Annotated in this window: 91 protein-coding genes and 1 pseudogene (2 of these 92 cut by a window edge); 48 read left to right on the top strand and 44 right to left on the bottom strand. The window is 69.6% G+C overall.

Going from position 1 to position 115,343, the window contains the following annotated elements; genetic code table 11:
• Positions 1–391: the final stretch of a hypothetical protein gene (locus tag WMF39_RS36750; RefSeq protein ID WP_437741134.1), read on the top strand. 1,085 nt of this gene lie to the left of the window's left edge; only the last 391 of its 1,476 coding nucleotides appear in the window; its start codon lies beyond the left edge, outside the window; its stop codon occupies positions 389–391.
• Between the two features lie 229 nt (positions 392–620).
• A complete protein-coding gene (locus WMF39_RS36745; RefSeq protein WP_437741133.1) occupies positions 621–1,091 on the top strand; it encodes a cupin domain-containing protein in 471 nt (156 codons plus the stop codon).
• A 162-nt stretch (positions 1,092–1,253) separates the two neighbouring features.
• Here WMF39_RS36745 and WMF39_RS36740 read toward each other — a convergent pair whose 3' ends face one another.
• Positions 1,254–2,147: a sigma-70 family RNA polymerase sigma factor gene (locus WMF39_RS36740; protein WP_437741132.1), complete on the bottom strand. Its 894-nt coding sequence runs from the start codon at positions 2,145–2,147 to the stop codon at positions 1,254–1,256.
• A gap of 136 nt (positions 2,148–2,283) precedes the next feature.
• Here WMF39_RS36740 and WMF39_RS36735 point away from each other — a divergent pair, with 136 nt between their 5' ends.
• From WMF39_RS36735 to WMF39_RS36715, 5 genes are all read left to right on the top strand, one after another.
• Complete coding sequence (locus tag WMF39_RS36735) at positions 2,284–2,763, top strand: carboxymuconolactone decarboxylase family protein (protein ID WP_437748078.1); 480 nt, start codon at positions 2,284–2,286, stop codon at positions 2,761–2,763.
• Between the two features lie 48 nt (positions 2,764–2,811).
• A complete protein-coding gene (locus tag WMF39_RS36730; protein WP_437741131.1) occupies positions 2,812–3,030 on the top strand; it encodes a transposase in 219 nt (72 codons plus the stop codon).
• A gap of 660 nt (positions 3,031–3,690) precedes the next feature.
• Entirely contained in the window at positions 3,691–4,524 is an 834-nt protein-coding gene (locus WMF39_RS36725) for a patatin-like phospholipase family protein (RefSeq protein ID WP_437741130.1), read from the top strand.
• A 217-nt stretch (positions 4,525–4,741) separates the two neighbouring features.
• Positions 4,742–5,290 (top strand): hypothetical protein, encoded by a 549-nt coding sequence (locus WMF39_RS36720; RefSeq protein ID WP_437741129.1) that lies wholly within the window; start codon positions 4,742–4,744, stop codon positions 5,288–5,290.
• A 113-nt stretch (positions 5,291–5,403) separates the two neighbouring features.
• Positions 5,404–7,329: a PAS domain S-box protein gene (locus WMF39_RS36715; protein ID WP_437741128.1), complete on the top strand. Its 1,926-nt coding sequence runs from the start codon at positions 5,404–5,406 to the stop codon at positions 7,327–7,329.
• Between the two features lie 59 nt (positions 7,330–7,388).
• On the opposite strand, the gene WMF39_RS36710 is transcribed toward WMF39_RS36715, so the two are convergent.
• Positions 7,389–7,619, bottom strand: a complete 231-nt coding sequence (locus tag WMF39_RS36710) for a MarR family transcriptional regulator (protein ID WP_437741127.1) — start codon at positions 7,617–7,619, stop codon at positions 7,389–7,391.
• Positions 7,620–7,640: 21 nt separating this feature from the next.
• Here WMF39_RS36710 and WMF39_RS36705 point away from each other — a divergent pair, with 21 nt between their 5' ends.
• Together WMF39_RS36705 and WMF39_RS36700 are read left to right on the top strand one after the other, a co-directional pair.
• The gene (locus tag WMF39_RS36705) at positions 7,641–8,114 is read left to right on the top strand and encodes an SDR family NAD(P)-dependent oxidoreductase (protein WP_437741126.1); all 474 of its coding nucleotides are present in this window, start codon (positions 7,641–7,643) and stop codon (positions 8,112–8,114) included.
• A gap of 84 nt (positions 8,115–8,198) precedes the next feature.
• The gene (locus tag WMF39_RS36700) at positions 8,199–8,678 is read left to right on the top strand and encodes a carboxymuconolactone decarboxylase family protein (RefSeq protein WP_437748077.1); all 480 of its coding nucleotides are present in this window, start codon (positions 8,199–8,201) and stop codon (positions 8,676–8,678) included.
• A gap of 80 nt (positions 8,679–8,758) precedes the next feature.
• On the opposite strand, the gene WMF39_RS36695 is transcribed toward WMF39_RS36700, so the two are convergent.
• From WMF39_RS36695 to WMF39_RS36685, 3 genes are read right to left on the bottom strand one after another with little or no spacing between them, the layout of a single operon-like run.
• Positions 8,759–9,481 (bottom strand): hypothetical protein, encoded by a 723-nt coding sequence (locus WMF39_RS36695; RefSeq protein ID WP_437741125.1) that lies wholly within the window; start codon positions 9,479–9,481, stop codon positions 8,759–8,761.
• 9 nt (positions 9,482–9,490) lie between these two features.
• Positions 9,491–11,281 (bottom strand): hypothetical protein, encoded by a 1,791-nt coding sequence (locus WMF39_RS36690; RefSeq protein ID WP_437741124.1) that lies wholly within the window; start codon positions 11,279–11,281, stop codon positions 9,491–9,493.
• Complete coding sequence (locus WMF39_RS36685; protein WP_437741123.1) at positions 11,278–11,640, bottom strand: hypothetical protein; 363 nt, start codon at positions 11,638–11,640, stop codon at positions 11,278–11,280. The genes WMF39_RS36690 and WMF39_RS36685 overlap by 4 nt, the downstream gene beginning before the upstream one ends.
• Positions 11,641–12,029: 389 nt before the next feature.
• Here WMF39_RS36685 and WMF39_RS36680 point away from each other — a divergent pair, with 389 nt between their 5' ends.
• Complete coding sequence (locus tag WMF39_RS36680; RefSeq protein ID WP_437741122.1) at positions 12,030–12,263, top strand: hypothetical protein; 234 nt, start codon at positions 12,030–12,032, stop codon at positions 12,261–12,263.
• A 45-nt stretch (positions 12,264–12,308) separates the two neighbouring features.
• Here WMF39_RS36680 and WMF39_RS36675 read toward each other — a convergent pair whose 3' ends face one another.
• Positions 12,309–13,616: an MBL fold metallo-hydrolase gene (locus tag WMF39_RS36675; protein ID WP_437741121.1), complete on the bottom strand. Its 1,308-nt coding sequence runs from the start codon at positions 13,614–13,616 to the stop codon at positions 12,309–12,311.
• A gap of 166 nt (positions 13,617–13,782) precedes the next feature.
• On the opposite strand from WMF39_RS36675, the gene WMF39_RS36670 reads away from it, so the two are divergent.
• From WMF39_RS36670 to WMF39_RS36655, 4 genes are all read left to right on the top strand, one after another.
• Positions 13,783–14,322 (top strand): LysR family transcriptional regulator, encoded by a 540-nt coding sequence (locus WMF39_RS36670; protein WP_437741120.1) that lies wholly within the window; start codon positions 13,783–13,785, stop codon positions 14,320–14,322.
• Between the two features lie 282 nt (positions 14,323–14,604).
• A complete protein-coding gene (locus WMF39_RS36665; RefSeq protein WP_437741119.1) occupies positions 14,605–20,574 on the top strand; it encodes an AAA family ATPase in 5,970 nt (1,989 codons plus the stop codon).
• Positions 20,571–22,715, top strand: coding sequence for a response regulator (locus tag WMF39_RS36660; protein WP_437741118.1), 2,145 nt, complete (start codon positions 20,571–20,573; stop codon positions 22,713–22,715). Before WMF39_RS36665 ends, WMF39_RS36660 begins: the two co-directional genes overlap by 4 nt.
• A 159-nt stretch (positions 22,716–22,874) precedes the next feature.
• On the top strand, positions 22,875–27,971 hold the full coding sequence (locus WMF39_RS36655) for a protein kinase domain-containing protein (protein ID WP_437741117.1): 5,097 nt from the start codon (positions 22,875–22,877) through the stop codon (positions 27,969–27,971).
• A gap of 18 nt (positions 27,972–27,989) precedes the next feature.
• Here the strand turns inward: WMF39_RS36655 and WMF39_RS36650 are convergent, their stop codons facing one another.
• Positions 27,990–39,020, bottom strand: a complete 11,031-nt coding sequence (locus WMF39_RS36650; protein WP_437741116.1) for an amino acid adenylation domain-containing protein — start codon at positions 39,018–39,020, stop codon at positions 27,990–27,992.
• A gap of 967 nt (positions 39,021–39,987) precedes the next feature.
• Here WMF39_RS36650 and WMF39_RS36645 point away from each other — a divergent pair.
• The 6 genes from WMF39_RS36645 (at position 39,988) to WMF39_RS36620 (ending at position 48,603) form a co-directional block, all read left to right on the top strand.
• A complete protein-coding gene (locus WMF39_RS36645) occupies positions 39,988–41,466 on the top strand; it encodes an ATPase domain-containing protein (protein ID WP_437741115.1) in 1,479 nt (492 codons plus the stop codon).
• Complete coding sequence (locus tag WMF39_RS36640) at positions 41,466–41,912, top strand: hypothetical protein (RefSeq protein ID WP_437741114.1); 447 nt, start codon at positions 41,466–41,468, stop codon at positions 41,910–41,912. The genes WMF39_RS36645 and WMF39_RS36640 overlap by 1 nt, the downstream gene beginning before the upstream one ends.
• A complete protein-coding gene (locus WMF39_RS36635; protein ID WP_437741113.1) occupies positions 41,913–43,610 on the top strand; it encodes an RAD55 family ATPase in 1,698 nt (565 codons plus the stop codon).
• Positions 43,611–43,631: 21 nt separating this feature from the next.
• Positions 43,632–44,873 carry an ATP-binding protein gene (locus tag WMF39_RS36630; RefSeq protein ID WP_437741112.1) on the top strand — a complete coding sequence of 414 codons (1,242 nt, stop codon included), beginning with the start codon at positions 43,632–43,634 and terminating at the stop codon, positions 44,871–44,873.
• 647 nt (positions 44,874–45,520) lie between these two features.
• Positions 45,521–47,749: an NADP-dependent isocitrate dehydrogenase gene (locus WMF39_RS36625; protein ID WP_437748076.1), complete on the top strand. Its 2,229-nt coding sequence runs from the start codon at positions 45,521–45,523 to the stop codon at positions 47,747–47,749.
• Between the two features lie 167 nt (positions 47,750–47,916).
• Positions 47,917–48,603 carry a pentapeptide repeat-containing protein gene (locus WMF39_RS36620; RefSeq protein WP_437741111.1) on the top strand — a complete coding sequence of 229 codons (687 nt, stop codon included), beginning with the start codon at positions 47,917–47,919 and terminating at the stop codon, positions 48,601–48,603.
• A 45-nt stretch (positions 48,604–48,648) separates the two neighbouring features.
• Here the strand turns inward: WMF39_RS36620 and WMF39_RS36615 are convergent, their stop codons facing one another.
• Positions 48,649–48,804 carry a hypothetical protein gene (locus WMF39_RS36615; RefSeq protein ID WP_437741110.1) on the bottom strand — a complete coding sequence of 52 codons (156 nt, stop codon included), beginning with the start codon at positions 48,802–48,804 and terminating at the stop codon, positions 48,649–48,651.
• A gap of 361 nt (positions 48,805–49,165) precedes the next feature.
• Here WMF39_RS36615 and WMF39_RS36610 point away from each other — a divergent pair, with 361 nt between their 5' ends.
• Entirely contained in the window at positions 49,166–49,585 is a 420-nt protein-coding gene (locus WMF39_RS36610) for a GFA family protein (RefSeq protein WP_437741109.1), read from the top strand.
• A gap of 39 nt (positions 49,586–49,624) precedes the next feature.
• On the opposite strand, the gene WMF39_RS36605 is transcribed toward WMF39_RS36610, so the two are convergent.
• A complete protein-coding gene (locus WMF39_RS36605; RefSeq protein ID WP_437741108.1) occupies positions 49,625–50,950 on the bottom strand; it encodes a hypothetical protein in 1,326 nt (441 codons plus the stop codon).
• A gap of 270 nt (positions 50,951–51,220) precedes the next feature.
• Here WMF39_RS36605 and corA point away from each other — a divergent pair, with 270 nt between their 5' ends.
• Positions 51,221–52,426 carry a magnesium/cobalt transporter CorA gene (gene corA, locus WMF39_RS36600; protein ID WP_437741107.1) on the top strand — a complete coding sequence of 402 codons (1,206 nt, stop codon included), beginning with the start codon at positions 51,221–51,223 and terminating at the stop codon, positions 52,424–52,426.
• A 20-nt stretch (positions 52,427–52,446) separates the two neighbouring features.
• On the opposite strand, the gene WMF39_RS36595 is transcribed toward corA, so the two are convergent.
• The gene (locus tag WMF39_RS36595; protein ID WP_437741106.1) at positions 52,447–53,556 is read right to left on the bottom strand and encodes a hypothetical protein; all 1,110 of its coding nucleotides are present in this window, start codon (positions 53,554–53,556) and stop codon (positions 52,447–52,449) included.
• Positions 53,557–53,755: 199 nt separating this feature from the next.
• Between WMF39_RS36595 and WMF39_RS36590 the strand changes: the two genes are divergently transcribed.
• The 5 genes from WMF39_RS36590 to WMF39_RS36570 all read left to right on the top strand — a co-directional run bounded on the left by WMF39_RS36590 (position 53,756) and on the right by WMF39_RS36570 (position 59,114).
• Positions 53,756–54,826, top strand: a complete 1,071-nt coding sequence (locus WMF39_RS36590; protein WP_437741105.1) for a PHP domain-containing protein — start codon at positions 53,756–53,758, stop codon at positions 54,824–54,826.
• A gap of 390 nt (positions 54,827–55,216) precedes the next feature.
• Entirely contained in the window at positions 55,217–55,417 is a 201-nt protein-coding gene (locus tag WMF39_RS36585) for a hypothetical protein (protein ID WP_437741104.1), read from the top strand.
• A 51-nt stretch (positions 55,418–55,468) separates the two neighbouring features.
• Positions 55,469–55,774 carry a hypothetical protein gene (locus WMF39_RS36580; protein ID WP_437741103.1) on the top strand — a complete coding sequence of 102 codons (306 nt, stop codon included), beginning with the start codon at positions 55,469–55,471 and terminating at the stop codon, positions 55,772–55,774.
• A gap of 505 nt (positions 55,775–56,279) precedes the next feature.
• Positions 56,280–58,136 (top strand): RHS repeat domain-containing protein, encoded by a 1,857-nt coding sequence (locus WMF39_RS36575; protein ID WP_437741102.1) that lies wholly within the window; start codon positions 56,280–56,282, stop codon positions 58,134–58,136.
• Positions 58,137–58,688: 552 nt separating this feature from the next.
• The gene (locus tag WMF39_RS36570) at positions 58,689–59,114 is read left to right on the top strand and encodes a hypothetical protein (RefSeq protein WP_437741101.1); all 426 of its coding nucleotides are present in this window, start codon (positions 58,689–58,691) and stop codon (positions 59,112–59,114) included.
• A gap of 139 nt (positions 59,115–59,253) precedes the next feature.
• On the opposite strand, the gene WMF39_RS36565 is transcribed toward WMF39_RS36570, so the two are convergent.
• From WMF39_RS36565 to WMF39_RS36545, 5 genes are all read right to left on the bottom strand, one after another.
• Positions 59,254–59,679 (bottom strand): PIN domain-containing protein, encoded by a 426-nt coding sequence (locus WMF39_RS36565; RefSeq protein WP_437741100.1) that lies wholly within the window; start codon positions 59,677–59,679, stop codon positions 59,254–59,256.
• A complete protein-coding gene (locus WMF39_RS36560) occupies positions 59,663–59,920 on the bottom strand; it encodes a hypothetical protein (protein ID WP_437741099.1) in 258 nt (85 codons plus the stop codon). Before WMF39_RS36560 ends, WMF39_RS36565 begins: the two co-directional genes overlap by 17 nt.
• Positions 59,921–59,991: 71 nt before the next feature.
• Positions 59,992–61,212 carry a DUF790 family protein gene (locus WMF39_RS36555; protein ID WP_437741098.1) on the bottom strand — a complete coding sequence of 407 codons (1,221 nt, stop codon included), beginning with the start codon at positions 61,210–61,212 and terminating at the stop codon, positions 59,992–59,994.
• Complete coding sequence (locus tag WMF39_RS36550) at positions 61,199–62,695, bottom strand: DEAD/DEAH box helicase (protein ID WP_437741097.1); 1,497 nt, start codon at positions 62,693–62,695, stop codon at positions 61,199–61,201. Before WMF39_RS36550 ends, WMF39_RS36555 begins: the two co-directional genes overlap by 14 nt.
• 55 nt (positions 62,696–62,750) lie before the next feature.
• Entirely contained in the window at positions 62,751–63,161 is a 411-nt protein-coding gene (locus WMF39_RS36545) for a 6-pyruvoyl trahydropterin synthase family protein (RefSeq protein WP_012239418.1), read from the bottom strand.
• 162 nt (positions 63,162–63,323) lie between these two features.
• Between WMF39_RS36545 and WMF39_RS36540 the strand changes: the two genes are divergently transcribed.
• The 4 genes from WMF39_RS36540 (at position 63,324) to WMF39_RS36525 (ending at position 65,787) form a co-directional block, all read left to right on the top strand.
• Positions 63,324–63,920 carry a YqgE/AlgH family protein gene (locus WMF39_RS36540; RefSeq protein WP_437741096.1) on the top strand — a complete coding sequence of 199 codons (597 nt, stop codon included), beginning with the start codon at positions 63,324–63,326 and terminating at the stop codon, positions 63,918–63,920.
• Between the two features lie 296 nt (positions 63,921–64,216).
• Positions 64,217–64,684 carry a Dps family protein gene (locus WMF39_RS36535; RefSeq protein WP_157907930.1) on the top strand — a complete coding sequence of 156 codons (468 nt, stop codon included), beginning with the start codon at positions 64,217–64,219 and terminating at the stop codon, positions 64,682–64,684.
• 145 nt (positions 64,685–64,829) lie between these two features.
• Positions 64,830–65,246 carry a hypothetical protein gene (locus WMF39_RS36530; RefSeq protein ID WP_437741095.1) on the top strand — a complete coding sequence of 139 codons (417 nt, stop codon included), beginning with the start codon at positions 64,830–64,832 and terminating at the stop codon, positions 65,244–65,246.
• A gap of 25 nt (positions 65,247–65,271) precedes the next feature.
• A complete protein-coding gene (locus tag WMF39_RS36525) occupies positions 65,272–65,787 on the top strand; it encodes a formylglycine-generating enzyme family protein (RefSeq protein ID WP_437741094.1) in 516 nt (171 codons plus the stop codon).
• Between the two features lie 68 nt (positions 65,788–65,855).
• Here the strand turns inward: WMF39_RS36525 and WMF39_RS36520 are convergent, their stop codons facing one another.
• Positions 65,856–66,713, bottom strand: coding sequence for a CvfB family protein (locus tag WMF39_RS36520; protein WP_437741093.1), 858 nt, complete (start codon positions 66,711–66,713; stop codon positions 65,856–65,858).
• Between the two features lie 224 nt (positions 66,714–66,937).
• Between WMF39_RS36520 and WMF39_RS36515 the strand changes: the two genes are divergently transcribed.
• The 3 genes from WMF39_RS36515 to WMF39_RS36505 all read left to right on the top strand — a co-directional run bounded on the left by WMF39_RS36515 (position 66,938) and on the right by WMF39_RS36505 (position 70,530).
• A complete protein-coding gene (locus tag WMF39_RS36515; RefSeq protein WP_437741092.1) occupies positions 66,938–67,726 on the top strand; it encodes a penicillin-insensitive murein endopeptidase in 789 nt (262 codons plus the stop codon).
• A 192-nt stretch (positions 67,727–67,918) separates the two neighbouring features.
• On the top strand, positions 67,919–69,655 hold the full coding sequence (locus tag WMF39_RS36510; protein ID WP_437741091.1) for a hypothetical protein: 1,737 nt from the start codon (positions 67,919–67,921) through the stop codon (positions 69,653–69,655).
• A gap of 452 nt (positions 69,656–70,107) precedes the next feature.
• A complete protein-coding gene (locus WMF39_RS36505; RefSeq protein ID WP_437741090.1) occupies positions 70,108–70,530 on the top strand; it encodes a hypothetical protein in 423 nt (140 codons plus the stop codon).
• A 9-nt stretch (positions 70,531–70,539) separates the two neighbouring features.
• Here WMF39_RS36505 and WMF39_RS36500 read toward each other — a convergent pair whose 3' ends face one another.
• Positions 70,540–72,444 carry a S8 family serine peptidase gene (locus tag WMF39_RS36500; RefSeq protein ID WP_437741089.1) on the bottom strand — a complete coding sequence of 635 codons (1,905 nt, stop codon included), beginning with the start codon at positions 72,442–72,444 and terminating at the stop codon, positions 70,540–70,542.
• Positions 72,445–72,533: 89 nt separating this feature from the next.
• Here WMF39_RS36500 and WMF39_RS36495 point away from each other — a divergent pair, with 89 nt between their 5' ends.
• A complete protein-coding gene (locus WMF39_RS36495) occupies positions 72,534–73,067 on the top strand; it encodes a hypothetical protein (protein WP_437741088.1) in 534 nt (177 codons plus the stop codon).
• Here WMF39_RS36495 and WMF39_RS36490 read toward each other — a convergent pair.
• From WMF39_RS36490 to WMF39_RS36450, 9 genes and pseudogenes are all read right to left on the bottom strand, one after another.
• Entirely contained in the window at positions 73,013–73,651 is a 639-nt protein-coding gene (locus tag WMF39_RS36490) for a hypothetical protein (RefSeq protein ID WP_437741087.1), read from the bottom strand. The genes WMF39_RS36495 and WMF39_RS36490 overlap by 55 nt on opposite strands.
• Before the next feature lie 199 nt (positions 73,652–73,850).
• Positions 73,851–73,988, bottom strand: coding sequence for a hypothetical protein (locus WMF39_RS36485; protein ID WP_437741086.1), 138 nt, complete (start codon positions 73,986–73,988; stop codon positions 73,851–73,853).
• Positions 73,989–74,699: 711 nt separating this feature from the next.
• Positions 74,700–75,101, bottom strand: coding sequence for a hypothetical protein (locus WMF39_RS36480; RefSeq protein WP_437741085.1), 402 nt, complete (start codon positions 75,099–75,101; stop codon positions 74,700–74,702).
• A gap of 40 nt (positions 75,102–75,141) precedes the next feature.
• Positions 75,142–75,372 (bottom strand): annotated as a pseudogene (locus WMF39_RS36475) (AAA family ATPase); the annotation flags it as partial.
• A 61-nt stretch (positions 75,373–75,433) separates the two neighbouring features.
• Positions 75,434–75,868, bottom strand: a complete 435-nt coding sequence (locus WMF39_RS36470) for a VOC family protein (RefSeq protein ID WP_437741084.1) — start codon at positions 75,866–75,868, stop codon at positions 75,434–75,436.
• A 46-nt stretch (positions 75,869–75,914) separates the two neighbouring features.
• A complete protein-coding gene (locus tag WMF39_RS36465; protein ID WP_437741083.1) occupies positions 75,915–76,124 on the bottom strand; it encodes a GNAT family N-acetyltransferase in 210 nt (69 codons plus the stop codon).
• Positions 76,125–76,184: 60 nt separating this feature from the next.
• Positions 76,185–77,711: a M1 family metallopeptidase gene (locus tag WMF39_RS36460; protein WP_437741082.1), complete on the bottom strand. Its 1,527-nt coding sequence runs from the start codon at positions 77,709–77,711 to the stop codon at positions 76,185–76,187.
• Between the two features lie 497 nt (positions 77,712–78,208).
• On the bottom strand, positions 78,209–79,762 hold the full coding sequence (locus WMF39_RS36455) for an RICIN domain-containing protein (RefSeq protein ID WP_437741081.1): 1,554 nt from the start codon (positions 79,760–79,762) through the stop codon (positions 78,209–78,211).
• 651 nt (positions 79,763–80,413) lie between these two features.
• A complete protein-coding gene (locus tag WMF39_RS36450) occupies positions 80,414–80,767 on the bottom strand; it encodes a reverse transcriptase domain-containing protein (RefSeq protein WP_437741080.1) in 354 nt (117 codons plus the stop codon).
• Positions 80,768–81,280: 513 nt separating this feature from the next.
• On the opposite strand from WMF39_RS36450, the gene WMF39_RS36445 reads away from it, so the two are divergent.
• A complete protein-coding gene (locus WMF39_RS36445; protein ID WP_437741079.1) occupies positions 81,281–82,264 on the top strand; it encodes a hypothetical protein in 984 nt (327 codons plus the stop codon).
• A 501-nt stretch (positions 82,265–82,765) separates the two neighbouring features.
• Here WMF39_RS36445 and WMF39_RS36440 read toward each other — a convergent pair.
• Positions 82,766–82,981, bottom strand: coding sequence for a hypothetical protein (locus WMF39_RS36440; RefSeq protein ID WP_437741078.1), 216 nt, complete (start codon positions 82,979–82,981; stop codon positions 82,766–82,768).
• Positions 82,978–84,063, bottom strand: a complete 1,086-nt coding sequence (locus tag WMF39_RS36435) for a hypothetical protein (protein ID WP_437741077.1) — start codon at positions 84,061–84,063, stop codon at positions 82,978–82,980. Before WMF39_RS36435 ends, WMF39_RS36440 begins: the two co-directional genes overlap by 4 nt.
• A gap of 1,406 nt (positions 84,064–85,469) precedes the next feature.
• On the opposite strand from WMF39_RS36435, the gene WMF39_RS36430 reads away from it, so the two are divergent.
• Both WMF39_RS36430 and WMF39_RS36425 read left to right on the top strand, forming a co-directional pair.
• Positions 85,470–86,207, top strand: coding sequence for a formylglycine-generating enzyme family protein (locus tag WMF39_RS36430; protein WP_437748075.1), 738 nt, complete (start codon positions 85,470–85,472; stop codon positions 86,205–86,207).
• A gap of 558 nt (positions 86,208–86,765) precedes the next feature.
• Positions 86,766–88,061 (top strand): trypsin-like serine protease, encoded by a 1,296-nt coding sequence (locus WMF39_RS36425; protein ID WP_437741076.1) that lies wholly within the window; start codon positions 86,766–86,768, stop codon positions 88,059–88,061.
• 125 nt (positions 88,062–88,186) lie between these two features.
• Here WMF39_RS36425 and WMF39_RS36420 read toward each other — a convergent pair whose 3' ends face one another.
• Positions 88,187–89,134, bottom strand: coding sequence for a carotenoid oxygenase family protein (locus WMF39_RS36420; protein WP_437741075.1), 948 nt, complete (start codon positions 89,132–89,134; stop codon positions 88,187–88,189).
• A gap of 18 nt (positions 89,135–89,152) precedes the next feature.
• Positions 89,153–89,821 (bottom strand): MerR family transcriptional regulator, encoded by a 669-nt coding sequence (locus WMF39_RS36415; RefSeq protein ID WP_437741074.1) that lies wholly within the window; start codon positions 89,819–89,821, stop codon positions 89,153–89,155.
• 706 nt (positions 89,822–90,527) lie between these two features.
• Here WMF39_RS36415 and WMF39_RS36410 point away from each other — a divergent pair.
• Complete coding sequence (locus WMF39_RS36410; RefSeq protein WP_437741073.1) at positions 90,528–90,974, top strand: DUF2147 domain-containing protein; 447 nt, start codon at positions 90,528–90,530, stop codon at positions 90,972–90,974.
• A 110-nt stretch (positions 90,975–91,084) separates the two neighbouring features.
• The gene (locus WMF39_RS36405; protein ID WP_044966495.1) at positions 91,085–91,315 is read left to right on the top strand and encodes a VF530 family DNA-binding protein; all 231 of its coding nucleotides are present in this window, start codon (positions 91,085–91,087) and stop codon (positions 91,313–91,315) included.
• A 157-nt stretch (positions 91,316–91,472) separates the two neighbouring features.
• On the opposite strand, the gene WMF39_RS36400 is transcribed toward WMF39_RS36405, so the two are convergent.
• Positions 91,473–91,934: a macro domain-containing protein gene (locus WMF39_RS36400; RefSeq protein WP_437294573.1), complete on the bottom strand. Its 462-nt coding sequence runs from the start codon at positions 91,932–91,934 to the stop codon at positions 91,473–91,475.
• Between the two features lie 132 nt (positions 91,935–92,066).
• On the bottom strand, positions 92,067–93,197 hold the full coding sequence (locus WMF39_RS36395) for an STAS domain-containing protein (protein WP_437741072.1): 1,131 nt from the start codon (positions 93,195–93,197) through the stop codon (positions 92,067–92,069).
• An 839-nt stretch (positions 93,198–94,036) separates the two neighbouring features.
• Here WMF39_RS36395 and WMF39_RS36390 point away from each other — a divergent pair.
• The 7 genes from WMF39_RS36390 to WMF39_RS36360 all read left to right on the top strand — a co-directional run bounded on the left by WMF39_RS36390 (position 94,037) and on the right by WMF39_RS36360 (position 100,761).
• Complete coding sequence (locus WMF39_RS36390) at positions 94,037–95,014, top strand: DUF4202 family protein (RefSeq protein WP_437741071.1); 978 nt, start codon at positions 94,037–94,039, stop codon at positions 95,012–95,014.
• Positions 95,011–96,090: a CgeB family protein gene (locus WMF39_RS36385; RefSeq protein WP_437741070.1), complete on the top strand. Its 1,080-nt coding sequence runs from the start codon at positions 95,011–95,013 to the stop codon at positions 96,088–96,090. The genes WMF39_RS36390 and WMF39_RS36385 overlap by 4 nt, the downstream gene beginning before the upstream one ends.
• A 40-nt stretch (positions 96,091–96,130) precedes the next feature.
• Entirely contained in the window at positions 96,131–96,859 is a 729-nt protein-coding gene (locus tag WMF39_RS36380; RefSeq protein ID WP_437741069.1) for a sugar phosphate nucleotidyltransferase, read from the top strand.
• 11 nt (positions 96,860–96,870) lie between these two features.
• On the top strand, positions 96,871–97,674 hold the full coding sequence (locus WMF39_RS36375) for a TIGR04290 family methyltransferase (RefSeq protein WP_044966491.1): 804 nt from the start codon (positions 96,871–96,873) through the stop codon (positions 97,672–97,674).
• Complete coding sequence (locus WMF39_RS36370) at positions 97,671–98,555, top strand: beta-xylosidase (RefSeq protein ID WP_437741068.1); 885 nt, start codon at positions 97,671–97,673, stop codon at positions 98,553–98,555. Before WMF39_RS36375 ends, WMF39_RS36370 begins: the two co-directional genes overlap by 4 nt.
• A gap of 293 nt (positions 98,556–98,848) precedes the next feature.
• A complete protein-coding gene (locus tag WMF39_RS36365; protein ID WP_437741067.1) occupies positions 98,849–99,715 on the top strand; it encodes a PIG-L deacetylase family protein in 867 nt (288 codons plus the stop codon).
• Positions 99,706–100,761, top strand: a complete 1,056-nt coding sequence (locus WMF39_RS36360) for a glycosyltransferase family 4 protein (RefSeq protein ID WP_437741066.1) — start codon at positions 99,706–99,708, stop codon at positions 100,759–100,761. The genes WMF39_RS36365 and WMF39_RS36360 overlap by 10 nt, the downstream gene beginning before the upstream one ends.
• Positions 100,762–100,839: 78 nt before the next feature.
• Here WMF39_RS36360 and WMF39_RS36355 read toward each other — a convergent pair whose 3' ends face one another.
• The 9 genes from WMF39_RS36355 to WMF39_RS36315 all read right to left on the bottom strand — a co-directional run bounded on the left by WMF39_RS36355 (position 100,840) and on the right by WMF39_RS36315 (position 111,563).
• Positions 100,840–101,310, bottom strand: a complete 471-nt coding sequence (locus WMF39_RS36355) for a hypothetical protein (protein WP_437741065.1) — start codon at positions 101,308–101,310, stop codon at positions 100,840–100,842.
• 94 nt (positions 101,311–101,404) lie between these two features.
• A complete protein-coding gene (locus WMF39_RS36350) occupies positions 101,405–101,788 on the bottom strand; it encodes a DUF4150 domain-containing protein (RefSeq protein WP_437741064.1) in 384 nt (127 codons plus the stop codon).
• A 6-nt stretch (positions 101,789–101,794) separates the two neighbouring features.
• Entirely contained in the window at positions 101,795–102,445 is a 651-nt protein-coding gene (locus WMF39_RS36345) for a DUF3540 domain-containing protein (protein WP_437741063.1), read from the bottom strand.
• Positions 102,446–102,452: 7 nt separating this feature from the next.
• Positions 102,453–103,544: a pentapeptide repeat-containing protein gene (locus tag WMF39_RS36340; RefSeq protein ID WP_437741062.1), complete on the bottom strand. Its 1,092-nt coding sequence runs from the start codon at positions 103,542–103,544 to the stop codon at positions 102,453–102,455.
• 7 nt (positions 103,545–103,551) lie between these two features.
• The gene (locus WMF39_RS36335; RefSeq protein WP_437741061.1) at positions 103,552–106,665 is read right to left on the bottom strand and encodes a DUF2169 domain-containing protein; all 3,114 of its coding nucleotides are present in this window, start codon (positions 106,663–106,665) and stop codon (positions 103,552–103,554) included.
• Positions 106,666–106,746: 81 nt separating this feature from the next.
• Positions 106,747–109,164 carry a type VI secretion system Vgr family protein gene (locus tag WMF39_RS36330; RefSeq protein ID WP_437741060.1) on the bottom strand — a complete coding sequence of 806 codons (2,418 nt, stop codon included), beginning with the start codon at positions 109,162–109,164 and terminating at the stop codon, positions 106,747–106,749.
• 255 nt (positions 109,165–109,419) lie between these two features.
• Positions 109,420–110,253 carry a hypothetical protein gene (locus WMF39_RS36325; RefSeq protein WP_437741059.1) on the bottom strand — a complete coding sequence of 278 codons (834 nt, stop codon included), beginning with the start codon at positions 110,251–110,253 and terminating at the stop codon, positions 109,420–109,422.
• Position 110,254: 1 nt separating this feature from the next.
• Entirely contained in the window at positions 110,255–110,719 is a 465-nt protein-coding gene (locus WMF39_RS36320) for an ABA4-like family protein (protein ID WP_437741058.1), read from the bottom strand.
• Between the two features lie 79 nt (positions 110,720–110,798).
• Positions 110,799–111,563, bottom strand: coding sequence for a TetR/AcrR family transcriptional regulator (locus WMF39_RS36315; protein WP_437741057.1), 765 nt, complete (start codon positions 111,561–111,563; stop codon positions 110,799–110,801).
• A gap of 183 nt (positions 111,564–111,746) precedes the next feature.
• On the opposite strand from WMF39_RS36315, the gene WMF39_RS36310 reads away from it, so the two are divergent.
• The gene (locus WMF39_RS36310) at positions 111,747–112,388 is read left to right on the top strand and encodes a Uma2 family endonuclease (RefSeq protein ID WP_437741056.1); all 642 of its coding nucleotides are present in this window, start codon (positions 111,747–111,749) and stop codon (positions 112,386–112,388) included.
• Positions 112,389–112,443: 55 nt separating this feature from the next.
• Here WMF39_RS36310 and WMF39_RS36305 read toward each other — a convergent pair whose 3' ends face one another.
• The 3 genes from WMF39_RS36305 to WMF39_RS36295 all read right to left on the bottom strand — a co-directional run.
• On the bottom strand, positions 112,444–113,403 hold the full coding sequence (locus WMF39_RS36305; protein ID WP_437741055.1) for a hypothetical protein: 960 nt from the start codon (positions 113,401–113,403) through the stop codon (positions 112,444–112,446).
• Between the two features lie 129 nt (positions 113,404–113,532).
• Entirely contained in the window at positions 113,533–114,543 is a 1,011-nt protein-coding gene (locus tag WMF39_RS36300; RefSeq protein WP_437741054.1) for a UDP-glucuronic acid decarboxylase family protein, read from the bottom strand.
• Positions 114,540–115,343, bottom strand: the 3' portion of a protein-coding gene (locus WMF39_RS36295; protein ID WP_437741053.1) for a CgeB family protein. It continues 360 nt past the right edge of the window; the window shows 804 of its 1,164 coding nt (coding positions 361–1,164); its start codon lies beyond the right edge, outside the window; its stop codon occupies positions 114,540–114,542. The genes WMF39_RS36300 and WMF39_RS36295 overlap by 4 nt, the downstream gene beginning before the upstream one ends.

The raw sequence follows: 115,343 nt of genomic DNA, 5'->3' as shown, positions 1-115,343 counted from the left end.
GCGGATACTCGTCCAGCTGGCCGACTCCGCCGACGTCTTCGTCCGTGGCGCCGTCGCGCAGAATCCGAGCACGACCGAGCGCATGCTGTCGCAGCTCGCGCGCGACCCCGATTCGTATGTGCGCTTGCTCGTTGGCAGAAACGAGACCTGTCCACTGTCCCTGCTGCTCGACCTCGAACACGACCCGGACTTCGTCGTGCGCCGTCACATCGTATGGCGCGCGGACTGTCCGCTCGATATCCTGGAGCGGCGCGCCACCGACGAGAACGCGAATGTCCGCTACGCCGTCGCGGACCACCCGCGAGCCACCGCCGCCGTGCTGTCGGTGCTGGCGCGTGACGGAGAGATGTTCGTGAGTGCGCGCGCCAAGAAGCGTCTCAGCGGCCCCTGACGACGCGGCTGGAGCGGGGGTGGGAGCGCCGTGCCGCCCTGCTGGCCGCGCTCGCCCGACCGGTGTGACCGCGCTCCCGGGAGCCTCCTTCCTCTCCCTCCGAACGAGGATCGGGGTGTGGGGCAGGCCGTGAGCCCCCGCGATCCCCTTGAGCCCGGCGACGCTCGCCTCCACGCTCATGCCCACACCGCGCGGCCGCTGAGCGCAGCCGCTTTGCTCGGAGATGACCATGCCCCTCGAACGCCCTGCCCTGAACCCCAGCGATCTCGAGCCCCGCACCAGCTCGACGTACCCCGAGCCGCTTCGCGCGCGCGTCACGCCGCGCGAGAAGCGCGCGCTCGGCGACGCGCTCGGCCTGACGAAGATCGGCGTCAACCTCACCACGCTCTTCCCGGGCAAGGAGTCGGCGCTGCGGCACTACCACTCTCACGAGGACGAGCTCGTCTTCGTGCTGGAGGGCGAGGTGGTGCTGCGCACGGACGACGGCGAACAGGTGCTCACGGCGGGTCAGTGCGCGGGCTTTCCGGCCGGCGCGCGCGACGGGCATCACTTCGTCAACCGCAGCGCCGCGCCAGCGCGTTACCTCGAGATCAGCAACCGCGATCCCGAGGACAGCGCGGAGTATCCCGACGAGGATCTCGCCGTCCGCAAGGTGGGCGGCAAGTACGTCTACACGCGCAAGGACGGAACACCTTACTGAGTGGATGAGGTGGTGAATGACCGCCGCGAGAGGTGGGCTCGGGTCCACGCGGCGCCGGGACGCAGCGCAGAGCAGGTCCGCCGCGCGCCGGGCGACGGCGCCGGAGGGCCATGAGGCCGAGCAAGGCGAGCGCGGCGCCGCCGGCGCCCCGGCGCGGGTTGTCTAGATCTCCAGCTGCGGTCCGTCGTCGAGGACCAACAGGTCGAGATCGCGGAGCTGCTCGCGGTCGCCCACGACGTCGATCCGGGCGATTTTCCCTTGCTCGAGGGTGAAGCGGAGCACCCGGAAGAGCCGCCCCTGCGGGGCCACGACGATGCCCACCGTGCCGTCCACGAGGGCAGGGCGAGCGAACCTGGCGCCGCGCGCGGCGGGGATCGCCTGCTTGGCCCAGGCGCGCGCGCCGCGGACCTCGCCCCCGGCCGGGGGCTCGGCCGTGGCGTCGGCGTGGATCACGACGTCCGGATCGAGGATCGCCACGAGCGCGTCGAAGTCGCCGCCGCGCATGGCCGCGATGAAGGCGTCGACGACCTCGCGCTGGCGGCCGACGTCGGCGTCCGGAGACGGGGGCGCGCCCTGCACGCGGCGGCGGGCGCGGCTCGCGAGCTGCCTCGCCGCGGCCGGGGAGCGGCCCACGATGGCGGCGATCTCCTCGAAGGGCACCGCGAACAGGTCGTGCAGCACGAAGGCGAGCCGCTCGGCGGGGGTCAGCGTGTCGAGCACCACGAGCAGCGCGAGGCCGACCGAGTCGGCCAGCACCGCCTCGCGCTCGGGGTCGGTCCCGGCCTCGCGGTCCACGGCGGGGTCGGGCGCCGCCATCGGGTCCTCGCGCCGCGCCTTTCTGGAGCGCAGCATGTCGAGGCACACCCGCGCCACGACCGTCGTCAGCCACCCGCCCAGGTTCTCGACGCCGCTCGTGTCGGCGCGGCTCAGGTGGAGCCAGGACTCCTGCACGGCGTCCTCCGCCTCGCTCAGGGAGCCGAGCATCCGGTACGCCACGGCCTGCAGATGGGCCCGGTGGGCCTCGAACCGCTCCGCCAGCCAAATATTTTCATCCATCGGTCACACTCCCTCGTCGTGCTTCGTCATGGCTGTGACGGACGAACCCTAGCCGATGTGACGACGCGAACGGACGTTCAGCGCCCCGTCATGGTTGGCGAGCACACCCGAACGCCTCGGAAGGAGCACGAACATGCTGAAAGCACGGATGAAGAACCCCGCGATGGTCATCCCCGACGTCATGCAGCCGATCTACGCCCTGATCGGCGCGGTGAAGAAGAGCGGCGTGCCGGCGCGGACGCTCGAGCTCGTCCACCTGCGGGCGAGCCAGATCAACGGGTGCGGCTTCTGCGTCGACATGGGCGCGCGCGAGATGAAGAAGGCGGGCGAGACCGACGAGCGCCTGTTCGCCGTGGCGGCCTGGCGCGAGGCGCCCTATTTCACCGACGCGGAGCGCGCCGCGCTGGCGCTCGCCGAGGCCGCGACGAGGCTCAGCGATCGCGCGGACCCGGTGCCCGATGAGGTCTGGGAGGAGGCCGCGCGGCATTACGACGAGCCGGCGCTCGCGGCGCTGACCCTGCACATCGGGCTGACCAACCTCTTCAATCGGGTCAACGTGACCACGAGGCAGATCGCCGGCTCGGTGAAGTTCGAGGCGCGCGCGGACAACCGCTGAGGCGGAGGCTAGCCCAGGCGGGGGCGCTGCGCGCTGACGCGCATCGTCGTGGGCAGCGTAGAGCGGTTCCACAGCGAGCACGCCGTGCGCCGCAGCGCGCGCGGAGCCGCCAAGACCGGCTCCGTGACGGTCGTGCAACGCACGTCCAGCGACCTCCGATTGAATCCACACCTGCACGTTCTCTTTCTCGACGGCACCTATCACGAAGACGGCGCAGATCTGGTGTGGAACGAGCTCGTACTGGACGAGCACCGTCCTGCGCCGTAAGACGCTCGGGGACGCCGCGTAGCCTACCGAAAGAGCACCGCGGGCCAGAGACCCGCCTGTCAGGGCGACGTGTGCCTGCGGCCCGCCCATGCGCCGCTTTTCGCGCTCAGCGCCGCGCCCGAATGCGCTCCAGAGCCCCCACGACCTCGCCATCTGACGCCCACGATGCCGCCCGATCCATTCGCCGCGCACGGGATGCCGAGGATCGCCTCGAGATCGTCGCTCACGGCCGTGAGCGTCACTCCGCTCCCCTCGCCCAGGCGGATGCCGGTGCCGTTCTCCGGGCCAACGTTGGCCCCCCCTGCAGGGCGCGCTGCTGCGCTGGTTGCGCTGCTCTCGCTCCCTTTGCGCAGTTCTTCCGGGACCTGGTCCTCCCACAAGATGCGAGATCCATAGAGCCTCGGCGCGCGAAGCCTGCTTCTCATGGGCACGGCTCAGCTGCATGAACGCAGGTGAGCCCACGGCGCACCCGGTGCTCGAGGGGCGTCGCTGTCAGGAGGAACCATGGACAATCGCCCTTCGGAGAGAATACCTGAGCCGGACGAAGAGCGCATGCCCCCTCCCGCCGCCGCCCCGGCCTCTGCTTCCGCTTCCACGCGCGACGCCGAGGGCGTGCGTCCCGGCGCGAACCCTCCGCCCCAGAGGCGTCGAATCGACTTCGTGCTCGAGGGCGGCGGCGTGAAGGGAATCGCGCTTGCCGGAGCGATCAGCGCCATCCACGATCAGCTCGAGCAACGGAAGGAGTACGGGGACCAGTTCACGCTCGAGGGCAGCCGCGCCGCCGGCACCTCGGCGGGGGCCGCGATCGCCGCGCTCCTGGTCGCCGGCTACACGCCCGCCGAGATCCGGCGCATCATCGCTGGCCCGGAAATCGCGCGGCTGGTCGACACGACTTGGCTCAGCCGGATCCCCGTCATCGGCAAGCCGCTGGACATCACCGTCGGGCTGCTGACGGAGCTCGGCGCCTACAGGGGAGACTACTTCCTTCAATACCTACAGGGCCTGCTGCTCGACAAGGGGATCAGCACCTCCAAGGACATCATCGTCAAGGGGAGAGAGCGTGAGACGAATCCGCTGCTGCGCTATCGGGCGCACTTCGTCGCCTCGGACATCACGCGGGGCACCGTGCTCGTCCTACCCGGCGACATCGACGCCGAGCGCTATGGGGTCGAGCCGGATGATCTCGAAGTGGCCCTCGCGGTGCGCATGAGCATGAGCGTGCCGTTCTTCTTCCGCCCGGTCCGGCTCCGCGGGACCAACGGGGTCAACAGCTACATCGTGGACGGGGGGCTGCTGAGCAATTTCCCCGTCGAGGTCTTCGACGAACTCCACTGGGCCACGGCGAGCCGAGTATCGCGCACGGCGGTGGCGTATTCGACCGAAGCGAGGTCGGCGACCTGCGCACCCTTGCATGGGATGAAGCCGGACAGATGGCAGACGAGTTATGCCGCGCAAGGGGGAGCGGCAGCGGCTTCTTCAGCGGCCGCAGATTGAACGCAACCTACGAGCTGATCTGCTTGCCATGAGCACGCGCTCGGCCACGTCTCCAACGCCGAGACCCCGCGCGGTGAGCTCGACGAGCCGCAGCCTCACGGCGTCGCCTGTCGACTCGAGGCGAGCGTCGGTTCAGCGCGGTCGAGGATGTTGACGGCCCGGCGTTCGTCGAGCGGGGGGCCTCGTCATGCTAGATTTCTCAAAGGAGGCTCCGGCGATGCGACACCCGTTCGAGCTCGTTCCGGAAGAACGACGTATACCGATCCTGTGGTCGCTGCTGGGCCTGGCCGTCGCGAGCGGCGCGGCGGCGGCCGTCGCGGACAGGCGCCTGCGGACGGAGGCCGCTCCGTGGGGGATCGTCTCGTTCGAGCTGGCGGGCACCCGGGCGCGCGCCCGCCGCATCGTCGAGTCCTGGGATGATGCTGCGCGCGTCAGCGCTGCGTTCAGCCTGGGAGTCGACTACCTCCTCCTGACGGCCTATGCCAACGGCCTCGCGCTGGCCTGTGTGATCGGAGCCGACGCCTTGAAGAAGCGCGGCCTGCCGGGAGCGAGCCTGGGTGCGCCGCTGGCCTGGGGACAGTGGCTCGCCGGCCTGCTGGACGCGACGGAGAACGCCGCCTTGCTCGAGGTCTTGCGCGGATCCGACGAAGCGCTCTGGCCTCCCCTCGCGCGCCGGTGCGCGCAGGCCAAGTTTTGCCTGGTGGGCGCCGGGATAGCGTATGGACTCCTCGGCTATCTTGCGCACCGTCGAAGCAAAGGGCGTTGAGATCCACGCGGCTCACTCCTCCGGTGCAGCTCGATCGCCTTCCGGAGAGCCAGCGGCCCCAGCGCGGCCGGCGGTGGCCCACCGAGGTCCTCCGCTTCGGACCGGGTGGAGAGATGGCCTACGAGGACTGGGAGACAGGGCGCAAGGCGTGGTCGCCCGAGCACGGCGACGGCCTCGTTGCGGCGAACGACGAGGTGCCCTGGGGCACGACCGCGGAGTTCACGAGCGATGGGCAATTCCTGATGTTCACCCCGGTCGACTTCGACGACCTGCTCGGCGTCTACGCCTGGAACCTCGCCGAGGACACGCTCGCCGCGCTGAAGCTCGGCCAGCCGATGCTCGACTCGTTCGTGCTGGAGCCCGAGCAAGGCGTCGTGCTCGTGCCGGGGGCGCCGTTCATGCGACACCACCTCGACGGCAGCGGGGAAGGCGAAGCCCTCCTCGAGGAGAGCGGCGCTCTGCTGCGCAGCGAGAGCGCGGCGACGCTCGCGATCGCAGGCCGGCGCGGCGGAGAGGAGGGCATGTACGCGCTGCCCGTCAAGGACGGTGGAGCCCTCCCGACGCTCATCGAGGGGGGCGTATCGTCTCCGTGTCCGGCAGCCACGTCTATTTCGTGGCTCCGGACGGCCTGTGCGCGGGCCCCTTGTAGAACACCACCAACTCACGATTCGACGGCTTACCCCCATGCTCCGTGTGGCAGAACACGTCGCGAGCGGGGCTCAAGGCGCGAGCCCTGTCCGCGCTGCACGGGATATCGTATAAGGTCTTCCATGACGAGCACGAGATCACAAGGAACGTCCGGGGCTACCGCGATGTCGGCGGACTGGTATGCGACCGTCTTGCAGCGAGCGCCGCTTGGGATCATCGTGCTCTCCCGCGACCTCGACGTCGTCGCCTGGAACGACGCCGCGGAGCGCCTGCTGGGCTTCCCGTCGGGGGAGGCCATCGGCCAGAAGATCGACGCGCTGGTGGCCGCGCGGGGCGACGCCGAGGCGTGGCGGCGGCTGCTCCAGGAGGACGCCGGCGCGCCCCGGATCTGGGCCCATGCCCGGAAGGACGGGGGCGACGTGCATTGCGAGTGGCTCCACGAGCGCATCGTCGACGAGCACGGCGGGGTGACCGGCCTCGTGTGCTTCGGGCGGGACGTGACGGCGCGGATCGAGAAAGAGGCGCGCCATGTGCTCGAGGAGCACCTGCTCCGCGCCATCGTGGAGAACCTCCCGATCGCGTGCTGGGCAGTCGACCTGGAGGGCACCTTCCTGTACTTCGATGGCGCGGCGCTGAGGGCGCTCGGCTTGACGCCGGGGTGTGCCATCGGGAAGAGCGTATTCGAGCTCTACGCCAAGCAGGACATGACTGCGCTGAGGCGAGCCCTGGGCGGTGAGGCGTCACACAACTCCGCCGAGGCGGCCGGCCGCATCTGGGAGACCTGGTTCATGCCCGTCCGCTCCGGCGGCGCGACGGCCATCGCGGCCGCGTGCGTCACGATGGACATCACCGAGAGCCGCGGCCGGGAGCAGGAGCTCCGGAGCAAGCTGGAGCTCATCGAGCGGCAGCAGTGCGTCATTCGCGAGCTGTCGACGCCCATCATCCAGGTCTGGGACGGGGTGCTGGCGCTGCCGATGATCGGGGTCATCGACAGCGCGAGGACCGCAGAGGTGATGGACAGTTTGCTCGATGCGGTCGTCCGCACGCAAGCGCGCTGCACCATCCTGGATCTCACCGGCGTCGAGACCGTGGACACCCAGACGGCGAGCTACATCATCAAGCTCATCCGGGCCATCCAGCTGCTCGGCGCCGAGGGCGTCATCACCGGGATCCGGCCGACCGTCGCCCAGACGGTCGTGAACCTCGGGCTCGATCTGGCCAACATCACCACGCTGTCGAACCTCCAGGCCGGGCTCAAACACTTCATCCTGCGCCAGCAGCGAAGCGCCCCGCAGGCAAGCGCGCCGGCGCCGTCCACGAGGCCGGGGGAGACGGAAGTCCAAATGTTTCGGAAACGTCAAGCCTCAACTGCGGGACCTGCCCCGGGTTGACAGAGCATTCTTCTATGCGATCCGACACCGCCCTGGAAAAGCGGCGCTAGTTCAACAGCTTATCCGTGCATCCAAGGGGCCGCCTTCACTCGACAGCCTGCGGGGCACGACGTGCCTGATCGGTAGACCCGCGACACGCGGGCGTCGTTCGGATCGCGCCGGCGGACCACGAGGCCGGCCTTCTCGAGGCGGCCCAGCGCCTTGGTGACCGTCGGCGGCTCGACGCCGAGGCGCTCGATGAGCGCCGACTGCGAGAGGCCGTCGCTCTGGCAGAGCTGGCGCAGCAGCACGTCCTGCCCGGGCTGCAGGCCGTGGAGGGCGGCGACGCCCTCGTTGTCTTCTTCGAGCTTGCGTCGGACGAATCGATCCACGCCGCAACGCGGGCCGCGCTCGAGCGCTGGGGGCGCATCGAGTTCCTGGTCAACAACGCTGTTGAGTGGGGCGCGGGCTCTCCGGGGAATCCTCCCCTCTTCGAAGCGCGGCCGAGCGACGAGTGGCGCAAGGTGCTCCGCGCCAACATCGAGGGCGCCTATGCTGCCATTCAAGCGGTCGTCCCCTCGATGCGCGAGCGGCACTGGGGCCGCATCGTCAACGTGTCCTCCGGCCTGGCGGTGAACGGCATCCCCGGCTCGGCCGCCTACTCGGCGGCGAAGTCGGCGCTCCACGGCATCACGCGCTCGCTCTTCGAGGAGCTGGCGCCGGCGGGCATCTTGACGAACGTCGTCAGGGCTAGCGGTCACACTCCCTCGTCGTGCTTCGTCATGGCTGTGACGGACGAACCCTAGCCGATGTGACGACACGAACGGACGTTCAGCGCCCGGTCACGGTTGGCGAGCACACCCGAACGCCTCGGAAGGAGCACGAACATGCTGAAAGCACGGATGAAGAACCCCGCGATGGTCATCCCCGACGTCATGCAGCCGATCTACGCCCTGATCGGCGCGGTGAAGAAGAGCGGCGTGCCGGCGCGGACGCTCGAGCTCGTCCACCTGCGGGCGAGCCAGATCAACGGGTGCGGCCCCTGCGTCGACATGGGCGCGCGCGAGATGAAGAAGGCGGGCGAGACCGACGAGCGCCTGTTCGCCGTGGCGGCCTGGCGCGAGGCGCCCTATTTCACCGACGCAGAGCGCGCCGCGCTGGCGCTCGCCGAGGCCGCGACGCGGCTCAGCGATCGCGCGGACGCGGTGCCCGACGACGTGTGGGAGGAGGCCGCGAGGCATTACGACGAGCCGGCGCTCGCGGCGCTGACCCTGCACATCGCGCTGACCAACTTCGCCAATCGCATCAACGTGACCACCAGGCAGATCGCCGGCTCGGTGAAGTGGGAGGGGCGCGCGGACAACCGCTGAGGGAGCGTGACGCCCGGTCCTGGAGAGCGGCCGCCGGGAGGCGTGCTCGCTTGACGATCTCACGATGATCGAGCGCGTCGTCAGCTCACCGCCTCGAGATCGAGGAGCTGCGCAAAACTCGTCGCCAGGGGCTGCACGGCGGCGCCGCCGAACAGGGACAGGGCGAAGGCACGATCGTCGGGCTGCATCGCGACGATGACCGTGTCCTCCCAGGTGACCGCACAGGCGATTGCATTGGAGAACCAGAGATCGCCGAACGCGCGGCGCCGCGCCTCGTCACGGAAGCGCGCCAGCGTGTCCGGGCGCTGCGTGCGTTCGGCGAGCACGCTGTGGATGGGCAAGACGTGGCGCGAACGATCTGCGAGCGCCGAGACGCAGAGGAGCTGGGACAGCGAGCCGGCCAGCACCTCGCCCTCGTCCGGCGCGATGTTCGCGAACGAGTATCCGGTGCGCGTGTTGATGAGCTCGAGGCGCGCCTCCGCCCCTTCGGACTCCACCAGGTAGAGATCCTCGAACGGATCGTCCCGGCCGAGGGCGAAGAGCGTGAATCCTTCGGGTGGCGCGTCGCGGGTCGCGGCCAGCGCTTCGTCGAGGCTCGCGGCGCTCGCGTCGAACGGGCCAAGGGTGAGCCACGCTGCGTCTGCGCCGAGCAGCTCGAGGAACCGGCGATGAACCGGCAGCAGCGCACGCCCCATGCGCGATTCGATCCTGCGGAGCGTCGCGGCGTCGGCGCCGCGGACGGCGCCGGGGAACGACGCGTCCAGCGCGGCGCAAAAGGTCACGACGCGGTCGATGTCATCCATGGCTGCGGCTCAGAATCCTTGGTTGGGCGGAAGCACCGAGTTGGTGTTGAACGGCGCGCCGCGCTGCTGCCCTCCCTGCGTGCACAGGAGGTGGCCCAGGTAACGGCGACAGCTAGGACAGGACGCCTGGAGCTGGCCGTCTTGCCGCCCGTGCGCCGTGGGCCCCACCCATATCTCCGCCATCGAGGTCACGCGCAGGCCGAAGTCGAGCGCGTGCGCGAGCAGCGCGCTGGCTGCGCAGCGTCCGAAGGTGGGGCCGACGGCGGCTGGAGCGTAGTCGCGGAACCCGCGCGAGGCGCTGAAGATGCGGTATCGATTGTTCGAGTGCCGAGACCAGTAGCCGTTCGGAGGGGCGCCCAGGCCCGCGAAGTTGCCCGAGACAGCGCGCAGGCGCACCTGCGTGCCGTTCATGCGGGTGGCGCGCAGGACGCCGATCATCTTTCCGGCCGTGCCCAACCCTCCGGCAGGGTTCAGCGAATCCACCGGGACATTGGCCAGCCAGGCGAAGTTGAGCGGGCTCGCTGCGCGGAGCGGAGCGGCGACCGCGCGGAGGGCGTGTATCTGGTTGCGCAGCGCGATCACGTCCAGCACGGCGTCATTCTGCGCCAGATCGGGGTCCAGCCAGTGCTCCACGTTTCGACCGTTCACCTGGCAGCCGGCGCACAACCCTCCATGATGGTGATTCGCCGTCGGCGCGACCGTGGCGACCCCGCCGGGCGCATGGGGCCGCTGGCGGGCGCCGACGGCCGGTCCGTGGAGACACGCAGCGGCCGCGACGGGGGTCACGTACGCGCCGCCGGCGGGTGCCAGGTCCACGCGGGAGCATGCCTCGCGCCGGACCTCGACGTTGGTCACGGCCGTCGCGTGGACGCCGTTGACCGTATAGCGCACGGTCACTTGCTCGGTGCCGTCGTCGTCCGCGATGAGGCGGATGCGGTCGAACCCGACGCCATGATTGCCCGGCTGATTGGGATCGATGGCGAGCACGTTCGCCCCGCCGAGCGTCCACAAGAACGTTCCTCCGGGCGGCGCGAAGGCGGCGGTGAGCACCACGCGATGCCGCGGGTAGCCCTGGGGGCGCACGATGGGCGCGGGCGCGGGCGCGATCTGCACCGCGACGACGGATGCGCGGACGATGGCCATCGCCGTGTGCGCGCCGACGGTATACCGGACCCGCACGCGCTCGGTCCCCGGCGCGGCGCCCTCGATGGTGGCGGCGGCGTTGTTGCCCGGCGCGACGCCGCCCGGGAACTGGACGACATTCGTCGCGTCCGGCAAGTCCCAGGCGTAGGTGCCGCCGCCGGGAGCGCCCGCCGCCTGCAGCGCCATCGTCGGAGCCGGAACGGCGTGCGCCATGGTCGGCGTCAGCGGCAGGAGCTGCACGGCGACGACGGCCACCTGCGCGTCGGCGTGCGGAGTCTGACCGGCGAACGCGTACGTCACGCGCACGGCCTCCACGCCGCCGGTGAGCCCCACGATCGTTGCGTTGGGGCTGTTGATCGGCGCGGCGCCGCCCTGGAACTGCACGACGCCCGCCGCGTTCGGCAACGTCCACGTATACGTGCCTCCCGCTGGAGCCCCGACGGCCTGCAACACCTGCACCGGCGCCGCGCCCTGATCGCGCGTGAGCACGACCGGCGTCGGCTGCACCGTGACGGTCACGACGACCGGCGCGGTTCGAACGCACGGCTGGCTGACGAGGCGCACCTCCTTGGAGGGAAACGCCGCGGAGGCGCGATCCGTCGACTCGAAGGACACGACCGGATCACGTTTGCGCTTCCCGGGGACGCCCTGCGTCATGGCTGCGACGCACGCTCGTTCGAGAGCAAGGCGCAAATCAGGTCCAGCCGCTGCGCTGCGGGCGTCCCCTGCCGGTCGAGGATGTCGCGTACCCAGACGAACGCGGGGTCGGCGTCGAAGTCGTGGCCGAGCAGATACATGACGTTGATCACGCGGAGGACCTCGCGCTCGGTCGTGACGCCGTATCGCGCTGCCTTGTCGATGCCCTTCAGGATCGCCGCGCGCACGCTCTCCTCGCCCATCGCCTCGCATTCCCAGGGCCAGTTGTCCCGGAGACATCGGCTCACGCGCGCGACGAAGTCGGACTCCGCCCGGGCGGCCAGCGCCGCGAGCTGCTCGTCGCGAATGACCAGCGCCACGGGCTCGATCCTAGCGCAAGCGGCGTCGTTTGCCTATGGTCGTGCTGGGGCCGCACCGCCCCACAGGCGCGCGGCAAGATTCCGCTCGTGGGGTTCGAGGCGGGGGCGTCGATTCGATCACCAGGTGATTCGAGATTGAAGAGGTGCTCGCGCGGATCAGGACGCACCTGAGCTTGCGCGCACGAGGGCGGGTATGAGCTGATCCAGAAGGTGCGGCAATTGCCGGAAGAGCGCGGGGGGAGCGTGCCGGCGCTGGCGTCGACCGCATTTGCGCGCGCCGGTGAGACTCCTCGCGGCATTCACGCAGCGCCATCCCGCCGTGGAGATCGAGATCGTCGCCTTGGACCGTCGCGTGAACGTGATCGAAGACGGCTTTGACGTGGCGCTGCATGAGGCCGTTCGCGCTGGCGCCGGGATCGCGCCCGTGCCCAGCATTCTCTGCGCAGAGGACGTGCGCAGGGGGCGCCTGGTCCGCGTGCTCGCCGACGGGGCATTACGACGAGCCGGCGCTCGCGGCGCTGACACTGCATATCGCGCTGACCAACCTCTTCAATCGGGTCAACGTCACCACGAGGCAGATCGCCGGCTCGGTGAAGTGGGAGGCGCGCGCGGACAACCGCTGAGGGGGAAGACGGGGAAGACAGGGAAGACGATGTGGGATTTGCGTCCTAAGAGCGACCAGAAGGGACGCTCATGCCCCGGCGCCCGGTGAGCCATACGGCCCCGGCGGCCAAGAGCGCGGCGGCGCCGAGGACATAGAGCCGGCGCAGGGCGACCCCCGTCTCGTCGGGATCGAAATCGGTGAGCGAGCTCCGCGCGCCGCGCGGCAATACCCAGGCGTCGCTCCCGCCGCCGATCGCGCGCAGCGCGCGCCCGAGCGTCTTCTCGGGCGCCATCCGGCTCTGAACGTACAGGATCCAGCGGCCCAGCGGCGTATGCCCCTTCGGCTTCTGCTCCATGGACGTGATGACGCGGCGGAGCTCGGCGGCCGTCTCGGCCGCGCTCCCCTCGCCCGGCAGGCGGGCCCATTCCCCGTGACCCGGCAACACCCACGCGAACCTCAGCCAGCCGGCCTCGGCCGCCGCGAGCAGATACCGCACCGAGCGGATCTGGCGCTCCCAATCTTCCCAGCATTGCAATCGATGCGCCACGAGTTGACCCAGGAAGCGCGAGTAGCTCAGGTGATCGCCGGTGAACAGGAAGCGGCCTCGATAGAGGAGGCATAACGAGCCCGGCGTGTGCCCGGGCTGCGGCAATAGCATGATCTCGGCCTCTTTGGCCGCCTCTCTCGAGAGCGGCTCCCCCTCGATCGAGAGCGGGCCGAGCTCGTTCCCGAGCTTGATCTCCACGTCGCCGGTCGCGGCCATGTACTTGTTCTCACGGAGGTTCACGTCCGCGGCGCCGATGATGCGGCGGCAACCCGGGAAGCGGCTGGCGAACTCGGCGTGATGGTGCGTATGGTCCCGGTGCGTCAGAAAGAGCCATCGCACGCCGCCGTGCTCCGCGAGCCAGCGGAAGACCTCCTCGCTCGGTTTCGGGGGATCGATCAGCACCCCGCCTCCGTCGCGCTCGATGAAATAGGAAAGAGCGCCGAAGTTCTTGATGGATGGCTGTCCGATGATCCAGACATGATCCTCGATGGGCCGCGGAAAACCGCGCCAAGGTGACCCAAGATCGCCCCGGCGAACCTGCGCCGGGCCCGGCTTGAGCGTGATGGCGCCGAACGGGCACGCCGCGACCGCCGTCCGCGCCGCCATCAGATCTTCCTTGCTCCGCGGCTGCCGCAGCACACCGGTGAAGGCGCCCTCCTCGTAGGAGCCCGGCAACACCGAGAGGCGGCGGCCTGCCCGGAGGTCGCCGGCCGGCACCACCTCGCCCAGGAGCTCCGGCGCGTAGTTCCGGCACGTGGCGGCGCCGCAGCACTTGCGCGTAACGAATAGCTCTCCCCACTCCTCAACCTGCATTTCGTCTTGCATCGCGGTCCCTCGTGGATGGCAATCGCTGGTAGAGCATCTCTCAGCCGAGCTCGGAGTTCTCCATTTCTTCGCTGCCAGTCGTGGCAGTGTCAAGACGACGGTAGCTTCTCCCGCTGCGCTTGACCAGGTGGCGGCGGGCGAATAGCCTGTTCGACCAGGCTGCACAATGTTCGATTTCGACGCGATGGCGACGTTCGTGGAGGTGGTGCAGCTCGGGAGCTTCAGCGCGGCGGCGAAGGCGCTGCGGCTGCCGCGTTCGACGGTCAGCCAGCGTGTGGCCCGCCTCGATGCGTCGCTCGGCGTGCGACTCCTCGAGCGCACGACGCGCGTGGTGCGACCGACGAGCGCCGGCGCCGCGTATCACGAGCGCTGCGCGCGCATCCTGTCCGAGATGGAAGAGGCCAACGCCGCGGTGAAGGACCTCGAGTCCTCCCCACGCGGCGTGTTGCGGGTGGCAACGCCGCTCCTGTTCGGCCAATCGTTCCTCGCCAGCGTGGCAGCCGCATTCACGCAGAGCCACCCCGCCGTGGAGATCGAGATCGTCGCCTCGGAGCGTCGCGTGAACCCGATCGAAGACGGCTTCGACGTGGCCATCCTGCTCTTCGCTTCCGACGACGAATCGAGCCTGATCGCGCAGCGGTTGAAGGGAGGTGACCTGTGGCTGTGCGCGACGCCGTCGTGGGGCGAGAGTAGCCGTGTGGCCTGAGCGCGACCGAACGCGCTTGGTGAACACCGATGCCCTCGGCCGTCTGGCTCGGTCCGGTTTGGTTCAGCGCTCATGGTGCCTGACAAGCTGACTGGTGCGGGGGGACAGCTCGCGAAGGAACCCGCTCGGTCGCCGATTGGCGCAGGGACGACCACGGCCTTGTCGTGCAGCAGAGGTCGCCCGAAAAAATCCCCGGAGGGAGGATCGCCGGTCGCATTCCGTCCTGCTCGACACTACGATGATCCTCCGACAGCAGCGCCCCTGAAGGATGCGAGGGGGGCAATGATGGAGCTGCGGGATTACACGCTGGAAAAGGTAATCTACGACGGCAACGAGACACGGGTATGGCGCGCGGTCCATGTCCCCTCGGGGGCGCGCGTGGCGATCAAGATCCCCGTGGCCGAGGTGGCCAGTCCGCGCGTGATGGGGCGGCTGATCCACGAGCACCAGGTGCTCATGCAGCTCGCCGAGGTGCCCGGGGTGGCGCGCGCGCGGGCGCTGGAGCAGCGGGGCGGCACGGCGGCGCTGGTGCTGGAGGATCCCGGCCTCGGGTCGCTCGATCGCCTGCTCGCCAAGCAGGGGCGCGTGCCGATCGGGGCGGCGCTGCGGCTCGGCCGGCTCCTGTCACGGGTGCTCGAGGGGGTGCACGCCGCCGGCGTGATGCACAAGGACATCAAGCCGCAAAACGTGCTGGTGGACGAGGCGTGCGAGAGGGTCACGCTGCTCGACTTCGGCATCGCCTCGCTGCTGTCCCAGGAGGCGACCGAGGCGAGCATCCCCGAGGCGCTGGAGGGGACGCTGGTCTATATTTCCCCGGAGCAGACGGGGCGCACAGCGCGCGCGCTCGATACGCGCACGGACCTCTACTCGCTGGGGGTGACGCTCTTCGAGGTGATGTCGGGGCGGCTGCCGTTCACGGAGCGCGATCCGCTCTCGCTGGTGCACGCGCACCTGGCCAAGGACCCGCCTCCGCTCGACGCCGTCGCCCCGGAGGTGCCGAGGGCCGTGGCAGCCATCGTGGCGAAGCTCCTGGCCAAGGATCCCGAGCGGCGCTACCAGACGGCCCGCGGCGCGGCGGAGGATCTGGAGGAGGCCCTCCGTCAATGGGACGAGCGGGGCACGGTGGAGCCGTTCGGCCTGGGAAGAAAGGACTTCTCGCGCAAGCTCCGGTTGCCGCAGGTGCTCGTGGGGCGGGAGCGCGATGTCGAGCGGGTGGGCGAGTCCTTTGCGCGCGCCGCGCAGGGCATGACGGAGCTCCTGCTCGTCGGCGGCCCCTCGGGCATCGGCAAGACGGCGCTGGTGCGCACGGTCTACAGGGATATCGCGCAGGCGGGGCGCGGGCTCCTGATCGCGGGAAAGCACGATCAGCTCGCGCGGTCGACGCCCTATGCGGCGCTGGCGCAAGCGTTCGGGGCGCTGATGCGCCAGTGGCTCTCCAGCTCGGAAGCGGTGCTCGAGGCCTGGCAGGAGCGGATCCGGCGCGAGGTCGGGGACAACGCGCGGCTCATCGCGGACGTCGTGCCGGAGCTCGACCTGGTCATGGGCAAGCTGCCGCCGGTGCCGCCGGTGGAGGGCGAGCAGGTGCTCAACCGGCAGAAGCTCACGTGGCTGAATTTCGTGCGAGCCGTCACGGCGCCGAACCCGCCGCTGGTGATGTTCCTGGACGACATGCAATGGGCCGACAGCGCCACGCTGATCATCCTGCAGACATTGCTGACGGACGTGGAGCGCAAATCGCTGCTGGTGATCGCGGCGTACCGCGACAACGAGACGCCGCCCGAGCACCCGCTGTGGAAGCTCGTGGAGGCGGTGGAAAAGAGCGATGCCAACGTCTCGCGGATGACGGTGGGCCCGCTGTCGGCAGAGCAGGTGCAAAAGTGGTGCTCGCGGACGCTGGAGAGCGAGCCCGCGCGGGTGGAGCCGCTGGCGCGCGTGCTTTCGCGCAAGACCCGCGGAAACCCCTTCTTCCTGGAGCAGCTGCTGCTCTCCCTGCACCGGCAGAAGCAGGTGGTGAGGGACCCGGAGACCGGGGCGTGGCGGTGGGAGCAATCGTCGCTGGAGAAGGCGGGCGTCACCGACAACGTGGTGGCGCTCCTGACGGACAAGGTCCGTGAGATGCCCGAGCCGACGCAGCAGCTCCTGGGGCTCGCGGCCTGCGCAGGCCACACGTTCCACCTGCACGACCTGGAGCGGCTCAGCGGGTGGGAGCGCGCCCGCGTGACGGGGGCATTATGGCCGGCGCTTGACGCAGAGCTGGTGGTGCCGGTCGATGGGGCCTACCGCCCCGCGCAGGCGCTCGGGGTCATCGGCGCGGCGGCGATGGACGCGGCCTACCGGTTCCTGCACGACCGCGTGCAGCAGGCGAGTTATGAGCGGATCTCGCCGGAGCAGCGGGTGCTCGCGCACCTCGAGATCGGCCGTCGGCTAGAGGCGCGTTATCGGGCCGAGGGGGGGACGGCCCAGCAGTTCCTGGAGCTTGTGCGGCACCTGAACCTGGGCGCGGCGCGGCTCCGGTCCGTGGAGGAGCGCAAGGAGCTCGCGCGGCTGAACCTGGAGGCAGCGCGCGCCGCGATGGCGGCGAGCTCGTACCGGTTGATGACCCACCTGCTGGACAGCGCCCAGGCGCTCCTCGGCGAGCGGGCCTGGGAGCAGGAGCGCGCGCTGTCGGTGGAGATCGGGCTCGAGCGCCTGGAGGCCGCCTATCTGCTGCGGGAGTTCGACGACGTCGAGGCGCGGGCGCTCGCCTTGCTGGACAGGCCTCTGCCGGAGGTCGCCTGGCTCTCGGCGCAGGAGATCCGCACGCGCTGCTGCGTCGCCACGGGCCAGTACACGCGGGGAATCGGGCTCGGGATGGCCGCCCTCGCGAAGCAGGGCATCACGTTCCCCGACACGGATGAGGCGTGCCAGGTCGCGCTCCTGCGAGAGTCCACCGCGCTGGATCACTGGCTCGATCACGAGCCGGACGGGTTTGAACGAATGCCGGTCGATCCGTCGCTGGAGCACCGGCTCATCGATGCCCTGATGACGCAGGCGCAGCTCTGCGCGATCTACGGTGGCCGGCCGATGCTGTATTCGCTCGTCATCGCCCGCATCGTGTCCGAGGCGATACGGCGGGACGCGCTCACGCCCGCCGCCACCCTCATGATCTGCAGCTTCGCCAACGCGTGGTCGGTGGCGACGGGCATGTATCGCCGCACCATGCGCTGGCTCACGCCCGGGGTGCGCGCCGCAGAGCGGGTGGGCTCCGCGATGCTCCCCGAGTGCCTCGCGCTCAAGGGGATCTACCTGGGCCACTCGAGGCCCATCGATGAAGCGTCCCCCGTCTATGAGCAAGCCATCGCAGCCGGCCTGAAGATCGGGTCGTTTCAAGGCACGAGCTGGGGGCTCCTGTGCGACTTGCTCTACTACCGGCTGTGGCGCGGCCTGCCGCTCGGCCAGGTCGATGCGCAGCACAAGGCGCGCTGGGAGCTGGTGCAGCGCGCAGGGGACGCCGTCGGACGACACCACTTCGAGCTGGTCGCGTCCTTTTGCGATGTCTTGATGTCTCCTGACGGCGCCAAGCACCTCCTGGAGGAGGAGCCGTTGCCGCGAGGCTCTCGCTCCCTCCTTGCCGACGGGGATAGGTACACCGGAGGGTTCGCTCGTACCCTGGAAGGGTATCTGTTCTGCGCCGTCGGCAAGTGGGAGCGGGCGCTGTCGAGGATGCGGGAGGCGGAGCAATTCCAGGCAGACCTCCTCGGGATTCCGATGGTGACAGACATCGCGCTCTTTCTCGCGCTCGCAGCAGCGAAGCGCTGGCCCGACGCCGTCACGGACGAGGAACGGGCGCGGCTGCGGCAGCACATCGAGCACAGCCTCGCCCGATTGCGCTACTTCACCGAAGGCTGCGAGGCCAATTTCCTCCACAAGCTGCGCCTCGGCGAGGCGGAATACGCCCGCGTCCTGGGCAAGCCCGAGGAGGCAGCGGCCAGATACGACGAGGCCATCGAGCTGGCCCGCGAGCACCGCTTCCTGCACATCGAGGCCCTGGCAGCCCAGCTCGCCGCCGAGTCTCGGCTGGAGGAGGGCAAGAGCCACGTCGGGGCGATGTACCTGCGCGAGGCGCGCGACGCCTACGCGCGCTGGGGTGCTGACGCGGTGGTCGCCCATCTGGGCGCGAGGTATCCCGCCGTGCTCAAGGCGTCCATGCACGAGTCGGCCTCCGAGCGCACGACCGTGACGGCGACCACCACGACAACGGGCGGGTCCACGGGCGCGAGTTTCGACGTGAAAACCGCGGTGCGCGCGGCGCAGGCGCTCTCGGGCGAGCTCGACCCGGGGCGCGTGGTGGGCCGGCTGATGGAGCTCACGCTGGAGAACGCGGGGGCGCAGCGCGGCGCCCTGGTGCTCAGCGAAGGGGAGGCGCTCTCGGTCGTCGCTCGGCTCTGGGTGGAGGGGACCCGCATCGAGGCGGGCCTGTCGGAGCCTCTCGGGCAGAGCCACGACGTGCCGGTTTCGGTGGTGCAATATGCGGCCCGCACGGGCGAGCCGGTGGTGACAGGCGACGCGAGGTCCGACGCGCGCTTCGCCGGCGACCCGTACCTGGCATTGCACGCGGTGCTCTCGCTGCTGGCGCTGCCCTTGACGCATCGGGGCCACGTGGTGGGCGTGCTGTACCTGGAGCACCGCGACGTGCCGTCGGCGTTCCCTCCGGCGCGCGTGGAGCTCTTGTCAGTGCTCGCCTCGCAGGCGGCGATCGCCGTCGAGAACGCCGTGCTGTACCGGGACCAGGAGGTCAAGATCCAGGAGCGGACGGCGGAGCTGCGGATCGCCAAGGAGGCGGCCGACCGCGCCAATCGAGCGAAGAGCGATTTCCTCTCGAGCATGAGCCATGAGCTGCGCACGCCCCTCAATGGCATCCTGGGCTACGCTCAGTTCCTCATGCGAGCGCCCGAGCTCTCGCCGCAGAGCCGCGAAGGGGTGCAGATCGTGAAGAGATCGGGCGAGCACCTGCTGGCGTTGCTCAATGACCTCCTGGACCTCGCGAAGATCGAGGCCGGCAAGATGGAGCTCGTCCCCCGGAGGTTCGACTTTCCCTCCTTCGTGCACAACGTGGTGGATCTCTGCGGCGTGCGCGCCGAGCAGAGGGGCATCGCCTTCACCCACGAGGTGCGGGGCCCGGCGCTCGCCGCCGTGCACGCGGACGAGAAGCGCTTGACGCAGGTGCTCCTGAACCTGCTCGGCAACGCCATCAAGTTCACCGAGCGCGGCGCGGTCACCCTGCTCGTCGACGTACTGGACGAGGGCGGAGATGGGCAGCGCGACGTGCGCTTCCGGATCGAGGACACGGGCGCCGGCATCGCCCCGGAGCACCTCGCGCGCATCTTCGAGCCCTTCGTGCAGGTGGGAGACCAGAGGGCGAAGAGCGAGGGCACCGGGCTCGGCCTCGCCATCAGCAAGAGGATCATCGAGCATATGGGCGGGACCATCCATGTCGAGAGCGAGCTCGGCAAAGGCAGCGCGTTCATCGTGACGCTCACGCTCGCCGAGGCGCTCTCTTCCGCGGCCGCCGACGAGGCCCCGGCGTGGGCCACGATCACCGGGTATCGCGGCGAGCGCCGCAAGATCCTCGTCGTGGACGACAACCCCGGCAACCGCTCTTTGTTCTGCGATCTGCTGGTCCCCATCGGCTTCGACCTCGTCGAGGCCGACGGCGGCGAAGCCGCGCTGCGGCTCGCCCTGGAGCACAGACCGGCGCTGATCCTGATGGACCTGGCCATGCCAGGCCTGGACGGCTATGAGACCACGCGCCGTCTTCGGCAGATGCCCGAGCTCGGCGGGGTGGTGATCCTGGCCTCGTCGGCGAACGTCACCGCCGCCGAACAGCCGAAGGGGGCCCACGCCGGCTGGGACGACTTCTTGCCGAAGCCGGTGCATGCCAGCCTGCTCTTCGAGAAGATCGCGCGTTTCCTGCGCGTGGAATGGACGCATGAACCGGTGAACGCCGCCGCCCCCACGGCGGTGAAGGGGGATAGCGCGCTGGTGCCGCCCTCGGCCGAACAGCTCTCGCTGCTGTCGCGGCTGGTGGCGTCGGGCCGTATCCGGAAGGTGCTGGCGGAGGCGGAGCGGATGCAGCAAAACGAGCCGCGACTCGGCCCCTGGCTCGATCAGCTCCAGACGCTGGCGCGGACGTACCAGATGCGAAAGCTGCAGGAGTTCGTCGAGGAGCACGCCGCGGCAGGCCAGGTGGTGGCCGACGGTCAACGATCATGAGCAGAGCCTCTGCGCCCGGCGCTCGTGAGCCCACGATCCTCATCGTGGACGACATGCCCGCCAACCTGGCCCTGCTCGTGGATCATCTGGAATCCGCGGGTCATCAGGCGCTCGCCGCCGAGGACGCGGAGGCGGCCCTGAAGCGGGCCAGCCTCATGAAACCCGACCTGATCCTGCTGGACGTTGTGATGCCCGGGATCGACGGGTTCGAGACATGCCGGCGCCTGAAGGCGGCCGAGAGCACCCGGGACATTCCGGTGATCTTCATGACCTGCCTCGGAGAGGTGGCGGACAAGCTCGTGGGGTTCGAGGCGGGGGGCGTCGATTACATCACCAAGCCGTTCGAGATCGAAGAGGTGCTCGCGCGGATCAGGACGCACCTGAGCTTGCGCGAGGCGCAGAAGGAGCTCGAGGCGAAGAACGCGCAGCTCCTGCGTGCCCACCAGGAGCTCGAGCAACGGGTGCGAGAGCGCACGGCCGAGCTGGCGAGCTCGAACGCCGCTCTCGAGGCGGAGAACGCCGAGCGCCGGCGCGCGGAGGTCGCTTTGCGCGAGAGCCAGCACCTGCTTCAGGCCATCATCGACAACTCCACGGCGGTCATCTACGTCAAGGACCTCGAAGGACGCTTTTTGATGGTCAACCGCCGCTACGAAGAGTTGTTTCATGTGACCGCGCGGTCGATCGCCGGCAAGACCGAGTATGATTTGTTCCCCGCGGAGTGCGCCGACGCATTTCGCGCTTTCGACAAGCGGGTGGCGGCGGCCGGGGGGCCGCTGGAGATGGAAGAGATCGTGCCCCAGGACGATGGGCTCCACACGTACATCTCGATCAAGTGTCCGCTCTTCGACGAGTCGGGCCGGTCGTATGCGGTTTGCGGGATCTCCACGGACATCAGCGATCGAAAGCGGACCGAGGCGGAGCGGGAGATGCTCCTCTCCCGCGAACAGGCGGCGCGGGCGGAGCTCGAGCGTACCGGGCGGCTGAAGGATGAGTTCCTGGCGCTGCTGAGCCACGAGCTGCGGACGCCGCTCACCGCGATCCTCGGCTGGTCGCAGCTGCTCCGCATGCGCGGCCCATCGGACGAGATCCTGGGCCGGGCGCTCGGGACGATCGAGCGGAACGCGCGGGCGCAATCCAAGCTCGTCGACGATCTCCTGGACATGTCGCGCATCGTCGGCGGGCGGCTGAGCCTCGACGTGGAGGTGGTCGATCTGGCCGAGATGCTCGAAACGCTGCTGGAATCGGCGGAGCCGGCGGCGAAGGCGAAGGGGATCCGCCTGGAGCTCAGCGTCGAGTCGGCCGGGGAACAGGTCATGGGGGACCCGAATCGCCTCCAGCAGATCGTGTGGAATCTGGTCAGCAACGCGATGAAGTTCACGCGGCAAGGCGGGCAGGTGAAGGTATCGCTGCGCCGCGAGGGGACGTACGCGCGCCTCGCGGTGAGCGACACGGGGATCGGCATCGCGCCGGAGTTCTTGCCGTACGTGTTCGAGCAATTCCGGCAAGCAGACGCCTCGACCACGCGCGAGTACGGCGGGCTGGGTCTGGGTCTCTCGATCGTGCAGCACCTGGTGGAGCTGCACGGGGGGACGGTGGAGGCGGCCAGCGCGGGGAAGGATCAGGGGGCGAGCTTCACGGTGAAGCTGCCGCTTTTGGCCAAGCACGTTGAGGCGCTGGCCGGAGGAGAGCCGCCGCCGATGCCGCAGCGCCGGCCGTCATGGCACCGCGCCGGGGAGCTCTTGAGCCTGAAGGGGGTGCGGGTGCTGGTGGTGGACGACGAGCCGGACACGCGAGAGCTGCTCCTGCGGATACTGGCGGAGTGCCAGGCGGAGGTGCGGACGGCGGGTTCGGTCGTGGAGGCTCTGGCGGAGATGGAGCGGGACCAGCCGACGGTCCTGGTGAGCGACATCGGTATGCCGCACGAGGGCGGGTATGAGCTGATCCAGAAGGTGCGGCAGTTGCCGGAAGAGCGCGGGGGGAGCGTGCCGGCGCTGGCGTTGACCGCATTTGCGCGCGCCGAGGACCGCGCGCGGGCGCTCATGGCCGGATACCAGATGCATCTGGCCAAGCCGGTGAAGCCACCGGATCTGGTGGCGCACGTGGCGACCTTGGCCGGGCGAATCCATGGCGGGGCGAGATGAGGATCGACGCCGCCTGCTCCGATCCGTTCGCCGCGCACGCTGGGCCCGGCGCGCTCCGAGACCAACTTCATGCCCGCACATTGTGGACTGGTGCACCCGGGTTGGAGAGCACGGCGGCGCCGGGGTAGATTTCCCTCGAATGGCCGTGCGGACCGCTTGATGCAGCGCACAGAAGCGCTCTACAACTGGTCCATGATCGGTATCCCCGGGTACACCCTGACAGGCCTCATCCACGAATCCGCTGCGTCGACCGTGTACCGAGGATACCGCAACGAGGACCGGGCCCCTGTCGCGGTCAAGCGCCTCAGGAACGAGCGCCCAGCGCCGGCCGAGGTCGCGAGGCTTCGCTACGAGTACGCCATCGCCAAGGAGCTCGCGCTGCCAGGCGTGGTTCACGTCCTGGGCATCGTGAAGATCGGGGCGAGCCTGGCGCTCATCATGGAAGACGCCGGGGGCTGCACGCTCCATGAGCTCATCACGGCACGCTCCCTCACGCTCAAGGACGCGCTCCGGATCGCGATATCCATCGCGAGCACGCTCGAATCCATTCATCGGGGCGGGGCCGTTCACATGGACATCAAGCCGCAGAACATCATCGTCGAAGCGTCCACGTGGAACGCCAAGATCATGGACTTCGGCAGCGCCACCCGCCTCTCCCAGGAGGCACAGCGGCCGAGGAGCCCCGCCGCCTTCGAGGGCACCCTGGCGTATATGTCGCCGGAGCAGACCGGGCGGATGAACCGCGTTATCGACCTGCGCACGGACCTCTACTCCCTGGGGGTCACTTTGTACGAGATGGTGACGGGCAAGCTCCCTTTCCCGACGAAGGACCTCCTGGAGCTCGTGCACTGCCACATCGCCAGGCTCCCGCCGCCGCCGGCGCGGGTCTCGCCCGACGTACCGCGCTCCGTCTCTGACATCATCATGAAGCTCCTGGCGAAGAGCCCCGATGATCGGTACCAGGGCGCCTACGGGCTCCGGATGGATCTCGCCGAGTGCCTCACGCAGCTCGAGGCGGCGTCGGCGATCGAGCCGTTCGCGCTCGGGCGCCACGATTACGTGGACGCGCTCCGGATCCCGCAGAAGGCCTACGGCCGCGAGGCGGAGCTCGCGGTCCTCGAAGGCGCGTGGCGGCGCGTCAGCCAGGGCGCGAGCGAGCTGCTCCTCGTGTCCGGCCACGCCGGTATCGGCAAGTCGCTCCTCGTCGGCGAGATCCAGAAATCCATCGCGCAGGGCAAGGGGTACATCGTCGCTGGCAAGTTCGACCAGCTCAACCGGACCGTCCCCTATGCGGCCGTGGCGCATGTCTTCCGGGAGCTCGTCCGAGCCCTCTTGACCGAGCCCGCGGAGGCGCTCGCGCTGTGGAAGGAGCGAATCGCGAACGCCGTCGGGCAGAACGGCCAGCACCTCGTCGACCTCATCCCCGAGCTCGAGCTCCTCCTCGGCCCCCAGCCCGGCGTCGAGCCGCTCGGACCGACCGAGGCGCAGGCCCGCTTCCACCTCGCGTTCAGGAAGTTCTGCAGCGCCATCCCCGCACAGGAGCACCCCCTCGTCGTCTTCCTCGATGACCTGCAATGGGCGGATCCGGCCTCGCTCAAGCTCCTCGAGCAGCTCCTGACCGAGCCGGAGATCAAGCATTTCCTCGTGATCGGCGCGTACCGCCACAACGAGGTCGACGAGAGCCACCTGTTCTCGATCACCCTGGGGGAGCTGCGCAAGGCCGGGGTAGCTGTCGGCGACATCGACCTCAAGCCGCTCGAGCTTCCCGTCGTGACGCGGCTCCTCGCCGACACGCTCTCCTGCGACCCCGAGCGGGCCGAGCCGCTCGCGCGCCATGTGATGAGCAAGACCCACGGCAACCCGTTCTTCATGAACCAGTTCATGAGGGCGCTGCACACGGAGAAGCTCGTCTCCTTCGATCCGGCCCGGCGCGAGTGGACCTGGGATCTGCCGCGCATCCAGCGGATGAAGGTCACGGACAACGTCGTCGACTTCATGGCGGGCAGGCTCCTGGAGCTCGATGGACGCGCGCAGCGCACCCTCACGCTCGCCGCGTGCATCGGCTATCGCTTCGACCTGAAGACGCTGGCGAGGGTGGCCGGCAGGCCGCGCCGCGAGGTCGCAGGCGAGCTGTCGGCGGCGCTCCGCGAGGGGCTGATCCTCGCCGTCGGCGCGGACTCCAGGTTCTTCGACGCGGCCCTGAGCGGCGCGATGACCGGCGAGGCGGACGAGCCGGAGCTCGCGCTCGACGCCGCCTACCGGTTCTTGCACGACCGGGTCCAGCAAGCGGCCTACCGGCTCCTCGACGAGCCCCGCAAGCAGGAGATCCACCTCCAGATCGGGCGGCTCCTGCTCGCGGACAGCGACCCTGGCGACATGGAGGGTGAGGTCTTCGAGGTCGCGACCCACATGAACCTCGGCGTGCCGCGGATCACCGATCCGGAAGAGCGCGTCGCGCTGGCGCGCTTGAACCTCGAGGCGGGCAGGAGGGCGAAGTCCGGCGCGGCGTACGAGGCGGCCGCGGGCTACTTCGAGGCCGGCACGAGCGCGCTCGGCCCGGAGCGCTGGGACGAGCGGCACGATCTCACCTTCGCGCTGACCACCGGGCTCGCGGAGTGCCTCTGCCTGACAGGCCAGTTCGACGCCGGCGAGCGGCTGTTCGACGCGCTCCTCGAGCGCGCGAGATCCCCGCTGGACGGCGCGCAGGTCCGCAACCTGCGCATGTCGTTCCACCTGATGCGCGGCGACCTCTCCGAGGTCGTGCGGTGCGGCCTCGAGGCGCTCGCGCTGCTCGGGGTCGACATCCCCGCGGCGGCCGAGGAGCAGCGCGCGCTGCTCGGCAGAGAGCTCGAGGCGATGCAGGCCCACCTCGCGAGCCGCCCGATCTCCGCTCTCCTGGGGCTGCCCACCGTCGCCGATCCAGAGAAGCAGACCGTCCTCCGTCTCCTCGCCGACATGACGCAGCCCGCCTCCGCGCTCGGGCTGCCGGTGCTCGGTCCGCTCACGCTCATCATGCAGATCAACCTCGCGGTGGAGTGCGGCACCTCGAGCACCACGGCGTACGCGTGCGTGCTCTATGCGGCGCTCCTGATCGACGGCGTCTTCGAGCCGAGGACCACCGACGACCGGTACAAGGAAGCCTACCAGTTCGCCAGGGTCGGTATCGAGCTGAACGAGCGGATCCCCAACCAGCGCATCACGTGCATGCTCCTCCTGACCTTCGCGTGCATTCTCCATTTCTTCGAGCCGCTCCGGGACACGGTGAAGCTCCTGGCCCGCTCCCGGCAGGCCGGCCTCGAGTCGGGAGATCTGGCGTACGCGTCGTACTGCTGCATTCACATGATCTCGGCGAGCCTGAGCCTCGGCGACGATCTCGGCGCGGTGGCCGGCGAGATCGAGCAGGATCTCGCGCTCATGCGGAAGACGAACGACAAGCTCACGACGCTCATCCTCACGTGCGCAAGGCAGGTCGTCGCGAACCTCACGGGGGGCACCGCCGGGACGCACACCCTGAGCGACAACACCTTCGACGAGGCCGCCTTCGCCAGCACGGTCTCGGTCCCGGAGCTCAGCTATGTGGCCGCGTGGTACCACACGCAAAAGGTCCAGCTGGCCTATCTCCACGGCGATTACGGCGCCGCGCGCGCGCTCATGGCCGCCGCGGAGAAGATGACCGCCGGCTGCGTGAACAACTTCTGGGCGACCGAGCTCGTCTTCTATTCGTGCCTGACCCTCGCCGCCTCGTGCGACGGCGCGCCGGCCTCCGAGAAGGAGCGGCTCGTGGCGGCGCTGTCGGCGCACCGGGAGAAGCTCGCCCGCTGGGCCGAGCTCTGCCCCCGGAGCTACGCGCACAAACATCTCCTCGCCGAGGCGGAGATCGCGCGCGTTTCGGGCGGCGACCGGCACGCCGTGGCGCAGCTCTATGACAGGGCGATCGAGGGCGCCGAGGAGGCCGGGTTCACGCGCGATCAGGCGCTGGCGAGCGAGCTCGCCGGGAAGTTCCACCACGCGAACGGCCTCACGCGGAGCGCGCGCGCCCACATGACCGACGCCCACCACGGCTACATGCAGTGGGGAGCGACCGCCAAGGCGGACCGCCTGGCGGCCGAGGCGCCGCAGCTCGTGCAGAAGGTCGCGCTCACGTCGGCGCCGCCTGGCATGCTGGAGCACGCCCGGGCCGCGGTCCAGACCACCTCGACGACGAGGCTCAGCACCAGCGTGCTCGACGTCGAGGCGGTCATCCGGGCCGCTCAGGCCATCGCCGGCGAGGTCGTCCTCGACAGCGTGGTCAGCCGGCTGCTCGACATCGCGATCCAGAACGCCGGCGCGAAGAAGGGGGTCCTCGTCCTGGAGCGCGATCATCAGCTGATGATCGAGGCGTCCATCACCGTGGATCCGAACGCGGTGAGGGTCGGCCTGCTGCTCCCCGTCGAGGGCAGCGCCGAGGTCCCCGCCTCGATCGTGCAGTACGTCGCGAGGACGATGCAGCCGGTGGTCCTCGCGGACGCGAGCCACGAGCCTCGCTTCGCCGCGGATGCATACGTCGCCGCGCACAACCCGAGATCGATCCTCTGCCTGGCGATGGTGCACCAGGGGCGCACGAACGGCGTTCTCTATCTGGAGAACGACACCGCGACCAACGTGTTCACGCCGGCCCGGCTGGAGCTCTCGAAGCTCCTGCTGGCGCAGGCGGCGACCGCGGTGGAGAACGCCGTGCTCTACGCGAACCTGCACAGGCGCACGGAGTCGCTCCGCCTCGCCGAGGAGCAGCTCAGGGTCGAGTTCTCGGCGCGGGAGCGGAGCGAGCACGCGCGCGTCGAGCTCCAGGAGGAGATCATCCGCGTGCAGAGCGCCCGCCTGGCGGAGCTCTCCACGCCCATCATCCCGATCACCGACCGGATCATGGTCATGCCGCTCATCGGGATGATGGATCGGCAGCGGGCGGAGCAGGTTTTGAGCACGGCGCTCCAGGGGGTCGAATCGAGCGGCGCCGAGGTCGTGATCATCGATATCACCGGCGTGAGGACGGTCGACGGCGACGTCGCGAGCACCCTGATGAACGCCGCCGTCGCCCTCCGGCTGCTCGGGGCGCAGGCGGTGATCACGGGCATCCGCCCCGACGTCGCACAGACGCTCATTCGCTTGCAGATCGACCTCGGCGCGGTGGTCACGCAGGGGACGCTCCAGAGCGGCATCGCCTATGCCCTGCAGCGGGTGGGGGGCCGCGGCGCGCCCCTCGGCGCGCGCCCGCGGTGAGGAGCGGCCGGGGCGCTCTCAGTGTGACGGCGGGCCGCTCTCGGGCACGCTCTCCGCGCCGAGCGGCCTGGCCCTCGACCTCCGGAGCGCCCGCCCCTCCTGCGGGTCGGCGAGCGCGGGCCTCACCGCGGCCGCGATGCGCTGCTGGATCGCGCGGGCGACGTGCGCGACGTGGGGCGGATCCATCATCGTGAAATGGTTGCCAGGCACCACCTGGAGCGCAAACTCCCCTCGCGCGAGGTCCATCCAGGCATGGACGGCGACCGCGTCTTCCGGGCTGATCTGCTCCCGCGCGCGCAGGAACAGGACGCTGGCGTCCGTCGGCTGCGGCGCGTAGCTCGCGAGCGCCTGCCACGTGCTCGTGACCTCGGCGCGGAGCCGCGCGTCGTCCTCCATGGCAGCCATGAAGCCGCGGTATCTCTGCGACGCGATCGCCTGGATCTTCGCCATCTCGTGGGCCAGGGCGCTCGCCGGAGAGCGGTCGCTCGTTCCCTGTACGCTGCCCGTGTCCAGCAGCAGCAGCAAAGGCACCTTGCGCCCCAGCGCGAGCAGCTGCTGCGTCATCTCGTACGCGACGACGCCGCCGGCCGAATGCCCGCCCAAGAGGTACGGACCCTCGGGCCTGACGCTCAGGATCTCCTCCACGTACCGGGCCGCGATCGCGGGGACGGACATGGCGCTCATGAGGCTCGGCTCGCTCGGATCCGCCCCGGTGGGTTGAATCCCGTAGACGGGCTGCTCGCTGCCCAGGCGCGGCACCAGGGGGCGATAGAGGTGGACCGTGCCGCCGAGCGGCGGGATCAGGAACAGCGGCGTGGCGTTCGGCGCCCCCGCCTGCAGCGAGACGAGGAGCTGTCCGGCAGCGCGCCTGGCCGTGAGGACCGCGGCGCTCCCGCTCCGCTGCGTCATCGCGGGGCTCAGGGGCGCCGGCGAGCTCGGAGGCAGCGCTTCCCGGACGCGCTCGGTGAGCACCGCGACCGAGGGAGGACCGGACGACGCCGGCGGACTCCAGATCTTCGGCGGCAGGGATCGCACCGTGGCCGGGCCCACGGTGCAGGGGGTGTCGAGCACGTGGGCGGTGCGCTCGAACGGGTACGTGGGGAGCGGCACGCGCCTCCGGCGCTCGTCCCGGGAGAACGCGGCCCAGTCCACGTCGACGCCGGCGCACCAGAGCCGGCCCACCGCGGCGAGCAACGCCTCGAGGTCGCCGGCGCCCTCGCCCGGGCCCGCCAGGGTGGTCGCGACCCGTCGCTCCGCGCCCGGGTGCCGCGACGCCACGGAGGCCAGGGTGGAGCCGGGCCCGACCTCGAGGAGGGCGCGATCGGCCGACGCGAGCAGCGCGGCGATGCGATCGTCGGGGCTGGCGGAGCTCGTGGCCTCCTCCTCCGCGCGCCCGCGCAGCGCGACCAGCGCGACCGCGTCGTCGAGCGAGAGCGTGCCGCCGACGCACGCGGCGGCGACCTCGCCCACGCCGTGCCCGAACAGCGCGGCCGGGCGGATCCCCCACGACATCAGGAGCTGCGCCAGGGCGTATTCGGTCGAGAAGAGGGCGGCCGCGCGGAGGCGCGGAGAGCCGATCTCCGCGCCTCCGGAGGCGCGCCCCTGCGCCTCGGGGAAGAGCCAGTCGCGGAGGTCGACCGACAGCTCGCGGCGGAAGCGGTCGGCGCATTGGTCCATGCTCTCGCGGTAGGCGCGCTCCTGCAGGTAGAGCTCGCGCCCCATGCCGGCATGCTCCGCGCCCGCGCCGGGGAACATGAAGACGACCTCCGGAGGCCGCCTGCCGGCGACCTGCGTGAAGATGCGGGCGGGGTCGCGCCGATCGAGGCAGGCCGCGCCCGAGGCCGGATCCGCGCACACCACCGCGCGGCGGTGCGCGAAGGGCACCCTGCCGCGCTGCAGCGTGAACGCGACGTCGGCGAGCGAGCGCTCCGGCGCGCGCCGCAGGTGCTCGGCCAGCCGATCGGTGCTCCTCTCGAGCGCGGCGCGCGTCTTCGCCGAGACGACGAGCAGCTGGCAGCGCCTGGACGGGCCGGACGGCGCCGTCTCCGGCGCCTCCTCGAGCACGGTGTGCGCGTTCGTGCCGCCGATGCCGAAGGCGCTCACCGCGGCGCGGCGCGGGGCTCCGCCGCGCTTCCACGCGCGCGGCGCGGAGCTGACGAAGAACGGGCTGCTCGCGAGATCGATCTCGGGGCTGGGCCGGCGGAAATGGAGCGTCCCGGGGATGAGCTCGCGCTCCAGCGAGAGCGTCGCCTTGATGAGGCCGGTCACCCCGTTCGCCGCGCGGAGGTGGCCGAGGTTGCTCTTCACCGAGCCGAGCGCGCAGAAGCCGACCCTATCGGTCGCCTTCCGGAACACCCGCGCCAGCGCGGCCACCTCGATCGAGTCGCCGAGCCGCGTGCCCGCGCCGTGCGTCTCCACGTACGTGATGCTCTCCGGGCTCACGCCGGCAGCGGCGTGGGCCCGCGCGAGGGTCTCGACCTGCCCCTCCAGGCTCGGCGCCGTGTAACCCACCTTGAGCGCGCCGTCGTTGGTGACGGCGGATCCGCGGATCACGGCGTGGATCGTGTCGCCGTCGTCCAGCGCGTCCTTCAGCCGCTTGAGGACGACGAGGCCGACACCGCTGCTCGCAACGATGCCGCTCGGCTCGGCGTCGAAGGGCCGGCAATGGCCGTCGGGCGAGGTGACCCGGCCTTCCTCGTAGAGGTAGCCGATCCTCTTCGGCGTGAGGATGCCGACGCCTCCCGCGAGGACCATGTCGCTCTCCCTGGTGAGGAGGCTCTGGCAGCCGAGGTGCACGGCGACGAGCGACGTCGAACAGGCCGTCATGACGCTCACCGCGGGCCCCCGGAGCCCCAGCTTGTAGGCCACGCGCGTGGTCAGGGAGTCGGTCACGTTCCCGGTATAGATCCGGTGGTGCTCCGAGTTCGGCGCGGCCGGAAGCGGCCCGACGTGCTCGATCCAGTAGCTCGGCGCGTCGCTCCCGGCGAATACGCCGATCGGCTTCGGGTAGGCGAGCGGGTTGTAGCCGGCGCTCTCCATCGCTTCCCAGGCGCATTCGAGGAAGACGCGCTGCTGCGGGTCCATGAGCACGGCGTCCTGCGCGCTGTAGCCGAAGAACGCCGCGTCGAAGCACATGACGTCCTCGATCACGCCGGCCGCCGGAATGAACCCGGGCGACCGGTAGAGCTCCGACTCCACGCCGAGCGCCTTCAGCTCCTCGGGTGAAAGGAAGGAGATCCCCTCGCCCCCGCCCTCGAGCATCGACCACAGCGCGTCGACGCTGCGCGCCTTCGGGAAGCGACCCGCCATTCCGATGATGGCGATGGCGTGCTCGGGGAGCGCCTCCCGCGCGGGCGCTTCGGTGGCGGGGGCCGCGGCGCCGCGCTCGCGCCCGGAGGCCGCGCTCTCTCCCGGGGCGGTCGCCCGAGAGCCCCTCTTCAGACGTGCAGAGAGGCTGCGGATCGTCGGGTACTGGAACAGCTCCATGAGGGGCACGTCGTCGCCGAGCCGCGCCCGGATCCCCGCGCGGACCCGGGCGAGGAGCAGCGAGTGACCGCCGATCTCGAAGAAAGGATCGTCGAGGCCGACCTCGTCGATGCCGAGCACCTGGCGCCAGATCTCGGAGACGATCACCTCGATGTTCGAGGCGGGCGCGGGTGGCTCCGCCCGCGGCTCGGGTCTCGCGCGATCGTCGGCCGGAAGGGCCGCGATATCGACCTTCCCGTTCGCGGTGAGCGGCAGCGCGTCGAGCTTCACGAAGGCGGCCGGAACCATGTAATCGGGGAGCTTCGCCGCGGCGAGCTCGCGCAGGCCTTCAGGCATGACGCGCGCCTTCTGCCTCCGGAGAGGGCTGTTCGCGAGCGACCGGGCCGGCGAGATCTCCCCGGGCCGCGCCTGGACCCAGGCGCGCGGCCGCGGCGCGCCGCCCTCCGAGCGTTCGACCGAGCGCTCGAAGACCACGTCCATGCAGCCTGGACCCGAGGTCCTCGACGCGGTGATCCGGACAGAGCAGCCGAGGCGCGCGCCGAGCGCCCACAGCGCCTCCGGCTCGATCGCGGCCGCCGCGCTCCGTGCAGCGATAACGGCGCGGTCCAGCTCGGCGCCGCCCCCTTCCCGCAGCCGGCTCGCGGCGACCACGTCGGCGTACACGCGCGCGTTCGGGATCCCCAGGACCAGAAGCGCGCCGGAGCCCCCCTCGCGCAGCGCTCGCTCGACGCCCGCGAGACCCTCCGAGGCAGCCCAGTCCAAGGATCGGCCGATGGCGATGGGCTCGGGCGCCACGCCCACGCGCAGGACCACGTCATAGCGGAAGCGCGTCATCTCGTCGGCGTACGAACCCCGCTTGAGCCAGCACTCCACGTGCTCCACGCCCGGGACCTGGCCGGGCAGCGCGTGAAAGAACTCGGGCGCGAGGACGAGCTCTTCCTCGCCAAGGGCCGCCCGCCGCACCCGGGCAAAGAGCTCGGCCGAGGTCTCGCTCGCGGGCGCGCGGTGAAGCTGCACCGAGGTGTGAAACGCCTCGAGCAGGGGAAGGCTCCTGACGTCGCCAAGGAACACGACGCCACCGGGCGCCGCCGCGCGCACGGCGCCCTCGATCACCGAGCGCAGGTAATCGGCGCTGGGGAAATACTGGACGATCGAGTTCAAGACGATCACGTCGAAGCTGCCCGGCTCGACGCCGCTGAAGTCGTTCGCCTCCCGGCGCTGCAGCGACACATGCGAGAGCGTGCCGCGCGCGAGCTCGGGGCGGAGCAGCGAGATCGCCTTCTCCGAGAAATCGGTCCCCAGGTAGGCGGCGCACTGCGGGGCCAGCTGCAGGAGCAGGAGCCCCGTCCCACAGCCGATCTCCCATGCCCGGCGCGGCTGGAACGAGAGGATCCGCTCGACCGTGTGATCCCGCCATGCGCGCATCGCTCCGGCGTCGATGGGCTCTCCGGTGTAGCTGCTGTTCCAGCCCGTGATGTTGAAGTCCGGATCCACGCCGGCGCCGGCCTTCCCGTAGGTGCCGTCGTACAGCGCCTGCCACGCCGAGACGTGCTCCGCTTGCAGGGCCGGGGCCTGATCCGCGGCGCCCCCGTCATCGAGGCGAGGGATGACGTAGGCGACGAGCCGCTTGTTGCCCGGCGCATCTTCCCGCGCCACCACGACGGCCTCTTCCACGGCGGGGTGCTCGCGCAGCACGGCCTCGATCTCGCCGAGCTCGATACGGTAGCCGCGGATCTTCACCTGGTTGTCGACCCGCCCCAGGAACTCGATGTTTCCGTCAGCGAGCCACCGGGCGCGATCGCCGGTGCGGTACATGCGCGCGCCCGGCTCGTCCGTGAACCGGTCGGGGAGGAACCTCGCTTCGTTGAGCTCGGGCCGGTTCAGGTACCCGCGGGCGACGCCGGCGCCTCCCAGGTAAAGCTCGCCGGGGACGCCCACCGGGACGAGCTCACCGCGCGGATCGAGGAGGTAAACCCGCATGTTGTCGATGGGGCGGCCGATCGACGGGTCGGGGGTCGCAGCCCCGCTGCTCGGCCGCGCCCTCGGCACGACACATGAGGTCGCGACGACGGTCCCCTCGGTCGGACCGTAGTTGTTCACGACCTCGAAGGGGAGCCCTGCGCCTGGCCAGACGCGGAGCTTGTCTCCTCCGGTGAGCAGGTACCGGAGCGCGACGGAAGCAGGCCAGTCGAGGCGCAGGAGCTCCTCGGCCACCGGCGTCGGCAAGAACGAGACGGTGATCCCTCGCGCGAGGAGCCACGCCTTCAGCTCGTCCGGGGAGCGGCGGAGCGGCTCCCCGGGGATGAACAGGCACGCTCCCGCGCACAGATACGGCCAGAGCTCCCATACCGACGCGTCGAAGCCAGGGCTCGCGACGAGGGTCGCTCGATCCGCGGAGGTGACGGCGAAGCGCCGCACGTGCCACGCTACCAGGTTCATGAGGCTCCGGTGCTCCACGAGCACGCCCTTCGGGCGGCCGGTCGAGCCCGACGTGTAGATGGCATAGGCCAGATCCCGGGGGCCCGCGCACACCGGAGGGGGCGACCCGTCGCGCGCCGCCATCTCCGGCCAGTCGGCGTCGAGGCGGATCACCGCGCCCGCGAACGGCGGGAGGCGATCGGCGAGGCGCTCCTGCGTGAGGAGCACCGGCGCCCCGGAGTCCTCGAGGAGGAACGCCAGCCGCTCTCTCGCGATCTCCGCGTCCACAGGGAGATACGCCGCGCCCGCCTTGAGGACTCCGAGGATCCCGACCACCATCTCCAGCGAGCGCTCCGCGCAGATCGCGACCAGGGTATCGGGCGCGACGCCCAGCTCGAGCAGGCGGCGCGCGAGCTGGTTCGCCCGGCGATCGAGCTCCCCGTACGAGAGCGAGCCGCGATCGGACACGACCGCGGCGGCGTGCGGCGCGCGCGCCGCCTGCTCCTCGAACAGATCCAGGACGCGCCGATCGCGAGGGAAATCGGCGCCGGTGTCGTTCCAATCGACGAGCAGCCGGCGCCGTTCGCGCTCCGGGAGCAGCGGCATCGACGAGACGGAGCGCGCGGGGTCCGAGGTCGCGGCGGCGAGGAGCGTGAAGAGGTGACTCAACATCCGCTCCATCGTCGCCCGCTCGAAGAGGTCGGTGCTGTACTCCAGCATCCCGGCGACGCCGCCGGCGCTCTCCCAGGCATAGAGCGAGACGTCGAAGATCGTCTTCCTCGTGTCCGTGGCGATGGCGCGCGCCTCGATCCCGCCGAGGTGGAGCTCGCGCTCCGCGGGCGGCTGCGGCGCGAACACGATCTGCACGAGAGGGCTGTAGCTCGGGTCGCGCTCCGGCTGGAGCTCCTGGACGAGCCGCTCGAACGGGAGCCCGTCGTGCGCGTAGGCGTCCAGGCACACGCCCCTCACGCGGCGGAGCAGCTCCTCGAACGACGGCCCACCGGAGACGTCGATCCGGATGGGGACCACGTTGACGAAGAAGCCGATCGCCGCCTCGAGATCGGCGTGATCCCGGCCCGCGCTCGGCAGGCCGACCAGGAGGTCGTCGCGTTGCGTGGTGCGGTGGAGCAGGACGGCGAACACGGCCAGGAGGACCATGTTCACGGTCACGTTGTTTCGCGCGCTGAGGTCCCGGACCGCCCTTCCGACCTCCAGATCGAGCTGGAACGGGAGGGTCGCGCCGCGGAAGGTCTGGACCGCCGGCCGGACGTGATCGCTCGGCAGCTCGAGCAAGGGCGGCACGTCGAGGAGCCTCTGCTTCCAGCCGGCGAGCAGCTCCGACAGGACCTCTTCGGTCATCTGCTCGCGCTGCCACGAGGCGAAATCGGCGTACTGGAGCGGCGCGTCCGGCAGCGCCGCCGGAGCCCCCCGGCAGAAGGCATCGTAGATCGCCGCGATCTCACGGTAAGCGACCTCGAGCGACCAACCGTCGACGGCGATGTGGTGGATGTGCAACCAGAGGACGTGATCCCGAGGCCCGAGCCGGAGCAGCCCTGCGCGGAAGACGGGGCCGCGCTTCAGATCGAAGATCCTCTGGGCCTCCGACGAGAGGTGCTGCTCCGCCTGGGCCTCTCGCTCCTCCCCGGAGAGGTGCTGGAGATCCGCGACCTCGAGCCGGAAGGAGGCGTCCTCGGCGACGATCTGGACGGGCTTGCCGTCGAGCTCCGTATAGACGGTGCGCAGGATCTCGTGCCTGCGGACGAGCTCACGGAGGCTCCTGTCGAGCTCCGTGACGTGGATGTCTCCGGCGAGGCGGAAGGGACAGAGGCAATTGTAGGCCCTGCTCTCCGGCGCGAGCCGGTGGAGGAACCACATGCGCTCCTGCGCGAACGACAGGGGGATCGATCCCGTTCGGGCGCCTCTCGGAATGGCCTGATCGCTCCGAGCCGCGGCGCGCTCCTTTCCACTGATCAGCGCCGCGAGCGCGGCGATGGTCGGGTGGGCGAAGAGCTGCTGGAAGGTGACGTCGATCCCGAAGGCACCGCGCAAGCGGGAAAACAGCCGGAGCGCGTGCAGCGAGTCGCCGCCCAGCGCGAAGAAGCTGTCGTGCACGCCGACGTGATCGACGCGCAGGAGCTCCTTCCAGAGGTGCGCCAGCTCTTCTTCCAGCTCGGAGCGCGGCGCCGGGAGCGCCCGCCGGAGCTCCGGACGAGCGCCGCTCGGCGCGGGCAGCGCCTTGCGGTCGAGCTTCCCGTTCAGCGTGGTGGGGAACGACGCGAGCACCACGATCGCGGACGGGACCATGAAGCTCGGCAAATTGCTCTCAAGAAAGGCGAGGAGCGCCGGAGCCAACACGCGCTCGTCGCTCGCCGGGTCGCCCTGGCTCGTCCGGTGAGGGACCGCGTAGGCAACGAGCGTCTTTTCCCCGGGCGCGTCTTCGCGCGGCACCACGACGGCCTCGCGTACCTCGGGGTGCTGGGCCAGCACCGACGCGATCTCGCCCACCTCGATGCGGTGGCCGCGGATCTTCGCCTGGTCGTCGACCCGACCGAGGTACTCGAGGTCTCCCGACGGGAGATAGCTCGCGAGATCACCTGTCCTGTACAGGCGAGCGCCTGGGTCGTCGTTGAACGGGTGCTCGATGAACCGCTCCTGCGTGAGCTCGGGCCGGTGGAGGTAGCCGCGCGCGAGGCCCGCGCCGCCGACGTGAATCTCTCCGGGGACGCCGACCGGGACGAGCGCGCGGTTGCGATCGAGGAGGAGCACCTGCGTATCGGGGACCGCGCGGCCGATCATGCTCGACCAGGGCCGCTCGAGATCGGACAGGCCGACAGGGCGGTAGGTGACGAACATGGTGGTCTCGGTGGGTCCGTAGAGGTTGAGGATCGCGGGCACCCTGTCGCCGTGGCGCTCCCACCACGGCTTCAGCGCGGTCACGTCGAGGGCCTCACCGCCGCAGATCACGAGCCGGAGCGCGAGTCGCTCTCTGGCCTCCGGCTCGATCGTCTCCTCGGCGTGAACGAGCAGGCGGAACGCCGACGGCGTCTGGGTGAGCACCGTTACGCCCTCCTCGCCGAGGAGCCTGTAGAACAGCTGCGGCGCGTGGATCACCGGCCGTGGCACGACGACGAGGCGACTGCCGTGGAGGAGCGCGCCCCAGATCTCGAAGACGGAGATGTCGAAGGCGAACGAGTGGAACGTCGTCCACACGTCCTGATCGCCGAAGCGGAACCATCCGGCGGTGGTGTCGAACAGGCGAAGGACGTTGGCGTGGCTGACCATCACGCCCTTGGGCTTCCCGGTCGATCCCGAGGTGTAAATGATGTACGCGAGATTCTCCGGGCCCTCGTTCGGCGCGGGCCCTACCTTGTCCTCGGGCTGCCGCTCGATCATGGCCCGATCCGCGTCGAGGCACACCACCCTCGCGCTCCCGCTCCGGAGCCGGGAGGCGAAGCGCTCCTCGGTGAGGATCACGGGCACGCCGGCGTCTTCCAGCAGGAAGGCGAGCCGGTCCGCCGGGTAAGAGGGGTCGAGCGGGACATAGGCGCCGCCGGACTTGAGGACGCCGAGCAGCGCCACGATCACCTCGAGCGATCGTTCCAGGCAGACGCCGATCGGGACCTCGGGCCCCGCGCCGCTCTCCCGGAGGAGGTGGGCTATCTGGTTGCTCCTTCGATCCAGCTCGGCATAGGTGAGACGCTGTCCCTCGAACACCACCGCCACCGCGGACGGGGTGCGCCGGGCGTGCGCCTCGACCCGCTCGTGCAGCCGATCGCGCGGCGGATCGAACACCTCGCCGCGGTTCCACGCGAGCAGCGCGCGGCGCTCTTCCTCGGTCAGGACCGGCAGCTCCGAGACGCGCTGCTCCGGGTTGCCCGCCGCCCCGCGGAGCAGCACCGCCCAGTGCCCGAGCAGCCGCTCGACCGTCGCGCGCTCGAAGAGGTCTCGATTGTAATCGACGCGCGCGAAGAGGCCCGCATCGGTCTCCTCGACGCGGACGGCGAGCTCGAAGGCCACCTCGGTCGCCTCGAGCGCCACCTCCGTCAGCGTGAGCAGCGCGCCTCGCTTTGGCTCCAGCGTGCTCGGCTCGCTGGAGAAGATGGCCTGGACGAGCGGTGCGCGGCTTGGATCCCGCGGCAGTGAGAGCTGCTCGACCAGAGAGGTGAAGGAGAGATCCCCGTTCTCGCTCCCCTCCTGCAGGGAGCGGCGCACCTGGCGCAGGAGCGCGCGAAAGCTCGGATCCGCGCCCAGCCTGCCCCGTACGGTCACGAGATTCCCGAATGCCCCGATGAGGCCTTGGGTCTCCTCGTCTCGTCCGGACAGCGGAACGCCGATGAGGACGTCGTCCTGGCCGGTATGGCGGTGGAGCACGGCGTGCATTCCCGCGAGCAGGACCGCGGACAGCGCCACGTCCTCCTCCCGGGCCAGCGCGCGGAGCTCTCGCACGAGCTCCTGATCGAGCGCGCACTCCACCGAACCTCCGGCGAAGGTCCGCACCGCGGGCCGCGGCCGATCCGTCCGGATCTCCAGCGCCTCCGGTGCCCCCGAGAGCTCGCGGCGCCAGTGCGCGAGCTGCTCGTCGAGGAGCTCGGCGGTCCTGTGCTTCCGCTGCCGCCGTGCGTGGTCCTGGTAGTGTATCGGCGGCGCCTGCAGCTCGACGCCATGATAGCCGTCGAATAGCTCCGAAAAGAACAGCGCAACGCTCGGTTTGCCATCCGAGAGGAGGGGGTGCATGGAGAGCGCGATGAGGTGGCGCCCTGGATGCACCCGGATGAGGCTCACGCGCCAGAGGGGGCCGCGCTCCAGATCGAGGGGCCGAGCGATCTCCCGGCGGGCCATCGCGAGCGCGGCTCCATCCGAGGCGGGCTGCCCTTCGGCGCCGAGATCCACCTCGAGGAAGTCGATGTCTGCCCGCGGCGAGACGACCTGCACCGGCTGCCCCTCGCGCTCTGCGAAGGATGTCCTCAGGATCGCCTGGCGCGCCGTGAGCCTCTCGATAGCATGGACCAGCCTGGGCACGTCCAGCTCGCCGTCCAGCCACGCCGCGCCCCCTTCGTTCAAGCCTGGCGCGGCGCCTCGACTCCGGGCGAGCACCCAAGCACGTTCTTGCTCCAGTGAGAGCGGGGAATAGGAAATTTCGTTCATCGCGGATGACCTCCTTGTTGCTGATAGGGGTCGGTCGCATCGATGCGCGTGGAGCAACCGCGCGCCGCGTCGAGACGTTCGACGCGCGCACACCTGCGCGCACACCGTGCTTGCTGATCTGTCGTACGCTCCTCAGACATCAGGGCCGGCTGTCACCTGGGCAGGAGAAGCAGGCGCCAAGCTGGGCCAAAGCTTGTAAAAGCGTGCAAAATCGATGTCGTCCGCATCGCGAGGGGGCGCGATGCGGCCGCTACGCAGTATGAAGTATGGACACCACGACGCCAGTGTGTATTTGGGAGGAGGCAGGTGCTGGCGATTGATGGGCCTTGTCTGAATTCGGGGATCTCGACCTCGCGCCTGCTCTTGTGGTCCGATAGACAAATCCGGCTGCCGCCTCACCCTGAGTTGGTCTCCTTCCCCACCTTCCGGGGTGCCTCCAGCGCATCACGTCAGAATCGTGCTCGCGGCAGCCGTCGACACGCTCGGTCCTTCGCTGCACCGTTGCCCTCAGGGAACCGGGGACGGACATGACTGGACGAGTCGCGGGCGACAGGCAGGGCGCAATCCAGTCATCCGGCACCGTGCAGGTCTGTCATGCCTCCGACCCGCCGATGCTCGCAGCCTGGCGGGATCGGCCCCCGTCAAGGGTAGCGGAACGCCTTGCCCGCCTTGAACAGGTTCACGCTCCACGCACCGATGCCCGTGAAGCCGTAGCTCGTGGCCGTGTTCCACTCCGTGGTTGAGGTGGCCGAACCCGCCGGAATGGCCCGCCGGCTGCTCCGCGCGCACGTGCAGCTCCAGCGCTGGCAGCAGCTCGACGCGCGACCGATCGCTACCTTGCCGTTGAGCCCTCCGGAGCGGTCTCAGCGGGGGAACCCCACATGGCGCTTGCTGGTCGGCTTGACCGGCTTACTAGTACGACAGCAAGGCACCGCAGCGAGGCCAGGACGAGCGGTGGGTCGGCCAGATGCTTGAGAGCGGCGTTCCGAACCTCGATCGGCTCCTCGGCGGCGGCGTCCCCGAGGGCGACGTCATCCTCGTCATGGGGCCGCCCGGGTCGGGAAAGACGACGCTCTCGTTGCAGATCGCCTTTCGCGCCGCGTCCTCGAACAAGAACGTCGCGTACGTCTCCACGCTCTCGGAGCCTCCAGCCCGGCTCGCCCGGCACCTCCGGTCCTTCTCGTTCTTCGACGAGAGCAGGATAGGAAAGCAACTCTTCCTCTTGCACGTTTATCCGGTCGTCAAGGAAGGGCTCGACCGGACGCTCGACGCGCTCATCGCGGCGGTGAAGGACCATCGGACGAGCCTCCTCGTCATCGACGGCCTCGACACGATCCGCGACCTCCATGCCGGGACGGCTCAGATCCGAACGTTCATCTACGAGCTCGCCGTGGCGCTCGCGGGGCTCGAATGCACCACGATCATCACGAGCACCGGCAGCGGCCGGCTCGATCCGGGCGCGGGGATGCCGCCGGAGCTCACGATGAGCGACTGCATCATCCTCCTGGCCCAGATGAACGTCGGCACCCAGGCCATGCGCACCGTCCAGGTCCAGAAGGTGCGAGGGCGCTCTCCGATGCTCGGCGTCCACACGATGCGGCTCGGTCCCGACGGCGTGAGCATCTTTCCACGCATCGAGGCCCTCACGGTGCCTTCCGACAGCGGCCTCCACCAGGAGCGGCTGCCGCTCGGGCAGGTCGAGCTCGACAAGATGCTGTCGGGAGGGCTGCCCCGCGGCAGCGTGACGCTCCTCGCGGGCGCCCCCGGGACGGGCAAGACGCTCGTGGGGTTGCAGTACATCCTCGACGGCGCCCGACGAGGTGAAAAGGGCCTCATCGTCGGCTATCGAGAGTCGCCGAGCCTCCTCGTCGACAAGGTGCGCGCCTTCGGCATGGATCTGGCGACGCCTATCGAGCAGGGCCTCGTCCGCGTCCTCCATCGCGTCCCGATCGACACCGGCGCGGACGAGCTGCTCTGCGAGATGCTGCGGGAAATCGAGGATTTCGGCCCCAAGCGGCTCGCGCTGGACAGCATCGCCGAGATCGAGCAAGCAGTGCCCGACGAGCGGCGCCGGCGCAGCGTCCTCACCTGCTTCGCGGAGGTGCTTCGAACCCGTGACGTGACGGCGCTCGTCACGCGGGAGATCCGCCAGGTCACCGGCCCGGAGCTCGACCTCTCCGACTCTCCGCTGGCGAGCCTGGGCGAGAACTTGATCCTCCTCCGATACGTGGAGTTCCGCAGTGAGCTCTACCGCATCCTTTCCATCCTCAAGATGCGCGACACCGCGCACGACCGCACGATCCGGCAGTACGAGATCTCGAACGACGGCCTCCGCGTGCTCGCCGCCATGGAGAGCGGCGAAGAGGTCCTCTCGGGGATCGCTCGCATGCTCTCGGAGCTGCGGGTGAAGCGCTCGGCGCCCTCTTCCATGGGAGGGCCCCCGTGATGAGCCCGAGCCCCGATGCGCTCGACGTGGCGCGCTGGATCATGCAGCACGAGCTCGGGGAGCGCGAGGCTCCCGAGGAGATCGCGCGGGGCGTCGAGCGCTGCTTTCAGCGCCTCCACGAGGCGCTGCGGAACCTCGTCGGCGTGGCGGGGGTCGAGGCGCTCGTCGGGCGCGCGGTCCACCTCGCGCAGCCGGAGCACGGCTGGATCGAGACCGCCGTCGTTCCGGCGAGGTCGAACGTGGTCTTCGAGGGTCTGGCCGGGCGCGTCGAGCGCGAGGGCGCGCCGGCCGTGATCGACGGCATGACAGCCTTGCTGGCGCACCTCATCGGACTGCTCTTCACGTTCATCGGCGAGGAGCTCGCGCTGCGGATCGTCCAGCGGATCTGGACGGAGGTGCCGCGACCTGCAGAGAGCCGTGGAGCCTCCACCACGGGGGGCAAGTAGATGAGCACGACCGGAGATACGCCGTTCTCGCGTCTGTCGACCGGGGTCCCGGGCCTCGACGAGGTGCTCGGCGGGGGGTTGCCCGAGTACTCGTTCAACCTGATCGCGGGCGAGCCGGGGTCGGGGAAGACGACGCTGGCGCATCAGATCATGTTCGGCAGCGCGACGGCCGAGAGGAGAGCCCTCTACTTCACCGTCCTCGGCGAGCCGGCCCTCAAGATGCTGCGCTACCTGCGGCAGATGTCGTTCTTCGACGCCAAGAAGGTGGGAGATCCCATCCGCTTCGTGGATCTGAGCCAGGAGGTGCTCGAGCAGGACCTCGGCAAGGTGTTCGACAGGATCGTGCAGATCGTGAAGGAGACGGAGCCCGCCATCGTGGTGGTGGACTCCTTCCGCACCGTCGTTCACGCGCGGGCGCTGCGCGAGGCGGGCGAGATGGAGCTGCAATCGTTCCTGCAGCGCCTCGCGCTTCATCTCACGAGCTGGCAGGCGACGACCTTCCTCGTCGGCGAGTACCTCGAGGCGGAGATGCAGGACAACCCGATCTTCACCGTCGCGGACAGCATCTTCTGGCTCAGCCAGAGCAGGGAGCGGAACTCCATCGTCCGCAAGCTCCAGGTCATGAAGCTCCGCGGCCAGGCGTCCATGCCTGGGCTCCACACCTTCCGGATCGACCGAGGCGGCCTCCACATCTTCCCGCGCGCCCTGAAGAGGATGGCGGAGAGCGAGAGGGCCCACCCGAGCCACCGCATCTCGAGCGGCGTCCCCGGGCTGGACGGGCCGATGGGCGGCGGGATCCCCCTCGGGGACACCATGCTCGTCGCGGGGCCCTCGGGCTGCGGCAAGACGTGCCTCGGCACCCACTTCATCTCGGGCGCGACCCCGGAGGAGCCCGGTGTCCTCGTGGTCTTCGAGGAGCACCCCAAGGACTACCTCGCCCGCGCGGGGGAGATGGGCTTCGACCTCGACGGCATGGTGAAGAGCGGTGCGCTCAGGATCATCTCGCTCCGGCCCCTCGACCTCTCGGTCGACGAGACGCTCCAGGAATTGCAGCAGGCGGTCATGGAGATGCACGCCAAGCGGCTCGTGATCGATTCGCTCACGGGGTTCGAGGTGGCCCTGGCGCCGGCCTTCCGCGAGGACTTCCGGGAGTCGCTCTATCGCATGATGGGGGCCTTGACGGGCGCGGGCGTCACCATGCTCATGACCGTCGAGGTCACCGAGTCGTTCCACGAGCTGCGCTTCAGCCCCCACGCCGTCTCGTTCTTGACCGAGAACATCGTCATCCTGCGCTACGCCGAGATCGACGGCGCGCTGAAGAAGGTGTTATCGATCGTCAAGATGCGGAAAAGCCAGCACTCGGCCGAGCTGTACGAGTTCGCCATCACCTCGAAGGGGATGGTGATCAAGGCGCCGCTCACGCAGTACCAGGGCATCTTGACCGGGGAGCCGAAGCTGCGCGCGCAGCGCGAGCGCGCGGCGTATCCAGGGCTCACCGAAGAGGAGGACACGCTGCTGCAGCTCCTCCTGGAGGAGAAGGAGGCCACGCAGGAGGAGATCGCCGCCGCGCTCGGCTGGAGGGGCGCAGAGCTCGGCTGTGCGCTCGATCGGCTCGTCAAGCTGAGCTACGCCATCAGGGTCGTCGAGGAGGGCAAGACGAGCTATCGGCCGCTGGCGCGCGCGCTCGGCCGAGAGTAGAGGAGGGGCGAGGCTGGGGAGATGAATCCGCCGCGGAAGGCAAGGAGACCGTCCGAGCGGAGGTCCGCGCCGCCGGGCACCGAGGCCCTCCTGCGCCGCGCCGCGGAATCCTCGCCCCTGCCGACGGCGTTCACCGGGGGGCCGAAGCACGTCGTGCGCTACGCGAACCAGGCGCTCTGCCGGCTCATGCAGAGATCGCCCGAAGAGATGAAGGGCGAGCCGCTCGTCACGCTCCTCCAGGACGCCGGCACGCTCGCCGAGATCGAGGACCGCGTCCATCGAAGCGGGACCACCGAGCTCGCGAGCGATCTCGTCTATGCCTCCGCGGGCGGACGGACGGGCCATTGCCTCGCCGTCGTGTCCCCCGTCCTCGACGGGCGGGCACGCTCATGGGGCCTCTGCGTGCGCCTCATCGACACGACGGTGCAGGTGACGGCGGGCATCGAGCTGGCCCAGATGGCCGCCGAGGTGCGACAGGCCAACGAGGCGCTCGTCCTCGCCGGGCTCCGCGAGCAGCAGCTCGCCGAGCGCGCGACGCAGCTCTACCAGGAGGCCCAGAGCGCCACGCGCGCCCGAGAGGACGTCCTCGCCATCGTCTCCCACGACCTCAGGGCCCCTCTGAGCGCGATGATCATGAGCATCGAGCTTCTGATGAGCGGGGGGCCGGACTCCAGTGGAAGGTCGCGCGAGCGACTCGACATCATCAAGCGATCCGCCGAGCGGATGAGCCGCCTCATCCGGGACCTGCTCGATGCCGCGGCCATGGAGGCCGGACGTCTCTCGGTCGAGCGGCGCCCGGTTCCGCTCGCGCCGCTCGTGGGCGACGCGGTCGACGCCATCCGGCCGCTCGCGGCGGCCAAGCTCCTGCGTCTCACGAACGAGCTCGCGGCCGACCTCCCCGCCGTCTCCGCCGATCCGGTGCGGCTGCAGCAAGTCCTCTCGAATCTCCTGGAGAACGCCGTCAAGTTCACGCCGGCGCGCGGGGAGATCACCGTCCGGGCACGATCCCTCGGCGACGAGGTGATGCTCTCCGTGACGGACACCGGGCTCGGGATCGCGCAAGGGGACATCCCGCTGATCTTCGATCGTTTCTGGCAGGCGCGCCCCACCGCCCGCGCGGGCACCGGGCTCGGGCTCTCCATCGTGAAGGGGATCGTCGACGCTCACGACGGCCGGATCTGGGTCGAGTCCAGCGTCGGACGGGGCAGCGCGTTCTTCGTCGCGCTGCCGGTCGCGGAGGCCCCTGCCAGCGGCGGCGGCTGATCAGCGCCCAGGCGCTCCTCCCACCGCATGACCCACAACGAGCTCTACTACAGCGAGCACGCCGCGCGCCGCGGCGCGCGCGGAGCCGCCAAGACCGGCTCCGTGACGGTCGTGCCACGTACGTCCAGCGACTCCGATTGAATCCATAGCTGCACGTTCTCGACGGCGCCTATCACGAAGACGGTGCAGAGCTGGTGTGGAAGGAGCTCGGTGATCTGCAGACGCGCGAGGTCGGTGAGGTGCTCCAGATGGCAAGTGCCCCGCGGACCAGCGAACCGCCTGTCAAGGGTGAAGTGTGCCCGCGGCCCGCCGATGCGCCGTTTTGCGCGCTGCGTCGCGCTCGAATGCGCTCCACAGTCCCCGCGACCTCGCTCTCCGGCGCCAGCGGTGCCGCACGATCCGCTCGTCGCGCACACCTCATCGCGCAGCGAGCCGGCTTCTTCTACTTACGCGCTGCGCCGCGCTTCGGCAGCGGCTCTGCCACGGCCCGCCGCTCGTGCATCCGGCGGGCCAGGTCGGCGGCGCCTCGGCCCGGAGCCAGGGGCTTGCGCAAATTCCGGTGCCAGGCATTGTGCCGGTGCGACGGGCCCTTGGCACCGGGCGAAACCTTTCCAACAATCCCGACCCGTTCAACCCTCGAGAAAACAGTGGAAACGCAAAATTCTACCATCATTTACACGAAGACGGACGAGGCGCCGGCCTTGGCCACCTATTCGCTCCTCCCGATCGTCGAGGCGTTCACGAAGGCCGCCGGGGTTCGAGTCGAGACGCGCGACATCTCCCTGGCGGGCCGCATCCTCGCCAACTTCCCCGAGCGCCTGACGGACAGCCAGAAGCTAGGCGACCACCTGGCGGAGCTCGGTGAGCTGGCCAAGACGCCGAACGCCAACATCATCAAGCTACCCAACATCAGCGCCTCCATCCCGCAGCTCGTGGCCGCCATCAAGGAGCTGCAGCAGCAGGGCTACGCCGTGCCGGACTATCCCTCCGAGCCGAAGACGGAGGAGGAGAAGGCGATCAAGGCGCGTTACGCCAAGGTGCTCGGCAGCGCCGTGAACCCCGTCCTGCGCGAGGGCAACAGCGATCGCCGCGCCTCGCCCGCAGTCAAGGACTACGCCAAGAAGCACCCGCACTCGATGGGCGCATGGAGCCGCGACTCGAAGAGCCACGTCACGCATATGTCGGGCGGTGACTTCTACGGCAGCGAGAAGTCCGTCGTGGTGGACAAGGCGCAGGAGCTGAAGATCGAGCTCGTCGCCGGCGGCAAGACGACCGTGCTCAAGCCGAGCGTCAAGGTGCAGGCGGGCGAGGTCGTTGACGCCAGCGTGATGAGCGCCAGGGCCCTGCGCGCGTTCTACGCCGAGCAGGTGGCGGACGCGAAGAAGCAGGGAGTGCTGTTCTCCCTGCACCTCAAGGCCACGATGATGAAGGTCAGCGACCCGATCCTGTTCGGGCACGCCGTCAGCGTGTTTTATGCCGAGGCGCTCGAGAAGCACGCGGCCACGCTGGCCAAGGTCGGCTTCGACCCGAACAACGGCATCGGCGACCTGTACACCAAGATCCAGAGCTTGCCGGCAGACGAGAAGGCGGCGATCGAGGCGGACATCAAGGCCGTCTACGAGCAACGCCCGACGCTGGCCATGGTCGACTCCGACCGCGGCATCACCAACCTGCACGTGCCCTCGGACGTGATCATCGACGCCTCGATGCCGGCGGCCATCCGCTCCAGCGGCAAGATGTACGGCACGGATGGCAAGCTCTACGACGCCAAGTTCACGATCCCCGATCGCTGCTACGCCGGCATCTACCAGGCGACGATCGAGTTCCACAAGCAGCACGGGGCGTTCGACCCGCGCACGATGGGCACCTCGCCGAACGTGGGGCTCATGGCGCAGGCCGCGGAGGAGTACGGCTCACACGACAAGACCTTCAAGATCGCCGAGAGCGGCACGGTGCGCGTCGTCGACGCCTCCGGAAACGCCCTGCTGGCGCAGGAGGTCGAAGCCGGCGACGTCTTCCGTGCTTGCCAGACGAAGGACATCGCGATCAAGGATTGGGTCAAGCTGGCCGTCTCCCGCGCGCGCGCCACGGGCGCCCCGGCGGTGTTCTGGCTCGACGAGAACCGCGCCCACGACAAGAACCTGATCGCCAAGGTCAAGGCCTACCTGTCCGAGCACGACACCAAGGGCCTGGAGCTCCCGATCAAGAGCCCGGTGGAAGCGATCCAGTTCACGCTCGGCCGCATGAAGGAGGGCAAGGACACCATCAGCGTCACCGGCAACGTGCTGCGCGACTACCTGACGGACCTGTTCCCGATCCTGGAGCTGGGCACCAGCGCCAAGATGCTCTCCATCGTGCCGCTGCTGGCCGGCGGTGGCCTGTACGAGACCGGCGCCGGCGGCTCGGCGCCGAAGCACGTCCAGCAGCTGCAGAAGGAGAACTACCTGCGCTGGGACTCGCTCGGTGAGTTCCTGGCGCTGCAGGTCTCGATCGAGGACCTCGCCAACAAGACCAACAACGCCAAGGCGAAGGTGCTCGCCAAGGCGCTGGACACGGCGGTCGGCCTGTTCCTCGAGAACAACAAGAGCCCGGCGCGCAAGGTCGGCGAGATCGACAACCGCGGCAGCCACTTCTACCTCGCGCTCTACTGGGCGCAGTCCCTCGCCAAGCAGACCGAGGACAAGGAGCTGGCGGCCAGGTTCGGCAAGCTCGCCCAGACCCTGACGGACAACGAGTCCAAGATCGACGGCGAGCTGATCGGCGCGCAGGGTAAGCCCGTCGACCTCGGCGGCTACTACCACTTCGACGACAAGAAGACGTTCGCCGCGATGCGGCCCAGCGCCACGCTGAACGCGGCCATCGACGGCCTCTCCTGAGCCGCGCGGGATCCCCGCCGAGCGCGCGCGTGGAGACAGGCGACGCGCTCGGCGGCCACGGCCGTTCAACCACCGTACGACCGAGTCACGCGCCGGGTGAGCGCCTTGACGCCCACCACCAGACGATGACACCCTGTCTGAAATCGTTGGGTGGACTGGAGCAGGGAATGGCCGGACGAGGACGATCGATCAGCGGAGATAAGCCCAAGCCCGGCGCTGGCGGCGGTGGAGAAATCTCTCCAGGGAAGCAGGATCCGTTCGAAGGGAAGGACTCCTTCGACGGGGAGACGTTCGATGGGCTCACCCTGGAACGAGCGGACCTGAGCGGCCGAGATTTTTGCGGTTGTGTGTTCCGGCGTTCGAAGCTCGGCGAGAGCCGCTGGACGCGCGCTCGTCTCGAGAGCTGTGTCTTCGAGAGCTGTGATTTGACCAAGGCCGACCTCACCATGCTCTCGCTGCGCGGCGTGGCGTTCAACTCCTGCAAGCTGATGGGCGTCGACTGGACGAACATCGCGAAATACCCCGACGTGTCGTTCGAGGATTGCGACTTGCGGTATGTCATCATGGATTCGCTCGCGCTGCGCAAGACGCGCTTCGAGCGGTGCGCGATCACCGAGTCGGTCTTCGCCGCGACGGACCTCGCCGGGGCGGTGTTCGAGGAGTGCCGCTTCGCGGGGACGCGCTTCGAGGACTGCGACCTTCGAAACGCGCAGTTCCCTCGAGCCCAGGATCTGTTCATCGATCCGGCGAAGAACAACGTGAAGGGCGCCCGCATCCCGCTCGAGGCGGCGACCCTCCTCGCAGCCTCGTTCGGCATGCACGTGCTCGGATTCACGGAGAAGGACGGCAGATAACGGCCCGAGTCGCCGTGCGCCGCGGCCTCGAAATACCTGCAGCCTTTACAGCTTCGCGGCGCTCCCCAGCTCAGCCGGGAGCGCCGCGTCGAGCCACGCCTCGAACGTGCTCGACAGCGCGCAGGTCGCCGCGCCGCCGCAGAGGTCCGCGCGCTTGGCCGTGAGCTCGCCCTCGATCGCCTCCCGCGTGGCTCCGAGCACGCGCGCGCAGACGAGGTTCTTCGCCGTCTGAGCGACGTGCGCTCGATCCGGCGCTCGGCCCCGAGCTCGCCGCCGGCAGGCCGGCCTCCTCGGATTTCTGACAGCCAACGAGAATCCCCAGCAGAAAGCAAGCGCTCAAGGTCTTCATGGTCCGGTCCCCTGGATCTAGCAGCCTGCGTACCAGGTCGGAGGCACGGGCAAAATGCCGCTGCCCGTCCAAGGAGCAGCCGCGGCGCGTGTCGGGGCGGCCACGGCGTCGTGTTCCGGGCGCGCCGGGCGAACCGAGCTCGATCCTCGCCGGCCAGATCGGATAGGCTGAGCATCCCATTCAATCGCGGCGTCAGGCGCCTGGAGAGAGCAGATGAGCGAGTCCAGCATTCACGGGGGTTGCCTTTGCGGGGCGGTGACATTCGAGGTCGATCCGCCGTTCCAGCTGATGGTCCATTGCCATTGCTCGCGGTGTCGCAAGGGCACGGGCACGGGCCACGCCACGAATCTGGCCGTCGATCCCGGCCAGCTCCGATGGCTGTCAGGGGAAGAGGCCATCACGCGTTATGAGCTGCCCACGGCGAAGAGCTTCGGGAAGTGGTTTTGCAGCCATTGCGGGTGTCCCGTCCCGCGTCTGAGGCGCGGCGGCAAGATCATGGTCGTCCCGGCCGGTTCGCTGGACACAGCGCCGCCCATCTCGCCGACGGATCACATCTTCTGGGGATCCAGGGCGTCGTGGGGGTGCGCCAGCGGAGGGCTTCCAACGCACGACGAGGTTCCAGCGTCGTGGTAGGACGACCGGGCGTGTCGTCTTCTTGATCGTCGTGCAGGGTCAGCGGGTCACGCTGCTGTCCGGCCCGGCGCCCTTGGGGGGCTCGTAAGGCTCGGGGCTCTTGCCGACGGTCCTGAGGTTCACGAGCTTGTTGAGCAGATCGAACCAGAACGGCGCGCCGAGGGAGGCAGCGACCGCGGTGATGAGGATGCCGGGGGTCAGGAGCCTGTCGAGCACCCCGCGGATCCAGCCGACGATGCCCTGGCCGAGGATCGCCGCGATCGCGTTCCAGAGCTTCGGAACGCTCGTGTGCTCGGGGGCCTTCACGCCCCAGGTGATCTCGATGTCGAGCCCGGTGAGCCGGGAGCGCGCGCCGCTTCCCTCGGCGATCGCGGCCATGATGTCCTCGTTCTGGTCGATGCCGCCGGCCTGGGGCGCGGCGCGGGGCGGCGACTTCGCGATCTCCTGCGCCGCCGCGATCAGCCGGGCGCGCACCACCGCGTCGCGCGAGAGGGCGCCCGCGAGGCGGATGCTGTCGGCGTTGAACCCGACGCAGAGGACGAGCGCCGTCGCGCTGATGATCAGCTGCGCGCGGCGCTTGTACCGGCCGGCGGCCCGGTCCATGGCGTCATTGAACCAGCGCTCCAGCCGGATGTTGGCCTCGCGCATGTCCTTGACCGTCGAGTCGACGATCGTGGTGAGGGCGCGCCGGAGATCGCTCTTCGGCGGCATGCTCCGGATGATGTGCTTCAGCTCGTCGAGCGGGTCCTCGTCGCGGCTCGGCGCCGCCGCGATCTCGCCCGGCGCAGGCGCGGCGGCGCTCGCCTGCGGCGGAGGGACGCCGTCGCTCGCCTGCTGCAGCGGCGCGGAAGCGGCGTCGCCCGCCGGCGCAGGCGCGGCGCCGGTCTGCGAAGGTGTGGCGCCGGCCTGCGGGGGCAGCGCCGCGGCGCCGTCGGGCCAGGGGACCTGCCGCAGGGTGTCGATGAGCGCGGCCACGAACGCGTGCGACGGGATGTAGGACGGCCCTACCCAGCCGTACTTGAGATCCTTGATCAGCGGGTGCTCGCGGAGCTTCGCCGCGAGCGGGCTCGGGAGCGGTCCCGGCATCACCCGGGTGCGCACCAATTCGACAGCGCGCCGCGCCGCGCGCCTCATGACCTGCTCCAGCGGGGAGCTCTTGGGGGCGGCGGTGTCGGCGGCGCCGGGCGACTGCTTCACGTGCGCGTCGAGCTCGCTGTCGGCCAGCATGATCTCGATGCTCTGCGCCAGGTTGAGCGCGCGCAGCCGGAGCACGCCGGCGAGCGCCTCGTGGATGGCCGAGCAGAGGACGCTGAGCAGGAAGAAGACGCTGACGAGGCCGATCGCGATGTCGAGGGTCGTTCCCATGGGCATCCGGAAGGGCAGGGCGCGCGGCGGCGCGAGGCGCAGGCCGGCGCGCGTCGCGCGCTGCCCCGGCCAGCAGGAACAGGGAGGAAGAGGCGGCCCTGCGAGCGCCCGTTCCCCGCCGCGGCCCGACCAGCAACTCCCCTCCGCGGCCCGATCAGCATACGCCACCCGGCGCCGCGGAGCGAGCGGGAGAGCGCGCTCGCTCTCGCGTATCATCCCGCGTCATCCCGCGCTCGATGCCACGCGATCTTGGTCTACCATCACGCCCCCGTGACGAGCACCACCTTACCCCCCGAGTCGCGGCGCAGCAGCGCGCCGCAGTCGCGCGCCTCCTGGGTCCAGGAGAGGGCCGACCCCGACCGGACGACGATGCGGCCCAGGCGCGCCCGGCTCGTGCACGAGCCGCCGCCGGCGTCGCCGCCCGGAACGCTCGTCATCGAGGAGACGCAGCGGCCGAAGATCTTCGTCATCGACTACGACGCCGAGGTCGTGTCCGAGAAGGAGATCCAGAGCGTCGACGAGTGCATCCCCTACCTCACGGACGACCGGCCCTCCATCACGTGGGTCGATGTCCGGGGGCTCGGGCACAAGGGGACCTTCGAGCGGCTGGGCGAGATCTTCCGTGTCCACCCGCTCGCGCTGGAGGACATGGTCAACGTGCCCCAGCGGCCGAAGGCGGACGTCTACGGGGGCGAGCACGTCCTCATCATCGCGCGGATGGCGCAGGTCAACGAGCGCTGCGTGCTGCGCACCGAGCAGCTGGCCATCCTGGTCGGCAAATCGTTCGTCCTGACGGTGCAGGAAGAGGCCGACTGGGACGTCATGGAGGCCGTGCGGGAGCGAATCCGCTCCGGCCGGGGCTCGATCCGGGAGCGGGGCGCCGATTACCTGGCGTACGCGCTGCTCGACGCGGTGGTCGACGGCTTCTTCCCGGTGCTCGAGCGGCTCGGCGAGCACATCGAGGACCTGGAGGTCGAGGTGATCGACGCCAAGCGCCGGATGTCGAAGCCGATCCACGATCTGAAGCGGGATCTGCTCACGCTCCGGCGCGCCATCTGGCCGCAGCGCGATCTCGTCAACGCGCTGCTCCGCGAGGACAACCCGATGATCTCCAGGGACACGCGGCTCTACCTGCGCGACACGTACGATCACGCGGTGCAGCTGATGGACATGGTCGAGACCTACCGCGAGCTGAGCTCCGGCCTCATGGATCTCCACCTCTCCGGGATATCGAACAAGATGAACGAGATCATGAAGGTGCTCACGATCATCTCGACGATCTTCCTCCCGGTCACCGCGATTGCAGGCATCTACGGGATGAACTTCCACCACGAGAGCTCGCCGTACAACATGCCGGAGCTCGACTGGTATTACGGCTATCCGCTCGTATGGTGCCTGATGCTGGCGAGCGTCGTCGGGCTGCTCACGTACTATCGCCGCAAGGGCTGGATCAGGAAGGACGACGACGGCGCCTGAGCGGCGGCGAGCGCGGCGCGTCAGCGCTTCTTCGCGGGCGCGTAGAACGCGAGGTTCCCGAGCAGGCGCGGATCGCCGGGGCGGCGCGCGAGGGCCTTGCGCAGCGCCGCCTCGCCGGCGGCGAGCTCGCCGACGTGGAACGCGCTGGTGGCGACGAGGTCGAGCAGCTTGTGCTCGTAGACCTCGGCGTCCACGAAGAGGGTGGCCTGGGCGGGGAAGGGGAGGGCGGCGCCGCGGGAGGCGAAGAGGTAGGTGAGCGGCCAGCACCGCTGCCCGTACCAGTGCCAGGCGACGGCGAAGAGCGGCTCGGCGCGGTGCGGGCTGTGGGCGTGGGCGTCGAGGTAGCGCTGCTGCACCTCCGGCCAGGGGCGCCCGAGCGCGGCGGCGGTGCGCGCCATGCGGAACAGCGATTCGTAGACCTCCTCCTGCCAGCCGCCGAGCGCGGCGCGCCGCTCGTAGGCCTCGAACGCCTCCGCGTGCCGGCCGAGGCACTCCAGCGTCTGCGCGAGGTAGAAGGCGGCGCGGCCGTCGCGGGGGGATCGGGCCAGCGCAGCGGAGAGCAGCTCCAGGTCGCGCTGCCACCTCCGGGTCTGGACGGCGGCGTCGCGGCGAGAGAGGTCGTGGACGATGTGGGCGTCGGGGACGCGGATCGAGGGGGGCGGCTCGCCCTCCTTGGAGAGCACCTCGTGGGTGGCGCCGACGTAGCGCCACCCGGCCGAGGCGCGGGCGAGCCGGGCGGAGTCGTAGACGGAATCGCCGTAGTGCACGCGGACGTGGTAGGCGCCGTGCCCCGGGCCCGACGCGTCGCGGCGCTCCTCGCAGAAGCGACGGAGCGCGTCACCCGCGACGAGGCGCTCGTCGCCGCTCAGCATGAGGGTGAACACGGCCGCGTCGCCCGCGAGGTCGAGGGCGCGGCTGCGCGTCGCGCCGAAGTCGACGAAGGGCTCCTCGACGAGATCGCCGGGGACGCCCGCCATGACGGAGCGCGCGAGGGCCTGTGTGCCGTCGGTGGAGCCGGTGTCGAGGAGGGTGAACCGGTCGACGTGGGGCCTGGCCGAGGCGAGGGTCTCACGGATGGAGGGGGCTTCGTCCTTGACGATCATGACGAGCGCGAGGAGGGGGGGCGTCACGGGCGCAGTATGCCGCCGGACGCCGGTGCACCGGGGTAATTAAAATTTGAAGAGGAGGCGGGCGCGCGCACGCGCGCACCACCTCGCGCGCGCCGGAGAGCGGGAGAGATAACGCGCGGCGGCGGAAGCGCGGGCGCGCTCTCTGCGAATTGGCCGCGGCCCTGGCGTTCTGTATACTCTCCTTTTCATCGCAATGAACATGCGCGGACGCTGGAGTGCTCTCCTGTTCATCGGCGCAGCGGCGCTCCTCGCGCTCGCCGGCAGGGCGGAGCGCGCCTCGCTCGTCTCGCGCTCTGCTCACGGAGGGGAAGGACCGCCGGGCCGCCCGCGCTTCGAGAGGGCGCTCGACGTGGAGGTGTTCCAGCGCGGGAACATCCACACCCACACGTCCCTGAGCGATGGGGACAGCGAGCCGCGCGACGTCGTCCGCTGGTACCGCGAGAACGGGTATTCCTTCGTGGCGCTGACAGACCACAACCAGCGCGTCGATCCTGCGATGTTCCAGGACCCGTCGTCGGCGTCGAATTTCGCCGTGATCCCCGGCGAAGAGGTCACGATGTGGGCAGAGGGGAAGCCCGTGCACGTGAACGCGCTCTGCACGCGGGCGACGATCGGCGGGGGCGCCTTCCTGACCAAGGGGGAGGCGCTGAAGTGGGCGATCGGGCGTGTGCGGGCGGAGGGGGGCGTGGCGCTCATCAATCATCCGAATTTCGACTGGTCGTTATCCGCCGGCGACCTCCTGGCGGCGCCTGCGGCGGAGCTCCTGGAGATCCACAGCGGGCACCCGTACGTGTACACGGACGGCGACGCGACGCGCCCGTCGCACGAGGCGCTATGGGATGCGGTGCTGACGGTGCGCGGCGCCGCGGGAGGGGGGATCGTCGGCGTCGCGGTGGACGATCTGCACCAGCTCATGGCCGGGTCGGGCGCGCCGCCCGCGGGGCCCGGCCGCGGGTTCATCGAGGTCTTCTCGCGGGAGGCGTCGCGCGCCGCGATCTGCAGCGCGCTCGCCGGGGGACGGCTCTATGCGTCGTCCGGGGCGAGGCTGCGGAGGATCGCGATCGCCGGGGACGCCTTCTCGGTCTGGCCTGTGGCGGCGGGCGCGGTTGTCGAGTTCGTCGGGCGGAGCGGGCGCGTGCTGGAGCGGCAGCAGCCCACGGCGGGGCGGGCGACCTACCGGCTCCGCGGCGGGGAGCGCTACGTGCGGGCGCGGATCACGCGGCCGGACGGGAAGCGGGCGTGGACGCCGGCGTACGCGACGGTGGAGTAGGAGTCGGGGCGGCGAGGGCGAGAGCGCGCAGGACGGAGCCGACGGACGGCCCGGTGAGGCGAGGTGCACCCGCGTCCGTCAGCGGACGAGCTTGGCGACGGTGGCGGATCTGCCGGGGGTTCGGGCGCGCGTGAACGGCGCGTGAGGTGGCGCGGCAGCGACACCAGCAAGAACGCGTCGCTGCCGAGACTGAAACTGCAACTGATTTGCGTTGTCATGGATCGGCAACGCTGGTAGCGGTGCGGCGTTCAGCGGGGCGATGGTCGTGTTGGATGGGACGCCAGAATGGCTTGGCTCGGAAGCGGTCGGCCGCGGTGGAGCGCTGGGCTGATGTGCGTCGTTGCCTCAGCATCGGGGGCCAGCAGCTGCGCAACGGACACCAAGGAAACGGTGTCGGCCTCGCAGCAGCAGGCGGTGGTCAGCCTGAATTTGACCTTTCCCGCTGGCGTGAATCGGCTGGATGGCGTGCTCAATGCCTCGGGATCCGTGAGCGTCGGCGATCGAGCTCAGGTGCTCGACAATGCCTCGCAGCCGGGCCTGGTGAGCTGTTCGGGCAGCTCGGGCTTCTGCGTGTGGGGAGCTTGCCGATGATGGTGCGGGGAGCTTGCCGATGATGGCGATCGATGAGAAGGAAGAAATGAGATGATCTACAGGCGTGGAGTCACATGTCAGATCAGCGCTTTTGAAGTACCGAACCCGCCGTCGGATCCGAATGCGACGGCTCGCAAGTGGATGGCGGTGGCGACAGCTCATGTCTACGACCCGAACGTCAAGGTGCCGGGGTTGCAGCCGGGCCAAGAAGCTCTCGCTGGTGAGACGATGCGCGTGTTGAGTGGCCGCGCGTTTGCCGACACGGAGGCTCAAGCGATGACGGCCGCTCTCGAAGGGCTCCTCTTCGAGCTGACGGGAAAGGGCTTCTCAGCGAATCATGACGTGAAGCTCTGGTGAAAAGCTGAATTGAAAAGCTGAGTCGAGCCCAGGTTGCTGCTGTCCCTCATTTCGTGAGCGGTTTCGAGACCAAAGAGTACGCAGAGCGGGTAATGGCCGTACTGGGCAAGCGAATGGCACGCCATGGACTGACCCTCCACCCCGACAAGACCCGGCTGCTCGACTTCCGCCGGCCGCCGAGCGAGCAGACGGGTGGAAAGGGGGCCTCGACCTTTGATTTCCTCAGGTTTGCGATGTACTCTCGTCATACGCGACGGGGAAGATGGGAGATGTGGTGCAAGACGAGGAATGCGCGCCTCAGGCGGCCATCAAGGCCGTCCACGACTGGTGCCGGCGCCGCCGGCACTGGGCGGTGAAGGACCCGCACGCCTCGCTCGTCCGGCGTGTCGTCGGGCGTTACAACTACTTCGGGGTGAACGGCAGCGGCTCTAGGCTAGCCGCCTTACTGAGGCAAGTAAGAGTAGCCTGGCACAAACGGCTCCGCCGCAGGAGCCAGAAGACATGCATGACGTGGGAGCGATCCGAGCAGATCTTGAGCGCGTATTTGCTCCCGCCGCCCCTGATTCGAGTCGTCGGTCATGATTACGACGACCGCGGCAACCTGGTCAGCGTCTTCGACGACGACACCGACGAGCCGTTCTGGGAGCTGCAGGAGGCGAGTCAGGGCTATCGAATCGGCAGCGAGCGCTTCGGGAACGGCGTCGTCACGACGACGCGCTACACCGACGGCCTCGGGCTCGTGCTCAGCATCGAGAGCGCGCGGGGCGGCGAGCCGCTGCAGCGCCTGGAGCACCGCTACACCACGAACGGCAACCTGCGGGTCCGGCTCGACGAGCTGGATTCGTCTCGCAACGAGTACTACTCGTACGACCCTCTCGATCGGCTGACGCGCGTCTCGCGCGCGATCCCGAGCCCGCTCGATCCCATCGACTTTGCTCCAGGTACAACCCGCTCGGAAATCGACTACGACGAGCTGGGGAACATCACCGCGAAGACCGGTATCGGCGAGTACAGCTACGCCGGCCCGCGGCCGCACGCGGTGACCGGCGCGGGCGCCAACCACTACGAGTACGACGTGAATGGCCGGCAGGAGTACCGCGCGGGCCCCGACGTGATCGGAGGGGTGCAGGAGCTGACCTACAATGCGTTCGGCCTGCCCAGCTCGGCGCGCGTCGGTCAAGGAGGCGGCCAGACGCTCGTGGAGTTCGACTACGACGTCACAGGCGCGCGCGTCCGCGAGCTCAGTCCGACGCACATGCGACTCCAGCTCGCGACCCTCTTTCAGCGGGTAACCAGCAACGGCGGCGCGACCGAGCACCGGCACCGCATCTGGGGGCCGCACCGAGAGGTGGCTCAGGTGGTGGTGCGCGAGGAAGGTGGTGAGGTGTCGCGGAGCACCGTGTACCTGCACGCCGACGCGCTCGGCACGGCTGAAGTGCTGACGGACGAGGGCGGCGAGGTGATCCACCGCCAGGCGACGGACGCCTTCGGAAAAGGTGAGGAGCCGGTGGGGGGCGGCAGCGGCGTCCTCACGAGCTTCACGGGGCATCGACACGACCTCGAGCTCGGCGTCGTCGACATGCGCGGCCGCCTCTACGACGCCAGCGTCGGTCGCTTCTTGACGCCCGCCCCGGTCATCCAGGCGCCCTTCTACAGCCAGGGCCTGAACGCCTACAGCTACGTCTTCAACAGTCCCACGAACTTCATCGACCCGCTGGGCTTGCAGGCGCAGCCTGCGGGCTCTGGAGGTTGCTCGGCGGTGTGGGGCTCCGGCCTCGACGGCAGCGGCCGGCCGTATACCGTGACAGCGGAGATCGACGGGTGCTCACCAGCGCCGCAATCTGCACCTGAGAGCGCGCCGACCAAGGCCGCCCCGGCGACCGGTACGGAGGCGGCTCTCGCCGGTGTCGCGGGGCTCGGCGTCGGGTTGGGGCTCGGCGTCGGCGCCAGCTACGCGACGGGTGCGTTTGCTTCGCTCGCCTGCGGCCCCGGCGCCCCGCTGTGCGTCGGTGCCGTCACGCTCGGTATCACGTCCTCGCTCGCCGGCGCCGCCATCTACAGTCTCTGGAACGGCGGCGCCGAACAGATCGCGGGCTCCGCGAGCCGCCTCGCGAGCGGCGAAGGCACCGTCGACGACTACTTCCTCGCCGGCTCGTCGTGGGCGGTCTCGCCTCGGGCCCCCTCGCACCCAGATTCAACGCATCAGGTGCGAATCCGGGGCTTCGCTTTCGTGAGCTGTTCACCGGCGGCGCTGCAAGGGGAGCAGGCGGGTGAGGACGCGCCCTCAGGGATCTCACGGCTGCCGAGATCCGCCAGATCCAGGGCGTTGTCGATGAGGCCGGGCGCCCACTCGAAGTCGTAGGCTCCGCCGCAACGGGCACGAGACGTCGGAAGTGGTCTGCCCATCGGCAAGGGGCCAGAGACTCGCAGCGACATCGACTTCCTTGCTCCGCCTTCGAGCCATCCGTACTATAAGGGGCTCGAACGACGCCTCCCATCACTCGATCCCGGAACGGGGCTCATTCCAGGAGTCCACAATCCACACATTGGGCCGGCGATCCGCTTCGAGCCTGGAGCTGTACCCTACTTGTACCAGGAGCACAGTAACCATGTTTCGTCGATTCTGGTTCGAGTTCACCGTAGATAATCCCGAAGATCTACCGCCTGGGGTCAGGATGGGTTGCGGGGTGACCGCACCCACCATCGAAGAGGCTACGATTCTTATACAACAGCGTGTTTTCGGAGGTGCTCCAATCCCGCAAGCGAGGAAGGTTGTCTCCGACATTGACATCTCGACGTTGGATGGAGGGCACGTGCGACCCAATATGGGTAACCCTGTGATCCCGGGTATCTGGTTTCCTCTCGGCTACTGAGCGACGCGACGCGTCCGTCGCACGAGGCGCTATGGGATGCGGTGCTGACGGTGCGCGGCGCCGCGGGAGGGGGGATCGTCGGCGTCGCGGTGGACGATCTGCACCAGCTCACGGCCGGGTCGGGCGCGCCGCCCGCGGGGCCCGGCCGCGGGTTCATCGAGGTCTTCTCGCGGGAAGCGTCGCGCGTCGCGATCTGCAGCGCGCTCGCCGGGGGACGGCTCTACGCGTCGTCCGGGGCGAGGCTGCGCAGGATCGCGATCGCCGGGGACGCGTTCTCGGTCTGGCCGATGGCGGCGGGCGCGGTTGTCGAGTTCGTCGGGCGGGGCGGGCGCGTGCTGGAGCGGCAGCAGCCCACGGCGGGGCGGGCGACCTACCGGCTCCGCGGCGGGGAGCGCTACGTGCGGGCGCGGATCACGCGGCCGGACGGGAAGCGGGCGTGGACGCCGGCGTACGCGACGGTGGAGTAGGAGTAGGGGCGGCGAGGGCAAGCGCTCGGCGGCGCTCGCGCGGCCGTGTGCAGCGCGCAGACGCATCGGGCCTCGCGGCTGCTCCGTCAAAGAACGTCGAGTTTGGCGGCTCGCGGTTCCCACCCCTGCAGCGAGCGGCTCACGATGGCGGCTCTCGCCAGTTCTGGAGGATGAGCGGGTAGCCCAGCTCCTGGACGCGGGCGTAATGCCGCGTGTTTCCGGTCGCGACGCCAACGCGGTGGCAGAGGGCAATTGCGGCGTTCTGGGCGTCACCAACGTCGATCCCGCGACCGGTCCGTTGGAGCTCGCCGTAGATGACCCCCGCAAGGTCGGCGGATCGCTGATCGAGCTCGAGCACCTCGATGTCCTCGAGCATCTCGCGGAACGCGTCGATCCGGCTCGCGCGCTGCACGTGCTGCAGGCCCTGGATGACCTCGAAGACCGCCACGGCCGTCAACGTGTAGCGCCCGTGCTGCGAGAGGTAGTCGCCCGCCCTGGCGAGGACCGTCGCGTTCTTCCCCTTGAAGATCTCGGACCAGATGTCCGTGTCAACGAGGGTTCTCATCGTCGAGCCCCCTCGCCCGACCCCGAGCGCGTGCATCCGCCGTGAGCTTCTCCAGCTCGTCGGCGAGCTCGGGATCGTCGGCGAGCCAGCCGAGAGGCGAGACCTTCGGGCGGGGCAGCGATGCCTCCCGCAGGTCCGCCGAAGCGTTCGCGATCTCGTGGACGATCCGCTCCACGAGCCGCAAGCGATCCGCTACAGGGAAGCTCCGGACTTCTTCGACGAGCTCGTCCACCGTTCGCATTGGAGACCTCCAGGCGTCGGAGGGCAGTGTACGCGGTCGAGGTGAGCCGGGCAGCGAAACTCCGCAGCGGCTCACGCCCCCCCGCGCTTCCCGTCCAGCCGCGCCAGCACCGCCCTCGGCGACATCGTCGCCCGGTAGACATAGATCTCCCCGGCCTCGTCGTCGCCCAGCACCTCCTCGCTCACGCGGAGCTGCTTGCCGACCGCGAGCAGGATCCTCGCCGGAAACCCCTTCCGGATCAGCTCGACGCGCCGCCACACCGCGTCCCGGCTCCAGAACCCGAACGCCTCGAGGTACACCTCCTCCCCGGTCTCCGCGTTCAGGAACACAAGGTCAGGGACGCACACCACCTCTCCGGGCAGCGCGAACAGCCGCTCGTTCGGCGACACGGTCCAGGGCGACCCGAGCTTCCTGAACCCCTCGCAGAACGCGTCCAGCTCGGGCGTCGTCTCCGCGAGCTCGCGCCCGTGGTACAGGAGGCCGTCCGCCGGGCCGATCTCGACAGCGAGCGGCTCCTTGTCGCGCCCCCAGCGCAGGTCGGCGCGCAGCCGGAACGAGGCGCACGAGAGCACCGACGGCAGGAACATCGCGAGCCGCAAGCCATACCGCTGCACCGCGTCGAACAGGCTGAACGGGCCGTCGAGCGCGATCGTGTAGCCGGAGACCGGATCGCCCTGGACCACGTGGATGAGCCCGTGAAAGCGCGCCGCCCGGAAGATCCGCCGGTAGCGCTGGGCGCTCTCCCCTTCGATGCGGATCGTCACCTGCGTCGCCCGGAGGAGGATCGACTGCGCCAGCGCCAGGTTGTACCGATCCAGCACGATCTCGGGCGCGTCCGCGGCCGCGCGCCGGAGGATCTCGGCGCCGCGCAGGTCGGCGTAGAGGCCCGCCTCGATCGCGGCGGGCGTCGTGCCGAGCCGGGCGGCCACCTCGTCGAGCACGGCGGCCCGGTCGAAGCGGGCGCGGACGTCGAGGGCGCGGTGCGCCGCCGCCGCCGCGTGGAACAGCTCGCGCCGGAGCGCCTCGGGATCGACGCCCTCCTGCACCTCGTACTCGCAGCCGTCCTCGAGCACCTTCCTCAGGCCGAGCGAGGCCACGCGATCCCGCGCGGGCACCTCGATGGCGTCGAGCGCGGCCTCGACGTCGTCGCGGCGCTCGCCGACGCGCTGCGAGAGGATGTCGAGGTACGCCCGCGCGACCGGCAGCAGGCGCTCGGCGGCCGCCCCGCGGAGGTACTGCGGCACGACCATCCCGCCCCGGCGGCGGACGCGGACGAGGTCACTGGTAAGCAATGTGCTCCCGGCGCTTGTCGCTCACCCGCTGCTCGCTCGTGCCGAGGGCCACGAGCTCGTAGAGGATCGCCGTCTTGTTCTCGCTCCGGCGCAGGATGCGGCCGAGCCGCTGGACGTGCTCCCGCACCGAGCCGCTGCCCGACAGGACGATCGCCACGTTCGCCTCGGGCACGTTGACCCCCTCGTTCAGCACCTTCGAGGTGACCACCGCGGACAGCGCGCCGCGGTTGAAGGCGTCGAGGATGGCGCTGCGCTCCTTCACCTTGGTCTGGTGGGTGATGGCCGGCAGCAGGAACTGCCGCGAGATCTGGTAGACCGTGGCGTTGTCCTCGGTGAAGACCAGGGTGCGATCGGCGCGGTGGGCGTGGAGCAGCCGGGCGAGGACGTCGATCTTGCCGGGCGCGCACAGCGCGAGGCTGCGCTGGCGGCGGTACGCCTCGAAGGCGCGGCGGCCGGCGTCGGACTGCGAGCTCAGCAGGATGAACTGGCCCCACCCCTCGGGCATGCGGATGCCGTTCGCGCGCAGAAAGCCGATGTACACGGCGCGCGCCGCCTCGTACGCGGCGCGCTCGTCGTCCGAGAGCGGCACCTCGAGCCGGACGACGTCGTAGGCCGCGAGGTACTGCCCGGAGAGCTCGGTGATCTCCCGGCGAAAGACGATCGGGCCGATGAGGTCGTCGTAGCCCCGTCCGTCGGTGCGCTCGGGCGTGGCGGTGAGGCCGAGGCGGAAGGGCGCGAGGCACATCTTCGCGGCGAGCGCGTACGACGGGCTCGGCAGGTGGTGGCACTCGTCGAAGATCACGAGGCCGAACCGGGCGCCGAGCCTGTCCATGTGGGCGTGCGCGGAGTCGTACGTGGTCACCGTCAGGTCGAGGACGTCGTGGTAACCGCCGCCGAGCAGGCCGATCGGGACGCCGAACGCGGCGGAGAGCCCGTCGTACCACTGGTTCAGGAGATCCAGGGTAGGGACGACCACGAGCGCGCTGCGCTGCCGCGCGGCGATCGCGAGCGTCGCGACGAACGTCTTGCCCGCGCCCGTCGGGAGCACGACAACGCCCCGGCTGCGCCGCCCGGCCCAGGCGTCGAGCGCCTCGCGCTGGTAGGGGAACGGGTCGTGCTTGGCGAGCGGCGCGAGCGGGAGCGCCTCGTACTTGCGGGCGGCGTCGGTGAACGGGACGCCGCGGGCGCGGAGCCTCAGGACGAGCTCGGCGTAGTCGATCGCCGGCACGCGGTAGACGCGCTCCCGCGCGTCCCAGCGGCAGGACGCGGGCAGGCACGCGGGGTCGAGCGGCGCGCCCTCGGCGGGATCGCCGGCGTCGCCGCCGTCGGGCTCGTCCGCGCGCTCGCCCGCGTTCGATGGCAGCGCGCTGCTGTCGAGCGCAGGCGCCGCCTCGAGCGCGGGGCGCGGGGCGAGGCCTTCGATGCGGAGGGTGCCGCCCTGGAAGCTCAGGACGATCGGCGCTGTGCGGACCGGCTCGGTCATCGGCGCGCTCTTTTGCCGCGGGCAGGGCCGCGTGCCAAGCGGAGACGGCCGGCGCTCAGGCCAGCTCGGTCGGCATGACCGAGGCGCCCCGGAGCGGCGCGCGGTAGCGCACCCAGACGAGGGGGGACTCGTTCAGCGTGATCGTGAGGGCGCTGCCGGCGCTCACCGGGAGCTTGCGGCCGAGCTCGCGGTGGATGTAGCGCGCGATGAGCTCCGGCGTCGAGCGCTTGCCCTCGAACGCGGGGTGCTCGTCGAGGTTCCGGTAGTCGATCTCGGCGAGCACGGCGCGCAGGCTGTCCCGCAGCGCGCTCGTCTCGACCACCTGGCCGAGGGGCGAGAGCTCCTCGCGCTCCACCTCCACGCTGACCGTGTACGTCGCGCCGTGCAGGCGCTGCGCAGGGCCGAACTGCACGCCCTTGAGGCTGTGGGCCACCATGATGTGATCGCGGACGCCGACGGTGTACATGGCGCCACTATACCCGCCTCGCCGGCGCTGGAGGGAGATCCCAATCGCCTGTCACGGCACACGGGAGTAAGGTGGGGGCGACTCCCCGTCCAGCCCCCGCCGCGGCGGACGGGTTCGTGCGGGACGCAGTGACCGGTTGACCGTTGCGAGGGAGGATCGCCGATGAACAGCGAAGCGAGCGTGCTGGCCCCAGGGTTCCTCATCGCGTCGCCGCCGCTCGGTGATCCGAACTTCGACCGGACGGTCGTGCTCCTCGCGGTGCACAGCGAGGGCGGGGCGCTGGGGTTCGTGGTGAACAGGCCGGCGCCGATGACGCTGGGGGAGCTCCTGTCGTTCGCGGGTTATGGCAGCGACCTGAAGGACCCGGCGCCGGTTTACCTCGGCGGGCCGGTCCAGCCGAGCTCGGGGTGGATCCTGTGCCTCGATCCGGCGCTCGGGGCCGAGGAGACGGGCGTGATCCCGGTGGGCTCCCGGGTGCGGGTCACGTCGTCCCGCAGCGCGTTCGACACGCTCGCGGCCGACGCGGTGCGCGGCACGGCCGCCGCCGACCCGCGGCGCAGGACGGTGCTCCTCGGTTACAGCGGCTGGGGGCCCGGCCAGCTCGAGCGAGAGATCGCCGCGGGCGCGTGGCTGCCCGTGGCGCTCGACGAGCGGATCCTGTTCGACGTGGCGGCGGACCAGCGCTGGGAGCAATCGTATGCGCTGCTCGGCCTGCGCCCGATCGATGTGATGTCGATGCGCAGCATCGGCGAAGCCTAGGTGGGGGGCAGACCCGCTTCGGATACGGGCCCACCTCGACGTTTTCGGTGCTCGGCGTACAAGAGTACGCCTGTGCGCCGAAAACGCCGATCTGGGCCCGTCTCCTGTGCGGGTCTGCCCCGCTGGCGTCCTCCTATGGGAAGAGAGCAGGGGACGAACCGATTGACGCGGCGGTCGCGAGGACGAACGTTGGCGGCCCGCTACGACCGGGTTCGGAGGGCGCCGCACGGAGGGCGCTCCCGGCGCCGGATTCGGCCCATCGAACGAAGGGCACACGAACTACGAGAGGAGACATGATGGAGATCAATATCGGAATCGACGCCAAGAACCGCGAGCTGATCGGCGCGGGGCTGGGACGCGTCCTCGCTGACACGTACACGCTCTATCTGAAGACCCACAACTTCCACTGGAACGTCACGGGGCCCATGTTCCAGACGCTCCACCTCATGTTCGAACAGCAGTACAACGAGCTGGCGCTCGCCGTGGACCTGGTCGCCGAGCGCATCCGGGCCCTCGGCCTCCCCGCGCCGGGGACCTACAAGCAGTTCGTCGCGCTCTCGACCATCAAGGAGGACGACGGCGTCCCCAAGGCCACGGACATGATCAAGCGCCTCGTCGAGGGCCACGAGACGGTCGCGCGCACGGCGCGTGAGCTCTTCCCCGTGGCCGAGAACGCCAACGATCAGCCCACCTGCGATCTGATCACCCAGCGCCTGCAGGTCCACGAGAAGACCGCCTGGATGCTGCGCAGCCTGCTCGAGTAGCCCTCGCGTCGCGGCCGCCGAGCTGCGGAGAGGGGAGCCCTCGATGCAGCCGGCCGGCCGGGAGCGGCTTGACAGCGGTGATCGAAGAGGGTGACGCTGTCGGGTCATGGGTGGAACCTGGGCGAAAGCTGGTTGGATCGGCGGGGTGGGAGCGCTCGTCGCCGCCGGATGCTCGGACCTCATCGGCGCGGACTGGGAGCGGTACAAGCCCGGCGGCGGTGAGGGCGCGGCGGCCGGGAGCGGCGGCGGCGCGGCGGCCGGGAGCAGCGGTGAGGGGGCGGCGGCCGGGAACGGCGGTGAGGGGGCGGCGGCCGGGAGCAGTGGTGAGGGTGCAGCGTCCGGGAGCGGCGGAGAGGGCGCGGCGGCCGGGAGCGGCGGAGAGGGCGCGGCGGCCGGGAGCGGCGGTGAGGCGGGGGGATGCGGGCTGAACGGCGACGGCGGCAGCGGCGCGGGCGCAGGGGGCGGCCCAATCTCGTCGATGGCCCCGAAAGTGCACCCCTCCCGATCGCGACACGTGCAGCGCTCTCGGGGCGCGCTGCTCGACGTGGAGCGACACGGTTGAATCGGATGACGACGAGCGCCGCCCCATGAACTGCATCACCTGGCACGAGGCGATGGCCTTCTGTGCATGGGACGGCGGGCGATTGCCGACAGAGGCCGAGTGGAGCTACGCGGCGGTGGGCGGCGACGAGGAGCGAAGCTATCCGTGGGGCGATACGGCCGACGAGGACCGTGCGGTCTTCGGCTGCTACGGGTACACGGAAGCGTCGGGCCGCCCCTGCACGATCGCCGATCTCCTGCCAGTCGGGTCCAGATCGATCGGTGACGAGGCGACCTCCGGGGATGGAAAGTGGGGGCAGGCGGACCTGGCAGGGAGCCTGTGGGAGTGGACGCTGGACGGGTACAGCGACGAGTACCCGATCTCATCGCAGCGCTGCGACCTCTGCGACAACTGCGCGAACCTGACCGCCGGCTCCGGGCGCGTCATGCGCGGCGGGTGCTTCGACGACGATATCGAGAACCTCACGACATCCCATCGCCTCCCCGGCAAACCCGCCGAGCGCTATTACGGTCTTGGCGCCCGGTGCGCGAGGGATCGGTAGCCGTCGCCCGCGCGCGGCGTCCGCCGCGGGGCGCCGCGTCTCCATTCCGCTTCCGTCTTCCGCCCGGCTCAGCGCGCGTTCTTGACGAGGAACCCCTCGCCGTCGATCGCCACGGCGCGCTCCTTCAGCAGGCGGCCCACGGCCCGCTTGAACGCCTTCTTGCTCAGGCCGAAGAGCGCCCGGATCTCCTCCGGGCTCGAGCGATCGCCGACCCTCGGCGCGCCCGGGCGCGAGAGCCGCGCGAGGATCTCCTGCGCGTCGCTCTCGACCTCCTCGTGCGCGTGACCGCGGAGCGAGAGCTCGATCCTCCCGTCGGGCAGCACGCTCGTCACGCGGAACCGCGCCGCCTGGCCGCGGGAGAGCGCGTGCGGCTCGTCGGCGGGGAGCAGGCCGACGAACCTGCGCTCGACGATGACGAAGAGGCCGATCCCCGGCTCGTTGCGCCACGCCTCACCCTCGACCCACTCGTCGAGATCGAACTCGCCCTGGTCGCGCAGCATCTCGCTCACGCGCATCGTCCCCGCGAGGCGGCCGGTCCTGTCCACGAGCAGCCCCACCGGGTGCCGCTGGCCGACCAGCGGGTCGCGGGTCTGCTCCGCGCAGGGGACGAGCAGCTCCTTGGGCAGGCCCCAGTCGACGAAGGCGCCGAAGGGCGCGACGTCGGTGACCGCCAGGAAGGCGACCTCGCCCAGCATGACCTTCGGCCGGCGCGTGGTGGCGATGGGACGATCCTCCGAGTCGAGGTACACGAAGACCTCGAGCTCGTCCCCCTCCCTGGCGCCCTCGGGCACCTCGCTGCGTGGCAAGAGGAGCGCCGGCGCGTCCGGGCGAAGGTCGTCTGGATCGGCCGAAAGGAAGGCGCCCGGCGGGCCGAACCGCCGTACCGGCAGGGTCACCACGCGCCCGAGGAGATGGTCGTACGGCATCGGCGCGCAGTCTTGCACAGGGCGGGGGCGCGCGGTCGGTCGGTCGCGTCTCTTTGGGGCGCGATGACCTCCCGATCCCACAAATCGGTTGATACTGCCTGAAAGACGCCGAATGGTGAGCTGCCGAGGCACCAGAACGCCAGAAGTTAGAGCTCCTCTTGGCGCGCTTGATGGTTCGTTTCTCCCTTGAACGACATGATCGATCTTCCAGGAAGCCGGCCGGGGTGAAGCTCCTCCAGGTCGTTCGGGGCGCGCCGCCCGCTGTGGCTCCGCGAGCGACGAGCGCGTCCCGTCGGGCGTGGAAGCGACTCGCGGTCGCCGCCGGTCTCCTGCTCGTCGCGCCCCTCGTCGTGGCGCACGGCCGCGTCTGGCTCGACGGCGCGGCGCCGTCCGAGAGCGCTGGCAGTCCCGCGCGCGGCCGGCTGCTGCACGGGCACCCGCTCCGCCCCTCGGGGCCTGGCCATGTGACCTACTCCTACCTGGGCGCCAGCCTCGGGCGCCAGTACGTGCACGGCGCGGTTCGCGACGCGCTGGAAGAGGCGTTCGCCGCGTGCGCGGCCGCCAGGCCAGGGCGGCGCTTCGTCGTGGGGGAGACGGGCCACCGCGATGGCGGCCCGTTCTGGCCGCACCGCACGCACCAGAACGGGCTCAGCGTCGATATCTTCGTCCCGCTGCGCGACGGCGCGGGGCGGCCCGCGGATGTGTCGACCTATCCCTGGAACAAGCTCGGTTATGGCCTCGAGTTCGACGCACAGGGCCGCTGGGGCGAGCTGACGATCGATTTCGACGATCTCGCGCGGCTCCTGTCGGCGCTGGACGAGAAGGCCAGGCCAAGGAAGCTCCGGATCCAGCGGATCATCCTCGCGCCGGAGTACGTGCCGCTGCTGCTCGCGAGCCCCGCAGGCCGTAAGCTGGGCTCGCTCGCAGGGGCGATTCCCCGCGGCCCGGTGTGGTGGCGGCACGACGAGCACGTGCACATCGATTTTGCGTTCGCGGCCGGCGGCCCGCGCTGAGCGAAGTTATCGACGGCGATGGCGCCGGAGCCGCTCGCGCTGCCGCCCCCAGCCACGACCGAGTCAGGCCCGTCGCTCCCCTGCACGCACGAGGCCGATGGCTTGACGAGCCGGTTCCATGACGTTACCGCTGGGAAGGCCCGCGAGCGGCGCGGGTCGCGCGTCGCGCAGCGGTGAGGCGTGGAGCCCGCCATGGACGACAGCTCCGGATACCGCATGTACGTGTTCCGCAGCGGCCGCCGCGACGTCCCGGGGCGGCGGCTCGTCGACGAGCTCGCGGGTGACCTCCGGGCGATCGCCGGCCCCGGAGGCGCGGAGCGCCCTCGCGACGTCGTGCTCAGCGCCTTGATCCGCGCTGGCGAGCTCGAGTCTCTCCTCGCCGACGCCGGCGCGGAGGGCGCCTCGGCGCTGGCGCAGCTCACCGACGATCTCGCCGCCGCGCTGATCCGCGGTGACGGCGCGGGCGCGCTCGCGATCGCGGGCGGCCGGACATCTGGCCACGGACAGCCAGACGTCTGGCCACGGACGGCCAGACGTCTGGCCACGCCCGAGGCCCTCACGGCCGTCGAGGTCCCGGCGATCGTCTCGACGTCGCCGCCCGAGGGGTTCTCGTTCTACGCGCTCCACCCGCTCGATTTCGCCCGGCTGGCCGAGCGGCTCGCGTCCCCGCCGGCGCCGGTCCGGGTCGTCGGTATCCGCAGCATCGGCACGACGCTGAGCGCGGTGACGGCCGCGGCGCTCCGCGGGCAGGGGATCCGGGCCGGCCGCACCACCGTGCGTCCGTCAGGTCATCCCTACGACCGCCGCGTCGAGCTCGACGCCGGGCAGATCCGCTGGGTCGAGGACGGCATCGCCGAGGGAGCGCGGTTCTGGGTCGTCGACGAGGGGCCGGGCCTCAGCGGCTCCTCGTTCCTCGCCGCCGGAGACGCCCTGGTCCGCGCGGGCGTCCCGCGCGCCAGCATCGTTTTCCTCGGCTCCCGCGCGCCCGATCCCGACGCGCTCGTCGCGCCGGAAGGCGCGCGCCGCTGGCGGTCCTTCCGCTCGGAGCGCGCCGAGGGCGGGGCGCAGCTCCCCGGCGACGCGGGCGAGCCCATCGGCGCCGGGGCGTGGCGCCGCCGCTGCTATGAGGACGAATCGCGCTGGCCGCCCTCCTGGACGTCCATGGAGCGCCTCAAATACCTTTCCCGGGACGAACGCCGGATCCTCAAGTTCGAAGGGATGGGCCGCTACGGGGCGGAGTGTCTGGAGCGGGCTCAAGGCGTCTTCCGGGCCGGCTTTGGGCCAGAGCCGCGCGACGAGGGCCAGGGATTCTGCTCGTATCCATGGCTCCCTGGCCGCCCGCTCCAGGCCGATGACCTGTCCGCAGCGGAGCTCGAGCGCCTCGCCGACTACTGCGCCTTTCGCGCCTCGGCCTTCCCGGTGCCGGGCCCTGCGGCCGACGAGCTCATTGCCATGGCACGCACCAATTTCTCGCTGGAGATGCGGAGGGAGCTCCCGGGTGAGCTCCACCTGGAGCTCGCGCGTCCGGTGATCGTCGATGGCAGGATGGATCCCCACGAGTGGCGCAGGTCCGCCGCGGGCGAGCTGGTCAAGGTGGACGCTTGCGGGCACGGCGACGATCACTTCCTCCCTGGCCCCACGGACATCGCCTGGGATCTCGCCGGCGCCATCGTCGAGTGGCGGATGCCGCGAGGCGCCCGGCGCGCCTTCCTGGAGCGGTACCGGCGCCGCTCCGGCGATGATCCGGAGCGGCGCCTGCCGGCGTATCTCCTCGCCTACACGCTCCTGCGTCTGGGTCACGCAGCGATGGCCGCGGCGTCGCTCGCGGACGAGGGCGAGGCGCTGCGCCTCTCCGCGGCGCGACACCGCTATCGCGCGGCCCTGATCGAGGGCCTCCGCCCCGCGGCCGCCTCGCTGGCGCTCGGCTAGCGCCGCGTGTCAGAAATCCCGCCAGAAAAACCGGTCGAGACGAGCGGTCGCCGGAAACAGTAGAGATTTTCATGGTTTTCGCCTGTTTCGCCGCCGACGGCGACTCCGGTGTGGCCCAACGGGGCGCCCTCTGCCGTCGCGTCGCCCGCGGTGAAGGGCCCGCGGCATCACCGATCGGGGTCGGCGCCTGGCCAGGCGGCGCAGCGCCGAGGGATTCTCCTTCGCTCGCCGCCCTGTTGCCGGGCCCTTCGATGCGCTGCCGCCTGTTTCGGGATCGTGCCTGCGTCTCCGCACTCTTCCGGCCCAACGACTGGAGTTATGGGGTGTAGAGCGTCAGTAAAAGTTACTGTTGCTTGACAACCGTTTCCGCTACCGGCTCACCCTTCGCCGCGCCGCTTTCCTTGGCACCTTCGCCGACTCCTCGCTCTGTCGCCGCTGACGCAGAGAGCGATGTGTCGCCAAAGATCGCCGATGGCGTGGAGGTCGACTTCAACATCATCACGGTGCACCACTGGGATCGGCTCTTCGGTGGGGTGTTGCTCGCGAAGTCAGGGCGCCTCCCGTGGGCTACACTTCTGCGCCGAACGTTCGAAATCGATGTAACTCGGTGCCGAAAGTGCCACGCGCGGATCCGCATCCTCTGTGCGATCACCGAGCGCGCCACGATCACAAAGATCCTCGAGCACCTCGGCATGCCGGTGGATCCTCCACCGGTGCTATTTGGCGTCAATTATTACAGGGAGATCGCGGAGCGAATCCCGCGAGGCTGGCTCCGCGATCTCGCGGATCTCGAGTCCCTGCGCCCCACGTGCGGGAGCCCGTGCGCCGACGACCGCATGTGCCGGCCTCGGCGGCCTGGCGACGAGTGGTCTTGAGAGGCGCTCTCAATTCACTTCGATGTGAGACCAGCCGAAGTCGCCGTCCAGACGCAGATAGTATCCGCCGTCGCAGGTGGGGGGGTAATTCGAGGACGCGACCCACGTGTTCAGGAAGCTGACCCCGTTGAGCTCGACGGTCGTCATGTTCCAGGAGTTCAGGTTCGAGCCCGGGCCCGTGAAGAACACGCACGAATCGACAGAACCGTTGATCACATAAGGAAGCGTCACCTGCGTGGAAGCCTCGCAGCCCGAGGGCACGCAGGTCGAGCACGGGCCGCAGTCCACTTCACACGACTGGCAGCTTTCGAACGCCGAACAGACGTTGTCGCCGCAGCTCCCGGGATCGGCCGCCAGCGACGCCGCCGCGGCGACATCCGGGAGCGGGCCCATCTCGCGGCTCAGCTCGCCTTGCTGCGGCTTTCCGCTATTCACGAGCAGATCGCGGAGCTGCTGCGGCGTGAGCGGCCCCGCCGCCTGCTGCGCGACGCTCTGCACCACGGCCACCGCGCCGCTCACGACCGCCGAGGCGCTCGACGTCCCGGAGAAGCCCGCGGTATAGGTGTCCCGCGCGCCCAGCGTTCCGCTGTAGAGCTCACCGGCGCCTCCGGTCGTGACCACGTTCTCTCCCCAGGCATGGACGTCCACGCGGTCGCCGGTGTTGCTGTAACACGTCGGGCTGCGCGAGGTCGAGAGGCTCGCGCCCACCATCAAGGCGCCGGAGTCCCGGACGGACCGGTCGAAGACACCTCCGTACGTCGGGTCATCCAGATCCACCGAGCCGTTGCCGGCCGCCTCGACCACGATGATCCCGTTGGCCGTCGCCGTCTGGATCGCGTCGAACTCGGCCGAGAAGAACTCCATAGGAACGTAGTTGCACTGGCCGTGGTTGCAGCTGCAGCTGACCGTGGTCGGGCCGGACGCGTGCACCTCGATGAGCACGACGTCGCCAGGGTCGAGCTGCGCGGCGGCGAGCGCGATCGCCGGCCCGACCCCGATGTCCACCCAGCTCGCGTAACCGACGCCCGACAGCGGCGCGACGCCGGTCACGCCGAAGCCGTTCTCCTGCCCTACCATGACGCCTGCCACGGCGGTGCCGTGGGTCGCGTTGCCGGGATTCGCCGCGGGTGCGTAGAAGAACGGCGCCGGAAGATCCTCGTGATCGGGGACCCAGTGTTGCTCGACGTCGATGATCTGGACGTTCTCGCCGCGGCCGCCTGGGAGCGAGCGAGCCACGGTCACCCCCATGCCGTTCGCGTCGTTGGCCACGTAGCCCTGCAGGGACGTGAAATCCGGCGTGTTCGCGTCGAGGGCCACGAGATCGGCGCTCGCCTCCGGCGGCGCGGCCGCGAGCTCGGGCTTCGGCTGCGCGTAGGCGATCTCCACGCTGGGGTGGGCGTTCAGCGCCTCCACCAGCTCGACCAGCTCGCTCCGCGAGCCCCCCGACCACGGGGCGTCGAAGTAGAGCGCGAGCTCCGGGAGCCGGCGCGAGGTCCGCCGCTCGCCGGCGCTCTTGAGCGACGCGAGCCGCGCCTCGGACAGAGAAAACAGCGGCTTGAGCTTGACCGATCGACCCGCGAGCAACGTGGTGATGCTGGCCAGATCCCGCCGCAGCGCGTCGGCGTTCACGGCGCTGGAGCGCGCGCCGACACCATCGCTGTTGAGCTGCGCGCCGCGCAGCCGGACCCCTGTCCCCTCGTGGAACTTGATCACGATGCGGACGTCGGAGACGTCGCTCGGAACCCACGAGGGCGCCTTCGACTTGTCCAGAGCCGCCCGCAGGCCCTGAGCGGGCGAGCTGGCCTGATCGCCGGCGATCACGGGCTCCGATATCTGATCGACCGGCTCTGCGGGCGGCGCTGTGTCGCCGCAGCCCAGGGCGCTGGCCGACAACCCCAGCAGCAGGGCATGCAAGGCGCGACGCAAGGAAACATGGCGTGACACGATGTTGGAACGATTGTCTTGATGGGTTGGCATGGTGGTATCAAAAGCAAGAGTGAACGATGCCCGAGGACGAACAGCGGACCTCCGCTGCGGTCCTCGGCAACGCTGAGTCTCGGGTTCCAGGGGCCTTCGAACGCGGAAACAGCAAGGGCCGGGCGCGGCTTGCCATCACGCCGTCATCACGTTGCCATCACAAGGACCTGCGCAACGTCCTGCTGAGTGCCGCCGAGGCGCTCATAACGTTCCGGGCAGGCTTGTCATGGCGATCGAGCGCTGTCAAGCGACCGCATGCGAGCATTTCCTTCACTCTTCTTGACAATCGGCAGATCCTCTCATCGGATGCCCGATTTCGGGGATCCACGTGCGGCAGGCGCGTCGCTCCCACCGACTGCATGCGTGGGATGAGCACCCACACAAAGGCATTCACCTCTGAGCTCGATGTGAGCGCGCGACGGGGCGCGCTCCACACCGGCAATCGCGTCATGGCGGTGTTCCCATCGAACATCGCGCCGCAGGTGATCGTCGCAAAATCGCAGCGCTACTCGCGCGTCTGGGACCAGAAGACCTCGAGGTGGTCGTGGTCGACGTGCTGACCGCCGTCGGGCACCCCGAAAGCGGCATCGATGCGCCGGTCGAACCAGGAGGCCTCCGACCAGTAGAAGTCGCCGTTCGCCCACTTGACGCCCGCCTTTTCGACGATCAGGACGCCGTCGAGCCAGACGCACCCGACGCCGTCCTCCTGGTCCGGCGTGTTCGCGACGAAGTAGGCCTCGATCTGGTGCCAGGTCCCGCGCGCGAGCTCCGGCCCGGACGTCTGCGGATACGAAGGACCGTTTGGCGTAAGGACGCCGAGAGAGAAGCGCATCGGGACCGACAGGGCCTCGTCGAGGTTTGTCGGCTTCTGCGCCGCCAGGAGGCCAATCGTGCTCTGGCCGAGCGTGCCGCCGGTTACCTCGCGCACGGTCATCAGGAAGAACCCCTCGAGTCCCGTGCTCGCGGCGTAGGGGGAGCTCAGAGCGAACATCGTGCGGAAGTAGAGCCGCCGCAGCTCGCCGCTGCCGGGGGCGACGAGCGACCAGACCGCCCCTTCAAGGGGGCTATCCCCCGTCGGGAAGAGCGCACGCCCTACGCCAGGACCGCTCACGGGCGCGCTCGGGTTCGACGCGTTCTCGCGCATGCCGGCGACGATGATCGGTCCCGGGCCCGCGAAATCCGTGTTCGTGAAGTCCCACGTCGCGGACTGGTCGAGGCCGATTGCTGCCGCGTCGAGCGCGAAGGGCGCATTGCGGGCCCAGAATACGACCTGACGCGACCTCCCCCGTGTCCTTGAGCGGCGTCGGGCCGGCGAGCAGCGACGCGCGAATAACGCCCTTCTGCTACTGGCCGCCCTCGCAGAAATCGTAGGAGTATTTCTGCTGCGTACTGCAAAGAAAGTCGTGGTCCCGACAGCACCCGATGCATGCGGGGCTCGCCTTCCGCTTGTAGCACCTGTCGAAGCAGTCCAACGTCTGCACGGTGCACTCTTCCCGTTCAGGAGGCACCCCACCATCCCAGCCGTTGAGGCCTTTGGGCTTCTCTTCTGAAAGGCAACCCGCCCCTGCGGCCATGCAAAGCCCCATGACAGCGACCGCGAGAACGGGGATCGTCTTCATCGGCAACTCGCGCCTGTACGGAGCCTCGCTCGATGAGCGCACCATGCCAACGGCTGCTTGGGCCGCGAGCCTCCCCGATCCGCCGACGCGGCCCCTCGCCGGCACGCCACCGCCCGTCCGAGGCACGCCCCCTCCTCTCTGAGGCACACTCGCCCCCTGCGCATGCACCCCACCGCGTGCTGGAGGACAGCGGGGACGAGGACGCCGCGCGCATGGTCGAGGCGGCCCTCGGTCGCACGAGCGTGTTGCCAGCGTGGTGTAGGCAATATTAAACAATCGAGTAAACTCGTTGGATCTGTTGGTTTTTTGTAGGCGGATCAGTGGATCGTACTTTTTGTACGTTATGTCAACTGCTGGTCGTTGGCGGGGAATTCTTGACAGGTCGGAATGGCTTTGCGCGGGCTATCCTCTCATCGTATGGCTCGCTTTCGGCCTGCTGGCGCTGGTTCTCGCCTGCTCCGGTCCTGTGCCACCTCGGCCGCCATCTCCGACAGTGCCGGCCAAGGGCAAGACGGTTCGCTCTCCGCGGATCTCCGCACCTGTCCTATCCGGGCGCGTCGTCAATGCGGCTTGCTACCGTCGGCGCGACCTTTCTCTCCTCTCCGGTGCTGGCACCAGGCCGAGCAGCCGACCGATCGCCTCGTGAACGATCCGCGCCGCCTCCTCATCCCCGAGGGCGACGGCGCGGTTCAGGGTGCCGGCGAGCGAGGCGACCACGACGAGCCGAGGCGACGCGTCGGCCGACGCGAGCTTCCCAGGATCGAGGCTCGCCGGTTGGGCCCGGGTTGGGCCCACCCCCACCGACGGGCTGCGATCCGTCGTCACGCCTCCCTGAAATCCCGGGCAAAGCACCGGATCGCGACGGTTCGCCCCCACGGATTCGTCCCGCCAGAAAAACCGGTTGATAACGATCGGCCGCCGGAAACAGTAGCGATTTCCATGGTTTTCGCCTGTTTCGCCATCGACGAGACGCACGCGCTCATCCGTGACCGCCTGCTCTCGCCGTACGAGGAAGGAAGTTGCGCCTGCCGCCCTCGGGGTTGAAGCCCACCGACACGGCCAGCGCCTCCAGCACGGTCGACTTGCCGGAGCCGTTCTCGCCGATGAAGAAGGTGACCTTGGGGTGCAGCTTCAGGGGATCGGCCAGGTCACGGACCGCCGGCAGGGTGAAGGGGTACGCCGCCCACGTGGCGGGGTCGAGGTCGGGCTTGAGGCCCAGGCGGGTGACGTACTGGGTGTCGATCATGCGTGCGTGGCGACTGCCATGAAGCGTTCACCCGATGGTGGCGAAGGCCACTGCACGGTGCTCAGCCAAGCTGCTCGGCAAGCGCCACGATGATCCCCTCGGGCCCGCGGATGTAGGCGAGCCGGTAAGAGGCACCGTACCGCATCTCGCCGATGACCTCCGCCCCGTGCGCACGCAACCGCGCAAGCATGGCGTCGATGTCGTCGACGGCGAACATGATGCGACGCAGGCCGAACGCGTTCACGGGTGCATCCACGGGCCCGAACCGGATCGCGGCGGGCGTGTGGAACTTGTCTAGTTCGACGCCTTGCCCATCGGGGGTCCGCAGCATGGCGAGGGTGGCGCGCACGTCCTGGAGCCCGATCAATCGCCCGATATCGGGCCCTTCGACCGTCGTCTCGCCCTCGAGCTCCAGCCCCAGTGCAATGAAGAACGCCTTGGTGGCCTCGAGGTCGTCGACAACGATGAGCACGTTGTCCATCCGCTTGAGCGTCATGTCCGTTCCTTCCCTTGTTCGATCGGCATCGCGCCTGGTGGCGCGCTCACAGCCTTTTCCTCATGACCGCCAGGTAGTAGTCGTCCAGCCGTGCCGCCTCCCGGTAGCCATTTTTCGCATAGAACGCCGGCGCCTGCCGCTCGAAGGTCTCCAGCGCCGCGTTCCGTGCGCCGAGCTCGCGGCCCGCTTGTTCGGCCTCCGCCAGCAGCCGGGAGCCGATGCGCTGGCCGCGCAGGTCTTCCCGGATCCAGAGCACCTCGATCCGCAGCCAATACAGGGCGACGACCGCCCGCAGGCCTCCTCGGGAAACGCTGTGTCAGGGAGGGCAGAGGGACGCGAGGTCGACCGGGCACTCCAGGGTGCGCAGCCACTCCGTGATCAGCGCATCGACCACATCGGCCCCGGCGCTGTCTGTGGCTGCCTTGATGGCGTCGAGGAGGTCCTGCATGCGCGCGCCCTTCCCCACGTTGGCGGTGTAGAAGGCGCCGAGCGTCCGGTCGAGCACGTCGACGCCGATCACCTCCGCGACCTCGCGGAAGAAGAAAGCCCCCTTCATGTAGGGCGCTTGCGACCAGAGCGGGTCGTTCAGGATGTCGATCTCATTGCAGGTGCCCGGCAGCGCGATGGTGTTACGGCCGGCCTCCGGATCGCAGACCGACCTGAGCGAGCACTCATACGAGGCCCACGCGTCCACCCCGAGCTCCTCGAGCGCGCGGGCCGCCATGTACGTGGCGGTGCCCTCGGACAGGATGAAGTCCTCCCAGCAGGCGATGCGCACGCCGTTGCCGAACCAGCCGTGCGCGGCCTCGTGCGCGTTGACCTCCTCGCTGTCGAGAGAGCCGCTCGAGAGGTGCCAGAACGGGTGGTGCTCCATGCCGCCAAGGTCTCCGCCGCCCCAGTTGGCCGAGACCGTCCCGACGCTGTCGCCGAAGGGGTAGGGGCCGTACGTGGTCTCCAGGAAATCGAACACCCCGACGAGGTGCTCGGTGCCCGCCGCCGCGTCGGCCTCCTGGCCGGGAAGGTGCCACACGCTCACGCGGGTGCCGCCGGTGGTGGTGCCGAGCTCCAGCCGCGTGAGCTCGGCGACCGCGATCGCGGGCATGTAGGAAGGCGCGTCGGTGGGGATGCTCTCGGGGTAGACCGCGGTCATGCCCTCCGGCACCCCGGTCACGGGCATCGTGAACCGCACGCCGTCCGCGGGATCGGACTTGCACGGGAAGAGGTTGCCGCAGAAATAAGGCCAGAGAAACGAGACACCCGAGCCGGGCATCCACCCATCGAAGTCCTCGTGTGGCTTGAAGGTGTAATCGATGATGATCGTGGCGTCGCTCCCGGTCGACGGCACCCCGACGTCGAGCCTGCCGGAGCTCACCTCGTGATCGAGGGCGCCCGACCCATCCGCGACCGACGCGATGTCGAGGTCGCCGATCTCGAACGACGCGGCCGTGCTGTCCGACGCGGCGAGCACGATCGTCGCCCTGCCGGTGAGGCTGGCGAGGTCGAGCTCGAGCGCGGTCGAGAGGATATCGCGCGTCCAGTCCTCGCCGGCCGGCGGCGTCGTGTGCCCGCCGCCCGCGCCGCCGGCGCCGTCGCCGCCCGCGCCGCCGGCGCCGTCGCCGCCCGAGCCGCCGGCGCCGTCGCCGCCCGAGCCGCCGGCGCCGTCGCCCGCGGACCCCGAGCTGCTGGTCGCGCCTGAGCCCCCATCGCCACCTGAGCCGCCCGCGGCGCTCGAGCTGCTGGTCGCGTCGGCGCCGCCGCTGCCCGCGCCGTCGTCATCGCCACAGGCCACCGTCGCCAGCGTCGCCGAGGTCAAGATCGATAACCAGAGGGTGGTGCGTCGCATCCGTTCGCTCCAGCAAGAGGGAGGCGCAGGTTAGGCGATGTCGGACCACGCTCGAAGAAAGGTGCGCCGAGGCTCTCGCTTCCTCGCGGAGCCGCGGCCTGCTCTTCCGGGGCCGACGGCCGCTCGACCCGCGGTCACGCGGCCGCTACGGCTCCCGCGCGCACCGGACCCCGATGCCAGCCGCGCGGTTCGTCGAGACGCGGTCCGCCCCCTGCGCCGACTTCCCGCAGTAGAGCTACGACGAGCTGAAGACGGACATGCTCGACCGACGCGAGAGCATCCGCAGCAAGACGCCGGCGATGGTGCGTCAGGAGATTTGGGGTTGGGCCGGGATCTGAGGCGCTTCATCCTACCCCCACGCCGCACTGAGCGATCGTACCCTCGCGCCGTGAAGGTCAAGACGAGCAACGACTCGCGAAAGCGGCCGATCTGAAGTTGCGGGAGCTAAACTGACCGGCATTGGATCTAGGCCGACGCTCCGCGTCCCACCAAGGGGATCAATTGGGCCAATTGTAATCGTCCACGTACAACAATTGGTAGATGGGATCGCCCGTGGTGACGCATGGCTTGAGGACCACATTGGTCGGGGTAGCGCTCCCGTTGACGTCGAGGCATTGACCATTGGTCGCGTTCTGCAGTTTGAACGTGCTCGAGCCGGTGGCGGCGCCGACGAGGGTCCACATGAATTCGTTGCCGGTCCCGCAGGCCTTGACCCGCACGTTGGAAGTCGTACCGTCGCGGTAGGCGCATTCCGTGCCCCCGTCGGGGTTCCCGTTCCGCAGCCGGAAGACGCCCGTGCCGAAGGCTTCGAGGTGCCAGCGGGTCGCCGGTTGATCGGCGGCGGAATAGGCGGCTTGCAACTGGGGGTCCGTTCCGGCGGGGCGGCTCAGGATGGCGGGATTCCCGCCGCGCGAAAAGAACACCGCATTGGATGTATACCGGCCGTGGATATGGCCGAACACCAAGGTGGAGCCGAAGGTTTGCCCCGATCCCCCCGTGCCGTCATCCCTGCTGCGCACGGTGAACCCTTTCGCGGTTCCGTTGAAGGGGATGAGATCGGCGAGGAAGCGCGCGCCCGAGCTCGTGGTGGGGGCATAGCCGCCCACGCTCGAGCCCACCCAGGAGGGGCTGATGGTGTAGGTCGCGGTGCCGTAGCCGGTGGTCGCCGCCGCGGTGATTTCCTTGATCATGGGATAGGTGAAGCAGCTGTCCCACTGGGGAGGGCAGGCTTTCACCCCGATCGCGTACGACTTGAGCGGATTGTCATGGGCCGGAGAGCTTCGGGCCCGGGCGCTGGCGCGCCAGGCCCTTCCGTTCGGGCCGTCCACCGGCCGCGATTCCACCAGGTACGCATCGGTGGCGGCGGTGATGCTGTCGGCCGGGTTGGTGCTGAGGACGTGCGCGCCTCCGCCGATCAGGAAGTAATCGTCAAGAAGCCAGGACTCCGGGGTCTCGACGGTGTAATTGGACGGGGGATTGACGGCGCTTGTCACGTAGTCCACGCCCTGGGTGACCGCGGGCGTGAAGGCGGTACCGGCGGCATCGACGAGCTGCATTTGGATGACATAGGCCTGCAATTGATGGGTCGCGCCGGAGGCCCTCACCACCCAGGTCGATTTGTCATCGATCCCGAGGCGCGGGGGCGAATGGCCCGCCGGGCCCGTGCAGCCGAAGGAGTTGGCTGCCGTGAAGAAGTTCGGGCTGGGAAAGGATGCCTGCAGCATGGCGCCGGGGTTGTTCTCCCCCAGGATCTGCGCGCCGCCCCCGATGCGGACCCAGCCATCGTCGGCGATGCAATAGGCGCAATTGGTCGTCGCAGCCGCGGTGGGATCGCAGGTCTTCACCCGGATGCGGATTCTTCCGCTGCCGTCGGTGAAGTCCGTGTTCGTAATGGCGGCCGCGGTAACGAGGGTGTCCTCGGGTCCGGCGGGGGAGCCGTTTTCATCGGTGACTTGGCATCCGGTCAGCAGCCCGCCGGCCAGCAACGAGCCGGAAAGGGCGATGCGGATCCCGCGGCGCCCGGCTAAGGTCATAGAATGCAGCATGATCATAACTCCTTGGAAGATTTTACCTTATGTTAATGCGGTGTTGGTGGCGTCCGCGGGATCGGAAGCCTCGCATGGTGGAGGCGCGGCCAACGGAGGCCGCTCACGCCTCGGTGCGAAAAATTGTTGAGAACTCGGAATGGCTTTGCGCGGACTATCCTCAAGACGCTGCGGCTCGTCTGGCATTTGCCATTCGAGGGGGAGCCTGTCATGCAGCTCCAGGTGTTCCCGGCGTGCGCGTAGGATACCTTAGCGCTCACGTTCCCCGACAGCGCCGATCCGAGCTCGTCGTCAAAGCAGTTTGGTGATATCGCTTCGGTCAATGTGTTTGGGTTCCGCTCCGGTGCTCGTGGCACGCAGATCGACACACGGGTTCTGTTGCCGATGCCCGTGAGCCAAACGATCGGCGCGGCTCGGGCTCGTGGCAGCCGTGTCGCCTGCGCGCTGGCTGCCAGGTCTGCCGGGGCGCTCGTCGTCCGGAGGCCCCATGCCCGATGCCTCGCGGCTGTCGTGAACGACGGTCCTCCTCGGCCGCTGCCCGGAGGTCCGTGCACGCCTCGTGCCAGGTTCAGCAATGGCCTGGGTCGTCCGGCCATCACGCTCCGTGCGGAAAAGGCACGGCCGAGCTGGAAATGCGGACCGATGCGCCGCTACCTGTCACGGGTTGTACCGTGACAAGTCACGGGTTGCACCGTGACAAGTCACGGGCGTTTCGCGAGGTGCGTCTGGAACCCGGCGAGCAGCGCTCTCGTGCGCCTGCTTTTTCGGTCGTCTCCAACTCTGCTCGAAGTGGTAGCCGAGGAAATCAGAACCTCCACGGCGGCGAACATGCGTCACCCGGGTCTTGTCGTGGTGAAGCGTGAGGCCGCGTCCGACCAGCTCCTCGCGCAACCGGGCGAGTGCCGCGTGGGCCTCTTGCTCGGTTTTGCACTGGATGACCAGGTCGTCGGCGTAGCGAGTAACCTCGTAGCCCTCGCGCACCAGCACCGCATCGACCCGGTGAAGGTACACATTCGCTGGATGCGGAGGCGACACCCCGGCAAGGGCTGCCCATCCGCCGGCACGTCAAGGTGCAGGCGGCGGCTACCGCGTTCGACCCGGCCTTCCGGGACTACTTCCGGCAGCTCAGGAAGTCCCGGAGCCGGGCCACCGCCACGGAGCGCGCAGGCTCCTACCGACCATCCTCTCGTCCTCGGCGGCCTCGGCCGCCTCAGCCGGGTCGCGTGACAGCGGCTTTAGGAAAGGCTTGAGCCATATGAGGCGAAGGTCTCACGTACGGTTCTTAGGGGAGCCAGGGGCCCGAAAGGGCCCCTGGCTCACCCGGCGGCCGGCGGACATCGACCCCATGCTGGTTGAAGGTAACGCTTCCGGGCGGCGATCTGCACTTGCCAGCAGCAGGAGCCGGGCGTCGGAGCGGACGCTGGCGCCGGCCGTGGTTGCCCATCGCGAGCATGCGTCCACACGCGATTTTCTCGTTGCTCTGTGAAATCAAACTTTTTGCCCCGCAACGCGTCGGAGCGGACTGTGCTCTACCCCTATGACGACGACGCCTGTAACACCCGACGTGACGACCCCTACAGCAACCTCGCCGAGCTCACTCGCAACGCCAAGGAGTTTCGACGGCAGATCCGCGATGGCGACCCGACTAGGCGCGTCCGCCATGGGATCGCAGGCATCATGCTCCTCCCGCTCGTGACAGTGATCGGCTGCACTGATTCACCCGTTCACGACTTCTCCGTCAACGACTTCCATGACGCCATCCTTGGCGCGCTCTGTGCGGACCTCACCGCATGCTGCGGCGTGACGGTTCCTGCAGACGCGTGTGTGGACCGGCTCCGATCCTCGATGGGCGCGCACCCCGCGCTCCAGGCGGAAGCTGTCGCGGCAGGGCGGCTCGAGTTCCGCGAGGGTCCGGCGCGCGCTTGCATCGATCATCTGCAAGCGCTGTCGTGCGCCGACTTCGAGGCAATGGGAGCCTCCGGGGCGTGGCGCGCATGCGACGGCGCGTTCGTCGCGAAGGTCGCGACGGGGGGCGACTGCGCGTTGTCCGCGGAATGCGCAGACGCGGACACCTACTGCGAGGTCGCGCTCTTTGCGCACCTCGGTACGTGCGTGGTGAAGCCGGGGTCCGGCGATCCATGCACGCGCGAATGTGGCGATGGCCTTGTGTGCCCGAGCAAACGTGGCTCTTTTTGCGTCGCGGCGAAGTCCAACGGCCAGGCATGTGAGAGCGACCGCGCGTGCCTGAGCGGCTACTGCAACGACTCGGGTGGTGAGACCATCTGCAGCGACCCCGAGGCCAACGGGCAGCCGTGCGCCAATGACAGTCAGTGCAAAGAGGGCAACTGCGACACCTCGAGCGACCCACCCGTCTGTGCGCCGAAGAGGCCGAACGGCGCGACATGCACCACGGGCGACGAATGCGCGAATGGCGCGTGCGTGGACCATCAAGGTTCGGGCGTGTACACGTGCGCTTCGGCGGCGTCCGGATGCTCCATCTCCCTCTGATCGGCATGACAGTTTCGCGGGGCGGACATGCCGCAGATTTCTCGCCTGCGTCGACCCAAACTACCCGAGTGGGTCGCAAGCTCCTCGGGATGAAGAGCGCCGCGCGTAGGTAAAAGAAGCGGGCCCTTTTTCGCTCGCGCTGGTTGATGGCCATCGGGTGCCCGGAGCCCCCGCCGAGGCTCCGTTCGCCCATCGCCCGCACGGGACGGTCGCCGGAGCGCGGAGGGCGGGTCAAGGGCGGCGTAGTCGCCGCGCCCCGGCGCGGGCACCCTTGACGCGCCTGAGCACTCCGGCAGCCACGGCCGCGGGATGGGCCGACCATCACGGCCGTGACCGGGGGCGCTCACCCCCGCGATGGCCATCGAACAGCCTGCGCGATCGAGCAACAACCAGCGTCCGCAGTTCCGCCATGGCGTCGCCATGCAGCATCGCGGCGAGAGGGTCGTCGCCTGCGCACGCCGCCGCGCTTGCCTCCCGGCACAGGCCTGCTGCCTGCCGGCATCACTCTCCGGTCCTATGATGCCTCATCCCATCCAGGGGGGCCGCTTTCACTCCACAGCCTGCGGGGTATACGGCGAACGGAATGAGCAGGCTGGCCAGGATCTGAATCGCTGGCTCCTCCCCGGTGGGTTTGAGCAGCAGGTGGTTGAGCTTGCAGATCAACCATGGGACGGCCACGCCGATAACGACGCCGCCGCCGGCGACGACGAAGCTCAAGCGACTTGTCGAGGCAGCGCCGCCACGTTCTCGGCGGCGCTCTTCAGCCTACCCGCGCGGCTTGAGCGGTGGAACGCGCTGGCGAAGAGCAGGAAGCCCACGCCGAGGGCAGTCGAGGAGCCCCACGTCCACACCCAGAGCAAGCCCGTTTGGGCCGGCGTCTTCTGGCCGTTTGGCTGGTAGCAGTAGTGGGTGCGGTGCTGTTTGCGGTAGCCGGGTCCCGCCGAGTAGATGCCGCCGTCGGGGCAGGCGATCTCGTTCGCGCCCAGCGTGAACGTGGCGCGCTCGGTCGCGTCTTGGAACGTCATGCTGCTGCTGGCGGCGGATATGACGAGGGTCAACATCATGATGGGGACGAAGGCGAGGCCCGTGACGAGGGCGTGGGTCGCGCCGCTCCGGCCGACGGGGACGGGCACGGCGGGCGTGGTGACCGAGCGGTGGGCGACGTTGGCCCGGAGCTGATCGGCCACTGAGATGGCGGCGGCGAGGCCGTCGGCCGAGGTGGGCGCGAAGGCGAGCCGGGCATGGCCGTCGCGCACGTGGAGCGCGACGAAGGATAAACGATCGAGGTTCGCGAGCACGGCCGGCGTGGCCCACGCGAGGAGATGGCCAGCCTGGTCGCGGTAGCTCGGCGACCCGGACGCGGAGGACGACGGCGCGGGAAACACGCCGAAGCGCGCGTCGAAGCGCGCATCGCTGGTGAACGCCGGGTGCGGCGGGAACGCCCCGAACACCGGCTGCGCGAGGGCGCGATCGCAGACGACCTGATCGGGCACCGCGAGCGGAGCGCTCACGACGACGGCACGAAAGAGCATCGGGGCGGTGAGGAGCGTGGTGCCGCCGATGGCGAGATCGGCCGGCGTCTGCGCGGACACGCCGTCGGAGCGTGTCAAGGAGAGCGCGACGAGGTGATTCTGCGACGGCGGCAAATCGAGCTCGCCGGCAACGGCGAGGCCGCGGGCGCGGAGCGCGTCCCCTAGCTTCTGTTTGCTCCGCCGGAGCTGGGCGCAGGCCCTCGAAAAAGAAAATAGGCTGACGATGAAGACGAGGGCAGCAAGAGTGGGGAGGACCAGGGCGAGCACCGGTTAACCTTAGCACTCGGCGTGGCTCAGGGAGCGCGCGTCGACCGCTTCGCGAGACGTCTGCCCGAGGGCGCGGCGAGCTCGTCGAGGCGACGACGCTGGGCCTCGCGTGCTTGTGAAGATGCAGTCGACGAGCGCGTGACCGTGGTGCTATTCGTCGAGGGGCTTCTCCCATGCCCCGCCTCTCCCGGCGCCTGCTCCTCGTCGCCACGCTCCTGGCCTTCGCCGTGCTCGCGCACGCGTCTCCGCCGCTTCCCCTCCCCCCGCAGGCTCTGGAGTGAAGGGTGCCTCATCGTCGATGCATGGATAAGCTGTTGATAGAGCGTCGCTTCTCCAGGGGGTGTCGGATCGCATAGAGAACCTTCTGTCACCTGAGCGGCCAGGAAGGCGGCGTCTACTGCAAGCGACTCCAGGGCTTGAGCACGTGCGCGAGGTGCTTGCGGTCCAGGCGGAGCCGAGGGAACGCGGATTCGATGGGCATCTTCGGGATCCGGGCGACCTGCTGACCTGCGCCCGCTCGTCAGCCAGGAGGATAACGAGGCGCTCCCGGGGCGTGGACAGCAGGAGCTGGTTCAGCAGATTGCACTACTCGACGGGCCCGTGGGGCCCGAACGGCGCCTGCTCCTCGGCCATGTGGTGCGGATCCGCGAAGACCACCTCCCGTCGGCGGTAGGCCTTGCGCGTGCTACCGGCGCGAGCGCGCTCGCACCTCTGGTATCGCCGATAGCCCGAGCCGCCGACCGAGCGCCTCGTGAACGACCCGGGCCGCCACCTCATCCCCGAGGGCGACGGCGCGGCATAGGGTGCTGGCGAGCGAGGCGACCACCGCAGCCCGACGCGACGGATCGGTCACGGCGAGCTCCCCAAGGCCGGGGCTTGGCCGCGGCCGGTCCACGCCCTTGGCCCCGAGGACCGTGCTGGCATCGACCGTGAGGTCGATCCTCGGCGGCGCGGCCGAGCGCGAGGCGGAAGGCGCGCGCCGGTGGACAGGGGGAGCAGCGCGGCAGTAGGACAGAGCATGGCGAAGCGGAAGAGTTTGAGATGGCTGTGGGCGGGGTGGGCGCTCACGGCGGGCGGGTGCGGGTGGTTGGTGGGGCTGGAGCCCAGAGTGCGTGGACCAGACGTGCGTGGAGGGGAAGTGCCGTGGGGAGTGCGGGCCGGAGCAGGTGCAGTGTACGGCGACGGGCAACCGGCCGCAGCGTTGCGATGAGCGCGGGGAATGGGAAGATGCGGCGCCGTGTGGAGCGGCAGCGCCAGCGTGCGACCGAGGGAAGTGCGTGCCGCGGAGCTGTGTCGGGCTGACGGAGACGTGCGGTCCTGGGCGCAACGAGAGCTGCTGCGCGACGGGTGCGGCGATACCTGGGGGAACGTTCAACCGGAGCAACGACTCGGCGTATCCAGCGACGGTGAGCGGCTTCTTGCTGGATAGGTACGAGGTGACCGTGGGACGGTTCCGGAAGTTCGTGGAGGCCTATCCCGGGAGCAAGCCCAGGGCACGAGCAGGAGAGCACCCGAAGATCCCGGGGAGCGGGTGGGACGCGTCGTGGGACAGCAGCCTGCCCGCCAGTGCAGCGGCATTGAAGGACGCGGTGAAGTGCGAGTCGACCTACCAGACATGGACGGATGGCTCCGGCGCGAACGAGCACCTTCCGATGAATTGCCTGGACTGGTACGTCGCGTTCGCGTTCTGCGCGTGGGACGGAGGCCGGCTGCCGACGGAGGCGGAGTGGAACTACGCGGTGGCGGGAGGCGGCGGAGCGGACGGGCAGCGGGTGTATCCGTGGTCCAAGCCGCCGAGCTCGACGACGATCGACAGCACGTACGCGGCGTATGGCTGCGGGCCCGACGGTTCGTGCGCGTTCAGCGATGTTCAGGCGGTTGGGTCGAAGTCGCCGAAGGGGGATGGAAAGTGGGGGCAGGCGGACCTGGGCGGGAGCCTGTGGGAGTGGGTCTTGGATTGGTACGAGAACCCGTACGACTCATCGTGCGATGATTGTGCAAATTTGGCCCCCTCCTCGGACCGGGTGATCCGGGGCGGGGGCTTCTACGTCGGTGCGTCGGAGCTGGTCTCCTCCTTCCGCGTCGACTTCGACCCGGTGGTCCGCAGCCGCGGCGTCGTGGCCCGGTGCGCGAGGACACCGTAGATTGAGGGCCCCATCGAGGCCTCCCCCTTCGCGACAAGCGCGCCGACCGTGAACTCGTTGGATCTGTCGGTTTTTGCAGGCGGATCAGGGGATCGTGCTTTTCATGCGTTATGTCGACTGCTGGTCGTTGGCGGGGGTACCCCGGACACGAGCGAGATCCGAGGCACGTCTGGTTTCGAGGGCTCCTGCAGCACGCGGCGCGCGCATGCGGGCTCCGGCCGCTGTAGGTCCGGGCGACTCCTCGTTCCACGCCTCGAACGCGGCCGTTCCAGATCGCCGCCTGGCGCCGCTCGGGGTAGCGTAACATACTCTGGCCGCGATTCTTGAGCCGTCGCGGGCGGATTTCGTACGCCCGACTCCGGGCCTGCCGCTCCGGCTGTCCCTTCACCGGTTTCAGCCCGGTGCTCCCATGGGTCTGCTCGGAGACGCCGTCGCCGAGCCTGGCGCGCCGCAGTCACAGGCCCCGTCACGTTGATTGCTGACGAACGCTGGCTCCTGGCGGAGGCGGACTCCGTCGGCGCGAACGATCGTCTGAACAGAATCATGAGTGGAGGCAGAATGAAGAAGAGAGAACTTGGTCATCAGCTTGGTCTCGCGGTGTGCGCGGGCGCCGCGCTCGGCCTCTCCACGGGCTGCTCGATTGATGGCGCGCCGGACGAGCCGCTCGAGGCGCTCGGGTCGCATTCGTCCGCGATCGTCGGCGGCGAGCTCGCCGAGGCGAGCCCCTGGGCCGTCCAGGTCTTCGACGTGCGCGGGAGCACCGGCGACTTCTTCCAGTGCACCGGCACCCTCGTCGCGGCGCGCTGGGTGCTCACCGCGCAGCACTGCGTCGCGGACGAGGGCGAGACGTCGGCCGTGCGCGTCGGCAGCAACACGTACCTCGCGGGCCAGCGCATCGCGGTCGACGCCGTCGAGGTGCCCTCGGCCGTCGCCGACATCGCGCTGCTCCACCTGACCGAGGCCGCCAGTGGCCCGGTCGTCCAGCTGGCCGAGGCGACGTCGGTCGCGATCGGCAGCGACGCGACGGCTTACGGCTGGGGGAGCGAGGGCACGCCGCTGGTGATGGCGCCGTCGCTCAAGAAGGCGACCCTCCACATCGATAGCTGGTACTCCGCCGAGGAGCTCCTGGCGACGGGCGTGACGGGCTCGGGCTGGAACGGCGACTCCGGCGGCCCGTGGTTCGTCGATGGGCGTCAGGTCGCCGTGTTCTCGGGCGTGAACGGGCAGGACGGCACGAACCTGCACGCGAGGCAGCTCGGCGTCGACGTCGCGCGCCACCGCGCGTGGATCGACGCCACGATCGCCGGCGGCCCCACCGTCCACCCCAGCGGCCAGGTGGTGCTCCACGATCTCTCGAACTTCTCCGGCATCTCGCAGGGCTTCGGGATCGGCCGCTACGACCTCCCGGACATGACGATCATCGGAGACAACCGCGCGAGCGCCATCAGGGTCCCCGCCGGGCTCCGGGTCACGGCCTTCATCCACGCCAACTTCGGGGGCGAGGCGCGCGTCTTCACCTCGGACACGGATCTCGTGGCCGCGGGCTTCAGCGACGGGATCTCGAGCATCATCGTCTCGCAGGCCTCGGACCCGCAGCTGGACGTGGTCACCTTGTACGAGAACGCCAGCTTCTCGGGCAGCTCGGTCGTGTACGGCGTCGGCTCCTCCCTCTTTTACAGCACCCCATGGGACCTGAGGGTCAGCTCCGTCCGCGTCCCCTCCGGCTTGAAGCTGACGCTCTACGACGGGCTCTGGCGCTACTCGGCCGAGTCGCGCGTCCTCACGACAGACGCGAACCTCGCCCCCCACAACTTCGACAACAAGACCCGGAGCTTCCTCATCGAGCGCTTGTAGGAGCGAGCGCGCGGAGCGGCCAGCGCTCCTCGCGCCGCGAGGCGAGCGCCCAATCCTCCCCACGCAGGCCGCGCGAGGCATGCGGCGCGCGGGGAGGCGCTGCGCGAACGGCATCCCGAACCGAGTTACACGCTGGGCCGCCAGGTGCCGTGGAACCCGAATGGCACGCGGTGCGGCAAGCGGGCGACAGCGACGGGCCCAGCGGGAAGGCCCATGGCATCGAACACCAGCAAATCGCTGCGCTTCTCCCGTTCTCGCCAGGCCACGGCGAGCAGCCAGCCGTCGCCCTCGGCCGCGTCGTCCGCGCGCGGCACGAACACCGGCTCGGACACCACGTCGCCGTGCGGCAGCGTGTGAATGCTGCGTTCGCCGGTGTCGAAGTCGAATCGGGCAAGGCTGTTGTAGAGCACGCTCTCCGAGTCGCCTCGTGCGCGCGAGGTCGCATGGCAGGTGGTGAAGCCGTAGCGGTTGCGCCGCCCCGTGTAGCGCTCGTCGATCCGTGGAAACTCCGCCGCGAGATCGTCGAGGTAGTCACGCCGGAACCCGGTGCCTGCATCCGCCAGGTGGAAGGTCCAGCGGCACAGGCGCGCGGCCATCGCCTCGGGGGCGCCGGGGCGGCCCTCGGCATCGGGCAGGCCGGGCGCAGTCTCGGACTGCATGACGTAGGCCACGATGGTGTCGCCGTCGTCCCAGGCATTCATCACATGGAACATGTGGCACGCGTCGGTCTGGAACCAGCGAAGCGTGTCGGCCGCGCTCCCGCGCTGCATCACGCCGACGTGGGTCCGCAAGCTTGCATCCCAGGCCAGCAGCGGCTTGCCGCGCATGGCGCGTTCCACGCTGAGCGTCAGCGGCGTGACGGGAAAGAGCACATGCCCGCGCGTCACCATGAAGTCGTGCACCATGCTGGCATACGGCGCTGTGAACGACTGGAGCTGCGTGACCTCGCAGCGCGTGTCCATCACGCCATAGAGCATGCTCGGCGAGCAGGGACCGTCGGGCGAGTACGCGAAGAAGTGCAGCTCGCCGCTCTCGGGGTCGATCTTGGGGTGCGCGGTGCAGCGCGAGGTCACGCGGCTGCGTTCTTGCGTTCACGTGAGGCCTTCGGGATTCAATTCATTCAGGAAGCCGATGTGGCGTCGAGCCGCCAGGAAGCCGATGTGGCGTCGAGCCGCGCGATGGCTCGCCCGACATAGTCGGCCAGCGTCGCGTCGATGCCCGAGCCTGCGCGCAGGGCCGGGTCGTGGCGGAATGCGGCTTGCAGCTTCGCGTCCAGCGCGGCGTCGCCGCCGGCCTTGGCCAGCGACAGCGTTGGTGAGACCGTCGCGCTGCGCCTTGAGCGTGCGCTGCTCGTCCTCGCTGAAGTACTTCGAGCCCGCGACCATGCTTTCGAGCGCCACGAGCCAGTCGTCGATGCCGGGCTCTTCGTTGGCCTGCAGTTGACCCTGCACGGCGAGCAGGTGGGTGCGCAACGCGGACGCTTGCAGGATTTCGCGGTCGAGCTGCGCCACCTGCCGGGCCACCACCTCCGAAAGCCCGCCGGCCGCGTTGTCGAGCAAGTCTTGTATGTCAGCCAGCGACAGATCGAGGCGCTGCAGCGCCTGGATGCGGTACAGCCGGGCGACGTCTTTTCGGTCGTACAGGCGATAGCCACCCATGGACCTTCCGGACGGCACCAGCAGGCCAATCTCGTCGTAGTGCCGCAAGGCGCGAACGGTCAGCCCGGTGCGCCGGGCAAGCTCGCCAATCTTCAGAAACATGCCTTCCCTCTCGAGCTGAAGGCATCCTAGACCCTCCCGCTGCGAGAGGGTCAAGCGGGTTTCTCTGGGGTGGGCGCTCGTCGTTGTTCAGACCCACGACCCGACCAGCACGCGCTGCCTGCTGGCGAAGCGCGCAGCCTCGATGGCCCGGCCCCGGATCGGCGCCGAACGGATGATTCTCGGGGTGAGGTGGCTCACTCCTCCCCGAACAATCCCTTCATCACGTACGGCCACGCTGCGCGCGCTGGTTGACCTAGAGAACCTTACATGACCGCCTCAGTCGGCGGAATCGCACCGGCCCAGCACGGACGGACGCGCGCGGCCGAGACGCGGGCTGTGAGTAGCTTGGCCGCGACGGGATCCAGCCCCGTGGAATCAACCGTTCTCCGGCCACCCAACGTCCCGGCGCGCCGCCGCACGGCGCCGTTGCGCTCCACGACCCCGCTCGGTACCCTCGGGGGAGAAAATGACGTCCACCGCGCCGCGGGGCTGCTGCGAGAGGAGCCATGTCGACCGTTCGGCTCCCCCCTGACCAGAGCCCTGCCTCCCGCCGCCGCTCCCTCCGGTCCGATGAACAAACGGCGCGGCGCCCCGTCCGCCCTCCGAGGCATGTCGCGCTCAGCGGTGCGCACCGACATGCGAATCAAGCACCACGCCAGGGCCGAACGCCGTGGCTTCGCAGACCGATGAAAGGAGTTCTGACGACATGAAGAGGTTCTTGGCTCTTTTTGCCGCCCTGGGTTGCTCCCTCGCCACCTCGCTCGCGCTCGCGGATCCTCTCCCTGTGACCGGCCAGTGGCGGACGATCGATGAGCAGGGGGTCGAGCAGTCGGTGGTCGAGATTTACGAGAGGGGCGGGAAGATCTTCGGCAAGATCGTGAGCCTGAAGCAGCCGCTCGACGAGAAGGGGAAGCCGAAGATCTGCACCGCCTGTGAGGGGGCCGACAAGAACAAGCCCATTGTGGGGCTCGTCATCATCAGGAACATGGTCCGCGATGACGACGAGTACGATGACGGTACGATCCTGGATCCGAACAACGGCGAGACCTATAGCTGCAAGCTCGAGGCGATCGAGGGCGGGAAGAAGCTGAAGGTGCGCGGCTTCTTGGGCATCTCCCTCCTCGGCAGGACCCAGACCTGGGTGAAGAAGTAAAATCTTCTCAGCAACCAGTCGTCGGCCGCGACGTGCGGCGGCCGCCGCGCGACGTGCTACACCGCGGGCTCACGCTGGCCCTCCGGGGCGATCACCCCCCGAGCATCGGTATGACTCAGCCCCAGCCCGACAATCCTCTTCACGGTGTCACGCTCCAGATGATCCTCGAGCACCTGGTCGCGCAGCATGGCTGGGAGCAGCTCGGACGCATGATCGACATTCGCTGCTTCAAGTACGATCCCAGCATCAAATCGAGCCTGCACTTCCTGCGACGGACCCCGTGGGCCCGGCAGCAGGTGGAGGCCCTCTACCTGCGGGACAAAGCCAAGCCCAGCCCGTGACCGGTCCGCTCGATCGCACGCCGAGCACCGGGATCCGGGAGCGGCGCGGTGTCGTGATCACCGTGAGCGCCTGCTCACCAGCCCCTGTCATGCATCGCCCTGGGACGAGAGGCCCCGGTCTCGATGCCGCGGGGGCGCACTTCCTCCAACGCTGGGGTCAGGCGCCCGGGGCGCGCACGAACTGCTCGTAGACAACGAGCGTGACCGGCTTGTCGGTGGCGACCTTGACGAGGATGCTCTTGACGCGCAGCCATTCGAGGCCGGTCTTGCCGGCGCCCACGCGCGGTACGCCGATCCGCGCGATCCCCGCCCCGGCGGCGTGCGTCACCATCGCGGCGAGCGAGCGCTCGAGCGCGGCGAGCGAGGGCCTCTTCGTCGCGTTCTCCTGGATCGCGAGGGTGTACACCGTGTCGCCGCCCTCGCTCCAGACGAAGGCCTCCCCGAGCTGGAGCTTCCGCTCGGCGCTCCGCTGCTCGAACGCCGGGAGCAGGCCCGGCCAGCGCTTCTTGAAGGTCACGGAGATCCCCGTGTCCATCGTGCCCACGCAGCTCACGCCGTGCGCGTACGCGTGGAGATCCGGGGTGTTGAGGAGATCGCCCTTGGTGAAGATCGTCGGCACGGGGGGCACCCTAGCACTGCCGCGGTCAGCTTCGTAGCTCGCCTCCATCCTGGATGACGCCGTCGCCGTCGCGGTCGAGCGCGAGCCGGGGCGTCGCCGGACGCCTGGCCGGAGCACGACGGTAGCCCCGGCTCATCGCTTCCTTGAACGCGAGAGGCCCTGGGCGATGGAGCCCACGAGGGTGATGCCCGTCCCGTCAAAGCCCGATGCCACCAGGGCGCGGGCCAGCGCGGGCTGGATGCCCGTGATCATGGCGGACGCGCCGAGCAGCCGGATGGCGCGTACCATCTCGATCAGGTGCCTGGCGCCGGCGTCGTCGAGCGCCGCGGCGCCGGTCATGTCGAGTATCACGCGGTCGACCCCGCTGCCGGCGATCGCAGGCAGGAGCCGCGCCGCGATCTCCGCGCTCCGCTCTCGGTTCAGCGCCCCGATGATCGGCAGCGCCAGCGCGCGCTCGCCCACGTCCAGGATGGGCGCGGAGAGGGCGAGGATCTCACCGCGCTGCCGCTCGACGAGCGCCAGCGACGCGTTCAGCTCGTCCAGCAGGCGGCCGCGCTCCTCGGCGGAGCGCTCCGCGCCTATCCGCGCCGTCTCGTCCGTGTGGTGGAACAAGACCCCCAGGACGCCCGTCACGGGATCACGCACCGCTCGCCCCTCGATCGCGTGCAGGCGCTCCCCATCCACGGTGCGGACGAGCATCTCTCGCGTCACGATGTCGCCGTCCAGCGCCGCCCTGAGCATCGCGTCCGCCTCGCCGGGCTCACCCAGCCAGGCGCTCCACGTCCTGGTGCGGCCGAACGCCCGCAGAGCCGCTGGGTTCTGCATCAGGAGGTCTCCGCTCGGGTCGACGAACGCGATCATCACGGAGGTGTGACGCAGCGCCTCGATACCTCGGACGAGCTCCGGCTCAGGCGCTCCGTCGGTGGGGAGCGCCTGGCTCAAGATCGCGAATCGCCCATCGTCGAGCTCGACGCTCGAGGAGTGGAGCGTCACCGTCACTGGCACCCCGCGCGGGTAGAAGGTCCAGCTCTCGCGCACGACGCCCCCCTCGCCGCGCAGCTGCGCGGCGAGGGCCTGGAAGCGCGTCCGGATCGGCGGCGGCACCGTCGAGTAATCGCGCGCGAACAGCTCGTCGCGATCCTGCGCCCGCCACAGGTCCAGGCCGGCCTCGTTCACCCAGCAGACCCGAGAGCGGTCCACGTCGAGGACCCACACGGGGATGGCCGACAGCTCAAGCCCGGCCAGGCGCTGCGCAAGGTGCATCGGCGTCACACTCGCTTACCGGGCTGCGGCGCGCAATGGGCGCCGGTCCGCCGTGTGATGCTTCTCATAAATTCGGCCTGGAGCGGCGGCAGGAACACCTGGCCGCGCTGCCATCCTCCTGGGCCAGCTCCCGCGCCGAGCGGAAACATGCCGCCTTGCCCTCCTCGATCCGCCGCCATGCAGAAGAGCTCCGATGCGGAGGCTGCTCTCTGTCGTTGCATACGTCGCGATTTCGCATAGCTGGTGGATGGACCTGTCCTCTCTCTCCCTGCGAAAAGAAGTTTCTTGCCCAGTAGAAGTCCAGAGGCGAGCAGCCTTGCGACGCCCCTCTCGTGGGATCCAGCGCCGCCGCCAGGCGCCCAGTCCACGGTCGACAACCGTGTGGGGCTGGGGGTCGGAGGTGCCCCAGAACCACAACAGCTATGCCTACCCGGCCGACGCGAGCGTTCGAGCGATCAACCCCGTCGTCATCCCCCCCGAGCCTCCGCAGTGAGCGGGAGATGCGGTATCAGGGGCGCTGGGCCACGCCCGGGCGACCCCAGGCGGCGCGCGCACAGCACAGGCGGACCAAGTACGGCCCTCCTCCCAGGGCGGCCGCGGAGCTGACGCCGGGGCTCGGGGCGGAGCGTCGAGGGGAGATAGCCGCGGCTGGCGCGGCTACGGCGATCCCACGTCTCGCGCTCATTTCTTTCCCGACGTTGCTCTACGGAATTTCCGCGATGGTGCGGTGAGGACCACGGCGATAGGTTCCTCACCTGTGATCCCGGTTCGTCCGCGGCAGCCGCGCGCGGCAGCTGTGTCGAGCTCCATCCCGGTGGCTGACCGGAGAGCGCACGCTCATGCTCAAGCGCCTCATCCTCATCGACGGCCCCTCTTCGAGCAGCGATGGACCCTCGATCTGCGGGACGCCGCTCCTCTCCCCGTCCGACAGGGCGGCGCTCTCCAGGGAGTTCCCTGGCGTGGAGGTGGAGAGCGGCGCGCCCGGCCCGTCCGGGGGGGCGCTCCACGCTGTCGTCGACGCCCGCGCGTGGCGCTCGTCGGCGCTCGATCTGTGGGCGCTCGACACCCACCTGCACGCGCTCGACGCCGGTGGCCTCTTCGACCTCCGGATCGAGGGGCTCGAGCGAGCGGGCGCCGCGCGCGCCGCCTACGAGGTCCTCACACGGTGCCAGCGCTTCATCCGCAGGAGGAATCTCGCCTCCGCGACGGCGGTCTTCGCCCGGGTCCTCGGGCGGCACCGGGAGCTCCACGATCTCGACAGGCCGCTCGTCCGCGCCGACCACGATCATGCGATCGACGTCTGGCAATGGATGCTCCGCCTCGATCCGCGCGCCGGCGTCGCCGTCCAGGTGGCGGCGCTCTTCCACGACGTGGAGCGGCTCGTCTCCGAGGCGGACGTCCGGAGAGAGCACCGCGCCCCGGACTACCAGGCGTTCAAGGACGAGCACGCGCGGCGCGGGGCCGCCCTGACGCGCGCCGCGCTCGCCGGCGTCGGGCTCGCGCCGGAGGTCCTCGACCGGATCGGCGCCCTGGTGGCGTCGCACGAGCGGCCGGGGGACGACGCCGAGCTCGCCTTGCTCAACGACGCTGACGCGCTCTCGTTCTTCTCGCTGAACAGCGCCGGGTTCCTCGACTGCTACGGGCCCGAGCACACCCGCGCCAAGGTAGCGTACACGCTCCGCCGCCTCCGGCCCGAGGCAAGGGCGCTCTTGCCGCGGATCCGCTGCCGCCCCGAGGTGGAAGCGATGATCCCCGGCGAGCCGCGCAGGCTGCCGGCGCCGGCGACGCAGGCATCGAGGAGGTCCGCTCCGCCATGAGGCTCGTCATCTTCGGTCTGACGATCAGCTCGTCCTGGGGCAACGGCCACGCCACGCTGTGGCGCGGCGTCGTCTCCGCCCTCGGGCGGGCCGGGCACCGCGTCACCTTCTTCGAGCGCGACGTCCCGTATTACGCCGCGCACCGGGATCTGACCGCGCTCTCGCACGGCAACACGCTCCGGCTCTACACCTCGTTCGAGGACGTCCTCCCCGAGGCCAGGCGCGCCGTCCGCGAGGCCGACGCGGCGATGATCACGTCGTATTGCCCCGACGGCGGCCCCGCGACCGACGTGGTCCTCGAGTCCGGCGCGCTCAAGGTCTTCTACGATCTCGACACGCCGGTGACGCTGGATCGCATCCAGGCCGGACAGCCGGTCGGCTACATCGGCCCTCGAGGCCTCGCCGATTTCGACTGCGTGCTCAGCTACACCGGCGGCGCGGCGCTCGATCGGCTCAGGACGCAGCTCGGCGCCCGGCGCGTGTTCCCGCTCTACGGCAGCGCGGACCCGGCGGTGCACCGCCCGGTCCCGCCGCGGGACGGCTTCCGCGGGGATCTCTCGTACCTCGGCACGTACGCCGCCGACCGGCAGGCGGCGCTCTCCCGCCTCTTCCTCGAGGCGGCCAGGAGGCTGCCCGAGCGGCGGTTCGTCATCGGGGGCTCGCTCTACCCCGAGGACTTCCCGTGGGCGCAGAACGGCGACAACGTCCATTACCATCGTCACGTGGCGCCGCCGGATCACCCGGCGTTCTATTGCTCCTCGCGGCTGACGCTCAACGTGACGCGGGGGACGATGGCGGCGATGGGCTACTGCCCTTCCGGGAGGCTCTTCGAGGCCGCCGCCTGCGGGACGCCGATCCTGAGCGACGGGTGGGAGGGGCTCGACCGGTTCTTCACGCCGGGGAGGGAGATCCTCGTGGCGGCGACCACGGACGAGGCGGTCGCGGCGCTCTCGCTCCCGGAGGGCGAGATCGCGGCCATCGCCCGCGCGGCGCGGGAGCGGGTGCTCGCGGAGCACAGCGCCGCGCGCCGCGCGGCGGAGCTCGTGGCCATTCTCGAGTCGGTCTCGGCTCATTGAACGGAGTCGAGATCAGCTCATTGAACGGAGGGACGGAGCGATGTGGGGAGTGATTCCGGCGGCGGGCCTGGGCAGCAGGATCCAGCCGCTCGCGTTCTCGAAGGAGCTGCTCCCGGTGGGGACGCGCAGGGACGGCGACGTGGAGCGGCCGCGCGCGGTCAGCGAGTACCTCATCGACCGGATGGTGCTCGCCGGCGCGACCCGGCTCTGCATGGTGATCTCGCCGGGCAAGTCGGATATCGTCGAGTACTACGGCGCGAGCGTCGGCCCGGCGCACATCTGTTATGTGGTGCAGCCGGCCGCCGCCGGGCTCTGCGACGCCATCTTCCGGTCGCTCCCCTGGATCCGGCCGGAGGAGGACGTGCTCGTGGGGCTCCCCGACACGGTGTGGTTCCCGGAGCACGGGCTCTGCTCGCTCGGCGGCGGGGGGCTCTCGTTCCTGCTCTTTCCGGTCGAGCATCCGGAGCTCTTCGACGCGGTCGTCACCGACGAGGAGGGCCGGGTGCTCGAGATCCAGGTCAAGCAGCGCAACGCGCGCTCGCGGTGGGTCTGGGGCGCCTTCAGGCTCACGGGGGCGGTGATGCAGGAGCTCCACGACCTCTGGCGCGAGCGAGGGCGGGAGGACCCGTACATCGGGACGCTTGTGAACGAGTACCTCGCCCGCGGCGGCAGCGCGCGCGCCGTGCGGGCCGGAGAGGCCTATGTCGACGTGGGGACGCTGCACGGCTACCACGAGGCCATCCAGCTCCTCAGCCGCGCCGCCGCGTGAAGGGAGGGGCCATGGAGAGGTGCGTCGAGGGAGCGGCGAAGTGGACGCGGGAGCAGATCCAGGAGCGCGTGCGCGGGCTCGGGCCGTGGTTCCATAACCTCGATCTCCGCGGGGTGAAGACGGCGCCCGACCATTTCCTGGGGGATTACCCCGCGTTCAAATGGAGGGGCTTCGCCGACGCCGTCCCGGCGGATCTCACGGGCAAGACGGTCCTCGACATCGGCTGCAACGCCGGCTTCTACTCGCTCGAGATGAAGCGGCGCGGGGCGGCGCGCGTCCTCGGGATCGACAGCGACGAGGACTACCTGGCGCAGGCGCGCTTCGCCGCGGAGGTCTCCGGGGCAGACATCGAGTTCCGGAACCTCTCCGTGTACGACGTCGGCAGCCTCGGAGAGCGCTTCGATCTCGTGCTCTTCCTGGGCGTCCTGTACCACCTCCGCCACCCGCTCCTGGCGCTCGATCTGCTCCACGAGCACGTGGTCGGACACACGCTGATCTTCCAGAGCATGCAGCGCGGCAGCGCGGAGGTGGCGCCGCTGGAGGAAGATTTCCCCTTCTCCGAGGAGGAGATCTTCGACGAGGCCGGTTATCCCAGGCTTCACTTCGTCGAGCACAGCTATGCGCACGACCCGACCAACTGGTGGGTGCCCAACCGGGCTTGCGCCGAGGCGATGCTGCGGAGCGCCGGCTTCGAGATCGTGAACCACCCCGAGCCCGAGGTCTACCTCTGCCGCCGGCGCGAGAGGGCCGCCGGTCGTCCGCCTGGCGCCGTCTACCCGGCGAGGCGAGCTTTCGTGAAGGGAGAGCAGGCGTGATCGAGGCGGTGATGCTCTGGAACGAGCCCAACAACAAGTCGCACTGGGATTTCGAGATCGATCCCGAGTGGACGACGTATGGAACCATGGTGAAGCTCGCCGCGGACGCGATCCGGAGCGAGCGCCACTGGCTGCTGCGCGTGCTGGGCGGCATCTCGCCGATCGATCCGGGGTTCATCGCCAACATGGGGCGGCAGGGCGTGCTCGAGCACGTCGACGTGGTCGCGGTGCACGGCTTCCCTCTCGACTGGAATCACTGGCAGATCCAGGAGTGGCCCGCCAAGCTCGAGGAGATCCGCGTGGTGACCGACAGGCCGCTCTGGATCACGGAGATCGGCGTCTCCACGTTCGGCGCCGAGGAGGTGCAGGAGTTCGGTCTCCGGCGGAGCGCCGAGCTGCTCCGCGGCAAGGTCGAGCGGATCCACTGGTACAGCCTCTATGATCTGCCGCGCGCGTGGCCGGCGACGACCCGGCACCGCGAGGCCGAGGGCTCGTCGTATTACCGGCATTTCTACATGGGCCTGCTCCGCGAGGACGGGACGCCCAAGCGCGCGCTCCGGCTCTTCCCGGAATACACCCCTGAATTCGGTCTGTGCCAGTGGTTCCACTTCGAGGACCACCGGCTCGACGACGCGGTGGCGTGGCTGAAGGAACTCGGGGTGCGCCACCTCCGCACGGGCCTCAGCTGGGCCGACAGCTTCCGCCCCGGCGCGGAGGCCTGGTTCGACCGGCAAATGAAGGCGCTCGAGCCGTTCGAGGTGACCCTGACCTACTGCTTCACCCCGGAGCACGCCGGCCTCCGGCCCCACCACACGAGCCCTCCGCAGCGGATCGAGGAGTTCGCCGACTTCTGCGCCCGGATGACGCGGCGCTACGCATGAGACGACGCCGTGCGTAACGTGCGCAAAGAGTGCAAAGAGGCGAGGGGCGGGTACGCGTCTCCTCGTCTATCCGCGCTTTACGCGCCGTCTGGCGCGCCGCGTCGCCGTTTGGTAGTGTGGAGATCGCTGCGTTTTGCGCCAGGACGACCTGACCGCATGCGCTCCAGGTGGCTCATGTCCCACATCGCGAGCACGCCGAAGCGAAAGACGAGACCCGAAGAGCACCGCGGCACCCCGGGGGGGCGACCGGAGCCGCGGGCCGAGCTGCGCCGCGGGCGCGCGGAGGTGCCGTCGTGAACCTCGCCGTTCTCCGCCGTCAGGGCCCCTCCGCCCAGGAGCTCGCGTGGCCGCCGTTCTCGTGGCTCTCGTCGGGCCGGGCGCCGCGCTGTCTCGTCGTGCTCGCCCATCCGGACGACGAGACCATCGGGCTCGGCGCGCGGATCGGCCGGCTCAGCCCGATCGAGGTGGTCCACGTGACCGACGGGGCGCCGCGCGACGAGCGCTTCGTGCCGGCGGGCCTCGCCGGCATCGGGCGCGAGCGCTACGCCGCGCTCCGGCGCGAGGAGGTGACCCGCGCCATGTCGGCCGGCAACGTGCCCGCGGGGCGGCTCAGGTGCCTCGGCGCGGTCGACCAGGAGGCGATCGAGGAGGCGCCGAGCCTCACCCGGCGGCTCGTCGAGCTGTTCGCCCGGACGCGGCCCGAGGTGGTGTTCACCCACCCCTACGAGGGCGGCCACCCCGATCACGACGCGGCGGCGCTCGCCGTCCACGCGGCGGCGGTGCTCGCCCTCTGGAACGGCGTCACCGCGCCGCTGATCTTCGAGGCGGCGTCGTACCACGCCGCGCGCGGCCGCCTCCTCACCGGCGAGTTCATCGCGCACCCCGGCGTCCCCGAGATCGCGCTCCGGCTCTCGGACATCGAGGCGTCGCGGAAGCGCGCCATGCTGGCCTGCTTCGCCAGCCAGCGGGAGGTGCTCGCCCCTGTCGGCGCGGCGGTCGAGCGCTTCCGGCCGGCGCCCGCGTACGATTTCCGCCGGCCGCCGCACGATGGCCCGCTCCACTACGAGCGCCTCGGCTTCCCGATCGACGGCGCGCGCTGGCGGCGGCTCGCGGCGAAGACGCTCACGCTGCTCGGCCTCGAGCGTGAGCTGTGCCTCTGACGGTCCTGCTCGTCGGTTATCCGCTCGCGCCCGTGGGTCCGGACGCCGTCGGCGGCGCCGAGCAGGTCCTCTCGATGCTCGACGAGGCGCTCTCGCGCGGCGGCCACCGGTCGATCGTGGTCGCCCCGGAGGGCTCCGCGTGCGCGGGGACGCTGGTGGCCACGCCGGCGCCCCCGCCCGGCGCCGTCCTTGACGAGGCGGCCAGGGAGCGGGCCTTTTGCCACCACCGGAGCGCCGTCGCCCGGGCCCTGGACACGTATCCGATCGACCTCGTCCACCTGCACGGCGTCGATTTCGATCGCTATCTGCCCGAGCCGGGCGTGCCGGTGCTCGCGACCCTCCATCTCCCGCCGAGCTTCTATTCGCCCGCGGTGTTCCGTCTCGAGCGGCCGAGGACGTTCCTCCACTGCGTGTCCGCGACGCAGCGGCGCGCCTGTCCGCCGGAGGCGCGGCTCCTGCCCGAGATCCCGAACGGCGTCCGGCTGGAGCACTATCGGCCGAGGCGGTACAAGCGCGGCTTCGCCCTCGCGCTGGGCCGGATCTGCCCGGAGAAGGGCTATCACGTCGCCGTCGAGGCCTCGGTCCGCGCCGGCGTGCCGCTGGTCATCGCCGGCCAGGCGTTCGGGTACGAGGAGCACACGCGGTATCTCCAGGAGGTCCTGCTGCCGATGCTGCGCGGCCCCGGCCCTGTGCGGCGCTTCCTTGGCCCGGTGGGCCTCGCCCGGAAGCGCCGCCTGCTCGCGGCGGCGCGGTGCGTGCTCGTCCCCAGCCTTGTGCAGGAGACCAGCTCGCTCGTGGCCCTGGAGGCGCTGGCCTCGGGAACGCCGGTGATCGCGCTGCGCGGGGCCGGCGCGCTGCCGGAGATCGTCGAGCACGGCCGGACGGGGTTCCTGGTGGACGGCGCGGCGGAGATGGCCGGCGCGATGGCGAGGGTCGACCGGCTCGACCCGGCGGCGTGCCGTCGCGCGGCCGAGGAGCGCTTCTCGGCCGCGGCGACGGCGGCGGCGTACCTCGAGACGTACCGCCGGATCCTGCGCGAAGGGTGAAGCGCCGGGTCGCCGTGCTGGAGGATGGAGGGCGACGCTCTCCGCCTGCGGCCGCGCCGCGCGCATCACACGAGCCCCTCAGCGAGCGTTGCAGGCGAAGACGTGCTCGATGGCGTCCACGCACATCTGCTCCGCGACCTCTCGGGTGACCCGAGCCAGCACCCGGAACCGCGTGAGCTCGGTCAGGGTCTGGTAGACGTTGACCTCGGCGATCACCTCTCCGTCGCCCGCGGCCTCGGCGCTGTAGAAGAGGCGGATCAGGTTGTTCGCCTTCGCCGGCACGCCCCGGAGCAGGAGGTGAAACTCGATGCTGGGGGTCTTCTCGCCCACGTCCTGCTCGATCCGGTAAGCGTGCCCTGACGAGGCGAGCTCACGGCCGATGGCCTCGAACGTGGGAACGAAGATGTCGGCCAGGATCCGCCGGAATTCATCAATGAACATCTGGCGCCGGTCCGGCGGGTTGGAGCCGTTCGTGCTCCGGGCCAGGCGATCGCCGTATTTCTTTTGAATGATCCCCAGGCGGATGCGGGTAGTTTCGTCGATGGCCACGTGGGTGTCCCTCAGCGGTCAGAGCAGAGCGGGATCTCGGGGCGCTCTCGCGGGCGGCTCTCGCGGGCGGCTCTCGCGGATGACCGAGCGGACGTCACTTGAGAATCAGAACCTTGGTCTGGCTCGGGACGATGGTCGTCGAGTTCGTATTGATCTGGTTCCCGAGGCCGTTGGCACTGAGCACCACCGCCGGTTTCCCCTGCCACAACGTGTTGCGAGAGAACCGGAGACGCCTCGCGGGGCCCATGTTGCGGCCGGAGATCACGCCGCCAAGGAGCCCGGGGTTGTCGCCGGAGGTGAGCGGAATGGTCGTCGCCAGGGTATGGACGGGAGCGGGCCCGATGCGCACTTTGTACGCGGGGGACGTCCCCATGGGCTTCGCCGCAAAGTTTGGAAACGGGACGGGGATGGTCGTCGGAAGACGGCAGACGTCCGGGATGCCAAAGTCCATTCCACCGCGCGATGTGATTGCAAACATGTTCGGTCACCCTACTTGGATCTGATCGGCGTCGATCTTCACGACGTGGCACGCGGTGATCTTGGCGTTCTCGCTGTGGATGACGAGGTTGCCCTTGGCCGCGTAGTCGATGCGCTCGGCGCGCACATGGTCAGCCTCTTCCACGATGCGGTAGGAGCGCTTCACCCTCTGCGACAGCCGTTCGAGCGCCGAGTCGAGGCTGCGGCCGATCAGCTTGGCCCGGTCGACCTCCCCGCGGGCCATCTTGCTGAGGAACGTGAACAGCTCCAGCGCGACGTGCCCCTCCTTGGCCTGGACACGGAAGGTCGATGCGGCCATCGAGAGGTCCTTGCCGGCTGCCACGTGTACACCTTCGGGCGCCGCGAGGCCCAGCGAGCCGCGCCGCAGACGAATCTGGAGATCTCCTTCGGAGACGAGGTGCGAGGGCGCGCCTTCCTCCCGCTCGAGAACGGCGAGGATGTAATGCGCGCCGTTCACGGCGGTGAGGAGCACCAGGTCTCCGGCGGCGGGCTCCAGCAGGCAGCTCGTCGCGCGCTTCGCGCGGACCTCGCCGCTCTCGGTCTCGACGATGTACGCGGAGCCATCGACGCGGAGCACGGCGCCGTGTTCGACGTGGGCTTCCCGCTGGGTTTGTCTCGCTCTTGCTGCGCTCTGCATGGTTTCCTCATGAGTGAGGGGTGCGTTGACTGCCGGCAGGCCTCCCAAGGACGTTGGCCTGCCAGTCTTCTGCTTCCTTGAGCTCCTGGTCGTCTCCGTGCGCCAGCGCCTTGCTCGGCGGCCAGATCGTGCCCTTGTCCGTCACGCGGTGCAGCCGCGCGCGCGACAGCGTCGCGTCGGAGAAGTCGGCGAACGACACGTCGGCGTGGGAGAAGTCCGCATGGCTCAGGTCTGCCCGGCAGAAGCGGGCGCCCGGGCAGCTCGCCCGGTGCCAGACGCTCATCTCGAGCCGCGCGCCCGAGAGGTTCGTGGCGCCCGCGCGCGCGTCGACGAAGAGCGCCTGGCTCAGGTCGGCCTGGGTGAGGCTCGCGTTCATCAGGATCGCTTCGACGAAGTCGGCCCGCTGGGCGACGGCGCCGTCCAGCCGAGCCCCGGTCAAGTCGGCGCCCTTGAAGCCGCATTGCGTCAGCGTGGCCCCTGAAAAGTCGCAGCCGCGCAGGTCGGCGCTCGTAAATTGCGTTCTGCTGAGGTCCATCCGCCGGAAGTCCTTGGGCCCCATCCGCACCTCGACCAGGATCGCTTCCACGAGGGTGATCCCCGTGAGAATGGCCTGGGACAGGTCCTGACGGAACAGGACGGCCCTGGTCAGGTTGGCCTGAGAGAAGTCCGTGCCCTCGAGCGTGACGCCAAACAGGGTGCCGTCGGTCAGGTCGGCCCGGACCAGTCGGGCGTTCTTGAGCTGGGCATGGTCGATGGTGGCCGACGAGAGGTCGGCTCCGGTCAGATCGGCCGATTCGAGGTCCACGGCCGAGACGCTCGCTCCAACCAGCGAGGCGCCGGCGAGCACGGCCCCCGCGAGCGTACAGTCCATGGCCGTGCCAAGGTGAAAATCCAGCCCCTTCAGGTTGGCTCCCGCGAGGTCACAGCGGTGAAAGATCGCCTCGCGCACCTTGACGCCGGTGAGGTTGGCGTTGGTGAAGCGGACATCTTCGAAGATCCCGCCGGAGAGGTCGAGCCCCGACAGGTCGAAGCCCGACAGGTCCAGCTCCGAAACGACCTCTTCTTGTTCGATCAGCTTGCACAGCGCTTCCCTGTCCATGCTCCCTCTAGGCCGGTATTACCCTGAGTCGCTTGAGGTTGGCGCCGGCAAAGCTCGTGTCGTCATCTCCAACCATTCGATCGGCGCATGCGCTGAACAGGTTGGCTTTCTCGAAGTTGGCCCCCTCGACGCACGCGCCGTTCATGATGCTCTGCCTCAGGTCGGCGGCGTAGAGCGACGCCCTGGTGAGGTTGGCGCGGGTCAGCATGGCTTCGGCGAGGTTCGCGCGATCGAGGCTCGCCTCCGTCAGGTCGGCCTCGTTGAGCAGCGCGCCGCGCAGGTCGGCGTCGGAGAGGTCGCTGCCGGCGAGGCTCGTCCCCATCAGGTTCGCGCCGGCGAGCGTCGCGCCGGAGAAGTCTGCGCCGGCGAAGGACGAGCCCATCACGCTCGTGAGGTCCTTTGCCATCACCTTTCGGAAGATGGCGCGGTCGCCCTGGGCGGCGATGAAGGTGGCGGAGCTCAGGTCGACGCCGGTGAAATCGACCTCGGTCACGTTCACCTCGTTGAAGGTGCACCCCGAGAGCCGCGCGCCCACGAGGCGCGCTCCCGTGAGGTCCACCTGCTGGAACATCGCCTCTTCCGCAACGACGTTCTCCAGGTTGGTGTCGCAGAAATTGGCCTCGGAGAGGTCGGCGCGCGAGAGATTGGCGCCGGACAGATCCGCTCCCCAGAGGTCCGCCTTGACGAGCACGGCCTCGCCGAAATCGACGCCTCCCGTGGCCTTCACGTCCCGCAGGCACGCCGAACCAAAGTTGGCGCCGTTGAGCCTGGCCTCCGAGAGATCCGCGGCCTCCAGGTTGGCTCGCGCCAGGACGGCTCCTGTGAGCTTCGCCTTTCGCAGGACGCTCCCGGTGAGAAAGGCCGACTCGAGCATGGCGCCCTCGAGGTCGATCCCCTCGAGGTCGAGGTGAGAGAGGTCGGCGCCCGTGAGGTCGCACCCTGCGAAGCTCCGCCCCTCCTTGTGCCCGGCCTCCACTTCGCGGCGAAGTCGCAGCGATTCTTCGCTGTCGAGGAGCGCGGGGGCCGCCAGGAGATGCGCGAGCCGCGGCCCGTCTTCGCCCAGCTCGGCGAAAGACGAAGCCCTGTCGTCCAGATCCTCCGCAGACGCGAAGCCCTCGTCGTCCGCAGGCTCACCGCCCCAGGCCTCGTCCTCGGGCAGGGCGTGGGCAGCCTCGGGCGCCTCGTCGGGGAGGTGGAATGTGTCGTCGAGGTCCTCGTCAGCGGCGGCCTGGGTCTCGTCCTCGAAGGCTTGCCAATCCAGCGACGACACCAGCTCTTCGGTCTTCTCCGGCGTGAAGCCCTCGCTCGTCAGCGACCGCCGCATGCGCTCGCGGACCTCCGACATCCTGATCTCGCTCGGACGCTCGGCGTCGTTCTGACGCGCCTTCGCCAACAAGGCACCGACGTCGACCCCGTGCGCCGTCAGCCCGCTGCCGAGCTTGCCCTCGACCAGGCGGACCACGGCCTCTTCGGATCCTTCCGGGTCATCGAGGGACTCGAGGTCGTCGGAGGGCTCTTCCTGGGCGAGGTGCGCATCAGGATCGATGCCATGGTCTCGCAGCTGCTTCTTGCCCCATTCCGTGAGCGCTTCCTGCGCGCGAAGCGCTTCGGCCTCCTCGGGGTCGTCTTCCAGGGCGGGCGTCGTCGCCGAGGCTGCAAACGCGAGCGCCTCCGTGTCCGCCTCGTGGTTCACCCCTGTGTCCGCCTGGGACCACGCGGGGCTCTCCTCTTCCTCCGTCTCCGTGCCCTCCGGGAAGTCCGTGGCTGGCTCCGCCTCGTCCTCGTCGGCCGCGGCGACGAGGTGCTCGGCGTCAGTCCCCGCCTCGGCGAGCTCGGCCTCGGTCGCCTCGACGTCCTGGTCCCCCTCGAACTCGGCCTCGGCCGCTTCGACGTCGGGGTCCTCCGCTGCTCCCGCCTCGTGGACACCGGCGGTGACGACACCGGCGCCGGCCGCGGCTCTGGCCGCGCGCTTGACGGATCGAGCCGGAGTGCCTCCCAGAAACCCCTCCCGCCTGAGCTTCGACGCGAGTCCGGAGAGCGTGTCATCGGGCAGCGGCGGCGCCTCCGGATCTTCGGGCTCGGGCATGAGCACGTCGTCCTGGTCATCCGGGAGATCGTTGCTCGGAAGGCCAAGCCGGGGGATCAGGTAATCGTGGTAATAGGCGACGGGCCTGGGCGCATCCATGGCTTCGCAGGCAACCAGCACCGCCACCACGTCGTCCGCGTCGTCCTCGGAGATCTCGATGCCGCCGCGGAAGAGGACGACCCCGCGCTCGCGGTGCGGGAACAGACGCACCGTGTCGAGCTTCATCGCGGGCTCGTGGATCTCCACACCGTCGCTCGTCTTGAGGACGACGAAGCATCGACTTGCAACCCCGGGGAGGGCGCCTTCGATCCGGGGCTTGTCGGGGTGCATGTTCTCGACCACGAAGGCCTCGTCGCCCCGGAAAACCCCGTCGATCTGCTGATCTTCCGGGGCCATGTTGAACAGCGTCGGGTCCAGATCCCGCGCAAGACCAGGGAAGCACTCGTCGCGCCACGCCGCGTCGTAGGTGCCGATCTTGGAGAACCGCTGGGGCCACGTCAGGTCGTAGCCGTCGAGGCCGGCGGGCGTCGGGCAGTCGCTGCGCGCGTGGATGAGGTGCTTGGGCGACTCGATGTTGGGGAGCGCCGCGCTCTTGTCGCCGTGGCCTTTGCCCAGCGGGTTCCTCGCGAAATCCTTCCCGCCAAAGGCGTTTCGCCAGGTGACGGGCATCTCGGTGAAGGGCGCCGGGTCCGACATGCCGAGCATCCCCCACGTCCGGTCGCCGATGACGTAGAGGCTCTTGTTGATGGGTCCGAGCTGGACGCGGACCGAGCTCGCGGGGCGGGCGACGCGCCCCGGCGGATAGCAGCGGCCCGTGACGAGGAGCTCGCCCCGGGTCTTGGGGTTGAACTCGTCGAGGAGGCCGTCCTCGCCGAGCTCCTCCATGGCCATCTTCCAGACCGTGGGCTCATAGAGCAGCCGGGCCGGCCGGTCGTAGGAGAAGCCGACGAAGGTGGTGACCACGAGGTGCGGGGTGCGCTGGTGCATGAAGACCCTCGGCACCACCCCGAGGCGCATGGGCTTGACGATTTTCATCCGACGGACTCCAGGGGGCGGGCTCGATGGGTCGTTCGGCTCGGCGCTCGGCGCGAGCCTGTTCCGCAAGCAGCAGGTGAATTACTGGATGAGGTGCAGCTGCCCCTTGTGGAAGCCGAGCTGGTATTGAATGCGATACAGCTCGACGCTATGCTTGAGCCCCTTCGCGTTGACCTCCGCGAACGTCACTTTCTTTATTTCTTTGGGGGCATATTTGTACGCCAGCCCGTTGATTCTCTCGGTCTTGGTCCCCTTGATGATCTCGATGCGCGACCCGATGGTGGTTTTGTAGAGCCCGGTGATGGTGCTCTCGGCGGGGCCATTGACAGTGCTTTGCTTCGGCCCGTGAAGTGTGAGTTTGACTGGGCCAAAGACCTCGGCGGTGGTACCACCCCTGATCGTCTTCCTGATTCCCCCCGCGTGAACGTGGGTCGTTCGCCCTGCGTAAAAGTTGCCGGTGGCGTGACCCCGGATGTCGGCACGTCGCGGGCCGTTGATATCGACCTCGCTGGTGCCGTTGACCGTCGTCTGGCTCGACACGTGGATCGTCGTCTCTCGCCCGTTGAAGAAAGTGCTCTTGTCGCTGCCCTGGATATGGGTGTTACGCCTCCCAAAGACGCGCAAGCTGCTGTTGCCCCTGATGGTCGCGACGCGATCGCCCACGAGCATGAACGTGTCGTCGCCCCCGATCCTCGTGGTACGATCCTTCGTGATGGTGGTCTTTCGGTTGCCGCGGAGGATCGTCTTCTCATTGCCGAGGATGGTCGTGTGGCGATAGCCCAAGATCACGTTCTGTGCGTATCCAGCGATGAAGCTCCCGGCGTACCCCCCGACGGCGCTCAAGCTGAAGCCCCCGATCACGCTCTCGGAGATGCCCACGGTGATCGCCGTTCGGTTGCCAGTCACGATGTTCTCGGAGCTGCCTCCGATCCACACATAAGCGTGGCCTTGCGACTTGACCTCATACGACGCGCCGCCGTTGGGCGCCCCCATCCGGAGGTAGGTGTTGTCATAAGGCGTCGACAGCGTGACCCGCTCTTGCCCGGCCTGGTCTTCGAGCTCGAGCCGGTTCCGCCCGCCCGTCTGGATCACGTTCCGCGTGTTGTTCCCCGACGTGACCGGGCTCGGCGTGAGCGCGTTGGGCGCGACGCCGACGATGGCCGGCCGGTCGGGATCGCCCCCCTCGAAGGCGCACATGACCTCGACGCCGGCGCGCAGCGGGAAGTGGAAGCCCTCGATGCCGCCGCCATGGGGCTGGAGCATCCGGACCCAGGTCGACGCCTTCCCACCGCTCAGGTCGCTCTCGTCGAAGAGGAACTTGATCCGGTAGCGACCATGGCTGTCGATCTGCGCGTACTCGCTGACCGCCGCGCCCTCGACGACCGCGATCTCGGTGCCGTAGATGCGCGGCCACTCGGTGACCTGCGGCGCGCGGAACTGCGTCGTCACGGGGATGGCCCTGGCCTCCATGCGGTAGTTCTCGGTCCACGTCGCGAAGTCGCGGAGCTCGGGCATGTCCGGGGCCTGGTTGGACCAGTGCTCGACCTCGATGGTCAGGTACTTCGTGTTGAACGCGGCCCGCGGGTGGTCCTCGATCTCGAAGGTGAACCCGGGGACCACCGTCGCCGCCTTGCCCATCGCCTGGTAGACGACGCCGGTCGCGGCGAGGCTCTCGGCCTTGATCCGCGCCAGCCGCGCCCCGTCGCCCGACGAGAAGAACCGCGCGCCGTACAGGCTGACCTCGCCGAAGCCATTGGGGCTGACCGACGCCTGCCCGGTGACCGGTACGGCCGGCGTGGCGTAGTTGTAGTCCTTGAGGCGGACCGTGCCGGGCATGGCGTCATGCCGGCAGGTGAAGGCGTGGAACGTGTCCTTCGCGGTGTTGGCGCCGCCTGGCTGCGGGAAATAACGAATGGGCTTGCCGCCATGGGGCTGATGGGCCGACTTGTCATCGACCAGCACCAGCGTCTCGCCGCCCTCCCCGTGCTCGAAGTGATAATAGATGCCTTCGCGCTCCATCCACCGGGCGACGAAGGCATAGTCGGTCTCGCGGTACTGACAGACGTGCTCTTCGGCGGTGTAGGAGCCCTGGAGCTGGAGCGCGCAGTCCGTGACGCCGCCCTTCTGAAGGACGGCTTGAAGGATCGCCGGGATGGCCTGCGCGGTGAAGACACGGCTGTGAAACGACATGGCGAGCAGGGCGAGGCGCGGGACCATGGTGGCCCGGAAGACGGACCGGCCGGCGAATTCGTTGATGAGCTCGATGCTGCCGAGGACGCCGCTCCGAAGGAAGGGCTCGCCGCCGTCGCTCCGCTCCAGGGAGATGCTCACCGGCTGCCCCACGGCCGCCGCCATATCGAAGCTCTGGCCGACGTCGTTCGTCATCACCAGGTAGAGCTCGAAGCGATAGGGCCTCGAGATGCCCTCGGTGCCGTGAAAAGCTACGAGCTTGGTGGAAGAGGGCAGGGCGCTTGATTGGACGACGAAATTGTCAGGCATGGCGAGCCTCGCGGGTGGGAAACAGCGGCAGGCGCAGACGCGCTGGAGAGCCTAGACGGAATTTGTGTCAGTTGTGTGGCGTGGCGCCTGCTTGTTGTTGTCCGTCGGTGACGATGAAGTGACGGATTCATTGCAGGCGCCGTCGTCCGGTCGATGACGTCCCGCTCGCGCCCATCGTTATGCGCCATCGTCGGCGGTCCGCGCCGGCTCGCCTCTTTGACCCCAGCCGCGCAGGATCGCCGTCCGCTCGGCGCGCTACATCCGGATCAGCGGTCGCCCTGCGAGGGCCGTCAGGAAGAGCGCCAGCGCGACGGCGCCGTAGCCGATGCCGAACGCGACCACCCATCCCACTGCCCGCCGCGTGCGCGGCCCCGACCCCGGCGCCCGCGCCGACAGCCAGTACCCGACCAGCGGGACGGCTTGCAGCGCGTGCATCCCGAAGAAGTGGGCTATGCGCAGGTCGCCTCCTCGCGTGCTCCAGTTGACGGCGGGGAGCCCGGGCCCGCCGTCGGCGACGCCGACGCTGTGCGCGTTGTACGTCGACATGAAGCCGCCTTCCGCGCAGGCCAGCAGGAACAGCAGGAGACCCAGCCGGATGCCCCAGAGATACGGGGCCGGCAGCGGAGGTCGCGTCGCCCAGAACCTGGTCGCGAGGTACGCCGCGAGCGCCGTGTTCACCAGGATGGCGATGCCCATGAGCGCGAACACCGCCCCGTCGAACAGCGTCGATTGATTGAAGTGCGACGCCACGCCCCGCGCCGCCTGTGCGGTGATCGCGATCATCTCGAAGCTCACCATCGCCACCGTGCCCCAGACGACGGCCCTCCGGCCTCGCGGCGGCAGCGCGACATCGCCGACGAGCCAGTTGATCGTCAGGAGGTAGATGGCGATCGAGGCGGCGAATTTCGCGGGCTTGATCCACGGGTTCACCCCCATCACGAGGCGCGCGTCGAGCGGGGCGGCGGCGAGCAGCACGACGAGCAGCGCGACGTGGGCGGCCGCCGCCATGAACAGGACGGGGCTTCGCCGGAGGAGCTCCTCGATCGAGCGAGGCAGCGAGAGCGAGGGGCTCAGCGAGCGGGCGCTCATGTCAGGCCTCCCCGGCGCGGCGCGGAGCCGCGGTCGTGACGACGGCGCGCGGCGATCGAGCGACGATCGCGCGGACGGCGAGGTAGAGCGAGAACCCCATCGGCCCGAGCATCAGCGTCAGATAGAGCACCGGCGCCATGAGCCACGGCGAGATGTCGCGATCGCGGCTGTCGAGGTACACCCACCGGCCCACGAAGAGATCGAAGGCGAGGAAGTGAACCCAGCCGATCGTGGCGCCCGCGGGCGAGCCGAGCAGCGGGGCGACCGCCGCGAGGCTCGGCTGGTTGACGATCGGGAACACCTCGCGGATGACCGGCAGGACGAGCGCCGTGTAGAGCAGCGCGGGCGCTGCGACCACGAGCGGCGACTCCATGATCCGCCGCGTCCATCGAGAGCGGGGCAGAAAAACCATCAGGAACCAGAACGGCATCACGAGGAAGCCGCTCAGTCCAAAGACCCTATCCATCATACCCTCCACCGGCTGCTGGTTGTAACGACGAAACTATTCGTAACAGTGTTAACTTTGCGGGAAAAAAAGAGAGCGATCAGGGGCGCAGGCCTCGGACCATCATCTTCATGGCGATCTCCAGGGTCCGGTCGACGTCGTCGGCCGTGAAGCGGCCGCGATCGGCCAGGCCGAGGGCGGTGATCCCGTGGACCAGGGCCCAGACCACCTGGCTGTGGCGCTCCACGTCGCCGCGCTGCATCGCGCCGGCGTCCATCGCGGACGCGACCGCGTCTTGCAGCACGTTGAACGAATCGATCATCGGCTGTTGCCGCGCTTTCCGCTGGTCGAAGACGAAGTCGAAGCGCTGCATGAACATCAGCCGGTAGTGCACCGGGTTGTCCATGCCGAAGCGAACGTACGCGGCGCCGAGCGCCACGAGCCGCTCGATCGGGTCCGCCGTGCTCTCGGCGGCGGCGACGAGCGCCCGCTGGAACTCGGTGAAGCCGTCGTGAACGATGGCGAACAGGAGATCGTCCTTGTCCTCGTAATAGCGGTAGATCGTCGTCGCCGAGTAGCCGATGCGCTCGGCCACCTGGCGCATCGAGAACGCCTCGTAACCCTGCTCCAGAAACAGCTCGCCCGCCGCCGCCAGGATGGCGCCCCGCAGGTTCTCCTTCTGCTGCTCGCGGCGCTGCTGGCTCGACGCCTGCAGGCGCTCCGCCTGGGTCGTGCCGCTGGTCTTCGTGGTCTTCGGGCGCGCGCTCGCCATGTCCGTGTCGCCTGGCCTCCGGGCGGCGCAGCCGCCGCCATCGTCGTACGTAACGGTGTTACTTTTTATAACGATGGCATCGTCTGCCGTCAAGGATCTCTTCATCGAGCGCGTTGCGGTGGTCTCCCGGGCCTCTCGGGCCCGCCGTCATCCCCTGCCAGCCCTCATGCCTCGCGCCTCGCCGAGGCGCGGCGGAGGCATGCGCGCGCCTGGTGGGAGCAGCGGCGGGCCGCCCTCGCGGTACACCCCTTGCGGCAGGCGTGATAGGCTCTGTTCATGGTCCAGGCCGCGGCTCGTTCACCCGCACCCGCGTCAGGCCGGCGGATGTCGCTCGTCGAGTGGGCGGCCCTGCCCGAGGATGAGCCGGGCGAGCTCGTGGACGGGTTGCTCGTGGAGGAAGAGGTGTCCGGCTACGTTCACGAGGTCGTGGTCGGCTGGTTGATCCACATGCTCCGCGCCTGGATCACCCCCCGCGGCGGGCTGGTGGGCGGCTCGGACGCGAAATTCGCGGTGAAGCCGCAGCGGGGCCGGAAGCCGGACGTGACCGTCTTTTTCCCCGGGAACCGGAGGCCACCAGCGCGGGGGCTCGTGCGTATCCCGCCCGATATCGCCGTCGAGGTCGTCTCTCCCACGCCGAGCGACGGGCGCCGCGATCGTGTCGAGAAGCTCCGCGAATATGCCGCCTTCGGGGTGCGCTGGTACTGGATCGTCGATCCGCAGCTCCGGAGCATCGAGGTCCTCGAGCTCGGGGCGGATGGGCGCTACGCGCACGCGCTCGACGCGACCGATGGGAGCATCGATGTGCCTGGATGCGAAGGGCTCCGGCTGGATCTCGATGCGTTGTGGGGGGAAGTCGATTTGCTCGGCGCCGAGGAGGGCGAAGCGCCGGAGGAAGACCAGGAGAGCTTGCCGCGGTAGCCTGCCGGCGGCGCCTCACGGCGCCGCCCTACGTCAGCTCGCCTCGCCGGTGCGGTCAGTTGATGGGCACGAACTCCACACACGCCTCTTCGATCGCCGCGAAGGCGTTCGTGAGGCCGTCCTCGAGGTGCCCTTCGCACAGATCCCAGAAGAAGCCACGGCCGTCGGCGGCGAACAGGTCCACGAGCTCCTGCATGTCCTCGGCCTCTTGCGCGCTCCCATATTCGCCCTCGCACTCCCGCCTCCCGGCGATGCCGAGGAACACCACGTTCTTCGCGTCGCCCTTCGCGGCGACCAGCCGATCGTGGATCTGCTGCGGCGTCTGGCGCGGGACGGGCTGCTCGTCCTCGTCGGTGATCGCCACCACCACGAGCAGGGCGTCGTTGCGGAGGAACCCCGCGTTCTCGGCGGTCGAGAACGGCGGCTCCAGCGCGGCGGCGACGGAGGACGCGGGCTGCTCGTCGTCGCTGTCGCCGGTGCACTCGACGTCGTCCCCATAGAGATCTGCAGCGCACTGGAACTCGCTCGTGAGCGCGGTGCTCGTGCTCTCCATCCACGCCTTGCCGCTCTGGAACGAGCACTCGCCCGCGGCGCCGCGCGTGTGGAAGGTGGCGGGAAGGGGGCAGGCGTCCATCACGGCCGCGCGGAAGTCGAGAATGCTATCGATATTGAGCAACGCCTGCGCGAACGCCGGGAACACGACGTCGCGCATCGTTGCCTTCTCCTCATCCATGCTCGAGGAGTTGTCGAGCGCGAACACGACATCGACGTGCTCGCACCCCGAGGAGGCCGCGCCGCTGCCTCCTCCCCCGCTGGTCCCGCTGCCGGACCCGCTGCCGGACCCGACCCCCTCGCCGAAGGAACCCCCTTGGCCGCTCGAGCCACTCCCCTGCCCGCTGCCCGCGCCCGAGCCGCCCGGCGAACCGCTGGTATCGCTCGTGCCCGAGTCCCCGCCGCAGCCCACGAGACCCACCGTCGCCGCGCAGAGCGCCGCGCACCATGCCCTGAGATCCATGCCGCTCTCCTTCGCTCTAAGTTAAGGGCGCAGTGCCCCTGCCGTTCGCCGCACGGCCCTGTGCGACAATCGGGCGTCAGAGAGCTGACGGTATCACGAGCGCCGCAGCGACTCTACGGTCGGCTCGGCTCAGCCGTTCGCCGCACGGGGCAACGGTGCGTCATCGTCCGACACCGGGAGCCCAGGTGCGCGATGGCCCAGCCCGAGCGCGCTCCGGAAACCCTCGATCGTGCGGCGCAGACCCGTGCGCAACGGCACCTTCGGCTCGAACCCGAGCACCCGCCGCGCGCGGTCGATCACCGGCTGCCGCTGCCTCGGATCGTCCTCGGGCAGCGGACGGAACACCACCCGACCCCGGCTCCCGGTCAGGTGGAGCACCTCCTCGGCGAGCTCAAGCACCGTGAACTCCTCGGGATTGCCCAGGTTCACCGGGCCCGTCTCGGCCGGGTGCTCCATCAGCCGGACGATCCCGTCGATGAGGTCCTCCACGTAGCAGAAGCTCCGTGTCTGGGAGCCATCGCCGTACACTGTGAGATCCTCACCCCGGAGCGCCTGCACGATGAAGTTCGACACCACCCGACCGTCATCGAGCGCCATCCGCGGACCGTACGTGTTGAAGATCCGCGCCAGGCGTACTTCGACCCCGCGACGGCGGTGGAAGTCCATCATCAGCGACTCGGCGCAGCGCTTCCCCTCGTCATAACAGGAGCGGATCCCGATCGGGTTCACCGCGCCCCGGTAGCCCTCCGGCTGCGGGTGGACCTCGGGATCGCCGTAGACCTCGCTGGTCGACGCCTGGAAGACCCGCGCCCCGCAGCCCTCGGCGAGCTCCAGCGCGTGGAGCGCGCCGAGCACGTTGACCATCGTGGTCCGGACCGGATCGCGCTGGTAATGCGGCGGGCTCGCCGGCGAGGCGAGGTTGTAGATGCGGTCGACCTCCCGCTCGTACGGCTGCATGACGTCGTGCTCCACCAGCCGGAAGCGCCGGTGAGAGAGGAGATGGGCGACATTGTCCCGGGAGCCCGTCGAGAGATCGTCGAGCGCGACGACCTCGTGGCCCTCCCGGATCAGCCGATCACACAGGTGGGAGCCGACGAATCCGGCGCCCCCGGTCACCAGGATGCGGAGCGCTGCGCTCATGTCTCTCTGACCTCCTCTCCAGGTCGACTCCCCACGTCGACGTCATCGTCCCCGGTCTCCCGGGCGCTCCGGCGCTCCGGCGCGCCCTGCTCGTCGAGCAGCTCCCGGGTGTATCTCTCCAGCGCCTCGGCGCGGTGCGCCGCGGTGTGTCGGGCGAGCACGCGCTCGCGCGCCCGCTGGCCGATCGCGATCCGCTCCCGCTCGGGGAGCTCGCGGATCAGGTGGAGGACCTCCTCCGGGGAGCGGGCGACCAGGATCTCCTTGCCCGGCTCGAAGAGCTCGTCGAGGCCCGGCCAGTCGTCGCTGATCACCGGCACGCCGCAGGCCGCCGCCTCGAAGAGGCGCACGCTCGGCGAGTACCCCGCCTCGATCATGTCCCGGCGGGTGACGTTGAGCGTGAAGCGCTGCGCGCCGTAAAAGCCGCGGTGCGCGCCCGGCGGGACGTGATCCGTGCGCTCGACGTTGGTGGGCCAGCCGATGTCCGCCGGGTACTGCGGGCCGGCGACCACGAAGCGACCGCGCCCCCAGCGGCGCGCCGGCGCGACCAGGAGCCGGTCCAGCGTGGGCTGGCGATCGGCGCTGTACGTGCCGAGGTAGCCGAGATCCCACCGGGGCGGCGCGCGCTCCGGGAAATAGTCGTCCGGATCCACCGCGCAGTAGAGCGGTCGCGCGCGCTTCGCCCCGTGGCGGCGCTCGAGCCGCTCGAGCGTCGGGCCGCCGGTGAACGAGAGGTACAGGTCGTACCGCGGGATCAGCGCCGGAGACAGGTACCCGGCGCCGCCCCGCTCGATCTGCTTGAG

Source organism: Sorangium sp. So ce1504, from assembly GCF_051521635.1.
Lineage (GTDB): Bacteria > Myxococcota_A > Polyangia > Polyangiales > Polyangiaceae > Sorangium > Sorangium cellulosum_B.
Note: the sequence above shows the minus strand (reverse complement) of the source record. Positions and strands in the feature narration are given on the sequence as shown.

Excerpts from the sequence above, each read along its gene's own strand:
- WMF39_RS36375 (WP_044966491.1), top strand. The coding sequence starts at position 96,871 with ATGGAGAGGTGCGTCGAGGGAGCGGCGAAGTGGACGCGGGAGCAGATC.
- WMF39_RS36560 (WP_437741099.1), bottom strand. The coding sequence starts at position 59,920 with ATGCGAACGGTGGACGAGCTCGTCGAAGAAGTCCGGAGCTTCCCTGTA.
- WMF39_RS36495 (WP_437741088.1), top strand. The coding sequence starts at position 72,534 with ATGCCCGAGGACGAACAGCGGACCTCCGCTGCGGTCCTCGGCAACGCT.
- WMF39_RS36535 (WP_157907930.1), top strand. The coding sequence starts at position 64,217 with ATGGAGATCAATATCGGAATCGACGCCAAGAACCGCGAGCTGATCGGC.
- WMF39_RS36320 (WP_437741058.1), bottom strand. The coding sequence starts at position 110,719 with ATGGATAGGGTCTTTGGACTGAGCGGCTTCCTCGTGATGCCGTTCTGG.
- WMF39_RS36300 (WP_437741054.1), bottom strand. The coding sequence starts at position 114,543 with ATGAGCGCAGCGCTCCGCATCCTGGTGACCGGGGGCGCCGGATTCGTC.
- WMF39_RS36720 (WP_437741129.1), top strand. The coding sequence starts at position 4,742 with ATGCGACACCCGTTCGAGCTCGTTCCGGAAGAACGACGTATACCGATC.
- WMF39_RS36545 (WP_012239418.1), bottom strand. The coding sequence starts at position 63,161 with ATGTACACCGTCGGCGTCCGCGATCACATCATGGTGGCCCACAGCCTC.
- WMF39_RS36385 (WP_437741070.1), top strand. The coding sequence starts at position 95,011 with ATGAGGCTCGTCATCTTCGGTCTGACGATCAGCTCGTCCTGGGGCAAC.
- WMF39_RS36630 (WP_437741112.1), top strand. The coding sequence starts at position 43,632 with ATGAATCCGCCGCGGAAGGCAAGGAGACCGTCCGAGCGGAGGTCCGCG.
- WMF39_RS36665 (WP_437741119.1), top strand. The coding sequence starts at position 14,605 with ATGATGGAGCTGCGGGATTACACGCTGGAAAAGGTAATCTACGACGGC.
- WMF39_RS36620 (WP_437741111.1), top strand. The coding sequence starts at position 47,917 with ATGGCCGGACGAGGACGATCGATCAGCGGAGATAAGCCCAAGCCCGGC.
- WMF39_RS36590 (WP_437741105.1), top strand. The coding sequence starts at position 53,756 with ATGCGCGGACGCTGGAGTGCTCTCCTGTTCATCGGCGCAGCGGCGCTC.
- WMF39_RS36605 (WP_437741108.1), bottom strand. The coding sequence starts at position 50,950 with ATGGGAACGACCCTCGACATCGCGATCGGCCTCGTCAGCGTCTTCTTC.
- WMF39_RS36695 (WP_437741125.1), bottom strand. The coding sequence starts at position 9,481 with ATGGATGACATCGACCGCGTCGTGACCTTTTGCGCCGCGCTGGACGCG.
- WMF39_RS36425 (WP_437741076.1), top strand. The coding sequence starts at position 86,766 with ATGAAGAAGAGAGAACTTGGTCATCAGCTTGGTCTCGCGGTGTGCGCG.
- WMF39_RS36655 (WP_437741117.1), top strand. The coding sequence starts at position 22,875 with ATGCAGCGCACAGAAGCGCTCTACAACTGGTCCATGATCGGTATCCCC.
- WMF39_RS36565 (WP_437741100.1), bottom strand. The coding sequence starts at position 59,679 with ATGAGAACCCTCGTTGACACGGACATCTGGTCCGAGATCTTCAAGGGG.
- WMF39_RS36405 (WP_044966495.1), top strand. The coding sequence starts at position 91,085 with ATGACTCAGCCCCAGCCCGACAATCCTCTTCACGGTGTCACGCTCCAG.
- WMF39_RS36680 (WP_437741122.1), top strand. The coding sequence starts at position 12,030 with ATGAGGCCGTTCGCGCTGGCGCCGGGATCGCGCCCGTGCCCAGCATTC.
- WMF39_RS36395 (WP_437741072.1), bottom strand. The coding sequence starts at position 93,197 with ATGCACCTTGCGCAGCGCCTGGCCGGGCTTGAGCTGTCGGCCATCCCC.
- WMF39_RS36380 (WP_437741069.1), top strand. The coding sequence starts at position 96,131 with ATGTGGGGAGTGATTCCGGCGGCGGGCCTGGGCAGCAGGATCCAGCCG.
- WMF39_RS36525 (WP_437741094.1), top strand. The coding sequence starts at position 65,272 with ATGAACTGCATCACCTGGCACGAGGCGATGGCCTTCTGTGCATGGGAC.
- WMF39_RS36510 (WP_437741091.1), top strand. The coding sequence starts at position 67,919 with ATGGACGACAGCTCCGGATACCGCATGTACGTGTTCCGCAGCGGCCGC.
- WMF39_RS36305 (WP_437741055.1), bottom strand. The coding sequence starts at position 113,403 with ATGGATCTCAGGGCATGGTGCGCGGCGCTCTGCGCGGCGACGGTGGGT.
- WMF39_RS36350 (WP_437741064.1), bottom strand. The coding sequence starts at position 101,788 with ATGTTTGCAATCACATCGCGCGGTGGAATGGACTTTGGCATCCCGGAC.
- WMF39_RS36460 (WP_437741082.1), bottom strand. The coding sequence starts at position 77,711 with ATGCGACGCACCACCCTCTGGTTATCGATCTTGACCTCGGCGACGCTG.
- WMF39_RS36715 (WP_437741128.1), top strand. The coding sequence starts at position 5,404 with ATGGCCTACGAGGACTGGGAGACAGGGCGCAAGGCGTGGTCGCCCGAG.
- WMF39_RS36410 (WP_437741073.1), top strand. The coding sequence starts at position 90,528 with ATGAAGAGGTTCTTGGCTCTTTTTGCCGCCCTGGGTTGCTCCCTCGCC.
- WMF39_RS36690 (WP_437741124.1), bottom strand. The coding sequence starts at position 11,281 with ATGACGCAGGGCGTCCCCGGGAAGCGCAAACGTGATCCGGTCGTGTCC.
- WMF39_RS36415 (WP_437741074.1), bottom strand. The coding sequence starts at position 89,821 with ATGTTTCTGAAGATTGGCGAGCTTGCCCGGCGCACCGGGCTGACCGTT.
- WMF39_RS36640 (WP_437741114.1), top strand. The coding sequence starts at position 41,466 with ATGAGCCCGAGCCCCGATGCGCTCGACGTGGCGCGCTGGATCATGCAG.
- WMF39_RS36330 (WP_437741060.1), bottom strand. The coding sequence starts at position 109,164 with ATGCCTGACAATTTCGTCGTCCAATCAAGCGCCCTGCCCTCTTCCACC.
- WMF39_RS36345 (WP_437741063.1), bottom strand. The coding sequence starts at position 102,445 with ATGCAGAGCGCAGCAAGAGCGAGACAAACCCAGCGGGAAGCCCACGTC.
- WMF39_RS36745 (WP_437741133.1), top strand. The coding sequence starts at position 621 with ATGCCCCTCGAACGCCCTGCCCTGAACCCCAGCGATCTCGAGCCCCGC.
- WMF39_RS36310 (WP_437741056.1), top strand. The coding sequence starts at position 111,747 with ATGGTCCAGGCCGCGGCTCGTTCACCCGCACCCGCGTCAGGCCGGCGG.
- WMF39_RS36610 (WP_437741109.1), top strand. The coding sequence starts at position 49,166 with ATGAGCGAGTCCAGCATTCACGGGGGTTGCCTTTGCGGGGCGGTGACA.
- WMF39_RS36740 (WP_437741132.1), bottom strand. The coding sequence starts at position 2,147 with ATGGATGAAAATATTTGGCTGGCGGAGCGGTTCGAGGCCCACCGGGCC.
- WMF39_RS36660 (WP_437741118.1), top strand. The coding sequence starts at position 20,571 with ATGAGCAGAGCCTCTGCGCCCGGCGCTCGTGAGCCCACGATCCTCATC.
- WMF39_RS36325 (WP_437741059.1), bottom strand. The coding sequence starts at position 110,253 with ATGAGCGCCCGCTCGCTGAGCCCCTCGCTCTCGCTGCCTCGCTCGATC.
- WMF39_RS36635 (WP_437741113.1), top strand. The coding sequence starts at position 41,913 with ATGAGCACGACCGGAGATACGCCGTTCTCGCGTCTGTCGACCGGGGTC.
- WMF39_RS36645 (WP_437741115.1), top strand. The coding sequence starts at position 39,988 with ATGCTTGAGAGCGGCGTTCCGAACCTCGATCGGCTCCTCGGCGGCGGC.
- WMF39_RS36455 (WP_437741081.1), bottom strand. The coding sequence starts at position 79,762 with ATGATCATGCTGCATTCTATGACCTTAGCCGGGCGCCGCGGGATCCGC.
- WMF39_RS36575 (WP_437741102.1), top strand. The coding sequence starts at position 56,280 with ATGACGTGGGAGCGATCCGAGCAGATCTTGAGCGCGTATTTGCTCCCG.
- WMF39_RS36335 (WP_437741061.1), bottom strand. The coding sequence starts at position 106,665 with ATGAAAATCGTCAAGCCCATGCGCCTCGGGGTGGTGCCGAGGGTCTTC.
- WMF39_RS36580 (WP_437741103.1), top strand. The coding sequence starts at position 55,469 with ATGATCTACAGGCGTGGAGTCACATGTCAGATCAGCGCTTTTGAAGTA.
- WMF39_RS36540 (WP_437741096.1), top strand. The coding sequence starts at position 63,324 with ATGAACAGCGAAGCGAGCGTGCTGGCCCCAGGGTTCCTCATCGCGTCG.
- WMF39_RS36390 (WP_437741071.1), top strand. The coding sequence starts at position 94,037 with ATGCTCAAGCGCCTCATCCTCATCGACGGCCCCTCTTCGAGCAGCGAT.
- WMF39_RS36675 (WP_437741121.1), bottom strand. The coding sequence starts at position 13,616 with ATGCAAGACGAAATGCAGGTTGAGGAGTGGGGAGAGCTATTCGTTACG.
- WMF39_RS36490 (WP_437741087.1), bottom strand. The coding sequence starts at position 73,651 with ATGCGCGAGAACGCGTCGAACCCGAGCGCGCCCGTGAGCGGTCCTGGC.
- WMF39_RS36340 (WP_437741062.1), bottom strand. The coding sequence starts at position 103,544 with ATGGACAGGGAAGCGCTGTGCAAGCTGATCGAACAAGAAGAGGTCGTT.
- WMF39_RS36670 (WP_437741120.1), top strand. The coding sequence starts at position 13,783 with ATGTTCGATTTCGACGCGATGGCGACGTTCGTGGAGGTGGTGCAGCTC.
- WMF39_RS36650 (WP_437741116.1), bottom strand. The coding sequence starts at position 39,020 with ATGAACGAAATTTCCTATTCCCCGCTCTCACTGGAGCAAGAACGTGCT.
- WMF39_RS36470 (WP_437741084.1), bottom strand. The coding sequence starts at position 75,868 with ATGACGCTCAAGCGGATGGACAACGTGCTCATCGTTGTCGACGACCTC.
- WMF39_RS36550 (WP_437741097.1), bottom strand. The coding sequence starts at position 62,695 with ATGACCGAGCCGGTCCGCACAGCGCCGATCGTCCTGAGCTTCCAGGGC.
- WMF39_RS36520 (WP_437741093.1), bottom strand. The coding sequence starts at position 66,713 with ATGCCGTACGACCATCTCCTCGGGCGCGTGGTGACCCTGCCGGTACGG.